Here is a 115,343-nt window from a genome sequence, read left to right as displayed (position 1 = left end):
CTATCGCACCTGGGCTCGCCGAGCACTTCACGGTCGTCGCGCTGGATCTACGTGGGGCGGGCCAGTCCCAGGCCCCCGCGGAGGGCTATGACAAGACCACTCTGGCGGCTGACGCACACGGCGTTCTCGAGCATCTCGGTATAGCCGAGGACGTCCGGCTGGTCGGCCACGACATCGGCACCATGGTGGCCTACGCCTACGCCGCCCAGCATCCGCGGAGCGTTTTCCGGCTGGTACTCAGTGAAGCGCCGTTGCCGATGACGGATTTCATGTACGGCTCGCCCGCACTCACCGCACAGGGGCCGGGCTTGTGGAACTTCGGGTTCTTCTCGGTAACCAACGGGCTGCCCGAGTCGGTGATCAGCGGCAAGGAAACCCCCTGGATCCGGAACTTCGTGGACCTGATCGCCCACCACCCCGAATCGATCTCCTCCCAAGACATCGAGGTCTACGCCCAGGCACTGCGCGACCCGGCGCGGTTGCGCGCCAGTTTCGAATACTTCCGAGCCTTCCCCACCGATATCGTCGACGTCGAACGCTACCGCCAGCACGGCCCCTTGCCGATGCCAGTGCTGGCTCTCGGCGGGCAGTACCTGCTCGGCGAACTGGTCGGAGAACATGCCCGCCGCGTCGCCTCTGACGTCACCAGCGCGGTCATCGCCGATTCCGGCCACTGGATCGCCGAGGAACAACCCAGGGACGTGCTGAACCGGCTACTCGCCTTCCTGAAATGACCAACCGCTGGGCTGACGATCACGAAACCCGGTCCCAACGGACTTAAGTCCCTGTCTCGGCCGCTGCGGACAAGTTCAGGCGATTCTGACGGCGGGTAGCCGAGTGAGCATGTCCTCGCAGACGTTCGGGCGCGAGAGGAAGGGCTGTGATGGGTGAGTCAGGTACCGACGTCCACCGGTCGTCTTCCGACTCGGTCGGCGTCACATCGACCGCTGTGGAGCGAGGGCACGAGGCATCCCCGCTCTCGACGATCACGTTGGACGTCAACGGCCGTGCGCAGCGCCTCGAGGTGGATCCGCGTACGTCGCTGCTGGATGCGCTGCGCGAACACCTGCGCTTGGCCGGGACGAAGAAGGGTTGTGACCACGGGCAGTGCGGCGCCTGTACGGTGCTGGTCAACGGTCTGCGCATCAACTCCTGCCTGGCACTCGCAGTGATGCACGAAGGCGACGAGATCGTGACGATCGAAGGTCTGGGCTCGCCCGAAGCCCTGCACCCCGTGCAAGCCGCCTTCGTCGAGCGCGACGGCTTCCAGTGCGGCTATTGCATGCCGGGCCAGATCTGTTCGGCTGTCGGCATGCTCACCGAGGTGAGGGCGGGTTGGCCCAGCCACGCCACCGATGATGTGGCATCCCCGCAGATCGCGTTGACCGACGAGGAGATCCGCGAGCGGATGAGCGGCAACATCTGCCGGTGCGCCGCCTATCCGAACATCGTGGCCGCTATCCGCGATGTCGCCGAGGGAGGCCTGCAATGAGGCCTTTCACCTACGAGCGGGCGACGGACGCGCGCGCCGCGGTCGCCGCAGCGTCCCGGCCCGGCGCGAAGTTCATCAGCGGCGGCACGAACCTGCTCGATCTGATGAAGCTCGACGTCGAACACCCGAGCCACCTGGTGGACATCAGCCGTCTGCCCTTGAAGGACATCGAGGAGTTGCCTGACGGCGGATTGCGCATCGGCGCCCAGGCGTCGAATTCCGACGTCGCTGCGGACACCCGAGTGCGCGACCGGTACCCGGTCCTGTGCCAGGCACTGGTCGCGGGTGCTTCGGGGCAGTTGCGCAACAAGGCGTCCGTCGGCGGCAACATCCTGCAGCGCACTCGATGCCCGTACTTCTACGACACGGCGGCAGGGTGCAACAAGCGGGATCCCGGTTCCGGCTGCTCGGCGATCGGCGGGTACAACCGCATACACGCGATCCTCGGCGCCAGCGACGCCTGCATCGCTACTCACCCTTCCGACATGGCCGTCGCGATGGCGGCGCTGGAGGCGCAGATCGAGCTGCTCGGCGCCGAAGGGTCTGCACGCCGCGTCACCATCGCCGACTTCCACCTCCTACCGGGCGATACGCCGCACATCGAGACCGTTTTGCGGCCGGGCGAGATGATCACCGGAGTGGTCCTGCCCCCGCCCCCGCAGGGCCGGCAGCTCTACCGCAAGGTGCGCGACCGCGCCTCATACGAGTTCGCGCTGGTCTCCGTGGCGGTCATCGTCTCGACTGATGGGGGAACGATCAATGCAGCTCGGGTTGTGTTCGGCGGCGTAGCGCACAAGCCCTGGCGTTCCGTCGAGGCGGAGGCCGCGCTGCTGGGCGAACCCGCCACCATGTCCACGTATCGCGTCGCCGCCGAGGCGGCCATGCGGGGTGCCGCGGGGCAGGGCGACAACGACTTCAAGATCGAGCTTGCCAAACGCACGCTCTGCAGCACGCTTTTGCAAGCGACTGAGGCGAGTTGAGGAGGCCGTGATGATCGGGCGATCCCCCAACCGCGTCGACGGTCCGCTGAAGGTCGGGGGCCGAGCCCCCTACGCGTACGAGCAGTGGGACGCCGGCCAACCGCTCTACGGGTACATCGTCGGCGCGACGATCGGCAAGGGGCGCGTCACGCGGATCGACACCTCCCCGGCTGAGCGCGCGCCCGGAGTGCACATGGTGATGACCCATCTCGATGCCCCGCCGCAAGGTGCCCGCGATGAATCCATTCCCTTCGAGTACTGGCGCGCCCTCCCGACGCTGAGCAGTCCCGACATCCACCACTACGGCGAGCCCGTGGCACTCGTCGTCGCCACGACCTTCGAGCAGGCACGCGCGGCGGCCCACCTCGTCGACGTCGAATACGCAGCGGAGCCGGGACATTACGACTTCACCGCTCACCAGGATCAGGAATACGCGCCGGAACAGCTCATCGCGGGTCTGCGCCCCGATACCGCGATAGGCGACTTCGAGGCCGGGTTCGACGCCGCCGCGATCAAAGTCGACCAGCGTTACACGACACCGTACGAGCTCTCGCAGGCGATGGAACCGCCCGCGTGCCTCGCGGTCCCAGAGGGCGACGATCTGACCGTCTACGTCGCCACCCAGATCGTCGATGCGGCTCGTGCCTCGATCGCCGCCACGCTCCAGGCCGCCGGAGAACGGATCCACATCGTCACCCCGTACGTCGGCGGCGGTTTCGGCTCCAAGCTGCGCGTTCATGCCGAAGCGATGCTCGCGGCCTTCGCCGCCCGCGCGCTGCGCCAGCCGGTCAAGGTCGCGCAGACCCGGCAGCAGACCTTCCACCTCACCGGCCTGCGCCCCACATCGAGCCAGCGGGTTCGCCTCGGCGCTGATCAGGACGGGCGGCTGGTCGCGCTCGGCCACGAAGTCACGATGCACACGAACCGGCACATCGAGTACGCCGAGCCGACCGCCACCACGACTCGCAGCCTCTACGCCGCGCCCCACCGGTTGACACGCACCCGGCTGGTGCCACTGGACCTGCCGCGGGGAGAAGACGTCCGAGCACCGGGCGAGGCGCCAGGCCTGCTGGCGGTCGAGTCGGCGATGGACGAGCTGGCCGACGCGGTCGGAATGGATCCGGTCGAGCTGCGGATCCGCAACGAGCCCGAACGCGACCCGGAGCGTGGCGTGCCGTTCAGCGACCGGCACCTCGTCGACTGCCTGCGCGAAGGAGCCCGCAGGTTCGACTGGGAGCGCCGCCCGGCAAAGCCGGCAAGCCTGCGGGAGGGGCGATGGCTGGTCGGCTACGGCGTGTCCGCCGCCATTCGCGGGCACTTCCAGGGACCGGCTACGGCGCGCGTCCGACTGAACGTGGACGGGACCGCGGTCGTCCAGTCGGACATGACCGACATCGGCACCGGTACCTACACGATCCTCAGCCAGGTAGCGGCCGACGAGCTCGGGCTGCCGCTCGAGCGCGTACGCGTGGAGCTCGGGCGTTCCGAGTTCCCGGCGAGCGTGGGTTCCGGAGGCTCGTGGGGCGCGGCCAATTCGAGCACCGCCGTGCACCGCGCGGTCGAGGCCCTCCGCGAGAAGCTGTTGATCGCGGCTACCAGCGACGCGAGCTCGCCGCTGCACGGCCTGGATCCGGCAGGCGCGCAGTTCTCCGGTGGCAACGTGCACATCGGTCACCGGTCCGAGGCGCTGAGCGAGATCGTCGCGCGCATCCAGCCCGACGGCGTGGAAGCGGAAGGCTCGACCGTCTGGATGATGGAGGATCCGAACTACGCCAGCTACTCGATCCACACGTGCGGGGCGCACTTCGCTGAAGTCCGCGTCGACGTCGACACCGCCGAAATCCGTCTCCGGCGGATGCTGGGCGTGTTCTCCGTGGGTCGTGTCCTCAACGCCAAGACAGCGCGCTCACAGCTGATCGGCGGCATGATCTGGGGAGTGGGAGCCGCTTTGGAGGAACAGGGCGTCGTCGACACGCGGTCCGGCGCCTTCGTCACCCGGGATCTCGCGCACTACCTGGTGCCCGTCCACGCCGACGTCCCCGAGATCGACGCCGTCGTGCTCGACGGGTTCGACGACAAGGCCAACGTCCTCGGCGCAAAGGGCCTAGGGGAGCTGGGCATCTGCGGAGCCGGTGCAGCGGTGGCGAACGCGGTGTTCAACGCCACCGGGGCACGCGTGCGCGATTTCCCCATCACCCTCGACAAGCTGTTGCCCATTCTGCCGCCGACGGATATCTGAATCTTCTGCGACGGTTCGTCGAGTGGGTGGCGGGGCCGGGGAGGGCAAGCCACCTTGGACGTGCAAGTAATCCTGGAAGGAGGAACGGAGCGCACCGGCACCATTTCGTTCTACCGCTGGTACAAGACGGTCCGAGCGACAGCTGCAGTGCGTGTGCCGAGGACGTTTTCGGCCGTAGGGGTGTGGTGCGTGGAGGTTGTCGTCGCTGTGCTCGTGGGTCTGGTGGGCGCGGTCTGCGTGGTCGTGACTCTGTTGTCGGCGGTGAAGACCGTGGTGGTGCCGCGGGCCACGCCGGTTCGGATCACGCGTTGGGTGTTCCTGGGCATGGGTGCAGTGTTTTCCGTGTTCGCCGGCGGCGGTGATTACCGCAGGCAGGATCGGGTGCGGGCGCTGTATGCGCCGTTGGCGCTGCTGACGCTGCCCGTGGTGTGGCTGGTTCTCGTGCTCGCCGGGTACACCGCGATGTTCTGGTCGGTGGGTGTTCGGGGCTGGTGGGCTGCGTTCTTCGAGAGCGGATCGTCGTTGTTGACCCTGGGGTTCAGCGCGCCGGTCGATGCGGTGACGGCGGTGCTGGTGATTTCCGAGGCCGCGTTGGGACTTGGGCTGCTGGCACTGCTGATCTCGTACCTGCCCTCGATCTACGGCTCGTTCTCGCGGCGTGAGGTGATGGTGACCGCTTTGGAGACCCAGGCGGGCACGCCGGCGTGGTCGGCCGCGCTGCTGGAGCGGTTGGCACGCATCGGAGGTCTGGACGATCTCGACTGGTTCTGGCGGGACTGGGCCCGCTGGTTCGCCGACATCGAGGAGACGCACACCTCGTCGCCGGGGCTGGTGTACTTCCGCTCGCCTCACCCGGATCGTTCGTGGGTCACCGCGGCCGGTGCGGTGCTGGACACCGCGGCACTCATCGAATCGACAGTGGACATTTCGCGTCAACCCGCTGCTGAGATGTGCATCCGTTCCGGATACGTCGCGTTGCGACGGATCGGTGACTTCTTCGGTTTGCCATACGCCCCCGACCCCGATCCGGATGACCCGATTTCCATCGACCGAGCGGAATACGACGCCGTGTGCCAGCGCCTGACGAATGCCGGGGTGCCGTTGCGCGGGGACCGGAACCAGGCCTGGCGCGACTTCGCCGGCTGGCGCGTCAACTACGACGCCGTGTTGCTGCGCCTGGCCTGGCTGTGCCGAGCGCCGTCAGCCCCGTGGTCGGCCGACCGGGCCATCCCGTTCCGCCCCACACTGATGCCCCGCCGCAGGCCGAAATCCTGACCGCTGGCCACGCCCCCAGGAAGCATCGAGGCTCGAGATCACGAAGGCTCCTTCACGCGCGGTTGCGGACAGTTCTGTGTGGGGCCTCGACGCGGTTATCGTCGTGGTATGCCATCGCTCGAACGGCGAATCCGCGCTCACGCAGGAGTCCCACGACCTTTCCGCCCACGTTGCCAATTCCGCGCCCGCGCCGGTCACCAGCACGGAACCAGCCTCGGCCATGCCCCATGTTTTGGGGACGAACGACCCAGGCGACCAGGTTTCCACGCGGGGAGCATGGGGTGGGAGAAGGAGGGGTGCCGATGGGCCGGCTCGACGGGAAAGTCGCCGTGGTCACCGGCGGGTCTGAGGGGATCGGCGCGGCCACTGCTCGACGTTTCGCCTCGGAAGGGGCGACGGTGTTCGTTACCGGCCGCCGTCAGGCCGAGCTGGACACGACGGTGAACGAGATCAATGCGCAGCACATCGGCGGACATGCCATCGCGGTGCGAAGCGACGTGTCTTCACCGGCGGATCTGGACCGCCTCTACGCCCGGGTCAGGGAGTACAGCGACCGGATCGACGTGCTCTTCGCGAACGCGGGTACGGCCGAGTTGGCACGGCTGGAAGACATCACCGAGGAACACTTCGACCGACTCTTCGGCATCAATGTCAAGGGGTTGCTGTTCACGGTGCAGAAGGCGCTACCACTGCTGGCGGACGGTGCCTCGGTGATCCTGCCTTGTTCCATCGCGGCATCCAAGGGAGTCGCGGCCACGAGCGTCTACAACGCGACCAAGGCCGCCATCCGCAACTTCGCCCGCACCTGGGCCGCCGAACTGGCCGGTCGCGGTATCCGGGTGAACGCGGTCAGCCCAGGTCCGATCGAGACTCCCGGGTTTTCCGGGCTTTTCGGCGGCGTGACCGACGCCGCGCAAGCAACCGACCTCAGAGACGCCCTCCTGAACGGCATGCCCCTCAGCCGGATAGGAGACCCGGACGAAGTGGCCGCAGCCGTGGTCTTTCTGGCTACGGACGCCAGCAGCTTCACCACCGGTTCCGAGCTCTTCGTAGACGGAGGCCTGGCCCAGGTCTGAGCGAAGGCAGCGTCACTCGTCACCCGAGGCCGACCATCTCAGGAGGATGCGGTGCCTGCGAGCAAGTTCACCGAGCGGCTAACCCGCGAAAACGCGGCCGTGGTGCTGGTGGACCACCAGGTCGGTCTCTACAGCGGTGTGCGAGACATCCCGGTCGGCGAGCTCAAGCACAACGTGGTGGCCCTGGCCAAAGCGGCCCAGGTGTTGAGCCTGCCGTTGGTGGTGACCACCACCGCGGCGGAGAGCATGTGGGGACCGGTCATTCCCGAGCTCGCCGAGGTGCTTCCCGACGGCGTGCAGGTCATCGACCGCTCGACCGTCAACGCGTGGGACGACCCGCGCGTGCTCGAGGCCATCCGGGCGACCGGCCGGAACAAGCTGATCATCACGGGCATCTCCACTGAGGTGTGTCTCGCCCTCCCGGCCATCAGTGCCACGGGGGAGGGGTTCGACGCCTACGCCGTGATCGACGCCTCCGGCACCTTCTGGCAGACCAAGCGCGAAGCGGGCCTGCTGCGCATGCAGCAGGCTGGAGTGATCCCGATCGACTACTCGACTGCCATCGTCGAAATCCTCGCTGACAACGCCGATCCCCTGGCCGCTGATGTCTACACCGCGCTCGACATGCCGTTCGCGGTACTCGTCGGCCAGATCGCCTCTGCCTTGTCCAAGGCCTGATGTGCGGGAGTGGGAAGTCTCCGAGCAGTTGTCTCATCCGGCGTTGGTCGATGAGTCCACGTTCCTCGCCGTGCAACGGATCCGTGCGGTCCGGGCGACCAGGGACGGTGTGACTCGGAGGTACGAGTTGGCTGATCTGGTGGTGTGCGGGGAGTGCGACCGTCGGATGGATGCGCACTGGGTTCATGGTCGTGCCGGGTATCGCTGCCGCCACGGCTACAGGCCACGCTTACCGCGGCCGAGTCCGGTGCCCCGCACCGAGTACGTCCGCGAGGATCATCTTCGCGAAGCTTTCCCCGGCCTGCTCAGGCAGCACGGTGGAGAACCACCCGGGCAGGATGTGAGCAACGACGTTGGTGATTATCTTCGCCGTGTAGGGTTGGAGATCGTGTGCGGCCACGTGGGCTGGGTTCTCAGGCCGGTACCAGGCTGTCCAGCTCCAGAGCTGATGGCCGCGCCCGGCCGGATACACTCCGCACCGGGGACGGATTCCACCGTCGAGCGCCAGACGAAAACCCCGCTGCCAGCAGTGAGGAGTGCTAGCCGTCGAGCCAGAAGACCCGTGGGGTAAGAGAGTGTCCGAGCGGAGTTGCACGCTAACTACACGCCTTCGCCTTCCCAGTATCAGTTGAGGTAGGGAGCTGCTTGCCGTTCCGCCTGAGAGACGGATCATCATGAACTTGGACCGAACGGATGACCAGAGTGTCTTCGAGGAGTTCCTGTTCAGGCTCAGCGATGAGCAAGTGCGAAGCTCGACTAAAGGTTACGTCGAGATTCGGTCTTGGCAGGATGTCGATCTTGATACCCCGCTCCGGCTGCAGGTGAGTCCGCGGTCGTTGGCGGAACACTTGCGGATGATGGAGCGCGACGGGGAGCTGGCGTTCCCGGATGAGCAGCCGATAGTTGGGGCGCTTCAGCTTTTCTTGGTGCACCTCGATGAAGCGATCCGAATGAGGCGTTCCGGTGAAACTGAACTTGTTCCGTATCGCGCGGGGGTCAAGTCGCTTGTATCCAGATAGTTATCGACGGAATGTGGAAGAATAAGCTATTTCGACCCGAGTGGAATTTGATCTGCTCGGGTCGATTTCTGCTTCACGTCGGGCGACGTGCAGATCAACTCGTCCGTGATCGTGGGCCACGATATGTCTCGGCTTCGAGAGGTCCAATCCTCCGAGCCCCGGTGATGTCCACTGAGCAATGCACTTCCGACTTGGTGAGCCATGTCGCAACGGCACGCGAGTCCCGGCAGGATGCGCTCGGCTGCGCCGTTCTGCGCTCCTGCCCGCGGCAGGCCGGCCGGGCCGGCACTGGGGAACGGAAGAAGGCTCGCCCGTGTCTGATCCGCCTGCCGAAGAAGTTCGACTGTGGATCCTATTGAGGAGCGGAGTCCACGAAGGCACAAACCCAGTTGGAGAACTCGCACGCCAGGTGCCACCGGTGTTCTGTGATCATCCAGGGTGGCAGCGTCGCGGGGAACGCGACTGGGAGCATCGCGCTGAATCCTCCTTGTGCGTTGTCGCGGAACTGGTGGCGAACGGCGCCGATGCGGTTGCCGTCGTCCGCGCGAGCCCAGCCGGATGTTTCGACCGGGAAATGGGAATTCCGGCTGACCGGGATGCCTGTGGTGTCCGCGTAGTCGATGACGAACCGGGAACCCATGGTTGCGCCGCCGGTTACCTCGATCACCTCTTGGACTCCGGATCGAGGGGACCGGATGAGGTAGTGGTCGGGGCAAGCAACCAGCATGGCGCGTTCATCGTCCTCGTCCCGTCGGCTGTTGAACCACGCTGCGAATCCGTGGGCTGTCCCGAGGGTGCAGGTGCCGGCGCATCACCTCGGCCGCAGCGGGATCGGACATCAGCTCCTGCACCGGCGTGCGCACCGACAGCCGGCCGGTCGGGAACTCGTCGAGCGGGGGGCAGCGCTACGGCCGTTGCCTCCGCTTGGTTCTGCTGTGCCCGCACCAGGAGGTGCTGGTTCTCGACAGGTCCGTCGACGGGCAGCCCGAGCCGTTCGTACTGGCTGGCGGGTGCTTCGGTGTCGCGCAGCAGCCCGACCAGCAGCTTCGCCATTCGCAGCTCGATCTCGTCGTCCACGATGGGCTGCCGCTGCTCGGGGTCGGTGGCGAGGTCGAACAGCAGCGTGCCGTGGTGGTGCGGGTCTCGCGGGAACCTTCCCGCGAACCGAGACGTGAACGCTGCGAAATTTGCCGACCACCCCTGCACCATTTCCGCCAGCACGCAAGATCAACTACCATGGGCCCGACCACGTATCACAACCTGTCGTTGCAGTCGTTGCGGGACGCGCGGTGCTGCCGTCTGATGTGAAAGTGGCTCCGCCGTTTTCCCGTCCTTTGTCCGGGAATGGCGCAAACGTCAAGCGGCTGGCGGGTGCCGGTGCCAGCCGCTTGACGGTTCGAGCGATCAGTGGCCCACGGCCGCCTCGACGTCGCTGAGCATGCCGTCGATGCCCAAGAGCAACTCGTCGATGATCTCCCCGTCTGCGATCAGCGGAGGGGAAACCATGATCATGGTCGCGCCTCGATCATCGCCGCGCAGGATCACGCCGGTGCGGCGGAAGGATTCCGGCAGGACCTCCCGGAGCACCCTGATTGATTCCTCGTCGGTCAGTTCGCGCCCGGAGGCCCGGTCCGCCATCAGCTCGATCGCGTAGAAGTACCCGGTACCGCGGACGTCCTTGACGCAACGGTGGCCGCTCTGCAGGGCATCCAGGCCGGCCCGCAGATCAGGGCCTCGGGTTTCCACATTGGACAAGACGGATTCTTCCTGCATGGCCCGGATCGTCGCGACGGCGACCGCCGTGGCGACCGGGTGTCCGCCCCACGTCGCACCGTGGGTAAACCCGGTTCCCGCGCGGTCGAACAGCTGCTCGATCAGGGGTTCGCGGATGATCACTCCGCCCAGCGGAGCGTAGCCGGAGGTGGATCCCTTGGCGAAGGTGATGAGGTCGGGGACGACGCCGAACCGGGCGCTGCCGAACCAGTCGCCGATGCGGCCGAAGGAACAGATCACCTCGTCGGAGACCAGCAGGATGCCGTGCTCGTCGCAGATCCTGCGCAGTTCCTGCCAGTAACCGTCCGGCGGCACGAGCGCCCCGCGACCGTTCTGCACCGGCTCGGCGAAGATCGCGGCGATGGTCTCCGCGCCTTCCTCCTCGATGACCTGCTCGATCGCGCGCACGGGCGCCAACTCGCCGGCCGGCCCGCAGTCGCCGAGGAGCCCGAGCGTGTTCGGGACGTGCCGGACGCCGTCCAGCAATGGACCGAACGGCTCGCGGATCTTCGGCAGGCCGGTGACGGACAGGGCGCCCATGGTGGTGCCGTGGTATGCCATCTGCCGGCTGATGATCTTGGTTCGTTGCGGTTGCCCGTTGCTGCGGTGGTACTGGCGCACGAACTTCAGCGCGCTCTCGACGGCTTCGGAACCGGAGTTGACGAAGAACGTCGTGTTGAGGTCGCCCGGTGCCAGCTCGGCGATCAGGGAGGCTGCCTCGATCGACGGCGGGTGCGCGGAGCCCCAGTTCGTCGAATACGGCAGCAACCCCATCTGCTTGGTCGCCGCGGCCACGATGTCGCTCCGGCTGTGCCCGAGGTTGACGCAGAACAGGCCCGCCAGCCCGTCGAGGAAGCGACGTCCGTCGCTGTCGAACAGGTGGCACCCTTCGCCGCGCACGAACACGGGCAACTCGCCGGATCGCCACTGGGCTCCGCGGGTGAAATGCGGTCCGAGGTGTCGACGAGCCTTGTCCCTGAACTCTGCGGTGTCCACGCTTCCTCCTTCGGTCTGCGGGGGATCGGCCTGGCGCCGGTGCACCCTGTCTGGTCCCGACGATGCAGCCCGGACGGGGCCGGATGGCAGGGCCAGAACGGGCGGGAATGGCAGGGCCAGCCACCGCCTCCGCCGGCGGGACCTCGAACTGGACCCATCGAGGTGGGCGGCACTGGTCCTTCTCACGGTGCCAGCGCCGGCCCCAACCTCTGTTCACCGAGCTCGCCCGGCGGCGAGCAGCACAACGGGGTTGACGGGAGTGTCAGATGAGGATCGGTGTTCCACGGGAGCTGAAGAACCACGAGTACCGGGTGGCGGTGACGCCGGCAGGCGTGCACGAGTTCACCGCGTGCGGTCACGAGGTCTTCGTCGAGCGCGGGGCAGGTGCCGGCTCGGCGATCCGCGACGAGGACTACATCGCGGCGGGCGCGAAGATGTTGGACTCCGCCGATGACGTGTGGGCGACGGCCGAGCTCGTGCTCAAGGTCAAGGAACCGATCGCCGAGGAGTACGGCCGGATGCGGTCGGACCAGACGTTGTTCACCTACCTGCATCTGGCGGCCAGCGAGGAATGCACCCAGGCGCTGCTCTACTCCGGCATCACCGGTGTCGCCTATGAGACGGTCCAATTGCCGGATGGTTCGCTGCCGCTGCTGTTCCCGATGAGCGAGGTCGCCGGACGGCTGGCGCCGTTCGTCGGCGCGCAGGCGCTGATGCGGGCCAACGGCGGCCGAGGCACGCTGTTGGGTGGCGTCTCCGGCGTTCACCCGGGGCGGGTGGCGGTGCTCGGCGCGGGCGTGGCCGGCATGAACGCGGTCGCGGTCGCCGCCGGTGCTTGGGCCGACGTGGAGCTGCTCGACAAGAACGTGGACAAGCTGCGCGCCGCCGACCGCATGTACCAAGGGCGGATCCGCACCACCACGTCCAACCGCTACGAGCTCGAGCGCGCCGTCACCGAGGCCGATCTGGTCATCGGCGCGGTGCTCATCCCCGGCGCGAAGGCACCGAAGCTGGTCACCAACGAGATGGTGTCGCGGATGAAGCCGGGCAGCGTGCTGGTGGACATCTCGGTGGACCAGGGAGGGTGTTTCGAAGACTCCCGGCCCACCACGCACGACGACCCGGTCTTCAGGGTGCACGACTCCCTGTTCTACTGCGTGGCGAACATGCCTGGTGCGGTGCCGAACACCTCGACTCACGCGCTCACCAACGTCACGCTGCCGTACGCGCTGGAGATCGCCAACCGCGGGCTGCGGGGAGCCGTCGAGTCCCGGCCCGAGTTGGCGGGCGGCATCAGCACCGTCGCGGGACAGCTGACCAATGAGCACGTGGCGAACGCCTTCGGCCGCAAGTTCACCCACGCTCAGCAGCTGCTGAGCTGAGTGGCACGACCACGACAGTGGCCGACCGTGCCCCACGGGCTGCTGAGCCGAGAACGCTCTAGCCGTGGGGCACTGGCAGAGCTACTGTTCCACCACTCCCGGGTGAACATGAACATCTGTGGGAGGGCAGATGCCGCGAACATTGATCGAAGTGGACCGGTCGTCCGACGAGCCCCTGTACCAGCAGGTACGGCGGGCGATCGAGCACGGCATCGCGGTCGGCACCTTCGACCCGTTGCACCGGCTGCCGAGCTCCCGCGAACTGTCCGACGAGTTGGGCGTCTCGCGGAACACGATCAACCTGGCCTACCAGGAGTTGATCGCGGAAGGATACGTCCACAGCGAGGAGCGCCGCGGGCTGTTCGTCAACTCCGAGATGCGTCGGCAGTGCCATGCCCAGATGCGCGACACCGCGCCGCGCATCGACTGGTCCCAGCGGATACGCCGCGCCCCGGACACAGACGTTCCGCACATCGAGAAGCGCATGGATTGGCACCAGTACCCGTATCCGTTCCTGGCGGGGCAGGTGGACGTGACCGCGTTCCCGTCCCGGTCGTGGTTGCGCTGCCTGCGTGATGCGCTGTTCCACCCGCACATCTACCAGAGCCTGCAGGACAGCGTGGGTTCCGACGACCCGATGTTGGTGGAGATGATCTGCCGGCACCTGCTGCCTGCCCGCGGCATCGAGGCGGGCCCGGACGAGGTGCTGGTGACGGTGGGATCGCAGCAGGGACTGGACCTCCTCGGCAGGGCACTTCTCGGGCCGGGGCAGACCGTGATGATCGAGGACCCCGGATATCTCGATGCCCGGCACATCTTCGTGCGTGCTGGGGCGGATGTGCGGTGCCACCGCGTCGACAACGCGGGTTTGCAACCTCCGGAGTCGCTGCGGGGCACGAATTTGCTGTACCTGACGCCGAGCCACCACCACCCGACCAACGTGACGTTGAGCATCGGCCGCCGCCGCCAACTGCTGCAATTGGCTGCCGAGAGTGGCACGGTCGTGGTGGAGGACGACTACGACAGCGAATTCCGCTACCAGGGCCGGCCGACACCTGCGCTGAAAGCACTGGACAGCACCGGGGACGCGGTCTACCTCGGTACGTTCTCCAAGTTCCTCTCGCCGGGCCTGCGGCTGGGCTACTTGGTGGGGCCCGCACCGCTGGTCGCGGAGCTGCGGCGGATCCGCCGCTACGTGTGCCGGCACCCGTCCGGCCACTTGCAGCGCGCGCTGGCCATGCTCATCGAAACGGGGGAGTACCACCGTTCCCTTCGCCGCTACCGCTCGAAGCTGATGTGCAAGTGGGAGGCTGTGTGCGAGGCCGTGAGCCGGTACCTGCCATGGCAGGAAGCCGCGTTCCCGCCGGGCGGCGTGAGCTTGTGGATGACCGGCCCTCCCGACTTGGACTGCCGCAGGCTGGTCGAGCGGGCTGAGCAGTGGGGGATCCTCATCGAACGGGGTGACATCTTCTTCTTCGATCCGGAACGCGGGCGCAACCATTTCCGCATCGGCTTCTCGGCGGTGCCGTTGCGGTCCATCGATGACGGCGTCCGCCTGCTCGCGGAGGTCGCCGACGACGTGCGGTCCGAGCGCGTCCGCTGACGCTGGTACCCCCTGCCGGACCGCATCTGGGCCTGCCGGCGGCTGCCGTCCCGAAGTTGAATCTTTCGCGGAACGCCGTGGTCGGCGTCGACCGGAATGCCGCTGGTCCGCAGGCGGCGTTGACCGGACGGAAGTGTGCGGAGGCGAATGGGGTGTTCACGTGATCGATCAGCTCGAACTGGTGGTGCTGGACATGGCCGGCACCACGGTGCGCGATGACGGGCTTGTCGTGCAGGCGTTTGACGCCGCCTTGCGCGAGTCCGGTGTCCACAGGGGAACGGCGGAGTTCGCGCACGCGCAGCGGCATATCCAGGTCACCATGGGGCAGTCGAAGATCGAGGTGTTTCGCGCGCTGTTCGATGGCGACGAAAGCCGCGCCCAGCGAGCGAACATCGCCTTCGAAAGCAGCTATGACGGGCTCGCGGCACGTCGCTGCGAACCGGTTCCGGGCGCTGAGGAAGCGGTCCGGTTGCTGCGGGACAACGGCATCCGCACGTGTCTGAGCACCGGTTTCTCGAAGCCGACCAGAGAACGCTTGCTGGACCGCCTCAAATGGAATGATCTCGCGGATCTCGTGCTGTGCCCGGAAGAATCCGGGAGGGGACGGCCGTTCCCGGACATGATCCTGACCGCCGTACTGCGCCTCGGGATCAGCGATGTGCGAGCCGTTGCGGTTGCCGGCGACACGGCCTACGACATGCAGGCCGGGCGCCGGTCGGGCGCCTCCGTGGTGGCAGGAGTCCGCACGGGATCGCATGACGCGAACGCCCTCCGCGCCGGTGGTGCCACCCACGTCCTCGCATCGGTGGCCGATCTGCCCGGCTTGCTGGGGATCTGAGAGCAGACCCGTCGGCGGGAAAAGGGGCACGAGGAGGATCGAGCAGGAGTGGAGTCGACGGAGGCCAGCTGCAGTTCTCCGATGCGAGCAGCCCGGGGGCTGGCGCATGTACCGGCACCGGGCCTCGTGCTCGGCGGCGTCGTGAGCTTGCAGTGCGGTGCGGCGGTCGCGACGAACCTCTTCCCCGTCGTTGGTGTCATGGGAGTTGTGTCGCTGCGCCTCTCGTTCGCGGCGGTCCTGTTGATGCTCTGGTGGCGCCCCGGTCTCCGGTACGACCGGCGGACCTGGGGCCTCGTTCTGCTGGTGGGAAGCACTCTGACCGCCCACCACATCGCCTTTTTCGAGGCAGTGGACAGGGTGCCGCTCGGTGTGGCCACGTCCGTGGAGTTCCTGGGGCCGCTGGCCGTAGCGCTCGTGGGCTCCAGCCGAGCTTTGGACGTCCTTTGGGCGTTGCTGGCGGCCGTTGGCGTCGTCGCGTTGACAGGTGACGATGGAAACGTGACGGGCAGCGGCTTGCTGTTCGCAGCCGTTGCCGGGGTCTGCTGGGGGGTTTACATCGTCGTGTCGGCAACGCTCGTTCGGCGCTTGGGTGATTCCAGAGGATTGGCCCTGGCGATGTGCTGGGGGGCTTTTCTCACCTTGCCCTACGGGGTCGGCCAGGTGGGCAGCGCATTGCTAAGTCCCGGTGTGCTGGCCTTGGGCATTTTGGTGGCACTGATGTCCAGCGTGTTGTCCTATTCGCTTCAGATGGAAGCGCTGCGGAGGATGTCCCGCGGTCTGTTCGGCGTGCTTGCTAGTTTGGAACCGGCCGTGGGTGCGCTCGTTGGGCTGCTCCTGCTCGGTCAAGTCCTCAGCGCTGAACAGACGCTGGGTGTCCTGGCTGTCGTCGGGGCTTCCCTCGGTGCCACGCGCACGAGGAACCGGCGCCGTATTTCCTGACCTGCTGGGAATGAGCACCGATCGCATCACGACCGCCGGTCCCCGGCGATCATTTCGAGGATCTCACGGAACACGTCGTTGCCCGGCCCTCGGGACAGGTCCAGGGCATGGGAGCGGCGGTAGAACGGGCTCAGGTCGAGTCCGACGCCGAGGCCGCAGATCCGCGCCGAACCGGCCAGCTCCTCTCGCCGGACGACGTCTTTGAGGTGGTTGTCCAGGTAGTGCCGGTCGTTGGTCAGGTTGGTCGCGCTGTCCATGGGGCTGCCGTCGGAGAGCACGATCAGCAGCCGTCGCTGCTCGCTTCGGCCGGCCATGCGCCGGCAGGCCCAGGTGACCGCTTCGCCGTCCACGCCTTCCCGGAACAGGTCGGCCTTCAGCAGCCCCGCGATGCCGGGACGCGCTCGTCGCCAAGACGTGTCGGCGTCCTTGAAGACGAGGTGGCACAACTCGTTGAGACGCCCCGGATGCGCGGGCCGTCCGCTGCGGTGCCATTCGCGCATCGCGCGGCCGCCGTTCCACGCGCCGGTCGTGAATCCCAGGATCTCACTGCTCGCCCCGGCCAGCTCCAATGCGCGGGCGAACACGTCGACGATCACGGCGATCGACTCGATGTGCTCCTTCATCGAGCCGGAGCAGTCGATCAGGAAGGTCACCAGGCAGTTCGCAGCCGGTTCGATCCGCTCAGTGCGGAACAACCGGCGCTCGGTGGGGGAAGCGATGAGTTGGGCCAGGCGGCGGCCGTCGACGTGTCCCTCTTCCTGTCCGCCGTCCCAGCCGTTCCGGGCAGGATCGGCGAGCAGCATCTTCAGCTGGCGGGTCAGGCGAGGAATGTTCACGCCCTGTCCGGTGATACACCGGTCGAGCCGCTGGCGGTAATCCCGCAGCAGCTCCGCCCGAACGAGTGCGGGCACCGCGTGCTGCCGGTCATAGGCCGTGGTGAAAGCGCGGTAGCCGGCTTCGGACTCCCCGAGCACGCGGCTGTGCCCGGTGGACACCTGCGGGATCGTGTCGTCGAAGTCATCGTCTGAATCCAAGAACAGCGGGAACCTGGCGTGGTCGTCGATGTCTTCGCCGTCATGCTCGTCGTTCTCGTCGGCAGCGGCGAGCATGTTGCCCACGATGCGTGCGATGGCAAGCGCGTGCTCTGCGTACGCGTTCTGATCGTGGCGACGCCTGCGCAGCCCGGTGAGGTCTTTCCCCAAGGCCGGGACGATGTCGAACCGGGTGGCTTCCAGCAGGTCTTCCGTTTCGGCCACCACTGGTTGTCCGGTCACGCGGGAGCGGCAGACCTGCGCCACGGTGTAGAGGAGGATGCCACGCGAAGTCTCGGTCATACCGGAGTGGTGGACGTCGAGTGACCACTGGACGTGCCGGTGGCGCAGGTTCGCGATGACGCCGGGCAACCCAGCCAGCGCCTCGACGCGGAACTGTTCCAGCATCTCGAAGATGAGCCGCTGCACCGGATCCGCGGGATGCAGGCTGCGGTGGAGCTCGGCGTCCGAGTGCGTCAGGCGCAGTGCCATTCCGTCCGCGGCGCCCCGGAACGACCCGAAGTCGTCGTCCAGCGACGGCTGCAAGTGCGGCGCGTGCAGCGGCAGCCGTCGGTGCCCGCGATGCAGGCGCCGCCCACGGAAGTGCAGGTTCGGCTCGCCGCTGAGCGCGCGAACGGCGGCGGCGCAGAGCTCTTCGACCCGTTGCTGGTGCCGCGCGGTTGCTCTGGAGCCGCTCATGCCGGGGATAGCTGGTAGGACTCCGCCAGCTCGCGGTCGAAGCAGCGCTGGAAGTACTCCGCCACCACCGGACGTTCGGCCTCGTCGCACTTGTTGACGAAGGACAGCCGGAACGCCAGCGCCGGGTCGTCGAACACCTCGATGTTCTCCGCCCAAGTGATCACCGTGCGCGGCGACATCAACGTCGACAGGTCTCCGGCGTGGAAGCCGGCGCGGGTGAGGCCCGCGACCGCGACCATCGAGGCGACGAGGTCGCCGTCCAGCTGGGGCACTCGGCCTCGCACGATCGCGATTTCTTCCTCCGGAGGAAGGTAGTTCAGCGACGCCACGATGTTCCAGCGATCGATCTGCGCGTGGTTGAGGCGCTGTGCGCCGTGGTAGAGACCGTTGAGGTTGCCCAGGCCCAAGGTGTTCGCGGTCGCGAAGAGCCGGAAGTACGGGTGCGGGCGGAGCACCCGGTTCTGGTCCATCAGCGTGAGCTTGCCGTCGCGCTCGAGGATCCGCTGGATCACGAACATCACGTCCGGACGCCCCGCGTCGTACTCGTCGAAGATGAGTGCCACCGGACGTTGCAGCGCCCAGGGGAGGATGCCCTCCTGGAACTCGGTCACCTGCTGCCCGGCGCGCAACACGACCGCATCCCGGCCCACCAGGTCGAGGCGGCTGATGTGGCCATCGAGGTTGACCCGCACGCACGGCCAGTTCAGCCGGGCCGCTACCTGCTCGATGTGGGTCGATTTGCCGGTGCCGTGCAGTCCTTGCACGAGCACGCGCCGGTCCCTGGTGAATCCGGCGAGCAGCGCCAGGGTGACGTCGCTGTTGAACCGGTAGGCCTCGTCGATCTCGGGCACGTGTTCGTCGGGTTCGCGGAACGCCGGAACCACCATCTCGGAGTCGATGCCGAAAGCGTCGCGTACGGCGACCTGGTGGTCCGGGGTGTGCGAGTCCGGTCTGGTCGAGGTCATGTCGTCACCAATCACGCCGGGGTGCCGGTCTAGGTCGTGGAGCCTTCGGACTCGATGCGATTAATGGCGTCGGCGGCGCGCCGCAGCGCGGGGAGCAGCTTCGGGGCGTCCGCCGCGGTGAGCCGCATGACGGGTGCTTGGGCGGCCAGGCAGAGGTTGGAGCGCCCGTCGGCCGTCGGCACGAGCACGGCGGCGCAGACCAGCCCAGGCAGGAATTCCTCGTCGTCGATGGCGTAGCCGTCGCTGCGCACCTGCTTGAGCTCGGCCTCCAGCGCATCGAGGTCCGTGATGGTCTTGGGCGTGTACTGCTTCAGGGGAGCGTGTGCCAGGAGCTTGCGCCGTTGCGCGGGGCTGAACTGCGACAAGATCATCTTGCCGCTCGCGGAGCAGTGCACCGGGACTCGCGAACCGGGCCGCAGGTAGAACCGCAGGGGTTCGGGCGTTTCGACGCGGTCCAGGTACACCACTTCGTTGCCGGAGAGCGCGGTCACGTTGCAGCTTTCGCCGAGTTCCTCCACGAGGCTGCGCAGGACCGCGTGCCGGGCCCCGTGCTGGGTGGCGTTGAGCAACAGGTTCTCGGCCAGTCGCCGCAGGCGGGCGCCCGTGCCGTAGTTCCGGCCGTCGCCTTGGCGAACCAGCAGGCCACCGCTTTCGAGCTGCTGGAGCATGCGGTGCAGGGTCGGCTTGGGCATGCTCGTTTCCTCGACCAGGCCTTGCAGCGACACGAACTGGTCCTTGGAGGCGATCAGTTCGAGCAGCGCGAACAGGCGCAACGTGGGCGTCTCCCCGTTGAGCTCAACCGCCGCCTCGGTTTCACGAATCTCGTCCATCGTGGTCCCACTCTAGTCCATGTACCGGAAACCAGTACAGGGCGTATCGGTTTTCAGGATTTCTATTGACCGAGTCGAACGGCACTCCTAGCATCGAATCCAGTTTTCAGAGACGCCACGTACCGATTTTCGGATCAAGCTCCCATCTTGGCCTGTCGACAGGAGAGGAACGACCATGACTGACCAGACGGACGGGGCAAGCCGCGCCGTTGTCCAGGGCGTGCAGAAGATGACGCCGTCGGAGGCCTTCGTGGAGACACTGGTGGCAAATGACGTCAAGGACATCTTCGGCATCATGGGTTCCGCGTTCATGGACGCGATGGACATCTTCGCCCCGGCCGGCATTCGCCTGATCCCGGTGGTGCACGAGCAGGGCGCCGGCCACATGGCCGACGGCTACGCGCGCGTCAGCGGGCGCCACGGCGTGGTGATCGGCCAGAACGGCCCCGGTATCAGCAACTGCGTGACCGCGATCGCCGCCGCGTACTGGGCGCACAGTCCGGTCGTCATCGTGACACCCGAAGCCGGCACCATGGGCACCGGGCTCGGCGGCTTCCAGGAAGCCAACCAACTGCCGATGTTCCAGGAGTTCACGAAGTACCAGGGGCACGTGAACAACCCCGCGCGCATGGCGGAGTACACCGGCCGCTGCTTCGACCGCGCGATGTCGGAGATCGGGCCGACCCAGCTCAACATCCCGCGGGACTTCTTCTACGGCGAGATCACCACCGAGGTCCCCCAGCCGAAGCGCCTCGACCGCGGTCCTGGAGGGGCGCAGAGCCTCGACGAGGCGGCGGAACTGCTCGCCGCGGCCGAGTTCCCAGTGATCATTTCCGGTGGTGGCGTGGTGATGGCCGACGCCGTGGAGGAGTGCAAGGCGCTCGCCGAGCGCCTGGGCGCTCCCGTGGTCAACAGCTACCTGCACAACGATTCGTTCCCGGCCAGTCACCCGTTGTGGTGCGGTCCCCTGGGCTACCAGGGCTCCAAGGCCGCGATGAAGCTGATCTCGCGCGCTGACGTCGTGGTCGCTCTGGGTTCGCGACTCGGTCCTTTCGGCACCCTGCCGCAGCACGGCTTGGAGTACTGGCCGGAGAACGCCAAGATCATCCAGATCGACGCCGACCACAAGATGCTCGGTCTGGTGAAGAAGATCTCCGTCGGCATCTGCGGTGACGCCAAGGCGAGCGCCGTCGCGCTGGGCGAGCGGCTGGCGGGCAGGACGCTGGCCTGCGACGCCAACCGGGAGGAACGGGCGGCCGCGATCAAGGCCGAGAAAGACGCGTGGGAGAAGGAACTCGACGAGTGGACCCACGAGACCGACCCGTTCAGCCTCGACATGATCGCGGAGCAGGAGCAGGAGGAGGGCAACTGGCTGCACCCGCGCCAGGTGCTGCGGGAGCTCGAGAAGGCGATGCCGGCAGACGTGATGGTCTCCACCGATATCGGCAACATCAACTCCGTGGCCAACAGCTACCTCCGCTTCGAAAAGCCCCGCAGCTTCTTCGCTCCCATGAGTTTCGGAAACTGCGGGTACGCACTGCCGACGATCATCGGTGCCAAGGCGGCTGCCCCCGAACGCCCGGCGATCTCCTACGCCGGTGACGGTGCGTGGGGCATGAGCATGGGCGAGATCATGACTGCAGTGCGGCATGACATCCCGGTGACGGCAGTGGTGTTCCACAACCGCCAGTGGGGTGCGGAGAAGAAGAACCAGGTGGACTTCTACGACCGCCGGTTCGTGGCGGGTGAGCTGGAGAACGAGAGCTTCGCCAAGATCGGTGAGGCCATGGGTGCGGTGGGCATCGTGGTGGACAAGCTCGAAGAGGTCGGCCCGTCGCTGCGCAAGGCGGTGGATCTGCAGATGAACGAGGGCAAGACCGTGGTCCTCGAGATCATGTGCACCCGCGAGCTGGGTGACCCCTTCCGCCGGGACGCCCTGCGCAAGCCGGTCCGCCTGCTGGAGAAGTACAGGGACTACGTCTGATCAGGGACACCTGACGGCACGGCACGCGGGCTCCGGCGGCAGCCGGAGCCCGCGTTGCGTGCCCGCGCGCATGTGGAAGGCGACAACGCTCGCGCGGTCGGTTGCACGGACGCTGCTCGCCTCGGCTCAGAAGCTGTGCCCTGGAGGGAGGAGTGTGGAGATCTCCTTGGCTGCCCGCACGACTTCCGGTCCGAGTTCGTCGAAACGCGCGTCCGGGACGCGCACGGCCGGTGCCTGGACGGCGATGGCCGCGCGCGCGTTGCCGGAGGCGTCGCGAACCGCCGCTCCGACGCAGCGAACGCCGAGTGTGGATTCCTCGTCGTCGATGCTCCAGCCGCGGGCGCGAATCACCTCCAGATCCGCCTCGAGGTCGTTGACGTTCGTGAGCGTCTTCGGGGTCAGCGCTGGCAGTTCGGACACTTCGTGGAGCGTTCTCTTCCGCACCTCGTCGTTGAAAGCCAGCAGGGCCTTGCCCATCGACGAGGCGTGCAGGACGACCCGCGTGCCGGGCGGCTGCGTGAAGCGCAGCGGCTGGGCGGATTCGATTCGTTCGACCACGATCGCCGCGTTGTCGGCCAGGACTCCCAGGTTCACCGATTCGCCGGTCTGCGCGGCCAGGTTCTGTATTACCGGGTAGACGACGTCGAGGCCGAAGTTGCGGTGTGCGGCCTGACCGAGGAGGAGGGCTCCAGTCCCGAGGTAGTAGCGCTCGCTGTCCTCGTTCTGGGCGAGATAGCCCTCGGCTACGAGAGCGCGCACGATGCGGTGCACGGTGCTCAGGTTCAGGCCCAGGTCCTTCGCGACCTGCCCGACGCCGAGGTCGGTGCCGCGATCCCGGAAAAGCCTGAGCACGGCGAAGGCCCGGCTGATGGTTTGCGCGCCGACCACCCGGGTGGTGCCTTGCGGCGGCGCCGAGTCCCCATCGGTTGACATGACCCTCCCTGTCACATGTTGGAAGTAGCTTACAGCATTTGTTGACGCTCCAACGGCTCCCTGGCTAGGCTAAATATTGGAAATAGCTTTTATATAGTGAAAGCATCCTGGGCTGGAGAAGCGTCATGACGGAAGCCGCAGCGAGTTTCGCTCGGATACCCGGACGGCACGGGACGGACGAGGCCGGATCGCCGTTATCAGCGCGATGGCGGCAGCAACTGGCCGGTCGGGCGGTCCGCGCGGCACTGGCGGACGGCAGCGATCCCCGTGCGGTGCAGGCCGCGACTCGCCTCTACGCGCAGGGAGTGCTCGAACCGCGCTTGGTCGGACCTCGCAAGCAGATCGAGGAGGCCGCCCGCGTGAGCGGGGTGGCCTTGCCGCCCGAACTGGTCCTCGACATCGACCGTCTCGCCGCCGATCCGGCCGTGCTGAACGCGTTGAACGAGTCCTTCGCAGGTAAGCCGGACCTGCAGCGAACGCTCGCGCAGAGCGACCCCTTGTACCTCGCCGCAGCGGCACTGCGCGCAGGCATCGTCGACTGCTGCCTGGCCGGTGCGTCGCGGCCGACCGCCGACGTGCTGCGGGCCGGGATCCGGGTGATCGGCCTGCAGCCCGGCGTGCAGACGTTGAGCAGCTCGTTCCTGATGGTCCTGCCGGACGAGCGGGTGTTGACCTTCGCCGACTGCGCGGTCCTTCCGGAACCCACCGAAGTGCAACTGGCCGACATCGCGATCGCCGCGGCGGGTACCCACCGGCGGCTGTCCTCTGCTGAACCACTGGTGGCCATGCTGTCCTTCAGCACCAGGGGAAGCGCCGAGCACGAGTTGGTCGACCGGGTCCGTTCCGCGACGCGGATGGTGCGCGAACGAATGCCGGAGCTGGTCGTCGACGGGGAGTTGCAGTTCGACGCGGCGGTGGTGGAGGCGGTCAGCATGCACAAGGCCCCCGGATCGGCCGTGGCGGGCAGGGCCAACGTGCTGGTGTTCCCGAACCTCGCCGCCGGCAACATCGGTTACAAGATCACCGAGCGGATCGGGGGAGCGCAGGCGCTCGGCCCGATCCTGCAGGGACTCAACGCCCCGCTCAACGACCTCTCGCGGGGCTGCAGCGTCACCGACATCGAAGTACTGGCTCTCGTCAGTGCGGTTCAGTCCTTGCGCTGACGAGAAGTCCCGCACCGGGTCTCCCTCTGCCAGGTGGCCACGCAGGCGTTCGCGGGCTCGCTGATTGCTTGCACACCGACGACAGCACTGCGAAGTCGTTCAGCGCCGCGTTCGACAGGTCGCAGTACACGGTGTGCACCCTGGTCAGCGCGGTCTTGTGCGTCAGCAGCCACGATTCGAGGCCGCCGTGCGCGAGCACGTCGTCGGCGAGCATGCGCCGGGGGGCATGGTGGCCTGGAAGGGGACGTCGGGGAGGTCGGCGTCCAACCGGTTCCACAGCTCCTCCAGTCCGAACACGTCCCGCACCACCAGGTAGCAGCGCCGGATCTGCGGGCAGATCGCTGTCCAGCAGTTCCTGGTGCACCAGGTTCTTGGCGTGCGATAGCAGCACCGAGATCTCCGGGCGGGCCAGCCCGACGCCGCAATCCCGGCGTGTCCTGATCTCCCTGGCTCCGGGCAGCGAGAACGGCGGTGGGACGGCTTTGCCGCCCCACCGCCGTTCTCGGTCTACCGCTGGGTTTGCCGGGGCTCCGGCCCGACGGGTTGTCCGTCGGCCATCGCCGACCGCATCTGCGGGATGCCGGCCGAATCGCCGTCGGCCCGCTGCGGAGCACCGCCGCGTCGGTCGCGGCGCGCGCGGAGCTGGTAGCCGGCCAAGATGACGGCAAGCGTCAGCAAGCTCAGCCAGAACTGCGAGCGGGTGTCCGGCAGGACCGCCATCGCGACGATGACCGCGCCCATCAGCCCGATCGTGAGGTAGCTCAGCCACGGGAACAGCCACATCTTCAGCGTGAGCGCGGCCGGTTCGGTTCGCTCCAGGGTGCGCCGCATCCGCACCTGGGCGATCGCGATGACGAGGTAGACGAACAACGCGACGGCGCCGTAGGAGTTGACCAAGAACGCGAACACCACTTCGGGCGAGAAGTAGGCGGCCAGGACGGAGACGTAGCCGGCGACGGTTCCGACGAGGATCGCTCGCCTGGGCACCGAGCCCCGGCCGAGCTTGGTGAGAGCCCTGGGCGCGTCGCCGTTCTTGGTGAGGGCGAACAACATCCGGGAGGAGGTGTAGAGCGCGGAGTTCAGGCAGGACAGCACGGCGGTCAGGACGATCGCGTTCATCACCGTGGTCACCGCCGGGACTTCCAGCGCGGACAGGACGGCAGCGTAGGGGCTGACCTTCGTCTGCGGCGAATCCCAGGGCACGATCGCCACCACGAGGAACACGGATCCGACGTAGAAGCCGACCACTCGCAAGATGATCGATTTCATGGCTCGGGCCACCGCCTGCTTCGGTTCGGCGGACTCGGCCGCGGCGATGGTGACGATTTCGGCGCCGGTGTAGAAGGCGACGCAGGGCACCACGGCGGCCAGGATCGCGCCGACGCCCATGGGTGCGAAGCCGCCGTGCGCGACCAGGTTGTGGAGGCCTGCGTGGGCTCCGGGCCAGAACCCGAACAGGTACAGGCAGCCGACCAGCAGGAACACGACGATGGCCAGCACTTTGATCGAGGAGAACCAGTACTCGAACTCGCCGTAGGAGCGTGCCGAGACGAGGTTGGTGACCGTCAGCAGGGTCAGCAGCGCTCCACTGAGCACCCATAGCGGTACGCCGGGCAGCCACAGTTGCAGGATCTGGCCACCCGCGACCGCTTCGACGGCGACGACGATGACGAAGAAGTACCAGTACATCCAGCCGACGGAGAATCCGGCGCGGTTGCCCAGAGCCTGCCTGGCGTACACGTAGAACGAGCCGAGCGCGGGCTTGGCGACCGTCATTTCCGCGAGCATGCGCATGATCAGCACGGTGAGGATTCCCGCGAGCAGGAATGACACCACGGCCGCCGGCCCGGTCTGGTGGATCACCACACCGCTGCCGACGAACAGGCCGGCCCCGATGACACCGCCGAGGGCGATGAGGTTCATGTGACGGCGCTTCAAGCTTTGCTGCAAACCAGTGGCTTGGCCATCAGCTGAGTCGGGAGCCACGTTTCCTCCTCTTCAGGTCGCACCCCAAGACGTTCCAGGAGTAGCGGTTGCGTGAGACGTTGTGGTTGCGGTCACGCTAGGCAGCGGAGCGACTCGTGCGGAGTGCCAGTTCAGGATGGATCGCAGGAACCAGCTCAAGCCGTCCTAGTCCCTGCGCGGGACACGCGCAATCCCGATCGGAACCGCACGAATGCGCGCGCCACCGGCGGCACCGGTACGTGCCGCATTGAGGCCGGGATCTTCAAGGAGCAGCACGAGATCGCGGAAACCCCGCGCGATCTGACTGGATCCGTTGGTTTCGCGCGATGGCCAATGGCCCACCGTCGAAATCGTCGAGCGTGCAGCCCGTCGGTGTGGGTCTACCGGTCCGATGTGGACGTCTCCGGCTGTCGCGGCAGCCGGAAAGCCGGGATTCTCATTCCGCAGCGAGCGAAGGCGTTGAACGCCGCGGTGCACCACGCGTTTCGTCGGCAGACGAGTCCATCGGACGCATCGCCAAGGTGCATGCCGTGCTGATCCCGCCGGCGAGGACGAGGTAGGCCACCATGAGCCACGGCGTGCCACCGATCGCGAGGAGGCTGGCCAGGATCAGCGGGGTCAGGCCGGAGGCGAAGATCCCGGAGAGCTGGTAGACGAGCGAGATGCCGGTGTAGCGGACCTTGGTGGGGAACAGGTCGCAGTACAGCGCCGCCTGCGGTCCGTACATCAACGGGTAGGCCACGCCGAAGATGATCAGCAGCGCGGCGGTGAGAACGACGAGCGAACGGGTCTCGAAGAGACCGAACACGGGGTACGCCAGGACGGTGAAGATCATCGCGCCCAACGCGAAGGTCTTCCTACTGCCCCAGCGGTCCGAGCAGTGTCCGAACAGGGGGATGAAAACGACCATCACCGCCGAGCAGACCAGCACGACGCGGAGCAGGTCGGAGTAGTGCAGGCCGAGTGATTTCACGCCGTAGGACAGGATGAACACGCCCCACGTGTTGAAGGCGACGCCTTCGGCGAGTCGGCTTCCCATACCGAGCAGCAGGTGTCGCCGGCTGAAGCGGTCCCGGAGCAGTTCGGCGGCGGGCACCGTGGCGGCCTCCTGGTTCGAACGCATGGCGGTGAAGGCCGGTGTCTCCATGACCTTCAGGCGGACGAACATGCCGATCAGCACCAGCACCACGCTGAACAGGAAGGCGATGCGCCAGCCGTAGGCCAGGAACGCGGCCTCGTCCATCGCGGCGGACAGCAGCAGGAACGCGCCGGTCCCCAGCAGCAGTCCGAGGGCCAGGCCCACCTGGGGCCAACTGCCGTAGAGCCCTTTGCGCCGTGGCCCCGCGTACTCGACGGCGAGCAGGACTGCTCCGCCCCACTCGCCGCCAATCGCCACGCCCTGCGCCACGCGGCACAGGACCAGCAGGATCGGCGCGAGGATCCCGATGTCGTCGTAGGTGGGGACCAGGCCGATGAGGAAGGTCGCGACACCCATGATCATCATGGTGGTGACGAGGGTTTTCTTGCGCCCGATGCGATCGCCGATGTGCCCGAAGATCAATCCGCCGACCGGCCTGGCCACGAAGCCGACCGCGAAGGTCGCGAAGGCTAGGAGAGTGCCGACGGCGGGGTCGTGGCCGGGGAAGTACAGCTGGCCGAAGACGAGGCTGGCGGCCATGCCGTAGAGGAAGAAGTCGTACCACTCGATGGTCGTGCCCAGGATGCTGGAGAGGATGACGATCTTCATGTTCTGCTGGTCGGAGGTTCTTCGTTCCGCTTTCTCCTTCAAGGCGGGCTCCTTCGTCGATGTCGCGGTCTCACAGCGAGGTTCGGAAGATGTCCGCTGCGGCCGCGCGGTCCAGTTGACGGGGAACCACGGCGAGCTGGCGGGTCTGCTTGAGCGTCCCGTCCACAAGGGACTCGATGTGGTGTTCGCCGTAACCGAAGGCGCTCAGACCGCTGGGCATGTCGATGTCGGCCATGAGTTCGCGGAGGACGTGCGGGAGCGCTTCGGCTCCGTCGGTGCGAGTGAAGGTGGCGCCCGAGAGCAGTTCGGCCGCCCGCAGGTGTCGTTCGGGATCAGCCGGGTAGGTCCAGGCGAAGACGGCGGGTGCGGTGGCCGCGACGGCTTGGCCGTGCGGCACCATCGGCATCTCCGGGTATCCGTGCGCTCGGTAGCCCTGTGCCATTCCCGCGATGGGGTAGGCGTTCGCGTGCGGTAAGTGCGTTCCAGCGTTGCCGAAGCCGGTTCCGGCGTAGGTGGAGGCGAGCGCCATCTGGTAGCGCGCATCGAGGTCGCGACCGTTGTGCACGGCGGCGCGCAGGTGGCTGCCGACGAGTTTGAGCGCCATCTCGCACCACACGTCGCTGATCGGATTGGAGCCGCAGAACGCGGGGCGTCGCATGGGGTCGGCGGGCGCGGGCTTGGTGTCGAAGCGCACCGCTGTGTAGGACTCGAGGGCGTGGGAGAGGACGTCCATGCCGCTGGCGGCGGTGACCTGCGAGGGCATGCTGACGGTGGTCAACGGGTCGACCAGGGCGAGGGTCGGCCGAAGCCGGGGGTGGCTGACGCCGGCCTTGAGGTGCATCGACAACAAGTCGACGACGCAGATCGTGGTGGACTCGGATCCGGTGCCCGCCGTGGTCGGCACTGCGATCAGCGGCTTGACCGGCCCATCGGGCACGCGCCCGGCGCCGATCGGCGGCGTGACGTAGTCGAGCAGTTCGCCGTCGTGGGTCGTGAGCAGGTTGACCGCCTTCGCAGTGTCGATCGTGGAGCCACCGCCGACGGCGACGAAGGCGTCCCAATCCTTCTCCCGGGCCCATTTGACCGCCAGGTCGATGCTGACGTCGGTCGGCTCGACCGCGACGTCGTCGAAGACCTCGCATTCGATGCCCGCGGCGCGGATGCGGTCCTGCACGCGGGCGGGGATCCCGGTGTTGCGCACCCCCGGGTCGGTGAGGACCAGGACTCTCCGAGCCCTGGACGCGGCGAGTTCGCCGCCGATCTCGTCGAGTGCGCCCAGTCCGAACTTCAGCGGCGGCGCGGCCCAGGTGAACACGGTGTCGTTGGCTGGAGCGGTCATTCCGCTACCTCCCGAATGGGATTCAACATGTGGAGTGGTGTGTCACTATATGGTTGAGTGGTGTGCGACACAACCCCGCGAAGTCAGCGCGAACCCGGGAAGGCAACAACGGCAGGACGTTGCATGAACGTGTCAGAAAGCAAGCGCTGCAACAGGATTCATCAGTCGGTCACGGAAGGGACGGTTGGTAACCGCGAGATCTGATGTGGCGCAGGAGGTGGCTGGGCGTCAAGGCGTGGCTGGGCGGCTCAAGGAGTGGTGCACGGGAATCAGCCGACTGATCTTGCGCGCCGGCTCGGCGAGGTATCGGCCCAGTTCGTGCATGCGGTCGCGAGGCATCCGAACCGCTGGAGCCTGCACCACCAGGGCTGCGTGCGCGTTTCCGGCGTCGTCGAGCACGGGTACGCCGACGCAGCGCACCCCGAGCACGTTCTCTTCGTCATCGAGGCTGTAACCGCGTTGGCGGATCGACTTGAGCTCCTTGACGAGCTTGTCGGGGTCCCGCAACGTCTTGGCCGTCACGGCCGGGAGTTCGGCAGGCAGTGACGCCACGAAGTCCTCGGCGTCGGCGGCGTGCGCCAGCATGGCCTTGCCGGATGCCGTGGAATACAGCGGAAAACGGGCCCCGACGTGCTGCTCGAACCGCAGCGGCAAGGTGCATTGCACCCGTATGAACACCACGGATTCCCCGGCTTCCCGGACCGCGAGGTTGACCGATTCCTCGGTGGCGGCGTTGATCTCTTCGAGCACCGGCAGTGCCTTGTCCAGCCCGAGGGCCTGCTGGGCGGCCTGCCCGAGCAGCACCGCGCGGGAGCCGAGGTAGTAGCTGTCCGTCGTGGGGTTCTGGGCGACGTAGCCTTCGGCTGCCAGGGCGCGGAGGATGCGGTGGGCTGTACCGGTCGAGAGGTTGAGGTGCTCCGCCACCTGGTGCAGCCGCACGTCGCCTTTCATGTCGATGAACAGCCGCAACACCGCCATCGCGCGCCCGATGGCTTGCGTCCCCATCGGCGCTGCACCCGCGCGCGCATCGACCTCTGAGCGCGTGGCGCGTGACGACATCCGGACCTCCTCGTGGCCTGCATCTACCTTAGGGGGCGTTTCAGAATGGTGCGTGGGCATGCGGCCGGCTGGGGGTGCGGGTCGGCGGTTTCGCGCGAAATCGCCCGATCGCCCCTGTCCGGGTGAGGAACCATTCCGCGCGGACTCAAAGGTACCCAACGCGACGCGCGGCTCGTAGGATTCGCGATGTGCCACCGCTGTCGCCCCGGATGCCGGAGATCGGCGCGCTCGAAGTGCTGCTCAGCGTTGCACGGCTGGGGAGCTTGAACCGTGCGGCAAAGGAACACGGCATCTCGCAGCCTGCGGTCAGCTCCCGGATCCGCTACATGGAGCGGCTGGTCGGTGTGCCGCTGCTGGAGCGCTCCACCGCCGGTTCACGGCTGACCCCGGCCGGCGCGCTCGTCGCGGACTGGGCCCGCGACGTCGTGGAGTCCGCGACGGTGCTGGATGCCGGGATCAGCGCGTTGCGGGGGAAACGCGCCCACGAACTGGGGGTCGCGGCGAGCATGACGGCGGCCGAGTACCTGGTGCCGGGCTGGCTGGTCGTGCTGCACGAACGGGTGCCGGAGCTGAAGGTGTCCTTGCGGCTGGCCAATTCGGCCGAAGTGGCCAGGTTGGTGCTCGGCGGCGAGATGGAAGTCGGTTTCGTCGAGGGCCCGTCGGTGCCTGAGGGGTTGGACAGCCAGGACGTGGCCGCCGACCGGTTGGAAGTCGTGGTGGCCCCGAGCCACCCGTGGAGTCGCCGGCGCACCCCGGTACCGGCGGCGGAACTGGTGGCGACTCCGCTGATCCAGCGGGAACCGGGCTCCGGCACCCGGTACACGCTGGAGCGGGTGGTCGCCGACTTCGGGCCGCTGGCCCCGCCCCTGCTCGAGGCGTCCTCGACGACCGCCGTCCGCTCTGCCGCCGCAGCAGGGGTGGCACCCGCGGTGATCAGCTCGCTCGCGGTGGCCGGGGACCTCGTGGAGCGTCGGCTGGTCGCGGTCCCGGTCGAGGGCATCGACATGCGGCGAGTGATCCGCGCCGTGTGGCGGTCCGGCCATCAGCTGCTGGGACCAGTGCGGGACCTGATCGGGGTGGCGACGCGGTCCCAGCACGCCACACGTCGCTCACACGACTGACAGCGGCAGCGGCACACCCGCGAGGCCGCGCCGCACCACCGGCAGTTCCGCGGCGAGCGTCGCCATCACCACCGCGGACGGCGCATCAGGATCGCGTGCTACCACGGGAATCCCGGCGTCGCCCGCTTCGCGCATGGCGATGTCCAGGGGCACCTGCGCGAGCAACGGCACGTCGAGCTGTTCCGCGAGTCGGTGACCGCCACCGGAGCCGAACATCTGTGTAGCGGTACCGCACGAACCGCACACGAGCGCGGACATGTTCTCCACGACACCAGCGATCGGCATCCGCTGGTCCCGTGCCATCCGACCAACGCGGGCGGCGACGTTCTGCGCCGCGGGCTGCGGTGTGGTCACCGCCAGCAGCGCGGCCTGCGGCACCAGTTCCAGCAGCGACAGCGCCACGTCGCCGGTGCCGGGGGGCAGGTCGAGCAGCAGCACGTCGAGGTCGTCCCAGTGCACGTCCACCAGGAACTGCTCCAACGCCTTGTGCAGCATGGGGCCGCGCCACACCACGGGTTCGGCGTCGTCGACGAAGAGTCCGACCGACATCAACCGCACGCCGTGCGCTTCGACTGGCAGCATGATCCCGTTCAACGCGATCGGGTTGCGCCGGACGCCGAACAGGTGCGGGATCGAGTAACCCCACACGTCCGCGTCGAGCACGCCGACGCGCTGTCCGGACCGGGCCAGGGCGACCGCGAGGTTCGCCGTGACGCTGGACTTGCCGACGCCGCCCTTGCCGCTGGCCACGGCATAGACCCGGGTCCGCTCGTCGAGCCCGCGCGGCCTCTCGCCGCGGATGTTGCCGGCGAGCTCCGTGCGGTCCCGCTCCGACATGGTGCTGAAACCGACCTCGACCGAGGTGGCGCCGGCGTCAGTTGCGGCGGTGCTGATGGCTTCGCGGAGCGACTCGCGCAGCGGGCATGCCGAGGTGGTCAGGGCGATCTCGATGCGCGCTCGACCCCGGCGGTCCACATCGACGTCGCGGAGCATGCCCAGCTCGGCGAGACCGCGGTGCAGTTCCGGGTCCTGCACGGCGCCGACCGCGGCGCGCACCGTCCCGCTGTCGGTGCGGGGTTTCGCCTTGTGGTTCAACAACATCGACATACCTCCGTGGTCAGGCGCGGTAGGCGCGGCGCACTGGTGGTACCGGCCGCATCAGGAACTCCGGGCGGCGCTGGCCGTCCGGGCCGAGCGTGGACCGGGTCTTGGCCAGCCACTCCCGGTACACCTCGCGGGAGCGCCGGGTGTCGACGTAGACGTCGCCGTAGCGGTCTTCCGGGTGGGCTGGGGCCAGGCTGATTTTCTGCAGCCAGCAGTGCATGCCCGACCACGGGTCCGGGTGCACCGCGAATGCGAGGTTCTGGTGCACGCCGGGGTCCTGCCAGTCGATGCGCGCGGAGTCCGGGTCATCGGAGTCGAACGGTGCGATTCCCGTCTTGTGCCGCAGCATGAAGGTGTGCTGACCGTCCGGGTGGGACAGCTCGACCATGCCGGCGACCCACCGGCTGCCTTCGCCGGGGTGCAGTCGCCACCGTCCCATGTGGTGCGACAGTGCGCATACGCCCGGCCGGATCCCTTCGGTCACCCAGATGCGGCAGACGAAGTAGCCGATCTCGGTGCTGATGCGCACCAGATCACCGGTGCCGACCCCGTGGCGCTCGGCATCGATGGAGTTCAACCACAGAGGGTGGGTGTTGCTGATCTCGTTCAGGTACTTGGCGTTCCCGGACCGGGTGTGGATCAGCGTCGGCAGCCGGAAGGTCGGCACCAGCACGAGTTCACCGGCGGCGGTGTCGACCTCGCTCTGGGCGACGTGGGACCGGATGTATCCCGGGGTGGCGTGCTCGGGCCAACCCCAGTCGCGCATCGGCGTCGAGTACACCTCGAGCTTGCGCGACGGGGTGAGCCAGCCGGCGGTGACCGATCCGTCGTCGTGTCGCACGCCGACGGACCCGGCTTCGCCGACCACCGGTGGCGCCGAATCCAGCGTCACCGGCCGCCGGAGCACCCCTTCCGCGTCGGCTTGCGCACCCTTCAACTCGGCGTCGGTGAGTTCCCGCTCGTCCTGGCGGTAGACGTCGTGGTCGATCTCCACGACGCCGTAGCGGCGCATGTACTCCAGCGGCGTCAATCCCTGCTCGGCCGCTTTCTCCGGCAGTCCCGGAACCTGGTTCTCGAACATCCACCGGTAGTACTCGTCGACGGTGATCTTCTCGCCCGGCCGGTACGGCGACTCGAAGTGCTTGCGGATGCCCAGCGCGTTGTCCGGATCGATGCGCCAGGACAGCTCGAACCAGAACTCGTTCTCCTCCCACACCTCGCCGGGGTTGGTGTCGCGGGTGTCGGTGTAGTCGCGGCCGAGCCGGTCCATCGCGACCCGGCGCACCGGTTGGCGGAAACCGAGCCACCGGCCGGCGTGGGTTTCGTAGGAGTGCGTGTCGTGGCGCTCCGCGCCGTGGCCCATGGGCAGCACGTAGTCGGCGAACTCCGCGGTCTCCGACCAGGTCGGTGTCAGCGCGACGTGCAGCCCGACCTTGTCCGGGTCGGTGAGCTGCTGCATCCAGGTGAAGCCGTCCGGGTTGGTCCAGATCGGGTTGTAGACGCGGGAGAAGTACACCTCCAGGCGACCACGGCCCTCGGCCAGGAAGTGCGGCAGCAGGATGGACATCTCGTTGGTGGACAACGGGTATTCGCGCGGCCAGGTCAGCTCGTTCCAGTGGTCGTGCGGCGCGGGCATCGCCGGCCCGTGCGGGATGAGCTTGTTCCAGCCGTTGGGGCTCGTGCCGCCCTTCGCGCCGATGCTGCCGGTTAGCGCGAGTACGAACCACAGCGCGCGGGCGACCTGCCAGCCGCCGAGGTTTCCGGCGCACGCCGAACGCCAGACGTGTGAAGCCAGCCGGCCGCCGCACGCGGCCACCGTCTCGGCCACTTCGGCGATCTTGTTGGCCGGGACCCGCGCCTCCTGGGCGGCGAACTCGAAGGTGTAGTCGGCGTAGTCGGATTCCAGGCGGTCGAGGAAGGTGCCGAAGTCCGACGGCGCGTCGGGGTGCAGTTCGCGCAGGTAGGTTTTCCAGTTGAACCAGCGTCGTAGGAATGCCTCGTCGATCTGGCGGGTGCGCAGCAGGTGCGAGGCGATCGCCAGCAGGATGGCGGCTTCGCTGCCCGGCCACGGCGCCAGCCAGGTGTCGGCGTGCGACGCGGTGTTGGACATCCGAGGATCGAGCACGATCAGCTTCGCGCCGCCCTGCTTGCCCTCCACGATCCGCTGGGCGTGCGGGTTGAAGTAGTGCCCGGTTTCCAGGTGCGAGGACAGCAGCAGGATCACGTTGGCGTTGGCGTAGTCCGGCGACGGACGGTCGTATCCGGCCCACAGCGTCATGCCGAACCGTGCGCCGGACGAGCAGATGTTGGTGTGGCTGTTGTGCCCGTCGACGCCCCAGGCGTTCAGGAACCGCTCGGCGAAACCGTCCTCGCCGGGACGCCCGACGTGGTACATCACCTCTTCATGGCGGTTCTCGACGATTGCCTGGCGAATCCGGGTGGCGATGTCGTCGAGCGCCTCGTCCCAGCTGACCCGCTGCCACTGCCCGCCGCCGCGGTCGCCGCTGCGTTTGAGCGGGTGCAGGATCCGTTCCGGGTCGTTGAGCTGGTTGATCGTCGCCGGCCCCTTGGCGCAGTTGCGGCCGCGTGAGCCGGGATGCGCCGGATTGCCCTCCAGCTTCTTGATGGACAGATCGTCCTTGTCGACGTAGGCGAGCAGGCCGCAGGCACTCTCGCAGTTGAAGCAGGTCGTGGGCACCAGCGTGTACGAGTGGGGCACTTTCCGCGGATGCGCCTTCGCGTCGTACTCGACGTGGTCGTCCCAGGTGGACACCGGGGGGAAGTTGCGCAGGTGTTCGTGGTTCCGCGCGCCCGGCAGCACCGGTTCGTGGCTTCGTTGCTCGTCGTGCATGGGCGTTTCCCCTCCGGAATCAGGACAGCGGAACGTCTTGGGCGGCGCGCACGAACACGCTCTCGTAGGCCAGCAGTGCGCCCTGGACGAGGACGCCGCCCAGCACCGGAAGCACCACGGCCGTGCCCTGCCAGCCGATCGCGGCCGCTACCGCGGCGAGGGAGGCAGGCGCGACGCCGCCGCCCCAGAACAGGCGCGCATAACGACCGCGGGTGACCATGTGCGCGGCGGCCTGGGAGTTGCGGGTCGGGTGCCGGCCCAGGTACTCCAGCAGCAGCATCACCACGTGCAGGAAGCCGCTGATGGCCAGGGCGCGGACGACGAGCGCGATCGCGGCGCCGGACGGGGCGGCGAACGCGAAGAGCACCAGCGCACCGGCGCCGACCATCACCGCCTGCACGATGAGGTGCCAGAACAGCAGCGGCGACTGCCACAAGTCGCGGCCTTCGGCCTGGCCGAAGAGGAAACCGGTGTACCCAGCGGTCAGCGCCGCCGCCGGTACCGCGGCCCAGGCCAGCGGTCCGAGCACGGCGTCGGCAGTGCCTGCGGTTACGACCCCTGCTTCGACCAGCGCACCGGTGCACAACCAGGCAGCGGCGATGGCGGCGAACACCCCCAGCGCCACCGCACCCCACACCAGCCACGACGTCGGATTGGGTTTCAGCAGCAGGTACAGGAATCGCTTGGGCTGCTTCAAGTCCCAGATCAGCAGAACCCCGGTGGCCGCCACGCCCACGACGCCGAGCGCCGGTGCCACGACCGTCCCCAGCGAACCGAGGTCGACGCCGAGGAACCGCGCCAGCGCGGCGACCAGCAGCGCACCGGCGCCGAACGCCTTGGTCCACAGGTAGGTGGTCACGCGCCACCCCCACGGCCGCGGGTGCGCGGTGTTCAACGTGGTGCGCGCCCGGCTGACCGGGTCGACGGGCAGGTCCTTCGAGGCCTCGCGGCGGTGTTCGTCGGGCTGCGCCCAGATGTAGGATTCGCCGGTCGGCGCCGCCAGCGGATCCAGGACGGCCCGGTCGGCACCGAGGTAGAAGACGTTCGGCCCGGTGTTCTGCTCGGGCGCGCGCACCTGGACGGGATTCTCGTTGACGAGCTTGGCGATCCCGCTGCCGGGATCATCCAGATCACCCACCCAGATCGAGTGGGTCGGGCACACCACGACGCACGCCGGCTCCAGCCCCTCATCGACCCGGTGGGCGCAGAAGTTGCACTTGGCGGCCGTGTGCGTGTCGTCGTCGATGTAGATCGCGTCGTACGGGCAGGCCTGCATGCAGCCCTTGCAACCGATGCAGCGGTCCCGGTCGAAGTCGACGATCCCGTCGTCGCGTTTGAACAGCGCTTTCGTCGGGCAGATCTGCACGCAGGGCGCGTCCGTGCAGTGGTTGCACCGCATCACGCCGAAATCCCGGGTAGTGGCCGGGAACTCGCCGGACTCGACGTACTTGACCCAGGTGCGGAACTGGCCGACCGGCACTTCGTGCTCGGTCTTGCACGCAACGGTGCAGGCGTGGCAGCCGATGCAGGTCCGCTGGTCGATGGCGAAGCCGTAACGCACGCCGTCCTCCTCGCCGGTCAGGGGGTGGAAAGCAATCGCGGTCGGTCGAACGAGGACTGTTCGGCGCTCCAATGCCTTTGGGCGTCGAGAACGTGTCCAGATTCAGACCGTAGATCGGTGCGCTGGCATCGGCATCAAAGGCCGTTGTTCAGGGTTATCAAATGATCTTTGAGTCTCCGGTGCGCTGGTGGGGAACGACACCGGGTTCGCCCACTGCCGCGTTCACGTTCAGCCGCAGCGCGGCCAGGCAGCCGATGGCCAGCAGGCCGGCGGACACGGCGAACGGCACCACCCAGCTGCCGGTCTGGTCGACGAGGAAGCCGAAGATCACCGGCGAGACCACGCCGGCCAGGCCGAAACCGGTGTTCATCAGGCCGCCGGCGGTCCCCGCGTGGTGCGGTGCGATGTCCATCGGGATGGACCACAGGACCGGGTTGGTCAGCTCCAGGAAGAAGAACGCCAGAGCCAGGAAGCTGGTGACCAGGACGAGATCGTTGACCAGCAGCGTCGGAACGATGCAGATGAACGAGCCGAGCAGGCCCACGAACAGCACCAGCTTCCGTGCGATCCGCAGTTCACCGGTGCGCTTGAGCAGGGCGTCGGACAGCAACCCGCCGGCGGTGTCACCGACCACGCCTGCGATCAGCACAAGGGTGGTGAACAGGGCGAACTTCTTCAGCTCCAGGCCGTAGCTCCCGGCGAAGAACGAGGGGATCCACGTCAGGTAGACCCAGAGCATCCAGCCGTAGCAGAAGTCCACGAAGGTTACCGGCAGGATCGCCTTGAGCAGTGCGCGCCACGGCACCGGTGGCCGTTCGTCCCGTCGTTGCTCGGGCGGGAGTTCGGCGAGCTCGGCTTCGGTGATCTTCGGATGGTCACCAGGCCGGTTCCGGTACATCAGCCACCAGACGACGACCCAGACTCCGCTGGCCGCGCCGAGGATCCAGAACGACGCTCGCCAGTGCAGCACAGCGATGATCGAGGCGACGACGGTGGGCGCGATGGCGTTGCCGATGCGGGAGAACGCATGCGTGATGCCCTGCCCGTACGCGCGGCGGTGGGGCGGCAACCATTTCGTCATCGCGTGCGTCGCGGAGGGGAACGAGGCGCCCTCGCCGAAACCCAGCGCCAGGCGCGCGGCGAAAAGGCTGACCAGTCCGGCGGCGAAACCGGTGAGCACGGTGGACACCGCCCACACCAGACCCGCGGCGCCGAGCACGACGCGCGGTCCGAAGCGGTCCGCCAGGTAGCCACCGAACGCCTGGAAGAACGCGTACGGCACGGCGAAGGCCGAGAGCACGAATCCCAGCTGGGTGTGCGACAGGCCGAGGTCGTGCTGGATGAACGGGGCGGCCGTGGAGATGTTGACGCGGTCGATGTAGGTGAGGAAGTACATCGCGCACAGCAGCAGGAGGATTCGGCCGCGCACGCGGGTGCGGATCATGCCCACCGGGCCGGGGTCGGTGGGCGGCGCGGGCACGGACTTCGGACGGGAACGGGCTTTGGAGTCCATTGATCACACCGCCTTGACTGGCGTGGGTACGACGGGACGGCCGACGCGAGGTCGGCGCATGAGGTCCAGCTCGGGAACGCGCTTTGCCGGCTCGGGCTGCACCGGGGTTCAGGGCCTGGAGCCGGGGTCGCGTACTTCGATGGCGCCGAAAGCGCTATTCCAATAATTGGAATGGAATGCCGCATTACGGTATCGATGGGCCGGAGCTGTGTCAACGGTCACATCGCCGAGGTGGCGGCGGGCCCGTTGACTCTGTTCCGTCTGGCTCGTACGTTCAGTTGGCATCGGCTCTCATATTGTGAAAGTGCCGATCGGCGCCGTCGTCGACCCGGCATGGCTGCGTTCGCTGACGCACCACCAGGGAGGACACCGACATGTCCGAGAGTTCGTCGTCCGTCCACGACGCCATCGCGGAAGTGGTCGCGCGAGCCCGAACCGCGCAGCGCACCTTCGAAACCTACGACCAGGGGCGGGTCGACGATGTCGTCGCCGCCGTGGCGTGGGCGATCTACCAGCCCGAACGGGCCCGGCAGCTGGCCGAGCTCGCCGTCGCCGACACCGGGCTGGGTCGTGTCGAGGACAAGATCGCCAAGAATCAGCGCAAAACGATCGGTACGCTGCGGGACCTCACCGGCGCACCGTCGGTCGGGGTGATCGATCGCGACCCGGACAAGGGCATCACCGAATACGCCAAGCCGGTCGGCGTCGTCGCCGCGATCTGCCCGTCCACCAACCCGGCGGCGACCCCGGCCAACAAGACGATGATGGTGATGAAGGGCCGCAATGCCGTCATCCTTTCCCCATCGCCGAAAGGCGCGAGCACCTGTCGATTGCTGGTGGACTACATCCACGCCGAGTTCGACAGGATCGGTGCGCCGCGCGATCTGGTGCAGTTCATCGAAGTCCCGGACAAGGACAAGACCTACGAACTGATGCGCCAGACGGACTTCGTGGTCGTCACCGGCTCGCAGCGAAACGTGCGGCAGGCGTACAGCAGCGGCACGCCTGCGATCGGGGTGGGTGCGGGCAACGCGCCGGTGCTGGTGCACTCCGATGCCGATGTCGCCGACGCGGCCGAGAAGATCAAGTGCAGCAAGACTTTCGACTATGCGACGAGCTGCTCGTCCGAGAATTCCGTGCACATCCACGACGCCGTCTACGACGAAGCCATCGCCGCACTGCGCGAGCAGGGCGGCTACCTGTTGACGGCGGAGGAAAAGGCCAGATTGGAAGCCGTGATGTGGCCCGGCGGCAAACTCAGCCCCGCGGTCACGGCGCAGGCGCCCGAGAAGATCGCCGCGTTGGCCGGGCTGGATGCTCCAGGGGCTCGGAAAGCGGAGTTCTTCATGGTCGAAGAGGACGGTGTCGGTCCAGAATTCCCGTTCAGCGGCGAGAAGTTGTCTGTGGTCCTCACGGTGTACCGCTACGCGGAACTGCCGGTTGCCGTGGAGCGGATCCAACACCTTCTGGACCACCAGGGAGCCGGGCACTCTTGCGGCATCCACACCGCTGACCAGCAGAACGCGCGATACGTGGCTGAGCGGCTCCGGGTGGCGCGCGTGCTGGTCAACCAGGCCCACTGCTTCGGCACCGGCGGCGGGTTCGACAACGGTCTCGGCTTCACCCTCACGATGGGCGCAGGGACGTGGGCCGGCAACAGCATCAGCGAGAACCTTTCGTACCGGCACTTCCTCAACATCACCCGGTTGGCCACCACCATCCCGCCGCGGGAGCCGGACGAAGAGCAGTTGTGGGGCGAATACTTCCGGAAGCACGGGCGGTGAGCGATGGATCTGCTGGAATACGAAGGAAAACAGCTGGTCGGCGAGGCCGGGGTAGCGGTACCCCGCAGCACGCTCGTGTCGGATCCGGCCGCAGCGCAACGCGCCGCAACCGCGATCGGCGGCAAGGTGGTGCTGAAAAGCCAGGTACCGACCGGCAAACGCGGCAAGCTCGGCGGAATCGACTTCGCCGCAGGCGGAGCCGAAGCAGGAGAGGTCGCGCAGCGCCTGCTCGGCGCGGACATCGGCGGCCATGTCGTGCACGAGTTGCTCGTCGAGGAATGCGTCGACATCCGGTCCGAACTGTACGCCGCCATCCTCAACGACCCGAACAGCAAAGGTCCGCTCGTGCTGTTCTCGGACCAGGGCGGGATGGACGTCGAGGAGGTCGAACCGGGCGCGATCCGGTCCCTGGCAGTGGACATCCGCGTCGGGCTGAACGCCGAGGCCGTCCGCGGGCTTGTCGCGGTCCCGGGGCTGGCCGATGAGGTCGTGGACCAGGTGGTGACCACGCTGCTGGCCGCATATCGGCTCTACCGGGACGTCGACGCGACGCTGGTCGAGATCAACCCGCTCGCGGTCGGCGCGGACGGGCGCGTCATCGCGCTGGACAGCAAGGTTTCGCTGGACCCGGCAGCGATCCCGCGGCATGCCGAACTGCTGTCGGGACTCGGGATGACCGGACAGGACCCGGGCACCGACCTGGAGCGCGAGGGAAAGCAACTCGGCCTGCAGTACATGGAGCTCGACGGCGACGTCGGAGTGCTGGCCAACGGAGCCGGTCTGACCATGACCACAGTGGATGCCGTCCGGCACTACGGCGGGCGGGCGGCGAACTTCCTGGAGATCGGCGGGGACGCCTACACCAAGGCGACTCCCGCGCTTCGCCTGGTCCTGTCCAACCCCCGCGTGCGCAGCCTCGTGGTCAACTTCTGCGGTGCGTTCGCGCGGACCGACGTCATGGCCGAAGGAGTCGTTGCGGCGTTGGAAGAACTCAAGCCCCGGATTCCGGTGTTCTTCACCATCCACGGTACCGGCGAGGACGAGGCCGTGGCGCTCGTCCGGGAACGCCTGGGAGCGACCCCTTTCGACAGGATGGACGACGCGGTGCGCGCGGCGGTCGCGGCGGCCGGTGAACAGCGCGAGGTGATGAACTGATGCTCGTCCGCAAGCACGAAGGCGTGCTGGTCCAAGGCATCACCGGCAAGCAGGGCACGTTCTGGTCCGAGCGGATGGTCGAGTCCGGCACCCGGATCGTCGCCGGTGCCAGCCCCGGCAAGGGTGGCCGGAACGTCAACGGAATCCCGGTCTACGACGCGGTTTCCGACGCGGTCGCGCAACACGAGGTGGCCGCAAGCGTGCTGTTCGTGCCGCCGATGGGGGCACGCGCCGCGGCGCTGGATGCGATCCACGCAGGCGTGCGCAAGCTGGTCATCCTCACCGAGCACATCCCGTACCAGGACGTGATGCGGGTGCTCGCCGAGGCCGCCGAGCACGGCACCCAGGTGCTCGGACCGAACACGGCAGGCCTGGTGCTGCCAGGGGAGACGGCCGTCGGCATCATGCCCGGCTTCGCCGCGAACATCTTCCAACCCGGCGACATCGGGGTGATCTCGCGCAGCGGCAGCCTCGGCACGCTGCTCGCGCTCAACCTCGTCTCGGCCGGATACGGCCAGTCGGCGTTCATCGGCATCGGAGGAGACCCGATCCTCGGCACCACCACGACCGACGCGCTGCGGACCCTTCAGGCCGACCCGCGCACTCGCGCGGTGGTGCTGGTCGGTGAGATCGGCGGGACGATGGAAGAGGAAGCCGCCGAATACATCACCACCATGACAAAACCGGTGGTTGCCTTCATCGCTGGGCGAAGCGCGCCACCGGGACGGCGGATGGGACACGCCGGAGCGATCGTGACCGGCAGCAAGGGCAGCGGCGAGTCGAAAGCCCGAGCACTCGCCGAAGCGGGTGCCACCGTGCTCGACCTCCCCAGCCAGGTGTCCGAAGCACTGATCGGCCACGGAATAACCGCGATCGACCTGCGCACCACCACGCCGATCACCTGACTCCTCCCGGTCCTGCGGCGTCGGCGTGGGTCCGGCGAGAAGCTCCGGAGAATCGCTGGTTCTCCGGAGCTTTGTCATCTCCGCCCGCTTGCTGTCACAAGACTTCGCCGTGCACTTGGCGTCCACCGAGGAAGGTCGCCCGGACCTCCAATCCGGCGATCTCCCGGGGCGGTACCCGATGCGGATCGGCGGACAACACGACGAGGTCGGCGTACTTGCCCGGTTCGAGGGAGCCCACCTGGTCGTCGCAGAACAGCTGCCAGGCCGGATCGATGGTCTGCGCCCGGATCGCCTGGTCAACGGTGAGTCGCTCCTCAGGCGCCAGCACCCTACCGCTGCTGGATTGCCGTGTTGTCGCTACTGCGATGTTGCGCAGAGGTTCTTCCGGCGTGACCGGGGGATCGTTGTGCAGCGAGATGCGGAGTCCGGCCCGCACCGCGGAGCCGGCCGCGGCCCACCGCGCGCCGCGCTCCGGACCGAACAGCCCGTCGACGAGCACGTCACCCCAGTAGTGCAGGTGGTCGACGAACAGGCTGCACGTTGCGCCGATTCGGGCCGCTCGGGCGTACTGCTCGGCCGTCATCGTTCCGCAGTGCTCCAAGCGCAGTCGGTGGTCCGGACGCGGTTGGCGCCCCAGCAGTTCCTCCCACACGTCGAGCACCATGTCCACGCCTTCGTCGCCATGCACGTGGCAGGCCAACTGCCAGCCGGCGGCGAAGTAGGCCTCGCTGATCTCCCGCAGCTGCTCCGGCGTGTAGTTGGGGTGCCCGCGATGATCGCAGCCGAGGCCCATCGCCGTCGTCTGCGGGGTGTTGAGGTACGGGAAGCTGGTGGCGATGTTGCCGACCCAGGGAGAGCCGTCGCACCAGATCTTGATGCCGATCTGCTTGACGAGGTCATCGCCGTTGTCCAGCGGAACTTCACTGCGCAGAGCAGGCCCGGCCTTCTCGTACATCCGCACTCGGGCGGTCAGCACGCCGTTGCGCGCTGCCTGGTCGAAGGCGGGGCGGTGGGCGGGGTCGAAGCCGATGTCGGAGATCGTCGTGACCCCGGCCGCCGAAAGTGCGGCGAACTCGGTGGCCAGCACCGGAATCAGTTCGTCCGGACGGTGCGCGGTCAGTGCGCGAAGGCGCCAGCCCGCGCTCTCGTACGCGACGCCGGTCAACTCGCCATCGCCGTCCCGCCCGAAGCTGCCGCCGGTTGGGTCCTCGGTCGCGCTCGAGACACCTGCCACCCGCGCTGCCGCGGTGTTGAAGTACACCGCATGCCCGGAGTTGTGCGTGATGATGAACGGACGATCTGGCGCCATCTCGTCCATCCACGCCTTCTCGGGAGTGCCCAGCCCTTCCTGCAGGAGGGGGTCCCAGCCGAAGAAGTGCGCGACCCGGTCGTCGTCCGAGACCAGCTCGCGTTTGATCCGGTCCAGGACGTCCGCCGCGGTGGGCGCGGTGACCGGCCGGATGTCAATCATGGCGCCGCTGCGCACTATCCCGTCCAGGACCGGATGACCGTGCGCCTCGACGAATCCGGGCATCAGGCAGCCGCGGCGGAGATCGATCATGCGGGATTTCGGTCCCTGGTGGGCCAGCACTTCCGCGGTGGTGCCGATCGCGAGGATCCGATCCCCGGCCACCGCGACCGCTTCGGCGGTGGGCCGCTTCCGGTCCGCTGTGAGCACTGCGCCACCGGTGAAGATGATGTCGGCACTGGTCATCGTGAGCTCACACTTTCCGCGGCGACCTCGTGCCGCTGTCTCGACGATAGGGGCCGGCTTTCCTTGACCAGCAGCGTGCATGCGGTGGAGATCAGTCCGATGACGATCAGGTAGCAGGCGATCGACCACGAGTGGCCACCGCTGAGCGCGAGCATCGAGGTCGCGATGATCGGTGCGGTGCCGCCGCCGATCACGGTGGCGATCTGGACGCCGAGTGCAGCGCCGGTGCAGCGGACCTCGGGATCGAAGATCTCGGTGAAGAACGCGCCCTGGGTCTGGTACATCAACACGTTCGCCAGGCTGATCAGGGTGATGGCCAGCAGGGCCAGCGGGAAGCTCCCGGTGTCGAACAGCCAGAACGTCGGGAACGCCGTGACCATCAACCCGATCGTTCCGGCTAGGTACACCGGCCGCCGCCCGATGCGGTCGCCGAGCGCGGCCACCGGCATTGACACCAGAGTCATCAGCAGTAGACCCGAGATGAACTTCGCCATCAGGACCACGTTCGATTCCATGCCGATCTGCTGGGTTCCGTACGACAGCAGGAACACGCTCGTGAGAAAAGCGATCGTGGTGTTGCCCAGGTGCATGCCGATGATGAGCAGCACGGTTTTCCACTGCCGCTGCAAGACCGCTGCCAGCGGGATCCGACGGCTGCGCCCTTCCTGCTGCATCTGCTGGAAGACCGGCGTTTCTTCCACCTTCAGCCGGATGAACATGCCGACGATGACGAGGATCGCGCTGAACAGGAAGGGTGTTCGCCAACCCCAAGTGAGGAACGATTGCTTGTCCAGCACGGTGGTGAGCACGAGGACGGTCGCGGTGGACAGGACACCGCCCGCGGTCGACCCGAGCTGCACCCATCCGCCGTAGAAGCCGCGCTTGCGTTCATCGGCGTGCTCGGTCGCGAGTGCCGCAGCACCAGCCCATTCACCGCCGAGCGCGAAGCCCTGCAGCATCCGCAGAATCGACAACAACACCGGGGCCAGCGCGCCGATCGTGTTGTAGCTGGGCAGGATTCCGATCAGGAAGGTGGAGACACCCATCAAGCTCAGCGACGCGATCAGAGAAGTCTTCCGCCCCACCCGGTCCCCGAAGTAGCCGAATGCGATCCCGCCTATCGGGCGGGCCAGGAATCCGGCGGCGAAGGTGGCGAAGGACGCGATGGTCCCGGTGGCGGCGTCGAGGTCGGTGAAGAACAGCTGGCTGAAGACGAGGGCTGCCATCGTGCCGTACAGGAAGAAGTCGTACCACTCGATGGTCGTGCCGATGAGACTCGCCATCGCCACTCTCGACATGCGTCTGCGGTGCGAGGCGTCGTCCGTACTTCTCTCGCTCACCATGCTCGACGCTCCTTACGGGCGAGATGAGTGATGCAGGTAACAGACATTGTTAGTTTTCGTGCGGATTCCTCGGCTGGACAGATCCAGTTCGAGCCCGCTCGATGGGTCCAGTCCCGCGGACAGTTGCGTTCGGACTCGTCGCCGCAGGTGGTGTTGGAGCTGTGAACGTCGGCGGGTTCTCGCTTGGCGCGGGATCAACCGGCGAGGGAGCTGCACCCAACCGCCGTAGAAACCGCGGCGCCCAGGAGAGGCGCGTGCTCGACCAGCAGCGCTACCCCATACCCCGCCTAGTGAGAGCCCCTGGCTTCACCGTGCTGGCGGAAGACCCGTACGACGTCGATCCGCGTCGATCAAAGAAATTGCGGTCCACGCCACGGTATTCGAGGGGAAAGTGCACACCGTTCCGGTGCCCCACCGACCCGATCTGAGATGACCAACGACGCCAAGCGCCGATCCACCCGCGATAGCTGCACCCTTTGTGGTTCCGCTGCTGTGATCGTGGGTGGAGTTCGGGACTGGTGGGGGGCTACATCCAGTGGCCTTATGGCTTGTCTAGGGCAATTGATCGGGAACTATCTGCGTTCTTGGGGTTTGTCGCCGCAGAAGCCGATCCGCAGGGCCTACGAGCAGGACCTGGAAGCGGTGCACCGATGGTTGGAGGAGGACTATCCGGCGATCGCCGCCTGTGCCCGCCGTGAGGGCGCGATGGTGCTGTGGCTGGACCAGACCGGGATCCGCTCCGACGCCGCCGTCGGTCGCACCTGGGCTCCGGCAGGCCAGACGCAGGTGGTGGGCAAGACAGGCAATGTGTTCAGCGTGAACGCCATGTGCGCGATCGGTAACAAGGGCGAGGTGGATGCGGGGCCGCATCCCAACGCCACGCACGCGCAGTGGGGGCGGCGTGTGCACGTGCTGGAGCCGGACCCGGGCAACGGCGGCGTGGGTACGGTGGATGTTCGCCGAGCGGGCGCGTGGTCGGTCGGTGGCGTCGTTGGCGCGGGAGCTCAATGGGCGTGGCGTGCCGTGTCCGGCCGATGTGGACCAGGCTCGGAACACACATCGCCCGGGTAAGGGGTGGATCGCCCGCACTATTGCGCTGATTTTGGAGAATCCGCGCTACACGGGCCGGCAGGTCTGGAACCGGCACTCCACGAAGGGCCACGGCGCCGGGGGACGCGCGGGTGGCCGAGGCTCAGGGGTAGTGCGGCGGAATGCGGCGCAGGAGTGGGAAGTGTCCGAGGAGCGGCCGCATCCGGCGTTGGTCGAAGAGTCCACGTTCCTCGACGTGCAACGGATCCGTGCGGTCCGGGCGACCAAGGACGGCGAGGCTCGCACGTACGAGTTGGCTGATCTGGTGGTGTGTGGGGAGTGCGACCGTCGGATGGATGCGCACTGGGTTCATGGTCGTGCCGGGTATCGCTGCCGCCACGGCTACAGGCCACGCTTACCGCGGCCGAGTCCGGTGCCCCGCACCGTGTATGTCCGCGAGGATCACCTTCGCGATGCTTTACCCGGCTTGCTCAGTCAGCGGGGTGGGGAACCATCCGAGGATGATGTGGGCAACGAGGTTGGTGATTATCTTCGCCGAGCGGGGCTGGAGATCGTGTGCAGCCACGCTGGCTGGTGGCTCAGGCCGATACCAGGCTGTCCAGCTCCCGAACTGATCGCCCCATCCGGCGAGAACCCTTCCGCGCTCGAGACGGACTCCACCGTCGGGCGTCAAAGGAAGAACCCCGCTACCAGCAGTAAGGAGTGCTAGCCTCCGGGTCAGAAAACCCGTGGGGTAAGAGAGTGTCCGAGGGGGACTTGAGCCCCTACTCGCGCGATATTTCCCGTCTTTGGGGAAATCACACCAGAATCGTAGCAGACTCCCTTTTTTCGAGGCTACAGCCATGTGACTGGTCACAGGGGTGGTGTGAATCGGCCTGGGTGTGCCGGAGTCTTCTGCCTGTGACGGTGGGGTGCGGCTATTCGGGTCATGTTGTGTGGGGCTGGCGTCAGAGGGGCTGCGCGGGGGCGTTCCAGGACTGCCTTTGTCGGTGGTGCTGGATGCGGGGTGTGCGCGGTGATCGAGTCAAAGAATGCAGACCCGGAGAGAGTGGCCGGTCGTGGTCGTCGTCGGGGGTCGGGCCGGCGGGGGAGTGGCCGTGATGAGGTCCTGGTGCGGTTCGCGTTTTACGGTCGGATGTCGACCCAGGAGTTCCAGGATCAGGAAACCTCGCTGGCCTGGCAGCTGGAGGTGGCGGAGGAGACGATCGCCGGTCGTGGGGTGATCGTGGCCGAGTTCTTCGACGAGGGCTGTTCACGCCGGTGGTCGTGGCCGAAACGACGGCAGGCGGCGGCACTGCTGGACGAGGCGCGGCGCCCGGACCGCGGTTTCGACGCGGTGGTGGTCGGGGAGTACGAGCGGGCCTTCTACGGCGATCAGATCCGGACGGTGCTGGCCTTCCTGACCGAGCACGGTGTGGATCTGTGGTTGCCGGAGGCCGGTGGGCCGGTGGATCTCGACGATCCGACACACCAGGCGTTGATGCTGCTACTGGGTTCCCAGTCCCGGCAGGAAGTGCTACGAACCCGGCATCGGGTGCTGGCGGCGATGCGTACCCAAGTCTGTCAGCAGGGCCGGTTTCTGGGTGGCCGGCCACCGTATGGATATCGCCTCGTTGACGCGGGCCCGCACCCGAATCGTGTCCACGCGCGGTGGGGACGGCGCCTGCACCGCCTGGAGCCGGATCCGGTGACGGCGCCGTGGGTGCGGTGGATCTTCCAGCAGCGCGCCGCCGGGCGCAGCGTCGCGGGGATCGCCCGGGAACTTAACGAACGCGGGGTGCCGTGCCCATCGGGAGCGGACCGGGAGCGCAACTCACACCGTTCGGGACAGGCGTGGATTGCGCGAACCGTCGCCGGGATTCTGGAGAATCCCCGCTACACGGGGGTGCAGGTGTGGAACCGGCACGGCACGCTGCGCAACCACGGTGCTGCTCGTCGCGGCGGCGGTGCCGGGGGACGCATGGACCAACAGGATTGGGTGGTGTCGAACGCGCCCGCACACGCCGCCCTGGTCGACGAGGCGACGTTCCGGTCGATCCAGGGCATGCGTGCCGCTCGCAAGAGCAAGGAGGGGGACACGCGGGTGTATAGGTTGGCGGGGTTGATCGTGTGTGGTGTGTGTGATCGGCGGTGCGACGCGCACAGGGTACACAACCGGCCGGGATACCGCTGCCGTCACGGCCACACCAGCGCCCGCACTCGGGAACCGGTCATGAAGAACACCTACGTCCGGGAGGACCACCTCCTCGAGGCCCTCCGGGCCCGTCTGGGCAGTGGCACCAGCGGCGACGACACAGATCTGGCTAATTACCTCCGTACGAACGGCCTGGTGATCGTCTATTCCGGTCCGGATTGGAGTCTCGATGAGGTGTCACCAACGGCAGTGTCAACGACGCCGGAAGTCCAGAGCCTCAGGAGATCCTGAGGGTCTTCTTGGTGATGGTTAACCTCACCGGCGGTAGCATGCAATTCCAATCACTGCCAATCAAGGGATTCGTCACGAACAACGGCGAAGATTGCCAGCGAAATCGACCCGCTGCAAATCCGCACCATCGTGCGCACCGCGTTCGGTAACAGCCAGCGCCCCCAATGCCTCCGCCGTCACGGTCGATGTTCGCAATGATTCAAGCGGAACCGAACTGGCAGCGAACATCTCTGACAAGTACGACAGTGAACGCCGTCATATAGATGGCCGCTGCTGATCGGAATTGGTAGTCAGTGGTCGACCACCTGCTGGTGCAGCCGGGCTCGACGCGTTGGCAGGTGGTTCGGGCGACCACCCGCGCCACCTGTCATCGCGGTCATTTGACCTGGGCGGTAGTGCCTCCAGTGGTGGCGTTCCATTCGATGTAGCCGCCTTGGAAGTCGGTTCGTCGTCCGGCGGTCACTGCGTATTCGTCGCTGGTGGGGTAGCCCAGCCAGGATGTTTCCCAGCCGAGGGCGCTCCAGCGGTCCCGGATGGCTCCGTGGACGAGGTGCGCGCCGGTGATGGGGGTCCAGTAGATGGAGGCGTTCTTGGTGAAGTGGTTGTACCGGCCGACTCCGTCAGGCGTGCCTAGCTCGTCGGTGATGGGGTAACCGGCGGGTCCGGTTTCCCATCCGTTGGCGGCCCAGGCGTTGCGGATGGCTCCAAACACGGCGTGCGCGCCGGTGTTCCGGGTCCAGTAGATGGAAGCGTCGTGGGTGAAGTGGTTGTATCGGCCGATCGTGTCGGGCGTGGCGAGTTCGTCGGTGGTGGGGTAGACACCCGCGGTCGGTCCGCCGAGCCGGTTGTAGGTCACGTGGATGTCGCCCTTGACCTGGTGTGCGCCGAAGTCGCTGCGCCACGCGATGGTCGAGGATCCGCTGCCGAACACGGTGGCTCGGCCTCCCCCGGGCCAGTCGTTCTCCACCGCGTAGACCGGGCCTGCTTCGTTTTCGCCGCCGAGTGCCTGCCATTTCTGGTGGATCGGCCCGCTGCGCCAGTCGCCGGCCAGTTGCACGGTGCGGTCCCGGACCGATCCCAGGGAGTCGTAGCCGAAGCTGCCTGGGCAGGTGGTTCGTCCCACGTCGCGGTGGGCGAAGAGCGTGGGTAGCGTGACAGGTGTTCCTGCGGCGTATTTCGAAGTGCCGCCTCCGGCGCTGACGAGTGTGACGCTGCCAGCGGGGTCGACGTAGCTGTTGGGGAGCTTCCACGCGATCATCTGCGACACGGACTCCAGCGTCGCGGTGCTGGGAGGGATCGCGTCGTAGTCGCCGATCATCGAGATGCCGAAGACGTGCCGGTTGAATCCGCCGGTGTGTGCGCCGAGGGTCGGCAGGTGCAGGCCGCCGGTGCGGCCCTCGAAGATGGTGCCGCACTTGTCGACCAGCGCGTTGTAGCCGATGTCGCCCCATCCGTTGGTGACCGAGTGGTAGTAGTAGATGCCGCGTACCAGCGCTGCGGATTGGTCGCAGGTGTAGTCATTGCTGTCGGCGGTGTGGTGCAGCGCGGCGGCTTTGACCGTGGTGGCGTATTCCGGATCCCAGGTCATCAGTGATTCATCAGCACCCCACTGCGCGCGGGTGACGACCGTTGGCACGGTGGAGACGCTGCTGCTCGCGGCGGAAAGCTGGCTGATCTGGGCGTCGTTGGTCGAGGTTCCCGGATCGATGGCGACCAAGGTCAGTTCGTCGGTAGCTGGTCTGCCCGCGCGCTGGGCGCGGACCTGAACGCGGGTGGTAGGCCCGGTCCACAGCGGTTCGGTCGTCTTCGGGGACTGGCCGCGGTCCGGGCCGCCGTCCTGCTGGTCCAGGGTCCGCCAACCACTCCAGGTGCCTCGAACGGATCGGGTGCGCAGTTCGATCGAGTCAGGTTCCGTGCCTTGCCAAGTCAGCCCTATGAGCGAGAACTGCCGCCGTGACGCGGCTTCGCGCATCCCGGCCGGGACCCCCGGTGGCCGCTCCGCATCGGCCAACGGCACTTTCTCCGCTCGCGGAGTCACAGGGTGGGCGGCAGGCAACGCCGCTGGATGAACGGTCTTCTCCACGAGCACCGCCGGACTCGCCTGGGCGTGCGGTAGGCCACTGGCCGACAGCGCCAAGACGATGGCGAATAGTGCGATTCTGGGGCGACGATTCGTCGTCATTACTACCTCGGCAGGTCTGAACCGGAAAAACAACAGCGTGCTCAGGACGCGAGAACCGCTGTGCCTCAGTCGGTTCGGGTGGCGGTGAGGGCGAGGGCTGGGCCGTGGGGATGGTCGGGGGTGTCGAAGCCGATGTTGGTGACCGTCCAGCCGAAGTGCTCCAGAGCGGCGAGCAGATCGGTTCGGGTGAGCCAGTTGCTGTATGGCGCGCTGCCACCGCAGAATCCGTTGCGTTGCAGGGCTTCCGCGTAGTTGAAGCGGTGCAGGGTGTGGCCGAAGCCGAGGTAGCCGACCGGTTGATGACCGGGGAAGCGGGGTGCGAGCAGCTCGCTGCGGCTGATGATGTCTTCGTCGTAGACGTGGGTCCACAGGAACAGCTTGGTGGCGACTTTCGCGGTGAGCGCGATGGTTTCGACGGGGTTGCGCACGTGGTAGAGCACGCCGCTGGCGAAGCAGATGTCGAAGCGCTCCTCGGTGTCACGGAGGTAGGGCGTGAAGTCGCCGAGCAGGAACTGGGCACGAGGCATGCCGAGCAGTTCCTTGGCGATGAGGCACTTGAGGTAGGCGCGGGTTTGCGCTTCGACCGCGGTGATTTCGGCGCCGGCGGTGTGGAGTTGGTAGGTATGTCCGCCTTCGAGCGGTCCGAGCTCCAGGATGCGGCTTTCCGCTACACCACCGAAGGACTCGATGGCCCAGGTGACGCGGGCGTCGTCGAACAGCGGTAGCGGACCCGCTTGGACGTGTTGCAGCGGCGCGGGGAGCTGGGAAGACCACTCACCAGCGAAGAGGTCGACGGCGTTCTGCGGGGCGGGCGCGCTGGTCACGTACTCGTCGAGAATCGACGGCGTGGTCGGCTCCGACCCCTCTGCGGATGGTGGCGTGGTGGTGCGGGACCTGCGTAGGAGGGAACGCACGGCCTGGCCCTTCTGCTCCTGGTCAGCGGAGGCGCCAGGTATGCGTTTGTCGCTCGGCGCCGTGATGCGCCGAAAAGCACGGTGTCGCGGCCTCTATCGACGCGACCACATCGGGCGTTACACGAAAGCTCGCCTGCCCCAGATGATTTCATTTCCGCACCACGCCAACCGCCACGGAGCGATCCGGCGCCGTTGCTCCTAGTTATCACCCGTTTGTCGTATTGGTGTTCTGATGGTCGTCTGGTGACGATGTGACGGCTTTCTTGGCGCGGGCTGTGGGGCCTGCACCGATTCTTCGAGGAGTTTCGGCATGGTCCCTGCTCGTCCTGATGATCGCGCGCGCTCTCGTGTGCGGCGGTTGCTGTCTCGTTTGCTTTGCGTCCTTCTGGTGTTCGCGGTCGGTGTCTCGGTCGTCGAGGTCGTGGTGCCGCCTGCGGTGGCGTCGGCTGCGCCGGATCCTGCGCGTGATCCGCGCGAGAATCCGCTACTGCCGGGCAAACCCACTCCGCAACCGGTGTCTCCAGGCCGGACCGATGCCGACTTCGGACCGCTGACCGAGCGCGACGGGTATGCGGGATCCCGGTTCGATCCCGTGCGGTCGAAGCTGGTGTCGCGGTCGATGTTTGTCGAGGAGTGGGCGAATCCGGACGGAACCCGGACGCTGCGGCAGTCGACGGTGCCGTTGAACGTCCAGGACGAGGCGGGACAGTGGCAGCCGGTCGACACCACCCTGCAGTCTGACCGGCGATCGACGCGGGCACATGCGCAGCGGCACGTCCTGCGCCCCTCGGTGGCATCCAAGGCCAACGATCCGGCCGTGGTTGCGGTGGAGGTCGAGGGCAAGAAGGCGTCGCTGGCGCTGGAGCAAGCCGCGGACCGCCCGGTGCGACTCGACGGGGACAAGGCTGCCTACACCGATGTCCAGCCGGATACGGACTTGACCTACGAGGTCACGTCTGGGGCGGTGAAGGAGACCATCGTCCTCAAGCGTCAGGGCAGGTCGTCGTGGCGTTTTCGCCTGACCACCGAGGGTTTGACGCCTGAACTGGATGCCACCGGTGGCGTAGCCCTCAAGGATGCTGGTGGCGTGGTGAAGGTGGCGTTGCCGCCGGTCGAGGTGTGGGATTCCTCCGGTGGCGGCGACAAGGCGCCCGCGATGACGGGTGGCCGCTAGGAACTGACCCAAGTCGGACCGCAGTGGTTCCTGAATGTCTCGGTGGATGAGCAGTGGCTGCGGGCGCCGCAGCGGCAGTATCCGGTGTTCGTGGATCCGACGATGTCGTTCGGTGTGATCGACTCGCGCGCCTATCGCTCTGATGGCTATGAGTGCGCGAACTGCGGGCTGCGGATCGGCAACAGCCAGTCGGCTGGTGACACCTACAACCGCAGCGTGTTCAAAGTGGACTACTCACCGCTGTTCGGCAAGACGGTGGTCGGTTCGCGTCTGGACGTGTGGAAGGTGCCGGGCTACACCGGCTCGGTCAAGTCGTGGAACACCGACCTGTACCACGCCTCCGGTTTCAACTTCAACGCTGTGGGTGGCTACGTCGCCAGCACCTACGTGGGGGATACCGGCCAGTTCGCCGGGGAGGGGTTGACCGGGTTCATCCGTTACCTGGTCGAGCGGGGTGATCCGACGGCGTGGTTCATGCTGATCGGTCACGAGCAGGCCGGGGTGTGGACCTACAAGCACCTCGACGCCACGTTGCTGGTCGACGTGGGGTCGGCGCCTCCGGCTGCGCCGCTGGTTGCGCCGACGGACAACGCGACGGTGACGACCACGACACCGACCCTGCAGGTGGGTGCCGTATCGGACCCGGATGGGGAGGCGGTGAAGTACTGCTTCCGCGTCGCCACCGGGCCGGACGCGAAGACCGGCGTGGTCGTCGAGTCCGGCTGCCTCGATACGCCACAGTGGACGATACCGCCGGGTGTGTTGCAGGACGGTGTGGCCTACACCTGGCAGGTCACCACGGTGGCGAACCTGACCAGCACGACCTCGTCCTGGGTCGGTCATGTCAAGGTCGATTTGCGTATCGGTGACCACGGACCGTCCCCGACCGATGATGTTGGCCCGGTGGAGGTGAACCTGGCCAACGGCAACGTCTCCACCCAGGCGTCGTCGCCGACGTTCACCACGGTCGGTGGTACGGCGGGTGTGTCGTTCTCCTACAACTCGCAGCAGACCGACCCGAAAGGGCTGCGCGCGTCGTACTACAAGGACCTCAACCGCAACACAGTGATCGACGACGGTGTGCAGCCGACGCTGGTGCGCACCGAGCCGCAGGTCAACGTCGACTGGGGCACGGCCTCCCCGTTCGCGCCGGCGCTGCCGGCGGACGACTTCATCGTGCAGTGGAACGGTTTCTTCCAGGTCCCGGCCACCGGCACCTATCTGTTCGCCGGGGTGCACGACGACAAGGCCACGGTGTGGATCAACGGCACCCAGGTGTACCTAGGCGAAGGCCCGAGCGATGTCAACTGGACCCAGGCCACCGGGGTGTCATTGACGGCGGGGCAGCGCGTGCCGATCAAGGTGGAACTGGCAGAGAAGACCGGTTCAGCCAGGTTGCGGTTGTTCGTCAAAACCGCCGATGACGTCGCGGTTCCGTCCCAGATCGTGCGCTCGGACTGGCTCTACACCGAGGACCTGCCCGCCCTGTCGGAAGGCTGGACGCTGTCGGCCGATCTGGACGGCAGCGGCGGCAGCTACGTCTCCGCGCAGGTAGCCGACCAGACGGTCGTCCTGACTGATGCGACGGGTGCGAAGCACACCTGGACCAAGGCCGCCACCGGCGGCTACACCCCACCTACTGGTGAAGACGGCGTCCTCTCGCTGGACACGGCTGGGCGGGTCACGCTGACCGATGGCGGCGAGGTGTTCGTCTTCCGCGCCGATGGGAAGCTGGAGTCGCAGAACTCCGTCGCGGACTCCCGCAGACCCGCGGCGCTGCAGAACATCTACGACGGCAGCCCGGTGCGGCTGCGGGAGATCAAGGACCCGGTCTCCGGGCGCTCCCACGTACTGCACTACAACCGGCCCGGGGACGACTGCTACGGCAGCACACCGGTTCCGCCTGGTGGGGACGCGTTACCGCCGTCGCAGATGCTGTGCCGCATCACCTACTGGGACGGCACCGAAACCCACCTGTGGTACGTGGCCGGGAAGCTCTCCCGGATCGAGGACCCAGGTAGCGAACTCACCGACTTCGGCTACAGCCCCACCTCTGGCAAGATCGACGTGATCCGCGATCCCCTGGCCAACGACTGGATCGCTGTCGACCCCGCCACGCGCGAGTCCAGCACCGAGGTCTTCACCGCGATCGCCTACGACACGGCCACGGGCAAACCGAAAGCCACCTCGGTGACCCAACCCGCGCCCGCACCCGGTCAAGCCCGGCCCACGCACACCTACCGCTATATCAACGGCGGGGAGACGCAGGTCGACGTCGCCGGTCTTACCCCGGCCTCTGGGTTCGCGCGGAAGGTCACCTTCGACGCCGGGTTCCGGCAGTTGACCGACACCGACGCCACCGGCAAGGCCAGCCGCCAGGAGTGGAACGTCAAGGATCAGGTCGTCGCCACCATCGACCCAGTGGGCCGCAAGACCACCACCATCTACGACCACGCCGACCGCCCCACCGACACCTACGGACCCGCACCCGAATCCTGCTTCAACGGCCTAATGCCAAGCTCCACCTGCGCGTCTACTGTGGACCACAACCACACCGAGTACGACGAAGGTATCAACAGCCTGGCGGTGTCGCTCTACGACAACCGCGAACTCGCGGGAGCGCCGAAGTACTACGGCACCGGGATCGGCACCGCGGACGGGAGTTTCGCCCGAAACCTGGGGTATGACGCACCCGCACCGGGAATCCCGGCCGACCACTTCTCACTGCGCGCCACCGGCGAGATCATCTTCCCCCAAGCCGGGTCCTACACCCTGCGCGTGCTGGCCGACGACGGCGTCCGGGTGTGGATCGACGACCAGATCCTGATCGACGACTGGCGCAACACGACACCGGCCTGGCGGCAGGCCACGGTGTCCAGCCCCAGCGCTGGCGCGATCAAGCGCATCCGTGTCGAGTACTACGAGTACGACCTCACCGCTCAATTGGAGCTGCACTGGACCACCCCGTCCGGCGTGCAGGAAGTCGTGCCCGGCACCCAACTCAGGCCGCGCTACGGGCTGACGACCTCGACCACCGAGGACGAATCAGGCGGCGTGCCCAACAAGGTCACCACCACCCGCTACAACGACAACGGCCTGGACCCCATCCACGGGCTGGCCACTACCAGCATCACCGACCCGGCAGGCTTGGCACTCACCGCCTCCAACGCTTATGAGACGCCCGGCGCCGGATACCTGCGGCAGACCGGGAAAACCATGCCCTCCGGCGCCCAGAGCACCACCACCTACTACGGCGACGCCGAAACCCGCGACAACCCCTGCACACCCGCCGTTGATCCCGCCAATCAGGGCGGTCTGGCGAAACTGACCACCTCACCAGCGCCCACGAGCGGGCCTGCTCGGATGGACGAGCAGGTCTATGACGCCTCCGGCCGCGTGGTCGCCGAGGCGGTCAACGGCACATGGATCTGCACTCGTTACGACACTCGCGACCGGGTCATCGAGAAGACCTACCCCGCCAACCCCACCGCCCCAGCGCGCACCGTCGCCACCAACTACGCCGTGGGCGGCGACCCGCAAACCACCTCGGTCACCGACACAGCGGGAACCATCACCACCCGCGTCGACCTGCTCGGCCGCACCGTGCTCTACACCGATGTGCACGGCACCCGCACCGAAACCAGATACGACCAAGCAGGCCGCGTCACCAGCGAGATCGTCACACCACCCAACATCGCCGACACACCCCAGACCACCGAGTACCGCTACGACGACGCAGGCCGCGTCCTGGAAACCAAGCTCCTGGCCACCGTCAACGGCACCCCCACCACCACGGTGCTGGCGATGCCCGGCTACGACGCCGCCGGCGAACTAGCCTCGGTCAACTACGGCAGCGGCACCTCCCTGACCACGATCGGCAAAGACCAAGCCGCCCGAGTCACGTCGCTCACCTGGCGCAAACCCGACGCCACCCAAGTCGTCTCCACAGTGAGTCGCAGCCGCGCGGGCACCATCACCGACGAAACCCTCGCCGGTGTCGACGCCAACCCGACGGGGGCGAACTACCTCTACGACGCCGCCGGACGACTCACCGAGGCGTGGGTAACGGGGCATCACTACACCTACGACTTCACCACCGCACCCAGCGGCTGCCCCACCGGCACCCAAACCAACGCCGGTGCCAACACCAACCGCCTACGGCTGATTGACGACACCGGCACGGGCACGACCGAGACCGGCTACTGCTACGACGCCGCTGACCGCATCCTCGCCACCACCGGCGCGAACCCGGTCACCGGAATCACCTACGACGACCACGGAAACACCACCCAGTACGTCCAGGGTCCGGTCACCACTGCTCTCGGCTGGGACAGCGCTGACCGCAACCTCACCGCCCGCACTACGAGCACCAACCCGGCCGACGTGGCAGAGGTGACCTACGGCCGCGACGCCACCGATCGGATCGTCCGTCGGGACGCCGCCCAGGGCGACACTCCGGCCGCGGTGCTCTACAGCTACAGCGCCGACGGCGACACCGCAGACCTCGCCCTCGACACCAACAAGCGGGTCGTTTCCCGCACGATCTCCCTGCCTGGCGGAGTGCTGTGGACCGCCACTCTCGATGCTCGGGGCAACGCCACCGGACGCTACGACCACCCCACCGTCCGCGGCGATCTCACCCTGAGCACCGACGCCGCCGGTGCCCAGCTCGGAGACCTGCGCACCTACACCCCCTACGGCGAACCGTTGACGGCGGCCGGTGTTGTCGACCCGGACAACGTGCCGGACAACCAGCCCGGGCAGTTCGACTACGGCTGGCTCGGCCAGCACCAACGCCCCTACGAACACGGCGGAGCCCTATCCCTCGTGCAGATGGGAGCCCGGCCCTACTCACTCCTGCTCGGCCGCTTCCTGTCCGTCGACCCCGTCGAAGGCGGCTCCGCCAACGACTACGACTACACCAACGCCAACCCCATCAACGAACTCGACCTCGACGGCAAATGGTCCTGCGGCTGGTGCCGCAAAGTCGGCTCATGGGTGTGGCGCAACAAATGGGAAATCGGGCTCACCGCGCTTGGATTCGTACCGGGTTTGGGCGCTGCAGCGTGGGTCTATCGCGCTTATCGAATAGTTCGTGTGGCTCGAGCTGCGCAAGGATTGTCTGGCGGAATCCGAGCGACTCGGCTCACTTCTCATCTAGCGGGCCGAATGTGGGTAGGCCGCCGGGCTGTCAGGAAGTCAGCAGACAGCGGATATCGACTATATTCCAGGAATGGCTTGCGGCAGTGGCGCCCTCCGCAGTACAAGAAGAATATGGGCAAATGGCAGTCCAACTTTGAATGGAGAAACAAGCCAAAGGGTAGAATGACCACCAACTATCATGTCAATCACAGGCGGCGATGGTGATGACAGACGCATCGACACCGGACATTCACCGATTCCACAACCGGATAGCAGAGGTATCCGATGGGATGATTTTCGTCGGATACCTCTGGGTCGGCGTTGCCGATGTAACATGGCGTCATCGGGGCAAGACCTATCAAGATGTCAATGTTGACATGGTCCTCGCCAGTAGCACGGGCAACCCGCAAAATCCGTGGGATTTCAGCGACCGTGCAGACCCAGACGATGCTGACGCATACGCGGAACTGGCTTCCGGCAGGGTTCTCTGGTACGGGACGGAATACTCAATCCGATTTCTTGATTCAGGCGAAGCCTCCCGCGTGCTGAGAGATGTGTTCCCGTCGAAATTCCCTCCTCCAGGCAAAATGGAGACATTGATTTCCAGAATCAGGGAGTTCATCGACAGGAGGAGGCGCCTGTAACCTGCAGATTGAAAGACCGGGGTGGTGAGATGGAACGCGAAATCCCAATGATCAGTAAATTGCGGTCTCGCGGGATACGGGCGAACGAGTGACGGAGCGGACGGTCCTTGGGCGGGTGGGCAAGGGGTGCTGTTTCTGGAGCGTTCGGAGCGGTGCGGGGCGTAGCTGGCTTGTCTAACCTCATACTCATCCGAACAGGCCGCAAGTACGGTTTCCGGTCGAGAAAGTTTAGGAGCTACGTCGGGTCGGGTACACAATTGTCAAGTTCATGGAGGATCCGGCGAGAGAAGGATTATTGAATTTCCTCGTCTGGGTTGGCGTTTTCCTGCTATGCGTTGCGTTGACGGCGATCATGGCGGTTCCGACCAGTCTTGAAGAGCTGGCAATCGCCATCGCAATCGCTACGGCAATCACGGCGGTCAGCTATATTGCCGTGGAAGTAGAGCGCTGGTGGGAGAAGTGAAAGAAGAACCGATATCTTGGTGGCTGACCGCGAATTTTTGGGTCTCGACGAGATACTGGACCACTCGGGATGTGTAAACGGCCAGTGGTGGCTCCAGGAGATCCAGAACTATAGTGATCATGACCGAGAAGCCGGTTGTTGAGGTCGCCCTGCATTTGGGGATCAACGCAGGCACGCTGGCCAACTGGATCAATGCACAACGGCGAGAGAACCCGGATGCCGAACAGCAGGCGACTCCGTCCGAGTGCTCTCGTATGGCAGAGAGGGAGGACAGATCCGCATCCGAACAGTGTTCACGCGCGGTGGGGGCGTCGCCTGCATCGGTTGGAGCCGGATCCGGTGACGGCACCGTGGGTGTAGTGGGTCTTCCAGCAGTGCGTCAAGGGGCGCAGCGTCGACTAACGCCTGTTCTTGCGGATCAACGTCGAGGGTTGGCTCCGCGTCCAACGCTTGCGCATATGCGGCGGCTGCCTCGGCTGAGTTCCTGAGAACGTGTGAAGCGGTGAGGTCCTTCATCTGAAAATGCAGGACTCCGGTGCCGGCTTGCAGGCGGGATTGCTCTCCAAACACTCGGTGTGTTCGGCGGTAACCCGCGAGTACGACTTCCTCGGGCGCTTCATTCCCTTGCGGAGCTCGTCGCCGAGCCGTGCATGTGGTGAGGAGACGAATGGGCACACCTGGGACGCATAGAGCCCGCACACCTCATGCACTGGAGCCTCGCCGAAAAGCGCCTCCTTCGCCCGGACCAGGTCGTCCTTGTCGAAGCTGACCTGCCAACGCAGTTCCTCACCGAACGGCAGCGCGCATACCGCGCACAGGTCGAAGGTAGCGAGCACAAGCTTCCGCTTCTCGGACACGGCGCCGAAGTCCACGGTGTCAGCGTCTTGACCAACAGTGGCGATGATCGGATAGCCACGGCGATCGACGCGGAGGTGAGCGCAGCGATCCGGCCGTGGCACATCCGCTGGTCCCTTGCTGACGGGGACGGTTTACATGGATTCCATCCTGCCTTCAGGAGCACCGGGCATAGGGGGTTTCCCCTTACCCGGTGCCAATTCGTGTTCTCTGCGAACCGATGGTATGAGCGCTCTAGCGCGGCAAACTGTCCTTCGTCACGGTTGGGGCCGTGCGCGCTGTCGTAGGGGCGATGTGGCTGCCCGGGCGAGGTTCTGGAGCGATTTGGTGACTCGCCGCTGGTCTTCCAGCTCCTCTGCCAGGAGGCTTTTCTCTCGTGTGAGGCGATTGGTGTGATTGGCGTGGCGTTCTCGGAGCGTGTTCAGCTCTTGGGTGAGTGCGTCGATTTCGGCTTGTTTGGCGGCGATGGTGCTTGCGAGTTCGTCGGCGTTGGTGGCGTGGGCGGCGGCTTCGTGTTCGAGCTCGATCACCCGGGTGTAGAGGGCGATCCGGTTGTTCTCCAGGGCGGTCAGCAGTGTGGATCGGCTGTAGGGCTGGAGGATGTCGAGGAGGTCGGTGTCGTGTTCCGCGGTCGGTCGCAGCATGATGCCGAGTCCGAAGACCGCGGGGATCAGCTCGAGGTGCCAGTCGGGTGCTGCGGCCAGGGCGTCTTCGACGGCGGTGAGGACGCCGTTGCGTTCGCCGCCGGCGTGCGTTGCCCAGGTGAAGGCGCCGCGTCCGATGAATCCGGACGGGGTGAGCCCGTCGTGGCCGACGGTGGGCCCGTCGGTGGTGGCTGGGTGCCGGTCTGCGGGGTCCAGATTGGACGGTTCGTAGTACATGTCCCGGCGTGCGCACGGCCATAGCAGGTCGTGGAGCACGACGACGGCGTCCGGTGCGTTGGCGGTGATCCAGTCGAGTTCGGCGCGGACCGTGGCGTAGTTGTGGTCCCCGTCCAGCACGTACAGATCGGCGATCGGTAACTCGGCGAGGACAGCGGGGGACGGTCGTTGCGCGAGGTGCAGGGCGTCGTTGTCGGCGATCGCGGCGCGGAGTTCCGGCGTGGGGTCGGGCTCGACGCAGTGGACCGCGACCGCGCCGAGCTCGGCGTAGAGGGAGCTGACCTGGCCGGACTCCACGCCCACTTCGACGACGGTCGAGATGTGCCGGTGGGTGAAGAGATGTTCGAGGATTTCGCGGAACAGCGCCACGGAGTGCAGCAGCAGCGGCTGTTGCCGGGCAGCCCGGGCTTGTGCGTGCGGGTCGGTCCGGTTGCCCAGGTCGGGTTGGGTGCTCATCAGCGTCCTCCCAGCTGGCGGAGTGCGATCCGGGCTGCACCGGCCGCGACTCCCCGGATCCCCCGGGTGCGGTACTCCTCGCGGGCCCGGCCGGTGACCCGGGCCAGCCCTGATGCGGGGGTGAGCCGGTGTGCGAGGCCGGACATCGACTGCGGTAGCACGGCGAAGGCGATGGTGACCTGGGCTGAGGCGATCGGTCCTCCGGCGCGGTTGGCAAGGGGGAGCCAGATCGCCGCGTGCGGGGCGTGGAACTCGACGAGGTTCCCTCCCAGCCAGGTGCATTCGGCGAAGACGAGTCCGGCGAAGTCCTCGCCGCGTTCCCACCGCAGCACGCGGGGGTTCGGGTCGCCGCTGACGAACGCGGTGATCTCGATCCAGTCGACGCGCACGATCGCGGGTCGTCCGGGGATGGCGAGCGAGATGTCGGTGGCGCCTTCGGATTCGAAGTTCAGCCGCGCGAAGGACAGTCCGTTGTGGTTGATCCGGACCCGTCGGCGCGGGCCGTCCCACCAGTGGTCGTCGGGCGTGCGGAACCGCAGCCGGGTCTCGGAGGGCTGCCCCGACTGCTCGAACATGGCGGGGTCGACCGCGCCGCTGCGCATCGCGCGCACGGCCGCGCTCAGGTTCGGGTCAGAGGCAGCGAGGAGTTCCGGCCAGTACGCGTCCCGCATGTCCAGGTCGTCGAGGTCCGGCGGGGACAGGTAGGGCACCGCCGGTACGAGGTCGTCGGGCAGGATGCGGGTGATGATCGAGGACCCGAAGTTGTCCTCGTGCTGCCAGTTCCCGAAGACGGCCGCTTCGGCTTCGGTGGGGGCCTGCACCGCCGAGCGCATGATCTTGGCCAGCCACAGCGCAGCGGCGTCGGTGGTGAGTTCGGGCCACGCCCCGTCGCTGTGGGCGACGTAGCGGTTCCAGAACTCCTGGAATGTCGCGATGCCGTGCTGGGCCCCCTGCCATTCGAGATCCTGCGCCGGGCTGCTGCCCGGTGCGCCGAGTTCGGGCGAGCCGTCGTCGGTGAAGCCGAGCAGCGAGCCGCACCGGGCGCTGACGCACTGCTCGACCACTTCAGGGCTGCGGCTGAGGGCGTGGACGACGTCGTGCGGATGGCCCATCTGTCCGAGGTACGACTCGGTTCGCAGACCGGCCAGGTACAGGCGAGTGGCTCGCTCGTTGGTGGCGAGGTAGAAGCCGATCGGCCGAACACCGGTGCGGCTGCGGCGCAGGACCTGGTCGAGCTGGAACTGGATGGTCCCGCCCCAACCGAGGTCGACCAGCGGAAGTTCCGGCGCGTCCAATGCGCCGGCGCGGCGAAGCGAGTGCAGCAACCGCTCCCGCGCGGCGGTCACCGTGGCAGCTAGCCGGTTCGTGAGGTGCGGCGATTCGGTGAGCGCAATGGTGACGCGGTCCACGACATCCGGCTGGTTGAGCAGAATCCCCAGCTTGTCGGCCAGGGATGGGACGTCGCCGGGGCGCAGCTTGAGCGACGTCAGCAGCTGCTCGACGGTGAGCCGGTAGCTGCGGCGGATGAAGTCGCGCACCGAGTCGTGGTCGAAGCAGTCCAGCGCAGCGATCGAGGTGACGTGCCGGGAAAGCCAGATCGGTTTCGCGGTCACGTTCCACCCGCGCGTCCGGGCGGCGTTGGTCACCAGCTCGGAAAGCAGCTCGCCCTCGCGCATCGGACACCACACCACCGGCGTGCCCGACTGATGCGCCCGACTGGCCACCCACTCGGCGAAGCCGGTCAGCACCGGACCGAGCACCGAGGCCCCGTAACGCCAAGCCGTCCGCACGGACGTGCTGACGTCCCCGGGTACGGACTGCAGTGTCTTCGCGCGCAGGCTGGTCAGGCCGAAGTCTCCATGTTCGGCGTGCACGTGCGGGCTGAACGGGCCGAAGGAATCTACGGACTCGCCTTCGCGGTCCAGCACCCTCGCGAACTCTGCGTCGATCCGCCGGTAGTGCACCGTGCGCACCCCGAGCTCTCCGGGCACGTCGTGATCGGCGACTTCGTTGTCACCGACGTGCACCACCTGTTCCGGGCTCCTCCCGAGTTCGTGCAGGACGATCTTCCACAGGCCAGACCCCTTGTCCAGCCCGTGCTGGTGCGAGCGGAACACCCGCGCGTCCCGCAGCGGTTCCAGCTCGCGGCGGTCGAGGAGATGCTCCAGCTGGTCAGCGGTGAAGTAGGTATCCGACACGAGCACGATCGGGATGTCGTTCTTGTCCGCGACCTGGACCAGGCGTGCGATGTCGAGGTCGACGACCGTCACCTCACGCTCCAGCTCGACCTCCGCGCCAACGAGCTTCTCGAGCGATGTGCCGGTGCACAGCGCCTGCGGCATCTCTCGCCAGATGTCGAATAGCGACACCTCGCCGCACGCAGAACCGCTTGCGTGGCGAGCCCGCTGTTCGGCCTCGATGCGCATGCGCCGGAACGTCGCGTCGGTGACCCACTCCGGGCAGAGCCCCGCCTTCCGCAGCCGCGCCGCGAGCATGCCGAACAGGTCGGTCGGCCGCGGCACCCGCCGCCACAGAACCGTGTCGAAGATGTCCAACGACAGCACCGAGCAGGACCCGTCGGAGAGCAACCGCTCAGCCCGCTCCAGCTGCGAAACGCCGGAAGCCCTTATCGCGTCAAACAAAGGTCTCGATCTCCATTCAGCAAACCAGATCGAAATTCCGGTGCTCGACCAGGCAGTCTTGGTATGCATCTCGTGTGCGCACCAGGCCAGTGTCGAGTGCAGACCGGAACTTCCGCGCGCCGCAGAGCGGGCGCACCAACTAGCGGGAATCGGTGGCTTCTCCGACCCCACCAAGGTTCGGACGGGCGTCCTGTCCCGGTTGTCCCTAGTGGACTGGAGGTGCCCGCGGACACTGCTCCGACATCCGCGTCCCCACAACGGCACATGTCCAAACGGGGAGCGTGGCGACGACGCTGCGGACGCCTCGACTCCTCTTCGCGGCGTTTGACCCGTATGCCCTATCGTCTCCGCTATCGCTCAAATGGGTCAGGATGTTCCGTTCAACGGGTGTAATTCAGATCACATTCGACACGAGGGAAGGGCAGGCGCAGCTGCCGCGTTGCCGAGAGCCTTCCGGCGCTGACCAGCGGATACCGGGGCCCTCGATCGGCCGGAGCACTCGAATGCTCCAGATGGCGATCGTGGGGTGTGGGAAGGCGCCGCCTTCCTACACCCCACGTCGGCTTGCGTGGTTAGCGGTGTGCGGAGGGGAGTGGGTACTCGAGTCCGCCGGCGAAGTCGCCGTGCCATTCGGTCCCGTCTTCGAAGGCTGTGCCGTCGGAGCGGGCGACGTAGACCTGGGCGCGGCCGCCGCGGGTGAAGGTCACGACGTCGGCTTTGCCGTCGCCGTTGAAGTCACCGACGCCGGGCCATTCGTCGCGGATGGAGAAGAAGTCGTTCCACCGGTCGTTGTCCTCGACGAAGCTGTCGCCTGTGGACAGTGACACGTACACGTAGCCGGTGTCGCCGCGGAGGAAGGTGACGATGTCGTCCTTGCCATCGCCGTTGAAGTCGCCGACGGCGGGGATTTCACCGGTGGGGGAGAAGCGGTTGTGCCACTTCCAGCCGTCCTGGACGAAGCGGGTCCCATCGGAGAGGGGGACATACACGGCGCCGCTGTCGGTGAAGGTGACGATGTCGGCTTTGCCGTCGCCGTTGAAGTCGCCCACGGCGGGGGTTTCGGTGCCGAGGGCGAAGCGGTCGTGCCACTTCTGCGCGGGCAGGAACTGGGTGCCGGTGGAGAGCGCTACGAACACGTCACCGTAGGTGCGGCCGGAGAAGGCGATGATGTCGTCCTTGCCGTCTCCGTTGACATCGCCGACGGCGACCTTCTGGTTGGACAGGCCGAAGTGGTCGTGCCAGCGCTGGGTGGGGCCGAACTTCTGTCCGTCGGAGAGTGCGACGTTGACGGGGCCGTTGTTGAAGGTGACCACGTCGCTGATGCCGTCGCCGTTGAAGTCGCCGGTGAGCGGGATCGCGCCGTTGCCGGCGAGGTTGCTGCTCCACTGCGAGGCGGCACCGAACCGGTCGCCATCGGAGACCGCCACGGAGGTCAGGGTGCCCTTGAAGGTGGCGATGTCGTCCTTGCCGTCACCGTTGAAGTCGGTGACGGTGGCAGTGCGGCTCTTGGCCTGCACGGTGTTGGAGAGGGCGACTTGGGCGCCGTTGGTATCGAGAACGGCGACGCGGTAGTACCAGGTCTGACCGGCTGGTACCGAGGTGTGGGTGAATCGGTTCTCGGTGGTCTCGCCGAGCAGATTGCGGGCCTCGATGGCGACGTTCGGGTTCTGGGCACCGTAGATGCGGTAGTTGCCCGTCATCGCGGTCCAGGACAGGTTGATCGCGTTCTTGGTTGCGGGAGTTGCCTGCAGCGCTACGACCTCGCTTGCCATCCAGTCGGCAAGGTCGTCGACCCGGGTAGCAGTCGCGCCGGTCTGGGCGGACGTCTCACCGATACAACCCGCTTGACGTGAGCCGCTGGCGACGGCAACGATCTCCGGCCCCTGATCGCCGGTGCGCAGCACCGGTCCGCCGGCGTCGCCCTTGCAGATGTTGGCGTTGTCGTCGGCGCCTTGCAGATTTAACGAGCCGGACCCGACCGATTCAACGGTGAACTCACCAGTGTGGGCCTCGGCGGGAACCCACTGGTCGGTGGTGCGACCGTAGCCGGAAGCCAGCAGGGTGTGGCCCGCGCCCGGAGCGGTCGTCGCCACCGTCGCGGGGGTGACACCGGTGACCGGCTGGTCGAGGTGAGCGAGGACGAGATCGCGGTCCTCGCGGGGCACGATCCGATCAACGGACCGCTTGTGCTTCCCGTCGATCGTCGCCGTGGTCGCGGTGTGTGGTGCTCCCGGGGCCAGCTTTTCCGGCTTGCTGGGGATCGCAGCGAAGCAGGCCGCGGAGGTCACCAGCCACTGCGGAGCTACCAGAGCACCGGAGCAAGCCGCGTCATTGTTCCCGATGTGGATCTTGGCGAGGAAAGGCTGCGTGGTGGTGTCGGCGGCGGAACCGCCGGAAATGGCGTACGCCGGTGACGTCGACACCAGGGCTGCGCCGGTGATGGTTGCCGCTACGGCCGTTAACAGCCGTGTGCGGAGCGGGCGGGTCATAGATGCTCCTTGCATGAACCGAGTCACGATGCTTGCAGTTCGACGAGCGTCGCTGGGTTGTCGTCAGGCGGGGCGCTGCCTTCGCCGACAGGCTTGTGTCCGCCGGGTGGGATGTCGACTGCTTCGGTCTTTCCATTGACCGTGATTCGGGCGTTCACATTGTGCTCGCCGCCTCGAATCAGGTAGACGCGAGGAATCTCGACGGTGATCCATCCTTGTGCTCCAATGACCTGGAAACACGAAGTTGGAAGAGTGACGCTTTCAACCTTGATCAGCGGGTCGCTGCTCTTGCAATCAGCGAGAACAATATGACCGTCGCCTTTGATTAATCTGATGCCGCGTTCCGTGAAAATCTGGTCAGCGCCGGGATAGTTGTAATCCTCTACGGCGGGAACTAATGCGGAATCTGGGGCGATCGTCTCTGCATCGTCGCTGTTCAGCGCGGAAGCTACTCCGGCTGACGTGGCTATCGCGGAGGTGAGCGAAAACAGCGCAACGAGCTTCAGTCAGTGCTTCATTTTACTCCAGACAATAATCTCCCCAGACCGTGCGAACGCTAACAAAGCGGACATTCGGACGCTAGCGCCGATTGAGTGATCCACATCACGTTGCAATTCTGCCTGAGGTGGTTCATGGATGCGAGAGGGGGTGCGTGAAATTGTTATGGTGATCCTTGTGGCTTTGGGTAACGGTTGGGCTAATGAGGTGAATCACGCGATCTTGCCTGGATTTAGTTGTGTCCGTTTTGCTAACTTTCCTTGTTGTTATTCGTGGCTGTTGCTGAGAATTTCTTTCGCTTGGGGGCGCCTTCGGCTATGGCTGCATATGCGGCATTGATCAGATTGCGCGAGCGAGGGTTGGCCTCGTTGTGTCATCGGGCGCCTGGCTAGTTCTGGGATGGGACTCGGAGGCCCCGACGTTCCGACGGGCGGTCTTAACGACTCATGTCCTGAGCAGAGTTGATGCAACTGTTCGTGAACCCGGCTCGACCGCTGTCCTCATTGGACAGAGAATCCGCGTGCGAACCCGCTCGATTTTCTACCGTCGTGTTCGCTGAATGTATCGGGAGAAACGCGTGTTTTTCAGAAGGCGCCCTGGACCGGCGCGCGAGCGCCGGTCCAGGAGCAGACGATTCTTGTCCCTCTACCTCGTACTGTCAGTCGGGGCAGGCGTGTTCGGTGCCGCACCTGTCGCGGCGGCTGAAGACGACGAGCTCGATCTCGAGCTGACCGAGCGCGGGCGTGTTGTGGAGCTCTACCTCAACGGTGCGCCCGCCACCAAGGCTGCTGCCGCAGCAGCCCTGATGGGCTCCGACGAAGACATCCGATCCTTTTTGGACACAGGGCAGCATGATGCCTATGAACGGGATCTGCGGCTGCGCACCGTGCAAGCGATCAGCGGCGGCGGCCCCAGTACCCAGCACGCAGCCAATGCCGCGCTCGACGACGGCAGCGTGGAAGTGCTGGAGGAGTTCCTGTCGGCGGGCTGGCGCGACACCGTGCACACCGACATGCGGATCCGCATTGCTCAGTTGAAAGACTCCGGTGGCCTTGCGATGCAGGCGGCCGCTGAGAAAGCCCTGCAGGCTGACACACCTGAGGCGTTGACAGCCTTCCTGGAAGAGGGCTGGCAGGACAACTACACCAAGGACCTGCGGATCCGGATCGCGCGGATCAAGGACCAGGGCGGCCCGCATCTCCAGGACGCTGCGGAAGCCGCGCTGCAGGCGGACACGGTCACCGCACTGCACGCGTTCCTTGCCAACGGCTGGGAAGTGGCTCAGGCACGTGACGAGGAAGAAGCCACCGTCACTGAGCTGGTCGAACGCGCGGAGAACGCTAGCGAGCTCGCACGGCAGGAAACCGCGGCTGCTCAAGAAGCAACCAAACGGGCGCTGAGCGCCGCCGCGGAGGCGAAGAAGGCAGCCGAGCGGGCCGCACAGGAAACCGAGGCGGCTCAGTCGGACGCGGCAAAAGCCACCGCCGCTGCCGCGCGGGCGGCGCAGATGGCGAATGAGGCCGCTTCCGCCGCACGCACGGCCATCGCCGCGGCCGATGCCGCTTCCGCCGCTGCTGCGGTGGCGGCGCAGGCTGCCTCCCGCGCCGCTGCTGCATCCAGTCTGGCGGGCCAGGCGGCTTCGCGTGCGTATTCGGCTGCCTCAGCGGCGAGCATGAACGCAGGCCAGGCTGCCGCGGCCCGCCAAGCCGCTACCCAGGCTCGTGAAGCGGCAGCGGGTGCGAATCGTGCCGCTGATGCGGCACGGTTCGCCGGTACCGCAGCTCGCGAGGCCGGCAACGCAGCGGTCTCGGCCGCGACCGCGGCCGACAACGCCGCTGCAGCGGGGCGTGCCGCGGCCCGAGCCGGCCAACACGCCAACGTTGCTGATGCAGAAGCACGCCGGGCTCAAGCAGCCGGGCAGGCGGCACAGGCACAGGCCAACCGTGCACGCAGTGCTGCCAACGCCGCAGTGTCGTTGTCCAACCGGTCCGCTCAGGCCGCAGACGAGGCTGCTGTGGCGGCTGCCTCGGCCGCACAGCACGCCAACGCCGCTGCAGCTGCGGCCGATGAGGCAGCCGAACACGCTGGTGAGGCCGCCGATGCTGCTCAGCAGGCCACCGATCACGCGAACGCTGCCATTGAGGCCGCGAACATGGCGATGGACGCAGCCAACGAGGCCCGGGCCGTTGTCGACCTGGCGCGCCAAGCCGAAGCCGACCGTGTTGCCCGCAATCAGGAACATGCCGTCGAGATGGCCAAGGAAGCCCATCGCGCATGGCAGGACAACGAGGACAAACAAGAGTGGGACGCAGCCGAACAAACCCGCATCGATGAACAGACGCAGGCGCTGCTGGATGCTGCCACGGCTGAGGGTGCCGATCCGGACACGGTGATCACCAGCGGGCGCAAGGCCGCGATCAACATCATGGAACACGGTGGCGTCTGGAGCAGCAACGCCGCCGCGGATGCGCTGTCCGGAAGCGACGAGGACCTGCGGGCCTGGCTCGACCATGGCCGCGGTGAAGCGGCGATGCAGGACGACCGCACTCGAGTTGAACGGATCGCTGAGCTCGGTGAACCCGAAGAACTGCGTGCTGCAGCCGAGCAAGCGTTGAAGGGAACCGACGCAGACGTTGAGGAGTTCCTGCGCACCCGCGACTATCCGGGCCGTGTGACCCACGACCGGATCCGCACTGCGCAGATCCTCGACGCGGGCGGCCCCGCCGTACGCGCAGCAGCCAACGCCGCCCTGGACGGCACCCCTGAAGACGTCCGCAACTTCCTGGACGACGGCCAGTTCACCGCCCGCGCGAAAGACCAGCGGCTCCAAACCGCTCAGATCAAGGACGCAGGCGGCCCACGGGTTCAGGCCGCGGCCGAAGCCGCCTTGCACGGCCCGCCGGCGGCGGTGCAGGTGTTCCTCGAAAGCGGCCAGCACACGGCCGCTGAAGAGGACTACAAGGCCGCTGTGCACGCCGCGGAAATGGAACGTCTCGTGCGGCGAGGCATGCAAGCCGCTGCCGAAGCCCAGCAACACGCGTTCACAGCGGCGGAGGCCGCAGCAACTGCGCGCAACGCCGCCGAAGAAGCTGCCGGATACGCCAAGCAGGCCAACGCTTCAGCCGAGCAGGCGGCAGGCTTTGCCGCCCAGGCCCAGCATGCAGCCAACGACGCGAAAGCCTCCGCTGACCGTGCCGCTAAATCCGCCCAATCGGCCCTAGCAGCCGCGAACTCCGCACAGCGAAGCGCCGACCAAGCCGCGTCGTATGCGGCAAGCGCCCAACGATCCGCGCTGGACGCACGGGACTTCGCCGCATCGGCCTACTACGCGGCCAACCAGGCCCGAGCCTGGGCATACGAGGCAGGAAAGGACGCACAGGCGGCTGCCCAGGAAGCACTGGAAGCCATCGACATCTCGATGGAAGCTTTCCGCAGGGAAGCCGAACAGCTGCGCCACAACCGCCCGCAGCTCACCGACGCGCAGATCAAACAGGCCTACCAAAACGGCCTGATCTGCAAGTACACCTACATGGACGGCAGCCCCGCACAACAACGATGCCTGAACCAGGCAACGAACCCAGGCTTCGACAGCCATATGCAGAGCGACATGGCGCTGCACGTGCTGGAGTTCCTCGGCGCCTATTCCCACGCGGCATCCAACGGCATCGAGATCATGTCGATGTTCATCCCGATGCCCGGCGGAAGCTTCCTGACCGCAGGCAAGCTGTCCTACTCGGGCGTGCGGAGCATCATGGCCTCCAACGTCCTCGTTCTGAACAAATACGGCTTCGCAAGTCGCCACAAAGCATGGGAGCATTACTATAAGCATGCGGTTGGGTACGGTTTTGACAGGAGGAACGGGAAAAAATGGGGCCCGCATCCCGATAAGCCCAATGGTCCTGACATGCCCGAATTTAAACGAAACCCGGAAGCGTACTGGAGTGCCGCAAAAGAGTTCATGGGTGACACGCTTCCGCGCGGAGCAAGAGAACGCTATCGTACGCGGGATGGTGCTCTTCTTCGAGTGAATCCCGAGACTGGATGGTTTGGGGCCCGCGACAAGAACGGGAAGATTAGGACGTTCTTCAGGGTAACCGACCAGAATCCGTTGGACTACTATAACAATCAATAGCGGTACGTTGTCTTTGAGTTATTGTTCGCGGTGGCGCGGCAGGGTGGCCGCGCCACCGCTTGTTAGATCTAAAGCGTGGGCGACGTGGCTTTATCGGAGATATGATGTGAACGTAAGACTCTCTCCCTGAAAATGCCGAACCGTTCGTGTTCTGTGCCAGAAGTCAGGACATGTTTTCTGGCTGGAGTGCTAACGTTGATTGCGGCGAAGCATGACTGGAAGGTGGTTTAAGTGGAGTTCAGTGCCGCGTTCGAGGAAAGATTCGTGCAGGTGCAGAAAGAAGTAGGCCGGGGCGGGGCTCGCCCTGGTCCGCTTTTGGAATCGTGGGAACACCTGGTTTGGCGGTGTGAGCACGGATATGACGACAATATCGACGAACTGTTGCATGACTTTCAAAATCGGCATTCTATTGAGTTTGTTTTGGGTTCTGCGTCACTCAATGAATATCCGGAGATGGTGAAGTTTCGAGAACTCGTAAGTGAGTTAGATCGTAGATTTGAGAAGCTTCAAATCCGAGATCCGGATCTCAGATGGGTGAAAGATCCCTGGTGGCAATCGTATCCTCTGCGCTTGGGTGGGAAAGAGCTCGCCGAAGACTACTGGAACATGTTCGGAATCAGGATTCAGATAGTCCCTTGACGGTATCCGTCCCGGATATGTGATGTTAGAGCCCGCGAGGCACTGGAAAGGGTGCCCGTTTCCTGTCAAGCCGTCAGCGCTGGACGCACGGGACTTCGCCGCCCTCGGCCTACTACGCGGCCAACCAGGCCCGAGCCTGGGCATACGAGGCAAGAAAAGGTGACCGCGTCGGATGCGATGACGGTGTCCGGCGCGTACGCCTCCCACACCTCGTTCCCATTCGTGCCCGGCTTCGAGGGAGTCGGGCACGTCGAGCCACGTCGGCCCGGGCATGCTCGCACGCGGCGATCGGCCGCTGCGCGCTCCCGATCAGGCGGCGGACCGCTAGGCGAAGTCCAAGCGCACCGAGCTGTCGTGGTGCGTCCCGGTGCCCGACGATGCCGCGCGCTTCGCCTACGTCAATCCGCTCACCGCATGGCTGCTGGTGGAGCGGTCTGCTCCGGCGGGATCTGCGAGGTGGCGATCACCGAGGCGCCTTCGACCATCGACGCACTCGGACACGGACACGACGAGCCCCGCTTACTTAGTTCGGCAGGCAGCGCGAGGGGTGGGAGAAGATGTTCGGTCTGGGTGCGTAGCGGACTGCTCTGTTCGGGTGTGGATCAATTCGTCCGTGATCGTGGGCCACGATGGGGCTCGGCTTCGAGGTGAGGAAGGGTCGAGCTTGGGTGGGTTGACCAGTTCCGGTTTTGTGGATGCGGTGGCGGCACGTCGTGGTGGTGCGCCGCGCTCTGCCGCGGGTCCGGCTCGTGGTGTGCGGTTCGCGTTCTACGGGCGGATGTCGACGCGTGGGTTTCAGGATCCGGCGACGTCGCGTTCGTGGCAGCGGGCGGTGTCGGAGGAGCTCATCGAGGGTGTCGGTGAGATCGTGGTCGACTTCTTCGATGAGGACCGGTCGCGGCGGTGGTCCTGGCAGGACCGGCCGGCGGCCTCGGCGTTGTTGGCTGCGGCGGAGGACCGTGACCGTGGGTTTGATGCGGTGGTGGTGGGCGAGTACGAGCGTGCTTTTTATGGTGATCAGTTTCGGGAGGTCGTGGCACGGCTGAATGAGTTGGGGGTGCAGCTGTGGTTGCCCGAGGCCGGTGGGCCGGTGGAGCTGGACAGTCCGGTGCACGAGGCGTTGATGGTGTTGCTGGGTGCGCAGGCACAGCGGGAGGTGGTGCGGACTCGGCATCGGGTGAAGGCCGCGATGGGCGGCCAGACCCGACTGGAGGGACGTTTCCTCGGTGGTCGCCCACCCTTCGGATATCGCTTGGCCGACGCTGGCCCGCATCCGAACGTCACCCACGCGCAGTGGGGGCGACGCGTGCATGTGCTGGAGCCGGATCCGGAGACTGCGCCGTGGGTGCGGTGGCTGTTCGCCGAGCGGGCTCGTGGCCGGTCTGTGGCGTCGCTGGCGCGGGAGCTCAACGACCGTGGGGTGCCCTGCCCGTCCGATGCGGATCAGGCCCGCAACTCACACCAGCCGGGAGGGCGGTGGATCGCCCGCACCATCAGGTTGATCCTGGAGAATCCGCGGTACACCGGTCGGCAGGTCTGGAACCGGCACGCCACCAAAGGCCACGGCGCCGGGGGCCGCGCCGACGGCCGCGGCTCCGGGGCGGTGCGCCGGAACTCGGTGCAGGAATGGGAAGTCTCCGAGCAGCGGGCTCATACACCGTTGGTTGATGAGGCCACGTTCATCGCTGTTCAGCGGATACGTGTTGCGCGGCCGACCAAAGACGGCCAGACGCGTGAGTATGCGTTGGCTGGGTTGGTGGTGTGCGGGGAGTGTGGCCGTCGGATGGACGCGCACTGGGTACATGGCCGCGCCGGTTATCGCTGCCGCCACGGCTACAAGGCAGCCTTACCGCGGCCGAGTCCGGTGCCCCGCACCGTGTACGTCCGCGAGGATCAGCTTCGCGATGCTTTACCCGGCCTGCTCAGTCAGCACGGTGGGGAACCACCCGGGCAGGATGTGGGCAACGACGTTGGTGACTATCTTCGCCGAGCAGGCCTGGAGATCGTATGCAGCCACGCAGGCTGGGGCCTCAGGCCGATTCCAGGCTGTCCAGCTCCCGAGCTGGTGGCCTCACCCGGCCAGATGCCCTCCGTGCTCGAGACGGACCCCACCGTCGAGCGCCAAAAGGAAAACCCCGCTACCAGCAGTAAGGAGTGCTAGCCGCCGAGTCTAAAACCCGTGGGGTAAGAGAGTGTCCGAGGGGGGACTTGAACCCCCACGCCCTTAATCGGGCACTAGCACCTCAAGCTAGCGCGTCTGCCATTCCGCCACTCGGACATCTCGGGCTCACCCTCTTCGGTGGGGCGTTCCCGCTGTGTTGTGTACATAGATTAGCCCATGGTCATCCGGGGTGAAACGGCACCCCCCTCTAAGCCGCTCGGGTGATAGAAATGCCTGGTGAGCGAGCACAGCGGTATGTCCGGTACTGATCATGACGCGGGGTTGCGGCTGGCCGAGGAGGAGGTTGTCGGTCTTGCCAGCGACTTGATCCGCATCGACACCACCAACACCGGTGATCCCGAGACGCTCGTGGGGGAGCGGGCCGCCGCCGAGTTCGTGGCGGCCAAGCTCAGCGAGGTCGGGTACGAGGTCACCTACGTCGAGTCCGGGGATCATCCCGGGCGCGGCAACGTCATCGCGCGGTTGCCCGGGGCCGATTCGGGTCGGGGCGGGTTGCTGGTGCACGGGCACCTGGACGTCGTGCCCGCCGATCCTGCCGAGTGGTCCGTGCACCCCTTCTCCGGGGCCGTTCAGGACGGGTACGTGTGGGGGCGGGGTGCGGTCGACATGAAGGACATGGTCGCCATGAGCCTCGCGATCGCTCGGCGGTTCAAGCGGGACGGCATCGTTCCGCCTCGTGACATCGTCTTCGCGTTCCTGGCCGATGAGGAGGCCGGGAGCTTCCACGGGGCGCAGTGGCTGGTCGACCACCGGCCCGAGCTGTTCGAAGGCTGCACCGAGGCCATCAGCGAGGTCGGCGGGTTCTCCGTCACGCTCAAGGACGGTGTGCGCGCTTACCTGGTGCAGAGCGCTGAGAAGGGGATCCGCTGGCTGAAGCTGCGGGTTCGAGCGCGGGCCGGGCACGGGTCGATGGTGCACGACGACAACGCCGTGACCAGGCTTTCCGAGGCCGTCGCCAAGCTCGGCAACCACCGGTTCCCGCTGGTGCTGACCGACTCGGTGCAGGAATTCCTCGCCGGCGTCACCGAGATCACCGGGTGGGACTTCCCGGACGACGACGTCGAGGGCGCCGTCGCCAAGCTCGGCAACCTGTCGCGGATGGTCGGCGCCACGCTGCGCGACACCGCCAACCCGACGATGCTCACCGCCGGGTACAAGCACAACGTCATCCCCTCGGTCGCCGAGGCCGCGGTGGACTGCCGGATCCTGCCCGGGCGGGAAGAGGCGTTCGAACGGGAGCTGGCCGAGTTGCTCGGTCCCGACGTGGAGCGCGAGTGGGTCGGGCTGCCGCCGGTGGAGGCCAAGTTCGAAGGCCGGATCGTGGACGCCATGAGCGCGTCGCTGATCGCCGAGGACCCCGGCGCCAAGGCGCTGCCGTACATGATGTCCGGAGGCACCGACGCCAAGTCGTTCAGCCGGCTGGGCATGAGCTGCTACGGGTTCGCCCCGCTGAAGCTGCCCGCCGACCTCGACTTCAGCTCGCTGTTCCACGGCGTCGACGAGCGGGTGCCGGTGGATGCGCTGCAGTTCGGCGTGCGGGTGCTGGACCGGTTCATCCGCAACAGCTGAGTGTCGGTGGGGTCTGATTTCATCTACCCGAGATGATCATCGGGGAGGTGCGGCGTGGACCTGGCGCGCTTGATCGAGATCTACCTGGAGCACTTGCAGGCTCGCAAGCTCGCGGCGAACTCGCTGCGGGCCTACCGCCGCGACCTGGAGACCGTGGCCGGTGAGCTGGTCGAGCTCACCGGCGCCGCCGCCGACCAGTTGCCGGTGGAGCGGGTCGACGCTTCCGTGCTGCGATCGGCGTTCGCCCGGTTCGCCGGCGCGCGGTCGGCCTCGTCGGTGACCCGGGCGTGGTCGACGTGGAACGGGTTCTTCGGATTCCTGGTGGTCGAGGGCGCGGTGCCCGGCAACCCGATGCAGGTGGTGCCCAAGCCGCGCAATGCGCCCTCGACGCCGAAGCCGTTGCAGGGCGAGGACACGCCCGAGCGGCTGCTGCGCACGGTCGCCTCGGGAGCCCGGCGGGCGCGCAACCCGTGGCCGGAGCGCGATCTCGCGGTGCTGGCCACGCTGCTGTGCACCGGGGTGCGCTCGGCGGAGCTGCTCGAGCTGACCGCGGGCTCGCTGGCCGGGCGCAGCGGTGATCGGCGGCTGCACGTGCACGGCAAGGGCGGCAAGAACCGGTCGATCCCGATCGAGGACTCCCTGGACGCGCTGATCCAGGACTACCTGCGGTCGCGGCGGGAGCGGTTCGGCGAGCGGCTGCCCGGCAGCGAGCCGCTGTTCGTCGACCACCGCGGCGAGCGGCTCCAACGCGGCGGGCTGCAGTACCTGGTGCGGCAGTCGCTGCGGGCGGCTGGGGTTTCGGACCGGGTGCAGCCGGGCGCGATGGTGCACGCGCTGCGGCACACCTTCGCCACCCGGCTGGCCGAGGACGGCGCCAACGCCGCCGAGATCGCGAAGCTGCTCGGCCACTCGTCGATCAACTCCAGCCAGACCTACATCGACGTGACCGCCCGCGAGCAGCGGATGTCGGTCCGCGCGAACCGGACGCTGAACGTCCTCGGTGAACTCTCCGGCGGCTAGGGCGCGCCTTCTCGCCAGGTCACCGGGAGTTCGACCAGCCCGCCCGCCAGGGAACCTCGGCGCAGCTCCAGTTGGTCGAGTGGGACGGCCAGTCGCATTGCGGGGAAGCGGGCGAGTAGGCGGCTGAACACCGCGTGCAGCTCGATGCGGGCCAGCGGAGCGCCTACGCAGTACCGCGGGCCGTGGCCGAAGCTCAAGTGGCCGAACGGTTTTCGCGCGATGTCGAAGGAATCGGGATCGGCGAAGACGGCCCGGTCGCGGTTGGCCGCACCGGGGTGGAGCAGGACGAGGTCTCCCGCGTGGACGGTGACGCCGTCGATGTCGAACTCGGTCCGGGCGTAGCGGGGGATCCCGCCGCCGCCACCGCCGCCGACCGGCATGCGGAGGATCTCCTCGACCGCGCCCGGCACCAGGCCCGGTTCGGCCAGCAGCGCTCGCCACTGCGCCCGGTTGGTCAACAGCAGCAGCGCACCCATGCCGATCTGCACCACGGTCGTTTCATGACCGGCGAAGAGCAGAGCCATCGACAGCATGGCGACCTCGTCGTCGCCCATCCCGTCCGCGGCGCACAGCCGGGAGATCACGTCGTCACCAGGATCCCGGCGCTTGCGGGCGACCAGCTGCCGGCCGTAGTCGAACAGGTCGGCCAGTCCCCGTTCGGAGCGAGCCCGGTCGGTGACGTCGGCTGCTGCCTGCGTCCACGCGCGGAACAGGTCGCGGTCCTCGTAGGGCACGCCGAGGAGCTCGCAGATCACCAGGATCGGAAGCGGGAGCGCGAGCGCGTCGTGCAGGTCTGCTGGTGGCCCTTTCTCGGCCAAGCCGTCCAGCAGTTCGTCGGCCAGCGCCTCGACTCGGGAACGCAGCTCGCGCATCCGCTTGGGCGAGAAGTGCGGCTGGAGCAGCTCGCGCATTCGGGCGTGGTCGGCCTGCTCGGTCTCGAAGTCGCCCTGCGGGCCGCCGAACAGCGCGGACTCGCCGACCCGGGCTGCGCGTTCCGGTGCCGGATGCGAGCGGCCGAGCCGCTCATCGGCCAGCAGTCGGCGCACCAGGGCGTAGCTGGTCACCAGCCATGCCCTGTCGCCCGCCTCGGTGCGCACTTCGTGCACCGCGCCCTGGGTCTGCAGGGCGCGGACCTGCGGTGGGAACTCCAACGGGTGCTGCTGGTCGAACGGCAGCTGGATCGGTGCGTTCACGTCACCCTCCCCATGTTCACCCCGGTTTGTATATCCCGGAGTAAACAACGCTAGATGTTAACTTGAGCGTTAACAAGGGGAGGGTGGCAGCGATGGCACGTCGAGCGACTGGAGCCGCGGAGTCGACGCGGCGCATGCCTCGGGCGCAACGGCGCGAGCAGATCCTCGACGCGGCGACCAGGGCGTTCGCCCGTGGTGGTCACAGTGCGACGAGCCTGGACGACGTCGCCGCCGAGGCCGGCATCAGCCGCGTGATCCTCTACCGGCACTTCGACTCGAAGACCGACCTCTACCGAGCGGTCCTCGACCGCGCCAGCGCCCGGCTCACCGAGGCCGTCGGCGAAGACGACTTCGACGAAACCAGCATCCCCGCGCTGCTGCGAGCCGCGAGCGAGGACCCCGACGGGTTCCGGCTGCTGTTCCGCCACGCAGCGCGGGAGCTGGAATTCCGCGACATCACCGACTCGATCCGAATCGCCTCCACCGAGATCGCGGAGCGCCACCTCAGCGGAACGATCCCGGACGGCCCCTGGCAGGACTGGGCGGCGAGATTGGTCCCCACCGTCGCCCTCGAAGCCGTCATCGCCTGGCTCGACGCGGGCCAACCCGACCCCGACGACGCGGCCGACCGCGTCTCCCAGGCGATCGACGCCGTGGTCCAAGCTGCCCGACCGCACGCCTGACCTGCGGATTCGACAGGAAGGAAGGCCAACGTCGCACCGGTCACCCGGACGGCTCGCACGAAGATCGACCCATTAGCCTTGTCCGAGAAGATCGCGGCCCGACGGGCACCGAAGTTCGCACTTCGTCGCTGCCCCCACCCGCGCGTGGATCACGCGTGCCCAGTGGGGGTTGGAAGTGGCGCTGGTTCGTCGGAGCGCGGCGGAGCTGCTCGACGAGGCGAGAGCTGATCGTTTGCACCTGCTGCTCAACGAGCAGGCGAAGTTCCAGCTCGAGGCCCGGGTGGGGATCTCCGAGGTGCGGGCCTGGCAGCGGAGCCTTCCGGTGCTGCTCGCAGATCTCGCCGATGCCGGGTTGGGGCACGTCGAAGTGCTCCTGGAGCACAAGCTCCCGCACAGTCCGAGGCGGGTGGATGCCGTCCTGTGCGGAACACACCCCAAGACGGGTGAGCCCAGCTACGTGCTCGTCGAGTTGAAGCAGTGGTCCCAGGTCGAGGAGACGCTCGGCGATCTCGTCCGCATCTCCGCCTACGGCGAGAATCCCGTTCTGCACCCGGTCGAACAGGTCCGCCGCTACTGCGAGTACCTGGTCGATTCGACCCCCTCGCTCGCCGCGCGGCCCCGGTCGGTCCACGGCATCGCTTACCTGCACAACGCGCGCAACGCCAGCGTCGCCGCGCTGCGGGATCACGCGCTGAGCGATTACGGCCGGCTGTTCACCCTCGACGACCGCGGGAAGCTCGTCGATCACCTGCAGTCCGTGCTCGACCGAGCCGGCGACCGCGACTCCGCGCGCGATGCGGCTGAGGAGTTCCTGAACTTCCACCACGCCCCGTCCAAGCCGCTGCTCGACCTCGCGGCCAAGGAGATCCAGGAGCGGGAGCAGTTCGTACTGCTCGACGAGCAGAAGGTCGCCTTCGAGACAGTCATGCAGGCGGTGCGCAAGGCTCGCGCCGCCGATTCCCGGACCGCCGTGATCGTCCTCGGCGGTCCCGGCTCGGGCAAGAGCGCCATCGCGCTCAGCCTCGTCGGTGAGCTCGCCCGGCAGGGCCGCACAGTGCATCACGCCACCGGTTCCAGCGCCTTCACCCGCACGCTGCGCAAGATCGCGGGGCGCCGGAACACCCGGGTGCAGGGCTTGTTCAAGTACTTCAACAACTACGTCGGCTCCGAGCCGCGCGAGCTCGACGTGCTGATCTGCGACGAAGCGCACCGCATCCGGGAAACCAGCGTCAACCGCTACACCAAGAAGGACGTCCGCGACGCCGCCGGGCGCCAGATCGACGAACTCATCGACGTCGCGTCCGTGCCGGTGTTCCTCCTCGACGAGAACCAGATCGTGCGTCCGGGGGAGATGGGGTCGCTGGAGGAGATCACCACCTCGGCGAAGTCGCGGGGATGCGAGGTCGAGGTGGTGCGCCTGGACGGGCAGTTCCGCTGCGGCGGCTCCGAGGCGTTCGACATCTGGGTGTCGCGGCTCCTCGGCCTCCAGCCGGCCGCGCCCGCGGCGTGGAGCCAGCTCGCCTCGCCCGTCGACGACGACTTCGTCGTCACCAGCGCGGCTTCTCCGCAGGCGATGGAGGCGTGGCTGCGCGCTCAGCAGTCGGCGCACGGAGGGAACGCGCGCATCGCCGCGGGTTACTGCTGGTCGTGGAGCGATCCGGTCAAGACGGACCAGGGCAAGAGCCTCGTCGACGACGTCGTCATCGAGGACTGGAAGCGGCCCTGGAACGCCAAGCCGGAGAAGCGCGTTCCCGACGCGCCGGAGTCCTACTTCTGGGCTTCCGACGAGCGCGGGTTCGGCCAGGTCGGCTGCATCTACACCGCGCAGGGGTTCGAGTACGACTGGGCCGGCGTGATCATCGGGCCTGATTTCGTGCGCCGGGACGGGCAGTGGATCGCTCGGCGCAGCCACTCGCACGACCCTGCGGTCCGCAAGGCCGACGACCTCCACTTCGCCGGGCTCATCCGAAACACCTACAAGGTGCTGCTCACGCGGGGGATGAGCGGGGTGTGCGTGTACTCGCCGGACGAGGAGACGCAGGCGTTCCTGGAACAGGTGACCCGCTGAGCCGGATACGACGAAGGCCCCGCCGGGTGGCGGGGCCTTCGTCGTGGGGGAGCGTCAGGCGGCGTAGCCCTTGGGCTTGATCAGGGATGCCATCTGGTCGAGGCTCAGCCAGTAGTCCTCGATGCCGTTGAAGTGCGCCGGGTCGGAGACGTGCACCGTCTTGTCCTCGGCGTTGTAGCCGATGATCGCCACGTAGTGGTAGATCGTCTCGCTCGACGGGTAGCCGGGCGGCTGGTTGCCGGGCTCCGCCACGATGTTGGCCACGATCGCCTTGCCGTCGTTGACGTCGCGGACGGTGTCCGACCACAGCTGGTCGGTCAGCTCCGGGGACATCTGGCGGTCGCTCCAGTCGCGGGCCTCGTAGTTGGCTCCGGGCAGCTTCCTGTTCATCCCGTCGACGACCTGGTGGATGGTGTCGGTGCCGTTCTCGGTGGTGCCGAGGTCAGCGGCGAGCGAGCCCTGGTCCGGCAGGTCGTCGGTCTTGGCGGACAGCGCGATGCGCGTCGCGGTCGGGCCGCACCAGTAGCTGGTCTGCTGCGCCTGGTAGTCCACGTCGAGGGACTTGGTGACCGGCGGTGCCTCCTTCGGAGCGGGGTGCTCTTCGGGAGCCGGGGCCGCCGGTGCAGCCGGTGCTGCTGGAGCGGGCGGGGTCTGCGGGGCCGGGGGAGCTGCCTGGACCGGGGGAGCGGCCGGGGCGGCCGGGGCGAGGGCGGCCGGGACCTGGGCCTGGGCCGGGGTCTCGTTGTCGACCGCCCGGATGTGGGCGGTCGTGGGCTCCTGGTCGGCGCCCGTGGCCATCGACTGGCCGACCAGCACGAGGGCGCCGCCGGCGACGACCACCGGGAGGACCTTGGCGGACACCCGGCGGGTCCGGGAGCCGTTCGCGTTCAGGCCGAACTTGTCAACGAGTGCGCGGAGCGAAGCCTTCGGGGTGGGGCCGCCCGCGTTGTCCTGCTTCTGCACGTAAGCCTTTCCACGTCGGGGGAGATCCGGCGGCCACCGTCGGGGCGGTAGTGCCTCGCGGCGACGAGGCGTCGTGACCGGATCGTGATTTCGCAGCCACCAGGAACGTAACCAAGAGTTATCTGGTCTTCAACGTTTCACCTGATCAGTTAGTCGAATAAGGCTTGACGGCAACTCTGAGTAACAGATCGTGTTGATCGAGGGGCTCGGTCCGCAGCGGTCGGCTCCGAATCCGGACGCCGTGTCTGGCCGAGGTGCCGTTTGCACTGGTGAGGGGAGTGCGTACTCGTTTGCCCGGGGAAGATCGACCGGGCCGGTCGGCGAGCTTCCGGTCGAGATCGACCGACCGGTGATCATGCGCCGCGAAGATCGGCACAACGCCGTCGTGACCCTGGGCACAAGGTCGCGGAACGATCGCCGAACCTGCGGCGTTCTGCTCCCGGAACACTTCCGGGCGGGGTGCGGCCGATAGACTGGACGTACGGTTTGATCTCTGAGGTGGGCGGTGACCGGTGACCATTGATGCGTTGGACGTCGCCGCGCTGTTCCACGAGAGCCGCCGCGAGTCCGCTCCCGCGTACCGCCGCCTCAAGGACGTGATCACCGAGCAGATCGGCACCGGGCGCTGGGCCGAGGGCGCGCTGCTGCCCTCCGAGAGCCAGCTGGTCAACGCCCTGGGGCTGTCGCGGATGACCATCAACCGGGCGCTGCGCGAGCTGAGCGCGGAAGGTCTCGTCGTCCGGCTGGCCGGGGTGGGGACGTTCGTCGCCGAGCGCAAGAGCAGCTCGGCGCTGTACGAGGTGCGCAACATAGCCGACGAGGTCCAGCGGCGCGGGCACCGACATCGGACCGAGGTCGTGCTGCTGCGGGAGGAACCCGCCGACCTGCGCATGCACCGCCTGTTCGGGATCACCGAGGGGCTGCCGGTCTTCCACTCGATCGTCGTGCACTTCGAGGACGGCGTCGCGATCCAGCTCGAGGACCGGCACGTCAACCCCGAGCTGGCCCCGGACTACCTGGACCAGGACTTCTCGGTGCAGACGCCGAACAGCTACCTGTCGCAGATCGCGCCGCTGGGCAAGGGCGAGCACGTGGTGGAGGCGGTGCTGGGCGGCGCGGAGGACTGCGCGCGGCTGGGCATCGAGGAGTTCGAGCCGTGCCTGCTGATCCACCGGCGCACGTGGTCGGAGGGTCGCCTCGTGAGCACTGCGCGCCTGTTGCATCCTGGATCGCGGTTCCGCCTCGAAGGCACCTTCGACGCGACCTGAGGTCGCTCAGATCCCCTTTTGCTGTCTGGATTGTTCGTGTTCGTCATCGCGTGGGCGTTGTGCGTCAGCTGATTTCGAACCGACCTCTTGACGAGCTGTATATACAGCACTATACATATCGCACCGCCTCCGATTGTGCGCGCAAGCACAGTCCGGCGGCCCCGAACCGAGCGGTTCACCACCCCGGTCGCAACACAGGGAACGACGTGGTTCCCGCAGGGAGGAACTAGGTGAGAAAAGGCGCGGCGGCCCTGAGTCGAGGCCTCACGGCACGGCACATCCGCTTCATCGCTCTCGGCTCGGCCATCGGGACCGGCCTCTTCTACGGATCGTCGGACGCGATCAGCCAGGCGGGCCCTTCGGTGCTGTTCGCCTACCTGATCGGCGGCGCCGTGGTGTTCATCGTGCTCCGGGCGCTCGGCGAGATGGCCGTGGCCGACCCGGTGCCCGGTTCGTTCGGCGAGTACGCCACCCGGCACCTCGGGCGCCTGCCGGGCTTCATCACCGGCTGGACCTACACGTTCGAGATGGTCATCGTCGCCATCGCGGACGTCACGGCACTAGCCGTCTACATGGGCTTCTGGTTCCCCGACGTACCTCGGTGGACCTGGGTGCTGGCCACGCTGTTCCTGCTCGCCGCGGTGAACATGCTCAGCGTCAAGGCGTTCGGCGAGCTCGAGTTCTGGTTCTCGCTGATCAAGGTCGTCGCCATCGTCGCGATGATCGCCGGCGGCATCGCCGTGCTGGTCTTCGGCTTCACCGCCGGTGGCGGCCACGCCGAGCCCACGGTGACCAACCTCGTGACCAACGGCGGGATGTTCCCCAACGGCATCGGTGGCTTCCTGATGTCCTTCGCCGTGGTGATGTTCGCCTTCGGCGGCACCGAGATCATCGGCGTCACCGCCGGTGAGGCCGAGGACCCGGCGAAGACCATCCCGCGCGCGGTCAACACCGTGCCGGTCCGGGTCCTGCTGTTCTACGTGCTGACCCTGGGCGTGATCATGTCGATCATCCCGTGGCAGCAGATCGACGGCGAGGGCAGCCCGTTCGTGGAGATCTTCCAGAGCCTCGGCCTGAACTCCGCGGCGACGGTGCTCAACGTCGTGGTCATCACCGCCGCGCTGTCGGCGATCAACAGCGACATCTTCGGCGCCGGCCGGATGCTGTTCGGCATGGCCGAACGCGGCCAGGCCCCGGCGATCATGGGCCGGGTCTCGCGCAACGGCGTGCCGTGGATGACCGTGGTCATCATGACCGGCGCGCTGCTGATCGGCGTGGTGCTCAACTACGTCGTGCCGGAGGACATCTTCACGATCATCGCCTCCATCGCCACCTTCGCCACGGTGTGGGTGTGGCTGATGATCATGCTGTCGCACTACCAGGCCCGGCGTAAGATGAGCGCTGAGGAAGCCGCAGCGCTGAAGTTCCCGGCGCCGCTGTGGCCCTTCGCCCAGATCGTCGCGATCGCCTTCCTGGCCTTCGTCGTCGTTCTGCTGGCCTTCTCGGCGGAAACCCGCGTGGCGCTCATCGTCGGTGCGGTGTGGCTCGTGCTGCTGTCGCTCGGCTTCTGGCTGGGCATCGGCCGGCGGCCGGTCGATGCCGGCAGCGGTGGCCCGGACGACGACCGCGTCGTCTCCGAGGTCGGGGCGAGCTGATCCGGTCGCACCCCAGAGCTCCAGCGGCGGCCGTCGATCCGGCCGCCGCTGGTTCCCAATTTCACGCGCCGACCCCGAACCGGGCCAGCCGGCCCGGGAAGAGGCGCGAAACCCCCAACTCACGAGGAAAGAAGTTTGAGCATGAGCCGTACTGAAGCTGCCGTGGACACCGCTGCCGTGGTCGTGGGAGTCGGCGCGGTCAGCGCGGCCGACGTCGTCCGCGTCGCCCGCGACGGCGCGCGCGTGGAGCTGTCCGCGGAGTCCAAGAAGGAGATCGCGGCCACCCGCGGCCGGATCGAGAGCCTGGCCGAGGAGCCCAAGCCGGTCTACGGCATCTCCACCGGCTTCGGTGCGCTCGCCACCCGGCACATCCCGCTTGAGCTGCGCAAGCAGCTGCAGAAGAGCCTGGTGCGCTCGCACGCCGCAGGCACCGGCCCGGAGGTGGAGCGCGAGGTCATCCGCGCGCTGATGCTGCTGCGGCTGTCCACCCTGGCCACCGGCCGCACCGGCGTCCGCCTCGAGGTCGCCGAGACCTACGCCGCGGTGCTGTCGGCCGGCATCACCCCGGTCGTCCACGAGTACGGCAGCCTGGGCTGCTCCGGTGACCTCGCGCCGCTCGCGCACATCGCGCTGGCCATCATGGGCGAGGGCACCGTCCGCGACGCCAGCGGCGAGGCCAAGCCCGCCGCCGAGGCCCTCGCCGCCGCCGGGATCGCCCCGGTCGAGCTGCAGGAGAAGGAAGGCCTCGCGCTGATCAACGGCACGGACGGCATGCTCGGCCAGCTCGTGCTGGCCTGCCACGACCTGCGCCGGCTGGTCAAGCTCGCCGACATCACCGCCGCGATGAGCGTGGAGGGCCAGCTCGGCACCGACCGCGTCTTCGCCGCCGACCTGCAGGCGCTGCGCCCGCACCCGGGCCAGGCCGCCGCCGCGTCGAACATGTCGCGCCTGCTCGCCGGTTCGGGCATCGTGGCCAGCCACGCCGGTCCGGACTGCACCCGCGTCCAGGACGCCTACTCGCTGCGCTGCTCGCCGCAGGTCGCCGGCGGCGTCCGCGACACCATCGCGCACGCCGAGTCGGTCGCGTCGGTCGAGCTCGCCAGCGCCGTGGACAACCCGGTGGTCACCCTCGACGGCCGCGTGGAGTCCAACGGCAACTTCCACGGCGCGCCCGTGGCCTACGTGCTGGACTTCCTGGCGATCGTCGTCGCGGACCTGGCCAGCATCAGCGAGCGCCGCACCGACCGGTTCCTGGACCCGGCCCGCAACCACGGCCTGACCCCGTTCCTCGCCGACGACCCGGGCGTGGACAGCGGGCACATGATCGCCCAGTACACCCAGGCCGCGATCGTCTCCGAGCTCAAGCGCCTGGCCGTCCCGGCCAGCGTCGACTCGATCCCGTCCTCGGCGATGCAGGAGGACCACGTCTCGATGGGCTGGTCCGCGGCCCGCAAACTGCGCAAGGCCGTCGACGGCCTGACCCGCGTCCTGGCGATCGAGGCGCTGACCGCGGCTCGCGCCATCGACATGCGCAGCCCGCTGGCCCCGTCGGCGGCGACCGCGGCCGTGCGCGACCGCATCCGCGAGCGCGTCGAGGGCCCGGGCACCGACCGGCACCTGTCGCCGGAGATCGAGGCCGCCGTCGAGCTGTGCCAGAACGGGCAGCTGCTGGCCGCGGCCGAGGCGGTCGTCGGCTCGCTCGACTGAGGACCTCCAGCCACAGCTTGACCTTTCGCGCCGAACCGGGCGGGGATCGCCGAATCCCCGCCCGGTTCGGCGTTTCCGGGACGTTGATCCGCCTCTGTCTGGCATTCCAGACAGCGGGTCTCCGCCGGGCATTGATCCGGAGTTCGTCGCGGCGACTAATGGAACGAACTGAATTCGGCGGGGCGAGGAGTGACACATGGCCGGTGGCTTGCAGGTCGAGCGGAGGTCGATCGACCCGATCCCGGAGGCCGAGCGGCACGGCAGCCCGCGCAGCCTCTTCACGTTGTGGTTCGCCGGCAACATGCAGATCACCTCGGCGGTGACCGGCGCGCTGACCGTGCTCGTCGGGCTGCACCCGCTGTGGGCGCTGGTGGCCATCGCGCTGGGCAACGCCATCGGCGGCGTGCCGATGGCCCTGCACGCGGCCCAGGGCCCGAAGCTGGGCATCCCGCAGATGATCCAGAGCCGGGCCCAGTTCGGCGTGTACGGCGCCGTGCTGCCGCTGGTGCTCGTGGTGCTGATGTACCTGGGCTACTTCGCCAGCGGCAACGTGCTGGGCGGGCAGGCGCTTTCGGCGATCACCGACCTGCCGGTCGACCTGAGCATCGTGCTCTACGCGGCGCTGTCGGCGACGATCGCGATCGTCGGGTACCGGCTGATCCACCGCTTCGGCTGGCTGGCCTCGCTGGTGTCGGTCGTGGTGTTCGTGTACCTGACCTTCCGGCTGGTCACCACGCACGACCTCGGGTCCGTGCTGGCGAACGCGAAGCTCGACGTGCCCGCGTTCCTGCTCGCGCTGTCGCTGACCGCGTCCTGGCAGCTCACCTTCGGCCCCTACGTCGCCGACACCTCGCGGTACCTGCCCTCGGGCACCTCGATCCGGGCGACGTTCTGGTGGACCTACGGCGGTACCGCGCTCGGCGCGACCTGGGCGATGTCGTTCGGCGCGCTGGCTTACGCGGTGGCGGGCAAGGAGTTCAAGGGCCACGAGGTCGCCTACGTGGTGGGCCTCGGCGGCGAAGCGCTGGTGCTGCCGCTGCTGCTGGCCATCGCGCTGGGCAAGCTCACCATCAACGTGCTCAACATCTACGGCGGCTACATGACCGTGGCCACCACGATGAGCGCCTTCACCCGCAAGGTCGGGCTGTCCCCGGCGACCCGGATCGGCTACATCGCGCTGGTCGGCGTGCTGGGCGGTGTGATCGCGGTGCTGGGGCGCGGTGACTTCCTGTCGAACTTCGTGCTGTTCCTGCACTTCCTGCTCTACTTCCTGACCCCGTGGAGCGCGATCAACCTGGTCGACTTCTACTTCCTGCGCAAGGAGAAGTACGACATGGAGGCGATGTACGACCCCGACGGCGTCTACGGCCGCTGGTGCGTGCCTGCGCTGATCGCCTACTTCGTCGGCATCGCGGTGCAGATCCCGTTCTCCAATGTGGACGGTGTGTTCACCGGGCCGCTGGTGGAGCTGCTCGGCGGTGCGGACATCGCCTGGCTGCTCGGACTGGTGGTCCCGGGCGTCATCTACTGGGCCGCGATGCGCAAGCGGATCCGGGAAACGGCTCCGGCGGCCTGACGGTGCCGGGTGCTCACCCGTCCGATGGGCAGGTGAAGAACGCGATGATGCCGGTGAGCGTGGGCGATCTCGTCGCGGAACCGTCGCTGCGGCTGGTGGCGAGGACGAGCCACTGCGGTGCAGCCCGGCCCATCAGCTGGGTCTCCACCACGGAACTGCCCGATCCGGTCCCGTTCCTGCGCGGCGATGAGCTCGTCCTGACCACCGGCATGTACGAGCGCACCGACGAGCAGTGGTGGGAGCTGGTCGACCGGCTGGCGCGGCTGCCGATCGCGGCGCTGTGCTTCGGCACCGGGCTGGTGCACCGCGAAGTCCCGGACGTCGTCGTCCGGGCCGCCGAGGAGTGCGGGCTCGCGCTGGTGGAATCGCCGTGCGAGGTGCCGTTCGTCCAGATCAGCCACTGGGTGGCCGACCGCATCTTCGCCGAGCAGTACGACGCGGTGCGCGCCAACGTCGCGGTGCAGGACGAGCTCGTGCGCGCGCTGCTGGCGGGCAACGGTCTGACCGGGCTGCTCAGCCGGCTCCACGTGCACCTCGGGCGAACGCCGGTCGCGGTGGTCGGGGTGGACGGTGCCGTGCTGGCGAAGTTCCCCCAGCACGCGGCGGTTCCGGATGCGACGGTGCGCCGGCCGGTCGAGATCGACCAGGTGCCGGTCGCCCAGGTGTGCGCTGACATCCCCGCGCAGTTCGAGAGCGTGCTGTCGTTCGCGGCGAACATCCTCGGGTTGGAGATCGCCCGGCACCAGGCAGTGCTGACCGGGCGGCGCGAACTGCTCGGCCACGTCGTCGAGGACGTGCTGGAGCACGTGATCTCCGACCGCGAGGGGCGCGCCCGGTTGACCCGTGCGCGGGTGCCGGTCGGGGAGCCGAACCACGTCGTGCTGGCCACCGTCGACGGGCCCGCGGACCGGTTGCGCCGCCTGCCGTGGGCGGTGGGGCAGCTGGTGGAGCGCCGCGACGACCACCAGCCGACCGCGGTCATCGACAACACCGCCGTGCTGATCGTGCCCGCCACCGCGGACGTCGCGGGCATCGCCGCGGAACTCCGCGACCGGTTGGCGGTGCTGGATCCGCAGGTCGGCGTCGGGGTCAGCACCGCCAGATCAGGTGTCCCCGGGCTGCGCATCGGGCACGCCGAAGCCCGCCAGGCCAGTGCTCAGGGACCCGGGGTGCACCCGGCCGGGCCCCTGAGCGTGACCGGTATGCTGGCCGGCAGCGTCGACCTGCCCCTGGCGGAACTCGCCGAGACCACGCTGGCCCGGCTGCTGCGCTACGACGTCGAGCACGACGGCGAACTCCTCGCGACCCTGCGCGCCTACCTCGACCACGACTGCTCGCCATCGGTGACCGCGAAAGCGCTGGCCGTGCACCGCAACAGCCTGCGCTACCGGCTGCAGCTGATCGAGCAGCTCACCGGACGCGACCTGGCGCGGCTGACCGACCGGATCGAGTTGTGGTTCGCCGTGCGAGCGCTCAGCCGAGGAGCCGGCGAGCCATGACGATCCGCTGGATCTCGTTGGTGCCCTCGTAGATCTGCGTGATCTTCGCGTCGCGCATGAACCGCTCGACGGGGAAGTCGCGGGTGTAGCCGTAGCCGCCGAACAGCTGCACCGCATCGGTGGTCACGCGCATCGCGGTGTCGGAGGCGAAGCACTTCGCTGCAGCGCCGAAGAACGTCCGATCCGGGGCGCCGTCAGCGCGTGCCGCCGCCGCGTAGACCAGCTGGCGGGCGGCGGTGACGTGCATGGTCATGTCGGCGAGCTTGAACTGCACGCCTTGGAAGTCCCCGATGGGACGGCCGAACTGCTTGCGCTCCTGCACGTAGCCGACCGACGCGTCCACCGCGGCCTGCCCGATCCCGACCGCCTGCGCACCGATCGACACCCGCGTCCGATCCAAAGTGGACAGCGCGATCCGCATGCCCTTGCCGGGTTCGCCGAGCAGCCGGTCGGCCGGGATCCGGCAGTCCTCGAAGAACACTTCGCGGGTCACCGAACCGCGCAGTCCCATCTTCTTCTCCGGCGGGCCGCAGCTGATGCCCGGATCGTCGGCGTGCACCACGAAGGCCGAGATCCCGCGCGACCCGGCCTCCGGATCGGTCACCGCGAACACCACGAGCAGTCCCGCGATCCCCGCCGAGGTGATCCACGTCTTCACGCCGTCCAAGCGGTAACCGCCGCCGTCCCGGACCGCCTTGCACCGCATCGCCCCGACGTCGCTACCCGCCTCGCGCTCGCTGATCGCGTAGGCCATCAGGACCTCTCCGGACGCGACCTGGGGCAGGTACCGCTGCTTCTGCTCCTCGGTGCCGAACAGCAGCAGGGGAGTCACGCCCAGCTTGTTCGAGGTCAGGATCGTCGACGACGATGCGCACGCCCGGGCCACCTCCTCCACGGCGATGGCCGAGGCCGTGGCGTCGGCACCGTCTCCGCCGTACTGCTCGGGGATTCCGACCGCGTGCAGCCCGGCCGCCACCAGCTCGTCGTAGACGTCGTGCGGGAACTCGCCGCGCTCGTCGATCTCGGCGGCGCGGGGCGCGATCTTGGCCTGGGCCATCGCGCGCACGCTCGCGCGGAAGTCCTCGTACTCGGCGGGCAGCAGGTAAGGCGTCATGGAACCTCCTCGATCGGTCTTCCGCGCCATTACCGAACGACCGGGCTGCCCGAACATATGGCCCGCTGCCCGGAAAACCGCCGATCTTTCGTGCGTCCGCACGTCGTCCACCGCGTTGCTCCGTTCCTAGCGTGATCGGTGGACGACGTTCGTGAGCACAAATTCCTGCGGAACGAGGGCGCGATGGGACTTCTCGACGGTGTGCGCGTGCTGGACCTGAGCCGGGTGCTGGCCGGGCCCTACTGCACGGCGATGCTGGCCGATCTCGGGGCCGACGTGGTGAAGGCCGAACCGGTGCGCGGCGACGACTCCCGGCACCTCGGGCCCTTCGTCGACGGCGAGAGCGTCTACTTCGCACAGCTCAACCGGGGCAAGCGCAGCGTCGCGCTGGACCTCAAGGACGCCGACGACCGCGAGTTCTTCCGCTGCCTGGCCCGGCGCGCGGACGTGGTGGTGGAGAACTTCCGCCCGGGTGTGGCGGCCAAGCTCGGTGTCGACCACGCGACGCTGTCCGCCGACAACCCGCGCCTGGTCTACGCGAGCATCTCCGGTTTCGGCCAGCACGGACCGCTGTCGCACCTGCCGGCCTACGACCTGGTGGTGCAGGCGATGTCCGGGCTGATGGCGGCCACCGGCCAGCCCGCCGGGCCGCCCACCAGGACCGGCGAATCGCTCGGCGACCTGTGCGCCGGGATGTTCGCCGCGTGGGGGATCTGCGCCGCGCTGTTCGACCGCGAACGCACCGGGCGCGGCCGGCACCTCGACGTGGCGATGCTCGATTCGCTGGTCTCCCTGCAGGTCACGGCGATGAGCTTGCTCACCGCCACCGGCGCACTGCCCGGGCGCACCGGCAACCGGCACCCGGTCTCCACGCCCTTCGACACTTTCCAGGCCGCGGACGGGCTGGTCGCGATCGCGGTGGCCAACGACGGCGTGTTCGCCCGGCTGACCGACATGCTGGGCAAACCGTCGCTGGCCGTCCACGAACGCTTCGCCACCGACACCGCGCGAACCGAGAACCGCGAGCTGCTGCACAGCATCATCGAGGCGTGGACGCAGCGCCGCGCGGTCTCGGAGGTGGTGTCCGCCGCCGAACGATCCGGTGTTCCCGCCGGGCCCATCTGGGACCTCGCCGAGGCCGTGGACAGCGACCAGGTGCGGGGCCGGAACCTGGTGGCGGAGCTGGAACATCCCGTGCTCGGAGCGCTGCGCTACCTCAAGCAACCAGTCCAGTTCGGAGACTCCGACGACCGGCCGCGCCCGCGCATCCCGCGACTCGGCGAGCACCAGGAGGACGTCCGAGCGGATTGGCTGATGTGAACCACACCGGCGGCATCCGCGACAATCGTGCTGTCATCGCGGGCGAGAGGTGGGTGCAGTGGCCGAATCGAGCGCATCACCGGCGGTCGGACGGGCGTTGGACGTCCTCGTCCGGCTGGCCGAAGCACCGGGGCCGGTGCGCGCCGCGACCCTGGCGCGGGACCTCGACATCCCGCGCTCATCGCTGTACCACATCCTGTCCGTGCTGGTGGACAAGGGATTCGTGGTCTACCTCGCGGGGGAGCAGGCCTACGGGCTCGGCGTGGTGTCCTTCGAAATCGGCTCCGCCTACCTGCGCCACGAACCCCTGGAACGCCGGGCCGCACCCATCCTGCGCCGCTTGGCCCGCAACCTCGGGCAAACCGTGCACCTGGGCATCCTGCACGGCTCGGAAACGGTGTACCTGCTGAAGGAACAGCCGACCTCGGGCGCCGACGTCTCGCTGATCACCGACGTCGGTGTGCGGCTGCCCGCGCACCTGACCGCCAACGGCCGCGCGATCCTCGCGGGCAGCCCCGACGCCCAGGTCCGGGCACTCTTCCCGCGCCGCAGCGACTTCATCACCCGCACCGGCCGCGGACCCCGGACGCTGGCGGAGCTGGGCGAGCAGCTGGCGGTCGACCGGGAACGCGGCTGGTCGGAGGAGGTGGAGCTGGTCGCCCCCGGACTGCGCTCGGTGGGTGCGGCGGTGTTCGACCACAGCGCCCGCCCGGTGGCGGCGCTGAGCACGTCGTGGAGCCGCTTCCACGAACGCCACGAACCGACCGAGGTCGGCGAGATCATGCGAGCCGGAGCGGCAAAGCTGACGGCGGCGATCTCCGGCCGGAACCCGCTGGCGGGGTGAACCCGCCGCTCGGCTGGTCTGCGGGGCAGGCAGAACGAACCACTGCTCGATCAGCGGTGAACCTCACGCAATTTCGATTGAAATTGTCAAACATCGCCACCGCAGGTTCCGTCCACAACGACGACAATTTCGATTGAAATTGCTGCACGCACTGGTGACCAGCTGGCGCTTTGAACCCTGCGCAACCCCGTGCGGCACGGTCCTCACTCGTCGTTGAGTCTGTTGGGTATCGCTGCTGGGCGTTGGGTGGTGATACACGGGCGGCCTGGCGAGGGGAGGGGTGTCGTTGGGGGCGGGGTGCTTTTGGGTTCAAAGCGGTGGGGGGTCGCCTCGTGCGTCCAGCAATTTCAATCGAAATTGTCTCCGTTTTCGACGGAACCTGCGGTGGCGATTTTTGACAATTTCAATCGAAATTGCATGAGGTTCACCGCTGGTCGAGCAGTGGTGATACACGGCACCACCGGTCGAGCAGTGGTGCCGTGGGTTCATCGGTGGTCGAGCAGTGGTGATGCGTGGTTGTCCACTGGTCGAGCAGTGGTGCCGTGGGGTCATCGGTGGTCGAGCAGTCGCGATGTGGGTTTGCTGGGCGTCGGGGTGATGTGGTTTCAGCGGGCGTTGGGGGTTACCGCTGGGGCAGTGGTGATAGCGGTTCGTCGGGTGCGTGGGGGTGTGGGCTGGGGGTGGGTCGGGAGTCTGGGGGGCGCTGTGTTCACCGGGATTTCAGAGTGGCGTCTCGGATCCGAGAAAGAGTGGGCTTGGTGCTGCCGTTCTCGCTTGGTGGGGGATGTCATGGGTGGACGAGAACGCATTTCGGGTCAGGAGCAACTCATGAGCAACGAGAACGTCCGCAACATTCGCGCGCCGCGCGGCGCCGAGCTGCGGATCGGGGTCCGCCACGTCTCCGGTGGCCTGTTCTCGACCTGGCTGGTGCGCGAGGTCCAGCCCGGCGACGAGGTCGAGGTGCTGCCGCCCACCGGCAGCTTCACCCCGGACCTGACCGCGCACGAACGGCACGTGTGCATCGCCGCCGGGTCGGGGATCACCCCGATGCTGTCCATCGTGGCCACGGTGCTGCGCGACACCAACGCGACGGTCACCCTGCTGTACGGCAACCGCCGCAGCGACACCGTCATGTTCTCCGACGAGCTGGCCGACCTGAAGGACCGCTACCCGACCCGGCTGGAACTGGTGCACGTGCTCTCCCGGGAGCCGCGCGAGTCCGAGCTGTTCACCGGTCGGTTGGACGAGGCCAAGCTCCGCGCCCTGCTGTCCACAGTGCTCGACGCCGATGCGGTGGACCAGTGGTGGCTGTGCGGGCCGTTCGGCATGGTCACCGACGCGCAGGGCGTGCTGCGCGACAGCGGGGTGACCACCGAGCGGATCCACCAGGAGCTGTTCTACGTCGAGGACGTGCCGCCAGAACCGGCGCACCACGAGGAACCGACCATCGAGGGCCCGACCAGCGACGTCACGGTGGTGCTCGATGGCCGCTCGACCTCGATGTCCCTGCCGCGCGACGTCCCGGTCCTGGACGCCGCCCAGCGGGTCCGCCCCGACCTGCCGTTCGCCTGCAAGGGCGGCGTCTGCGGCACCTGCCGGGCGAAGGTGACCTGCGGCGAGGTCCGCATGCGCCGCAACTTCGCCCTGGAGGAGTCCGAAGTGGACCAGGGCTTCGTCCTCACCTGCCAGTCGCTGCCCACCACGGACGAAGTCACGGTCGACTTCGACGCCTGATGCTCACCGCAAAGTCCATGGAAATCAGGCGTCTGATTTCCATTGAGCCTTTTTCATCCTGTCTGGTCTGCGACTGCGAGGCATGACCGGCACCGTGCGGCGAGCGCTGAGGTTCCGCTACCGGCACCGCCGAGCAAACCGAGGATGGACAACCTCAATGGTCAGGAGGCCTTGCGGGTGCGGCGGGTTCCGGTGGGCTTCTCCGCGGAGGCGTCGGCGACGGCTTGCTCCAGTTCGGCGCGCTTCATCTTGGAGCGGCCCTTGATGCCCAGGTCCTTCGCGCGGTCTTCGAGCTCGGCCTTGGTCAGCTCGGAGAGGTCTTCCGCGCGGCGGGGTTTGCGGCCCTTGCGGGCTTCGTCGACGCTGCGGCGCAGCGCCTCGGTGAGGTCGATGACGTCGGTCGGCTGCGGTGGGGCCTCGGCGGCTGCCACCTCGCCGCCGCGGGCCTTCTCCGCGAGCAGTTCCTCGACCTTCGACGTGTAGGTGTCCTCGTACTCCTCGGGCTCCCAGGGGCCGCTCATCGACTCGATGATGGTCGAGGCCATCTGCAGTTCCTTCGACGACGGGCCGGACTGCTCGGGCTGGTCGCCGAGAAGGTCGGCGGGGTCGCGGATCTCGTCGGCGAAGTACAGCGTGTTCAGCGCCAGCACGTCGGTGTCGGCGCGCACCGCGGTCAGGTACTGCTTGCCGCGCAGCACGAACGTCGCGATGCCCGCCTGCCCGGTGTCCTGCATGGCCCGCCGCAGCAGGTTGTACGGGCGGAAGTGCTCCTTGCTGTTGGGGGCCAGCCAGTAGGTCTTCTGGAAGTGCACCGGGTCGATCTCGGTGAGGTCGACGAACGTGGTGATGTCGATGGTGCGAGAGCGGCCGGGGGCGATCTCGTCCAGCTCGGACTGCTCGACGGTGATGACCCCGCCGTCGTACTCGCGTCCCTTGACGATGTCGTTGTAGCCGACCTCCTCGCCGGTGCGCTCGTTGACGCGCTTGTAGCGGATGCGGTCGGTGGTGCCGCGCTCGTACTGGTGGAACTGCACGGTGTGGTCCTCGGTCGCGGCGTAGAGGCCGACCGGGATGGTCACCAGGCCGAAGTTGATCGACCCGGTCCAGATCTTGCGCGGCATGGCAGCCTCCCATCGCCCGGCGCCCCGCCGTCCACGATGCGGTGGCGCTGGCAAGATCGCAGAACTCGCCTTGGGCCGCCCTCGGTGTTTCCCGGGCCGGTCACCGGGAAACAACGCGGTGCGTGCCGTCGGCCAGCCGCCGCGTACGCCCCCGGCGGGCGAGCAGCTCCAGCAAGGGAACCGCAACGCGCCGCGAGGTGTCCAGAGCTCGTCTCGCCTGGCTGAGCGTGAACGGCGAGGGCAGCGCGGCGAGCCGATCCAGAGCGGTCTGCTCGGCATCGGGCAGCAGCACCAGGCCGGGAGCCACTCGCAGGAGCTCGCCGAAGCGCGCGGCCGCCGCCAGTTCCCGGTCGCCGAGTCCCAGAGCGGCGAGCTCGTCGGCGGTCGGCGCGTGGAACGGGTGGTCGATCAGCGCATCGCGGACGGCCGCCACCGCGCTGCGGATGCGGTCGGGCAGCCGGAGCTGTTCGAGGTGCAGGCGGCCGGCGTGCAGCGCGATCCCAGCGGTTTCGGCGACCTCCGCCACCAGTCCGGGATCGGGCAGGTCCAGGGCATGACGCGCAGCTTCCACGGGCATTCCGTCGGCCAGCGGGTCATCCTCGCCGTGCTGGGCGAGCACGTCGGTCAGCCGGGCTGCGCGTTCGGTCCGGTAGGACTCGGAGATGAGCCACGGACCGGCGGCCGGGGGAGTCGCACCCATCGCGCGCAGTACGTCCGCCCTGATCACGCGTCGCCGGTGCAGTGCGGCGCGCCCATGGGGCACCGCGCCCATGGAAGCCTGTTCGGCGGCCGGGGCCCGGGCCGCTCCGCGCCTGGTCAGCTGCGGTGGTCGCACGTCGAGCACGTCCAGCCCCCCGTGGATGCGGTGGTTGCCGGGATCGCGCAGCAGGGCACGGTCGCCGATGCGCAGCGGGAGCGGGACGCGCGTGGTGAGCCGCGCGTGCTCGGGGCCGAGAGGTCGGACTCGCACCGGCACGGCCGCCGAGCCGACGTGCAGCATCAGCTCCGCGGGCCAAGTCGCCGGTGCCGGGTGGATGCGGACGTCGAAGACCTCGGTGGTCAGCCAGCGATCCGGCGAGAGCAGTGCGTCGCCGCGCTGAACTTGACCGCAGTCGACGCCCCGGAGGTTCACCGCAACCCGGGACACGGCGTTGACCTGGGGTTCGGCGGAGCCGAGGGAGTGGAGCCCGCGTACAGCGCAGGTGACTCCAGCGGGGTGCAAGAGGAGGCGGTCGCCGACCCGGAGCGTGCCCGCGGTGAGGGTCCCGGTCACCACGGTGCCCGCACCGCGGACGGTGAACACCCGGTCGATCCACAACCGCACGTCGGCGTCCTGGTCCGCAGCGGGCATCCGGTGCACCAGCAGGTCGAGCTCGCGTCGCAAGTCGCCGAGTCCAGTGCCCGTCACACCGCTGACCTGCACGGCGGGGATGTCAGCGAGCACGGTTCCGGAAAGCGCGGCCGCGGCTTCCTCGGTCGCAGCGCGCGGATCGGCCAGGTCGCAGCGGGTCACCGCGAGCACGCCGTGCCGGACTCCGAGCGCGTCGAGCGCGTCCAGGTGCTCGTCGGACTGCGGCATCCAGCCCTCGTCGGCTGCGACGACGAACAGCACTGCGGGTACCGGCCCGATCCCGGCCAGCATGTTCGGCACGAACCGCTCGTGCCCGGGAACGTCGACGAACGCGGCGGTGCAGCCGTCAGCGAGCCGGGTCCAGGCGAAGCCCAGATCGATGGTCAAGCCGCGGCGGCGTTCCTCCGCCCACCGGTCCGGTTCCATGCCGGTGAGCCCGCGGATGAGGGTGGACTTGCCGTGGTCGACGTGCCCGGCGGTGGCGATGACGTGCATCGCAGCTCTCCGAACTCTCGGCTGCAACGACCTGCACGACCCAATACGCCACGCCCGGGCAGTCCCCGCAACGCGCCGCGCAGAGGTCAGGCCGCGGCCAGGACCGCCCGGCGCAACTCGTCGTCGTGCTCGGGCGGGACCGCGGCGAGGTCCAGCAGGCACCGGTCGCGCGCGATGCAGGCGAGCACCGGGGGAGTTCCGCGCCGCAGCAACTCAGCGAAACGTTCCGGCAGCACGACCGCCGCGCTCGGCAGCGTGACACCAGGCGCGCCACCTCCGCCCACCGTCGCTTCGCTGCACTGGGCGGAGGCAGGGATCCCCGCCGCGCTGAACCCCGTGGCCAAGCTCTCGGCTCGGCGCAACAGGCTCGGCTGGTCGCGCCGCAGGGACTGCTCGGTCGGTGTCAGGGGGCCGCGCAGCGTCGCCTCCAGCGCGGCGAGGGTGAGCTTGTCGACGCGCATCGCCCGCGCCAGCGGGTGGCGCCGCAACTGCTGCACGATCTCCGCCCGGCCCAGCAGCAGCCCCGCCTGGGGCCCGCCGAGCAGTTTGTCGCCGCTGGCCAGGACCAGGTCGGCGCCATCGGCAAGGGTGCTGGTGGCGTCGGGTTCCTGCGGTAGCACCGGGTGCGGGTTCAGCAGGCCGGATCCGATGTCGACCACCACCGGTGCGCCGAGACCGCGCAGCGCGTCGACCGGAACGGCCGAGGTGAAGCCGGTGATCACGAAGTTGGACGGGTGGACCTTGAGGACGAATCCGGTGTCCGGTCCCACGGCCGACCGGTAGTCGTCGAGCCGGACCCGGTTAGTGGTGCCGACCTCGTGCAGCCGCGCACCGGTGGCGGTGAGCAGCTCGGGGATCCGGAACCCGTCGCCGATCTCGACCATCTCGCCGCGTGCCAGCACGATTTCGCGCCCCTGCGCGAGCGCTGTCGCGGCCAGCGACAGCGCTGCGGCACCGTTGTTGACCACATGTGCGGCCTCGGCGAGGGGCACGGCGGCGCACAGCGCGGCCAGTGCGGCGGCACCGCGCGGTCCACGTCGCCCCGTGTCGAGGTCGAGTTCGACGTCGGTGGTTCCGGCAGCTCGTTCCATGGCGTCGATGGCCGCTCGCGACAGCGGAGCCCGGCCCAGGTTGGTGTGCAGGAGAACGCCGGTCGCGTTGAGCACCGGCCGGCTGCTCGCCGCCGAATCGGGAAGTCCGGCAAGGGTTTCCGCGACGACGTGCGACGCGTCGATCTCACCGGTGCGAGCTCGCTGCTGCGCGGCGTGCACCGCCTTCTTGACCAGTCCGCGGCCGAGGCGCTCCGCAGCGGCGGCGACCTCCGGGTGGGCCAGCACCCGGTCGGTGCCGGGCACGTGCTGCCGCGGGTCGGCCATGCGCCGAACTATAGGAGCCCGTCGTCGAACTCGCGGCCAGGCGAATCTCCGAAACAACACCAACTGTAACAATGAAGATTGACAACGTCGGTACGCTCCGGGGTATGGCTCGCACCCGGGAAGCGGACTCCAGCAGATGGCTCGACACCAGCGATGGACTGCGGTTGTCCGTGCGCGAGCACGGCGATCCGGCAGCACCGACCGTGCTGGCGGTGCACGGTTATCCCGATGACCAGTCGATCTGGGACGGCGTGGCCGAGGCGCTCGCCGGGCGCTTCCGGGTGGTCACCTACGACGTGCGCGGCGCGGGGGAGTCCGACAAGCCCCGCCGCAGCGAGGCCTACCTGCTCGACCAGCTCGCCGACGACCTCGGCCGGGTCGCGGACCTGGTCAGCCCGGACCAGCCGGTGCACCTGCTGGCGCACGACTGGGGCTCGATCCAGGCGTGGCATGCGGCCACCGAGCCGAGGCTGGCCCACCGGTTCGCCTCGTTCACCTCGATCTCCGGGCCCTGCCTGGACCACGCGGGCCAGTGGATGCGCTCGAAGTTGCGGCACCCGACGCCGCGGGAGCTGCGCAAACTCGTCAACCAGCTGATCTTCTCCGGCTACATCGGCTTCTTCCAGCTCCCGGTGCTGCCGGAGCTGGCCTGGCGCACCGGCGCGATGCGCCGGCTGATCGGCGCGGTCGAGCGACTGGACCCGCGCACCTCCGAGAGTCCGACAAAGCCTGCGGTGTCCGATGGCGTGCACGGGTTGGGGCTGTACCGCGCGAACATGCGCGAGCGGCTGGGCGGTCCGGGGGAGCGGCGCACCGACATCCCGGTCCAGGTGCTCGCGCCCACCGGTGATCCGTTCGTCTCCACGCCGATGCAGACCGAGATCGCGCCGTGGGTGCCCAACCTCCGCGTGCGCCGGGTCCCAGGCGGGCACTGGCTGCCGAGAAGCCGTCCGGAGCTGGTCGCTCGGTGCGCGGCGGAACTCGTCGAGCACGTCGAGGGCGGTGCCGAATCGCGCGGTCTGCGGCGTGGACGCGTTCGTCCGGGCCGTCGCGACTTCCAGGACCAGCTGGTGGTCATCACCGGAGCGGGCAGCGGGATCGGGCGGGCGACCGCATCGGCGTTCGCAGCGGCCGGCGCGCACGTGGTGGTCGCGGACATCGACGAGACCGCCGCCCGGAACACCGCCGTGCTGATCACCCGCACCGGCGCCAACGCCACGCCGCACCGCGTGGACGTCGCCGACGGCGATGCGATGGAGCGCTTCGCCAAGCAGGTGCACGCCGAGCTGGGCACACCGGACGTGGTGGTCAACAACGCCGGGATCGGTCTCGCCGGTTCGTTCCTCGACACCCCGGAAGCCGATTGGGAGCGGGCCATCGACATCAACCTGTGGGGTGTCATCCACGGCTGCCGCCAGTTCGCGCCGCAGATGGTCGAGCGAGGTGAAGGCGGCCGGATCGTCAACATCGCCTCGGCCGCCGCCTACCTGCCGTCCAAGGTGCTCCCTGCCTACGGAACCACGAAGGCTGCGGTGCTGGCCCTGAGCCAGTCCTTGCGGGCGGAGCTCGCCGGCGAGGGCATCGGGGTCACCGCGGTGTGCCCCGGGCTGGTCAACACCGGCATCACGACCAGCACCCGCTTCGTCGGCGTCGACGACGCCGAGCAGGCGAACCGCAGGCAGGCCGCCAAGCAGCTCTACCAGCGGCGGAACTTCACCCCGCAGCGCGCGGCGGCCGAGATCCTGCGCGCCACCCGCCGCAACGCCGCGATCGCACCGGTCACCGCCGAGGCCAAGGCCGGTCTCGTGCTCTCCCGCCTTTCCCCGGGCTTGCTGCGCGCAGTGGCCAGGGCCGAGCTGACACCGCGCTGAAGGAGGTCGGACCATGTCCCACATCGATCCGGGTGAGCCGGACCGCGTCGCGCTGCACGCCCGCGACGTGGAGTTCGACTGGGCGAAGCTGCCGATGCACTGGATCCCGGGGGAGCCCTTCGCCACCCACGTGATCAACTTCCTGCACCTGGTGCTGCCGGAGGGAGAGCGCTGGTTCGTCGAGGTCTTCAAGCAGGCGCTTCCGCTGATCAGGGACGACCAGCTGCTGGAGGACGTGCGCGGCTTCGTCGGGCAGGAAGCGATGCACGCCGAATCGCACCAAGGCGTGCTGGACCACTTCGACGCGCACGGCCTGGACACCAGGCCCTACGTCGAGCAGGTCAGCTGGATCTTCCGCAAGGTCCTCGGCGACCGGCCCTACGGCGGCAGGCGAGCCGAGTCCTGGCTGGTGCAGAGGTTGGCGATGATCGCGGCCATCGAGCACTACACGGCGTTCCTCGGCCAGTGGGTGCTGGACGCGAAGGCGCTCGACGAGGCCGGCGCCGACCCGACGATGCTGGACCTGCTGCGCTGGCACGGGGCGGAGGAGGTCGAGCACCGCTCGGTGGCCTTCGACCTCTACATGCACGTCGACGGCAGCTACCTGCGGCGCAGCCACGCGATGGTGGTGGCGATCGTCGTGCTCGCCCTGCTGTGGGTGCGCGGCGTGCGCTACCTGATGGCGGCCGATCCGGTGCTGCGCGGCCGCCGCAAGCCGCGCTGGCGGGACATGCTGCGGACCGGACGACTCGGGCTGACGCCGAGCTACTGGCAGATGCTGCGCTCGCTCCCGGCTTACTTCCGCCGCTCCTACCACCCGTCGCAGCACGGCTCGACCAGTCAGGCGATCGCCTACCTGGCCAAGTCCCCGGCTGCGCAGGCGGCAGAGCACTGATGGCCGGAGCTCGCGCGATCCCACCGGCGCTCGACGGCCACGGCCCGGACCGGTTCCTGTGGGCGCTGGACAAGCTCGCCACCAGCATGGAGTGGTTGCAGCGCAACAGCCGCCGCAAGCCGGTCGAGGCAGTGGACCGCGACATCCCGCTGGAGGTCTCCGAGGTCCGGGTCGAAGCCGACGACGTGGTCAGCCTTCGGTTGACCGGGGAGGGGCTGCTCCCGGCCTGGCAGCCCGGCGCGCACCTGGACGTCGTGCTGCCGTCGGGGCGCAAGCGCCAGTACTCGTTGTGCGGTGATCCGGGCGACCGGCGGTACTACCGGATCGCGGTGCGGCGGATCGCCGACGGGGAGGGCGGCTCCCGCGAGGTCCACGACGAACTGCGGCCGGGCAGCCGGATCGTCGCCCGCGGACCCCGCAACGCCTTCCCGTTCGTCACCGCGGAGAAGTACCTGTTCATCGCGGGCGGCATCGGCGTCACGCCGATCCTGCCGATGGTGCGCACGGCTGCGGCCCGCGGTGCGGACTGGCGGTTCGTCTACACCGGACGGTCGCGGGAGTCGTTGCCGTTCCTGGACGAGCTGGCCGAGCTGGACCAGGAGCGGGTGTGGATCCGGCCGGACACCGAGTTCGGCATCCCGGCCTCCGGCGCGGAACTGCTCGAGCACGCCCCGGCCGGTGCCGCGGTGTACTGCTGCGGCCCGGTCCCGATGATCACCGGCATCCGGGTGGACCTGCCCGGCAGCGCGGCGGATTCGCTGCACTGGGAACGCTTCTCGGCGCCGCCGATCGTCGACGGCGAACCGTTCACCGTCGAACTCGCCCGCACCGGACACGAGGTGCAGGTCCCCGCGGACCGCTCGGCGCTGGAGGCGATCAGCGAGGTCCTGCCGCAGGTGTCCTACTCGTGCCGCCAGGGCTTCTGCGGCACCTGCCACGTCCGGGTCCTCGGCGGGGCCGTCGACCACCGGGCGCGGGAGGCGGACGACCACATGGCGATCTGCGTGTCCCGGTCCGCCGGCCGCGTGGTCCTAGACCTCTGAGCCGACCCGGTCGAGGAAGTCGCCGACCGCCGCGGCGAATTCCGGGTAGTGGGTGAGATGGGCGTCGTGCCCGGCGCCGGCGATCGACACCAGCTCGGTGTTGGCGCGGCTGCAGGTCATCCGCTCGGCCAGTTCCGGGCCGATCACCGGGCTGTCCGCGCCGCGCAGCAGCAGCACGGGTTGTGAGCTGTCGGTCCAGTCCGGCCACCACGTGCCGCGCACTTGGCGCTTGATCTCGCTGATGTCGGCCGCGTGCCACCGGAAGAACCAGCCGCGGTCGTCCTCGACAGCGCTTTCCAGGAAGTACTCCGGCGCTTCCACGAGGGGCTCGAGCGCGGTGCGCATGCTTTGCAGGTTGGGGAACCGGTCGGGCAAGTCGTCCAGCGAGTGGTCGTCGGGCACCGCGAGTTCGGCGCCGACGTCGACCACGACCGCTGCGGCGACGAGCTCGGGTCGCCGTGCCGCGAGCTGGTAGGCGTTGATCCCGCCGAGCGAGTGCCCGAGCACCACGGCTGGCGCCAGCCCCAGCTGTTCGACGACCGCGGCCGCATCGGCGACGAACGCCTCGCGGCTGACGTCGTCGCTGCGGTCGGACCTGCCGTGGCAGCGCTGGTCGACCGCGATGATCCGCCAGCGCGGGCCGAGGGTGTCGGCGAGCCGGAGGAACGTCCGGCTGCGCCCGTAGGCGCCGTGCAGCGCGAGGACGGGGCGGCCGGGGCCGTGCTGCGCCGCAGGCTGGCCTTCATGGAGCAGCCGGCCAGCTACTTCTACGAGGACGGGCGGCCCCTCCGCGCCGCTGACATGACCGACCGGTTCCGCAGGGGCATGCTCACCATCGCCGCAGCCACCAGCCGCGCGGATGCGGCGTGGTTGCGCAGGACCCTCGCCGAGCTCGAGCAGGAAGCCGGGGGCTGACTCCCGCGCGGCGGCGGAGTGACCGAAAATCACGCGACGACGCACCCCGTCGGGCGTAGTGTCGAGGTGCTGTCGATCTCGGGAGGATTCGTGGAACTCGCCGGACTGGTGGAGGTCACCTCGGAGGCGGAGCTGCGGGACGTCATCGGCGAACCGCTGCAGAGGGTGCGGGACAAGGCACGCCCCGCGCTGCACGAGATCGACCGGCAGTGGCTGGCCGCCTCACCGTTCTGCCTGATCGCGACCGCCGGCGCGGACGGATCCTGCGACGTCTCGCCGAAGGGCGACCCGGCCGGGTTCACCCTGGTGCTCGACGACACCACGATCGCGATCCCGGAGCGCCCGGGCAACCGGCGCGCCGACGGCTACCGCAACATCCTGGCGAACCCGCACGTCGGGCTCGTCTACTTCCTCCCCGGGCGTGGTGACACCCTGCGCATCAACGGCCGAGCCCGGCTGGTGCGCGACGCGCCGTTCTTCGACGACATGGTCGTCAAGGGGCACCGCCCGGTGCTGGCGGTGGTGGTCGAGATCGAGGAGATCTTCCACCACTGCGCCAAGGCGTTCCTGCGTTCCGGGCTGTGGAAGCCCGAGACCTGGCAGCCGGACGCGGTGCCCTCCCGGCCGCAGATCGCCAAGCTCATGGAACGCCCGGACGAACCGCTGGCCGAGCTGGAGCGCTACTACGGCGACGAGTACGCCAACCGCCTCTACTGACCCGGCTTGCAGCCCTGGGCCGTCGGGTTTCTCCTGGTACCACGCGTGCAGGGAGGGGAGCCGATGGCCGAGTGGCTCGGCTGGCCGGTGCTCCGGCAGTTGACCGGTGCGGATCCGCTGGGCAGGGGCCCGGCGGCCCGTTCGAGGCGCACCGACGCCCGGCGGGCTCGCACCCAGGACGCCGATGCGGTGGTCCGCTCGGTGTGCCCGTACTGCGCGGTCGGTTGCGGGCAGCGCGTCTTCGTCCAGGACGGCGCGGTCACCCAGATCGAGGGCGACCCCGATTCGCCGATCAGCCGCGGCCGGTTGTGCCCGAAGGGCTCGGCCAGCCGGGAACTGGTGACCTCACCGCTGCGGCAGACCAAGATCCGCTACCGACGTCCGCACGGCACCGACTGGGAAGACCTCGACCTGGACACCGCGCTGGACATGATCGCCGACCGGGTGCTGGCCACCCGGGCCGCCACCTGGCAGGACGCCGACGCCGACGGGCGTCCGCTGCGCCGCACGATGGGCATCGCGAGCCTCGGAGGAGCGACCCTCGACAACGAGGAGAACTACCTCATGAAGAAGCTCTACACCGCCCTCGGCGCGATCCAGGTGGAGAACCAGGCCCGCATTTGACACTCCTCCACGGTGCCCGGTCTGGGCACCTCCTTCGGGCGCGGCGGCGCCACCACCTTCCAGCAGGACCTCGTCAACGCCGACTGCATCCTCATCCAGGGGTCCAACATGGCCGAGGCCCACCCGGTCGGTTTCCAGTGGGTGGTGGAGGCCAAGCGGCGCGGCGCCACGATCATCCACGTCGACCCGCGGTTCACCCGGACCTCGGCGCTGGCGCACCGGCACGTCCCGCTGCGCGCGGGCAGCGACATCGCGTTCCTCGGCGCGCTGATCAACCACGTGCTGACCAACGACGCCCACTTCCACGACTACGTCGTCGCCTACACCAACGCCGCGATGATCGTCGGCGAGGACTTCCGCGACACCGAGGACCTGGACGGCGTCTTCTCCGGCTTCGACGCCGACGTCGGCAGCTACGACACGACCACCTGGCAGTACGAGGGCGCTGACGCGGTGCCGTCGGTCGGCAGCCACGGCCCGGAGGTCCCGACGACGGCGCACGGCCGGGAGCGGGAGGCCGGCCGGCCCGAACGCGCCGGTTCCGGCGGCCCCGTCTACCACGGCCGAGCGGAGACCGACCCGACGCTGCAACACCCGCGCTGCGTGTTCCAGCTGCTCAAGCGGCACTACGCCCGCTACACGCCGGAACTGGTGGAAGAGGTCTGCGGCATCCCGCGCGCGGACTTCCAGTGGGTGGCCGAGCAGCTGGTGGCCAACTCCGGCCGGGACCGCACCACGGCGGTGGCCTACTCGGTCGGCTGGACGCACCACACCGTCGGCGTTCAGTACATCCGCGCCGCGTCGATCCTGCAGCTGCTGCTGGGCAACATCGGCCGCCCCGGCGGGGGAATCCTGGCGCTGCGCGGGCACGCCAGCATCCAGGGCTCCACCGACATCCCGACGCTGTTCAACCTGCTGCCCGGCTACATCCCGATGCCGCACGCGCACACCGACTTCGACGTCGACTCCTTCGTCGCGGACGACGAAAGGGCCTGCGGCTACTGGGCGAACATGCGCGCCTACCTGGTCAGCCTGCTCAAGGCGTGGTGGGGCGAGCACGCCACGGCCGACAACGACTTCTGCTTCGACCGCCTGCCGAGGCTCACCGGTGATCACGGCACCTTCCAGACCGTGATCGACCAGATCGAAGGCCGGTGCCGGGGCTACTTCGTGGTCGGCGAGAACCCGGCGGTGGGCACCGCCAACGCCCGTCAGCAGCGGCTCGGCCTGGCCAACCTGGACTGGCTGGTGGTGCGCGACCTCAACATGATCGAGACGGCGACCTTCTGGAAGGACGGCCCGGAGATCGAGACCGGTGAGCTGCGCACCGAGGACATCGGCACCGAGGTCTTCTTCCTGCCCGCCGCCGCGCACACCGAGAAGGACGGCACCTTCACCAACACCCAGCGGCTGGTGCAGTGGCACCACAAGGCCGTCGAACCGACCGGGGACCAGCGCAGCGACCTGTGGTTCTTCTACCACCTGGGACGGCGGCTGAAGCAGAAGGCGCAGCACGACGAACGCGACCGCCCGCTGCGGGAGCTGACCTGGGACTACCCGACCGAGGGCGAGTTCGGCGAGCCCAGCGCGGCGGCGGTGCTGCAGGAGATCAACGGCTTCGGCGCCGACGGAGCACCGCTGTCGTCCTACACCCAGCTGCGCGCGGACGGCTCCACCCGCTGCGGGTGCTGGATCTACTGCGGGATCTTCGCCGACGGCGTCAACCAGACCGCCCGCCGCCGACCAGGCGCGGAGCAGTCGTGGGTCGCTCCGGAGTGGGGCTGGGCCTGGCCGGCGAACCGGCGGATCCTCTACAACCGCGCCTCGGCGGACCCGGACGGTCGACCGTGGAGCGATCGCAAGGCCTACGTCTGGTGGGACGCGCAGAACGGGGAGTGGACCGGGCACGACATCCCCGATTTCGACCGGACCAAGCGCCCGGACTTCGTGCCCGCACCGGATGCCACCGGACCGGAGGGCATCGCGGGCACCGATCCGTTCATCATGCAGACCGACGGCCGCGGCTGGCTCTACGTCCCGGCCGGGCTGGTCGACGGCCCGCTGCCCGCCCACTACGAACCGCAGGAATCGCCGGTCGCCAACCGCGTCCACCCCGACCAGCAGCGGAACCCCGCGCGCCAGGTGTTCTCCCGGCCGGAGAACCGCTACCAGCCCAGCGGGGACGAACCGGGCAGCGACGTCTTCCCGTACGTCTTCACCACGTTCCGGCTCACCGAGCACCACACCGCGGGCGGCATGAGCCGGTGGCTGGCGCACCTGTCCGAGCTCGCGCCGGCGATGTTCCTGGAGGTCTCCCCGGAGCTGGCGGCCGAGCGCGGGCTGCGGCACTTGGAGTGGGCCACCGTGGTCACCGCGCGCAACGCCATCGAGGGCCGGGTGCTGGTCACCGCCCGGATTCGGCCGCTGCAGCTCGGCGACCGCACCGTGCACCAGGTCGGCATCCCGTGGCACTGGGGGCCGAACGGGCTGACTGCGGGCGATGCCGCGAACGAGCTGATCAACGTGGCGCTGGACCCCAACGTGCACATCATGGAGACCAAGGCGGGCGCCTGCGACGTCCGGCCGGGGCGACGCCCGCGGGGTCCGGCGCTGGCCCGCTACGTCGAGGACTACCGCAGGCGGGCGGGGGTCACCGAGCACACCGGCGTGGAGCACGCCGACGACCCGAGATTCGGAGGGGAGTGAGCCGCGTGGACCGGAACCGGTTGAGCGGACCGCTCGCGGACCCGGCGGGGGAGGCCGGATACCCGGCAGACCACCCCGAGCGCGTCGGGTTCTTCACCGACACCAGCGTGTGCATCGGCTGCAAGGCGTGCGAGGTGGCCTGCAAGGAGTGGAACCTGCTGCCCGAGGACGGTCTCGACCTCACCGGGATGTCCTACGACAACACCGGCGAGCTGGGCGCCACGACGTGGCGGCACGTGGCCTTCGTGGAGCAGACGTCCACTGTGGACTTGGGGATGCCGGGGATGGGGGGCGACCAGGTGCGCTGGTTGATGTCCTCGGACGTCTGCAAGCACTGCACCCACGCCGCGTGCCTGGACGTCTGCCCGACCGGGGCGCTGATCCGCACCGAGTACGGCACGGTGCTGGTCCAGGACGACGTCTGCAACGGGTGCGGGTACTGCGTGCCTGCCTGCCCGTACGGGGTGATCGACGTCCGGCCGGACACCGGCGGTGCGGCCAAGTGCACGATGTGCCAGGACCGGCTGGGTGCCGGGCTGATGCCGGCCTGCGCGACGGCGTGCCCGACGGAGTCGATCCAGTACGGCCCGCTCGACGAACTGCGCGAACGCGCCGAGCACCGGGTGTCCGAGCTGCACGAGCAGGGGGTCACCAGCGCCCGGCTCTACGGGCAGGACCCCGATGACGGGGTGGGCGGGGCCGGGGCCTTCTTCCTGCTGCTGGACGAGCCGGAGGTCTACGGGCTGCCGCCCGATCCGGTGGTGACCACGCGGGACCTGCCGTCGATGTGGCGGCACGCGGCGGCCGCGGCGCTGACCGCGGCGGCGATGATCGCCGGATGCTTCGCGGGGAGGAAGCGGTGACCTCCGCCGAGGAGTTCGAGTCCTACTACGGCCGCCCGGTGCTCAAACCGCCGGTGTGGAAGGTCCCGGACGTGCCGCTCTACCTCTACCTCGGCGGGGCGGCCGGAGCGTCGTCGACCATGGCGCTGCTGGCGGACATCACCGGTCGCCGCGACCTGGCCCGTGCTGGTCGGCTGACCGCAGCGGTGGGAGCGACAGCCAGCGTGGGCGCGCTGGTCCACGACCTGGGGCGGCCGATGCGGTTCCTGAACATGCTGCGGGTGTTCAAGCCGACCTCGCCGCTGAGCGTCGGGTCCTGGATCCTGGCGCCGTTCTCGGCGTTGGCCAGCGCGGGCGCGGCCAGCGAGCTGACCGGTCTGCTGCCCCGGTCCGGACGCGCCGCGAGCACGGCGGCCGCAGTGCTCGCGCCCGCGATGACGACCTACACCGCGGTGCTGCTGGCCGACACGGCGGTGCCGAGCTGGCACGAGTCATACCGGGAACTGCCCTTCGTCTTCGCCGGAAGCGCGGTGTCCAGCGCCGGTGCGGTCAGCATGCTCGCCGCGCCGGGGGAGTCCGCGCCGGCGCGGCGAATGGCGATCGCGGGTGCAGCGCTGGAGCTGGTGGCGTTCAGCCGGATGCACCGCAGCGCGGGAATGGTCGGCGAGGTCTACCGGCAGGGGCGGGCAGGGGCGGTGCTTCGCGCTGCTCGGGCGCTGGCCTGCATCGGTCTGGGCGCTGCTGCCCTGTCCGGCCGGAGTCGGGCCGCGCGGATCACCTCGGGGCTCTGCCTGAACGCCGCTGCGGCGGCCACCCGCTACGGGATCTTCGAAGCCGGCCGCGCATCGGCCCGCGATCCCCGCTACACCGTGCTGCCGCAACACGCCGACTGACCAGCGAATTCGACTATATCGGCGAGCTATACACTCGATATATACATCGAGTGTATAGTCGGTCGCATGTCAATCGGTCTCACCATGCTGGGGTTGCTGGAGGGTGGCCCCGGTTACGGATACGACCTCAAGCGGGCCTACGACGCCAACTTCGGGCACGCCAAGTCCCTGGCGTACGGCCAGGTCTACTCGACGCTGTCCCGGTTGCTGCGCGACGGCCTCGTCGAGGTCGACGGAGTGGAGTCCGGCGACGGGCCCGACCGCAAGCGCTACTCGATCACCGACACCGGCCGCCAGCGGCTGGAGGAGTGGCTGAGCACGCCGGAGAAGCCGGTCGCGGAGCTGCACAACACCCTCTACACCAAGATCGTCCTCGCGGTCCGCTCCGGACGCGACGCCACCGCGGTGCTGGACAGCCAGCGCAGCGCTCACCTTGCCCGGATGCGCGAGCTGACCCGCCGCAAGGCCGACGCCGCACCTGGCGAGCAGCTGGTGCACGACTACGCGCTGTTCCACCTGGAAGCGGACCTGCGCTGGCTGGAACTGGCCATCACCCGACTCGAACCACTCGCCCAGGAGGTCTCCCAGTGAGCGAACCACTGCTGTCCGGCGCGGACCTGCAGCTGTCCTTCGGTCCCACCCCGGCCCTGCGCGGTGCCGGTCTGTCGGTCGAGGCCGGCGAGGTCGTCGCGGTGATGGGCTCCTCCGGCTCCGGCAAGTCGACGCTGCTGCACGTCCTCGCCGGCATCCGGCTCCCTGATTCCGGGCGGGTCCGCTACCGGGACAGGGAGCTGACCGAGCTGTCCGACGACGAGCGCAGCGAGCTGCGCCGGTCGGAGTTCGGCTTCGTCTTCCAGTTCGGCCAGCTCGTCCCGGAGCTGACCGTGCGGGAGAACGTCGCGCTGCCGCTCCAGCTCGGCGGGACCAAGCGCCGCGAAGCCGAGAAGAAGGCCATGGCCTGGCTGGACGAGCTCGGCATCGCCGGCGTGGCAGCTTCCCGGCCCGGGGACATCTCCGGTGGTCAGGGCCAGCGCGCCGCGCTGGCGCGAGCGCTGGTGGCCGAGCCCGCGGTCGTCTTCGCCGACGAACCCACCGGCGCGCTGGACTCGGTCGGCGGCGAGCAGGTGATGGGCCTGCTGACTCGCGCTGCCCGCGACACCGGTGCCGCGGTCGTGCTGGTGACCCACGAGGCCCGGGTGGCCGCCTACGCGGACCGGGAGGTCGTGCTCCGCGACGGCGCCACGAAGCTCTCGGAGGTGACCCGATGACGAGCGCGCTGCGGGATCTGGCCTTCGGCCTCCGCCTGGCGTTCACCGGACATCGCCCATGGGGGCGGCTCGTGGTGACCGCGGTCGGCATCGGCCTCGGCGTCGTGGTGCTGCTGGGCGCCGCGACGATTCCCAACGTCGTCGCCGCGCAGGCAGAGCGGGAGAACGCCCGGAACCCGGTCGCCCCCGGGGACGCTCCAGGCGTCGGTGTGCTGGTCGCGCACAGCAACATGCTCGAGCTCGGGCAGACCTACGTCCGAGGACTGCAGCTGCGCGAGCTGCGCCCGGACGCGCCGGTCGCGCCGGGACTCGAGCGCAATCCCGGACCGGGCGAGGTCGTCGTCTCCCCAGCGCTGCAGGAGCTGCTCCGGGCGCCGGGCGGAGAGCTGCTGCGCCCGCGGCTGCCCGCGGAGATCGTCGGTGTCATCGGGGAGGACGGCTTGACCGGGCCCGGCGAGCTGTTCTTCTACGCGGGCAGCGATTCGCTGTCGCCGCGCAGCGACCGGGTGGACGGAGTAGTCGACCACTTCGGGGAATCCGGGCAGTACGGCACCACGGCCTTCGAACCGGACGCCCAGCTCCTCCTGCTCCTGGGCATCGCGGTGCTGCTGGTGCCGATCGTGGTCTACGTCGCCGCGACCGCCCGGCTGGCCGAAGCCGCGCGGCAACGCCGGCTGGCGGCGATGCGGCTGGTCGGGGCCACCAGCGCCCAGGTCCGCCGGATGGCGGCCGGGGAGTCCCTGGCCGGAGCCGTGCTCGGCGTGGCGCTCGGGTGGTTGCTGCTCGTGCTGGTGCGACCAGCCGTCGAAGCCGCCGCCGGTCTGGGCGAGCTCTCGATCTTCGGTTCTGATCTTCGGCCGGTCTGGTGGCTCGCGCTGCTGATCACGGTCGGGATCCCGGTGCTGGCCGCGCTGGTCACCACCACCTCCCTCCGGGGCAGCATCGTCGAGCCACTGCAGGTCGCGCGCCGGACCGCGGCCAGGCCGCGGAAGCTGGCCTGGCGGCTGGTGCCGGTAGTGGTGGGCCTGCTGGGGTTGCTGAGCTTCGGCATCAGCGGGGTCAGCAGCACGGGCGGGACCCAGGGATTCGTCGCGTCGGTCGTGCTGGTCCTCGTCGGTGTCCCGCTGCTGCTCCCGTGGTGCGTTGAGCGGTTCGTGGGGCGGCTGGGCGGCGGTTCCACCGCGTGGCAGCTCGCGGTGCGCCGGCTCCAGATGACCAGCGGTACCGCCGCGCGGTCGGTCAGCGCCATCGCAGTGGTCGTCGCAGGTGTGATCGCGCTGCAGACGCTCCTCGGCACGATAGGTTCCAAGGTCGCGGACCCCGTGCCAGAACCGGAAGTCACCGCCGGACCGCTGACGATCGAGTCCGGGCTGCCGGAGGACCCGGCCGCGCTGGAACGGGCGGTGAAGGAGCTGCAGGCGTTGCCGGGCGTCCTCGCCGCGCATTCGACGGAGTCGACGGTCCTGGCGAGCGACAACAGCCGCGCGCAGTGGACGGTGCACATCGCGGACTGCGGGCAGATCGCCGCGCTGGCCGCGGTACCGGAGTGCGCCGACGGCGACGTCTTCGCCGCGACCCCGGACCAGAAGACCGATCACCTCGCCGGTACGGCTCTCCTGCTGTCCAACAGCTACTACGGCGAGGCCGATCGGCCGACCCCGGAGAGGCCAGCGACCTGGACGGTTCCTGGTCCGGTGCGGCCGGCGACCGTCGCAACCACCGTGCCGGGGAACTACCCCGACCTGCTGGTCACGCCGGCGGCGGCGGCCGGAATTCCGGCCAGCACCCAGCAGGTCCGCCTCGAGGTTGAGCTGGCTCCGACGGCGTCGCCAGACCTGATCGAGCGCATTCGCAACGTCGCGGCAGCTCACCTGGTCGAACCGTCGACGAGCGGCAAGGCGCCCTCGCTGGGGTCCGATCCGAAGGAGCAGCGGGATGCGGCGCTGGCCGCCGTCCGGCTTGCCCTGCTGGCCGGAGCCCTGGTGGTCTTCGCGCTGATCGGGTGCAGCTTGTTCGTCTCGGCCGCCGAGCAGATCCAGGAGCGGCGCCGCCCGCTGGCGGTGCTGGGCGCCGTGGGGGTGCCGCGCCGGACGCTGTGGCAGTCCTTGCTGGTGCAGAACGCCGTTCCGATGGTCGTTGCCGCCGCGCTGGCCACGGTGACCGGCCTGCTGATCGGGGTGCTGGTGGTGATGGCCGAAGGGGAAGGCGCGGTGATCGTCGACCTGCCCGGAATGCTCGGCCTGTTCGCCTTCGCAGCGGCCTCGGTCTTGGTGGTCACCGCGCTGAGCCTGCCCGCCGCGAGCCGCGCTGCCCGGCCGGAGGGGCTCCGAACGGAGTGATCAGAAGCGGGGCGAACGCCCGCACGTCCCGGTGGTTTCACTAGTTGATTACCTCCATGGCTTCAGTGCTGATCGAAACAAATCTGGACATCAACACACGAACGAGGGGATAGCGGAAAGGCTGCGAGCCATGCCGGCTCGCGGCCTTTCCGTCTGCGTCGGCACTGATCGGATTCGGTTGATCACGCTCCGTATTAACTCACTCGGGTTAGTCGTGGCCCGCATCTCACAGTGGGTGATTGATTTTCGATTTTTAGATTGCCGAACGATAACGAGGCGACCTGGTAAAACGCCGACATCGCGGCGATCTTGCTGGCGTTTCTATGACGATGGTCACTCTCTGATGGTTTGGTCTCCGGAATCTCGCTACGTAGCGTGGCCCTCCGTCGGCACCCCCGAAGCCGACCGAGCAAGACCGGAAGTCCGCAGCGCCGAACCCTGCCCGGCGGACTTTTCGAACCCCCGACACGCATCAGGGGCAGGGGCCTGACGACCCGCGGCGGCAGTTCGCACCGAACCGATCCCGATCGGCTCAGCGCGCCGCCACCGGTGCCAGCGCAGGCATTGCTGGAGACGAAACATGGCTTTCTCCCGAGGCAAGCACCGCAAGTCCGCCACCGGCCGCAACCTCGCCCGGGTGGCGCTGGCCGGCGCGGTCGTCGCCACGCCGTTCGCCCTGGCCGCGCCCGCCAACGCCGCGTCGACGTCCACCTGGGACGCGGTCGCGCAGTGCGAGAGCGGTGGCAACTGGTCGATCAACACCGGTAACGGCTACTACGGCGGCCTGCAGTTCAACGCTTCCACCTGGGCTGCCTACGGCGGCACCAGCTACGCCTCGAACGCTTCGCAGGCCAGCAAGGCCCAGCAGATCGCGGTCGCCGAGCGCGTGCTCCAGGCCCAGGGCCCCGGCGCCTGGCCGGTGTGCTCGAAGAAGGCCGGCCTGACCAAGGGCGGCGGCACCGAGCACCAGGACGTCGCTTCGGGCAGCACCAGCAAGAAGGTCACCCCGAAGACCGAGACCAAGCAGCAGACCAAGACCGAGACGAAGACCCAGGTCAAGAAGACCGTGTCGGTCGAGGGCACCTACACCGTCCAGTCCGGCGACACGCTGGGCACGATCGCCGAGAAGCACGGCGTCGACTGGAAGAAGCTCTTCGAGCTGAACAAGGACGTCGTCAAGGACGCGAACCTGATCTTCCCGGGTCAGCAGCTGACCCTGAAGTGACCCACCTGGTCCGCGGGACCAGGTGATCCACGGGGAACCCCGCCTGCCTCTCTCCGGCGGGGTTCCCCGTGCTTCTTCGAGGGCTCGCGGCCGAACTCCGCTCATCCGGCGGAGTCGGCCGCGGGCCCTCGAAGCATTGCTCGATCAAGTGCTCACAACTTGCGCCGACGCAGGTCGGAGCGGATGTCCCAGGCGGTCCAACCGATCCCGCCCAGCGCGATCCCGCCCATTCCGATCAACAGCAGAACCTGACCCATTCCGCCTCCCTTCGCCCGCCGCGGCGGGCCTGCGGGTGCAGTCAGAGCCTGAACGATCGCCTCGAAGATCGCCGAGCGTGTTCAGCGCGCAGGACCTGTTCGGGTGAGCACCTCGGCGAAGGATCGCGGTGATCGCCCAGCCGCGTCCGATTGCGGTGCGCACGATCCGTCATCGCTGATCATCGAGTTGGTGAACCCTCCTCGATGGGGCGATTCACCGGCATGTTGGCACCCACCCGAGCCGGGGTTCGGCTGGATCATGTGCGGCGACGAGTTCCGGCACCTGGCCGGACACGACCTGCTCGCGCGGAAGGAGGGACACCACGATGTCCACCGGTCAACGGGCCGCGCTGGTCGAGCTGACCAGCGCCTTGCACGGCTGGGTGGGACCAGCGGCGATCACCGCTGGTGTCCTGCTGCTGATCGTCGCGCTGTTTCGCCGATCTCGGTCCACACTGGCGAAGAAGCGACGGACGGCGCGACCGAGTGCGGCCGAGTGGTGGTGACGTGCTCGTCCCGAGCTGACCCGGGAGGCCCGCCGGCTGCGGGCACCGAGGGGGGAGGGGTGCATGGCCGAGACCACGCGGGAGACCGGGGCCGTCGAGCCGACTTCCGGCCGGAGGTCACCGGCCGGGCAGCAGTGGCGGGTGGTGCCGGCACCGGTGCAGCCGCCGCAGCGCGGCGGACACCGGCTCGACCTGCGGACCACGATCGCGATCGACCTGGGCCGGTTGGCCTCCTCGATGTCGAGGCGGCTCGGCCTGGGCAGCGGCGCGATGATCGGTGGCCGCCTCGCGCTGAGCCTGCAACCGCAGGCACTGCGCAGGCTGGTGGTCGGACGGCGCGTGGTGATGGTGACCGGGACCAACGGCAAGACCACCACCACCCGGATGGTGGCCGAGGCGCTCCGCTCCCGAGCTCCGGCGGTCAGCAACGCCACCGGCGCGAACATGCTCGACGGGCACGTCGCCGCGCTGATGACCAGGCCGAGCGCCCCGTTCGCCGCGCTGGAGGTCGACGAGCTGCACCTGGCGCAGGTGACCGCGCAGTTCGAACCGGCGGTGATCCTGCTGCTCAACCTCAGCCGGGACCAGCTGGACCGGGTCGGTGAGATCCGCACGGTGGCCGAGAGCTTGCGGCGGGCCCTCACCGCGGCTCCCGGTGCGCACGTGATCGCCAACCGCGACGACCCGAACATCGTGTTCGCGGCCGCGGACCACCCCAGCGTCACGTGGATCTCCGGTGGCGCGCGGTGGAAGGGCGACGCGCTGAACTGCCCGCGCTGCGGGGCCTTCCTCGGCGACGCGGATCAGGACTGGCGTTGCGCCTGCGGCCTCTCGCGCCCCGCAGCGGACTGGACCGTGGCCA

The 115,343-nt window shown here is 68.0% G+C and carries 83 protein-coding genes, 1 tRNA gene and 1 pseudogene (1 of these 85 running past the window's edge); 54 read left to right on the top strand and 31 right to left on the bottom strand.

The window, feature by feature from the left end:
• The 8 genes from OU415_RS09650 to OU415_RS38315 form a co-directional block, all read left to right on the top strand.
• Positions 1-734 carry the 3' portion of an alpha/beta fold hydrolase gene (locus OU415_RS09650; protein ID WP_270948272.1) on the top strand. It extends 142 nt beyond the left edge of the window, so only the last 734 of its 876 coding nucleotides appear in the window; its start codon lies beyond the left edge, outside the window; it ends in the stop codon at positions 732-734.
• 149 nt (positions 735-883) lie between these two features.
• On the top strand, positions 884-1,492 hold the full coding sequence (locus tag OU415_RS09645) for a 2Fe-2S iron-sulfur cluster-binding protein (RefSeq protein ID WP_270948319.1): 609 nt from the start codon (positions 884-886) through the stop codon (positions 1,490-1,492).
• Positions 1,489-2,472 carry an FAD binding domain-containing protein gene (locus tag OU415_RS09640; protein ID WP_270948271.1) on the top strand — a complete coding sequence of 328 codons (984 nt, stop codon included), beginning with the start codon at positions 1,489-1,491 and terminating at the stop codon, positions 2,470-2,472. The genes OU415_RS09645 and OU415_RS09640 overlap by 4 nt, the downstream gene beginning before the upstream one ends.
• Before the next feature lie 10 nt (positions 2,473-2,482).
• Positions 2,483-4,711 carry a xanthine dehydrogenase family protein molybdopterin-binding subunit gene (locus OU415_RS09635; RefSeq protein ID WP_270948270.1) on the top strand — a complete coding sequence of 743 codons (2,229 nt, stop codon included), beginning with the start codon at positions 2,483-2,485 and terminating at the stop codon, positions 4,709-4,711.
• A gap of 189 nt (positions 4,712-4,900) precedes the next feature.
• Entirely contained in the window at positions 4,901-5,986 is a 1,086-nt protein-coding gene (locus OU415_RS09630; protein WP_270948269.1) for a hypothetical protein, read from the top strand.
• A 302-nt stretch (positions 5,987-6,288) separates the two neighbouring features.
• Entirely contained in the window at positions 6,289-7,062 is a 774-nt protein-coding gene (locus OU415_RS09625; RefSeq protein WP_270948268.1) for a glucose 1-dehydrogenase, read from the top strand.
• 51 nt (positions 7,063-7,113) lie between these two features.
• Entirely contained in the window at positions 7,114-7,740 is a 627-nt protein-coding gene (locus OU415_RS09620) for an isochorismatase family protein (protein WP_270948267.1), read from the top strand.
• Complete coding sequence (locus OU415_RS38315; protein WP_408641826.1) at positions 7,667-8,311, top strand: recombinase zinc beta ribbon domain-containing protein; 645 nt, start codon at positions 7,667-7,669, stop codon at positions 8,309-8,311. The genes OU415_RS09620 and OU415_RS38315 overlap by 74 nt, the downstream gene beginning before the upstream one ends.
• Positions 8,312-9,111: 800 nt before the next feature.
• On the opposite strand, the gene OU415_RS09615 is transcribed toward OU415_RS38315, so the two are convergent.
• A complete protein-coding gene (locus OU415_RS09615) occupies positions 9,112-9,426 on the bottom strand; it encodes a hypothetical protein (RefSeq protein WP_270948266.1) in 315 nt (104 codons plus the stop codon).
• A gap of 188 nt (positions 9,427-9,614) precedes the next feature.
• Here OU415_RS09615 and OU415_RS09610 point away from each other — a divergent pair, with 188 nt between their 5' ends.
• The gene (locus OU415_RS09610) at positions 9,615-10,067 is read left to right on the top strand and encodes a hypothetical protein (protein ID WP_270948265.1); all 453 of its coding nucleotides are present in this window, start codon (positions 9,615-9,617) and stop codon (positions 10,065-10,067) included.
• Between the two features lie 96 nt (positions 10,068-10,163).
• Here OU415_RS09610 and OU415_RS09605 read toward each other — a convergent pair whose 3' ends face one another.
• A complete protein-coding gene (locus OU415_RS09605) occupies positions 10,164-11,528 on the bottom strand; it encodes an aspartate aminotransferase family protein (RefSeq protein ID WP_270948264.1) in 1,365 nt (454 codons plus the stop codon).
• Positions 11,529-11,794: 266 nt separating this feature from the next.
• On the opposite strand from OU415_RS09605, the gene ald reads away from it, so the two are divergent.
• The 4 genes from ald to OU415_RS09585 all read left to right on the top strand — a co-directional run bounded on the left by ald (position 11,795) and on the right by OU415_RS09585 (position 16,290).
• Complete coding sequence (ald, locus tag OU415_RS09600) at positions 11,795-12,910, top strand: alanine dehydrogenase (RefSeq protein WP_270948263.1); 1,116 nt, start codon at positions 11,795-11,797, stop codon at positions 12,908-12,910.
• 130 nt (positions 12,911-13,040) lie between these two features.
• Positions 13,041-14,513, top strand: coding sequence for a MocR-like pyridoxine biosynthesis transcription factor PdxR (gene pdxR / locus OU415_RS09595; RefSeq protein ID WP_270948262.1), 1,473 nt, complete (start codon positions 13,041-13,043; stop codon positions 14,511-14,513).
• Between the two features lie 160 nt (positions 14,514-14,673).
• The gene (locus OU415_RS09590; protein WP_333777409.1) at positions 14,674-15,351 is read left to right on the top strand and encodes a phosphonatase-like hydrolase; all 678 of its coding nucleotides are present in this window, start codon (positions 14,674-14,676) and stop codon (positions 15,349-15,351) included.
• A gap of 81 nt (positions 15,352-15,432) precedes the next feature.
• A complete protein-coding gene (locus OU415_RS09585) occupies positions 15,433-16,290 on the top strand; it encodes an EamA family transporter (RefSeq protein ID WP_270948261.1) in 858 nt (285 codons plus the stop codon).
• Between the two features lie 26 nt (positions 16,291-16,316).
• On the opposite strand, the gene OU415_RS09580 is transcribed toward OU415_RS09585, so the two are convergent.
• Genes OU415_RS09580 through OU415_RS09570 form a run of 3 tightly spaced genes read right to left on the bottom strand, consistent with a single transcriptional unit; the run spans position 16,317 to position 19,815 of the window.
• On the bottom strand, positions 16,317-18,020 hold the full coding sequence (locus tag OU415_RS09580) for a cobaltochelatase CobT-related protein (RefSeq protein ID WP_270948260.1): 1,704 nt from the start codon (positions 18,018-18,020) through the stop codon (positions 16,317-16,319).
• Entirely contained in the window at positions 18,017-18,985 is a 969-nt protein-coding gene (locus OU415_RS09575; RefSeq protein WP_270948259.1) for an AAA family ATPase, read from the bottom strand. Before OU415_RS09575 ends, OU415_RS09580 begins: the two co-directional genes overlap by 4 nt.
• A gap of 29 nt (positions 18,986-19,014) precedes the next feature.
• Positions 19,015-19,815, bottom strand: a complete 801-nt coding sequence (locus OU415_RS09570; protein WP_270948258.1) for an IclR family transcriptional regulator — start codon at positions 19,813-19,815, stop codon at positions 19,015-19,017.
• A 175-nt stretch (positions 19,816-19,990) separates the two neighbouring features.
• Between OU415_RS09570 and xsc the strand changes: the two genes are divergently transcribed.
• A complete protein-coding gene (gene xsc, locus OU415_RS09565) occupies positions 19,991-21,799 on the top strand; it encodes a sulfoacetaldehyde acetyltransferase (RefSeq protein WP_270948257.1) in 1,809 nt (602 codons plus the stop codon).
• Between the two features lie 126 nt (positions 21,800-21,925).
• On the opposite strand, the gene OU415_RS09560 is transcribed toward xsc, so the two are convergent.
• Complete coding sequence (locus tag OU415_RS09560) at positions 21,926-22,732, bottom strand: IclR family transcriptional regulator (RefSeq protein WP_270948256.1); 807 nt, start codon at positions 22,730-22,732, stop codon at positions 21,926-21,928.
• A gap of 125 nt (positions 22,733-22,857) precedes the next feature.
• Here OU415_RS09560 and OU415_RS09555 point away from each other — a divergent pair, with 125 nt between their 5' ends.
• Positions 22,858-23,895: a phosphotransacetylase gene (locus OU415_RS09555; protein ID WP_270948255.1), complete on the top strand. Its 1,038-nt coding sequence runs from the start codon at positions 22,858-22,860 to the stop codon at positions 23,893-23,895.
• Here OU415_RS09555 and OU415_RS38310 read toward each other — a convergent pair.
• From OU415_RS38310 to OU415_RS09535, 5 genes are all read right to left on the bottom strand, one after another.
• Positions 23,870-24,307, bottom strand: a complete 438-nt coding sequence (locus OU415_RS38310) for a hypothetical protein (protein WP_408641827.1) — start codon at positions 24,305-24,307, stop codon at positions 23,870-23,872. The genes OU415_RS09555 and OU415_RS38310 overlap by 26 nt on opposite strands.
• A 95-nt stretch (positions 24,308-24,402) precedes the next feature.
• Positions 24,403-25,818, bottom strand: a complete 1,416-nt coding sequence (locus OU415_RS09550) for an amino acid permease (protein WP_270948254.1) — start codon at positions 25,816-25,818, stop codon at positions 24,403-24,405.
• A 478-nt stretch (positions 25,819-26,296) separates the two neighbouring features.
• The gene (locus tag OU415_RS09545) at positions 26,297-27,649 is read right to left on the bottom strand and encodes an MFS transporter (RefSeq protein ID WP_270948253.1); all 1,353 of its coding nucleotides are present in this window, start codon (positions 27,647-27,649) and stop codon (positions 26,297-26,299) included.
• A gap of 28 nt (positions 27,650-27,677) precedes the next feature.
• Positions 27,678-28,946: a hydroxyacid-oxoacid transhydrogenase gene (locus OU415_RS09540; RefSeq protein ID WP_270948252.1), complete on the bottom strand. Its 1,269-nt coding sequence runs from the start codon at positions 28,944-28,946 to the stop codon at positions 27,678-27,680.
• Positions 28,947-29,174: 228 nt separating this feature from the next.
• Positions 29,175-30,005, bottom strand: coding sequence for an IclR family transcriptional regulator (locus tag OU415_RS09535; RefSeq protein ID WP_270948251.1), 831 nt, complete (start codon positions 30,003-30,005; stop codon positions 29,175-29,177).
• A 188-nt stretch (positions 30,006-30,193) separates the two neighbouring features.
• On the opposite strand from OU415_RS09535, the gene OU415_RS09530 reads away from it, so the two are divergent.
• On the top strand, positions 30,194-31,126 hold the full coding sequence (locus OU415_RS09530) for a LysR family transcriptional regulator (RefSeq protein ID WP_333777403.1): 933 nt from the start codon (positions 30,194-30,196) through the stop codon (positions 31,124-31,126).
• On the opposite strand, the gene OU415_RS09525 is transcribed toward OU415_RS09530, so the two are convergent.
• From OU415_RS09525 to OU415_RS09510, 4 genes are all read right to left on the bottom strand, one after another.
• Complete coding sequence (locus OU415_RS09525) at positions 31,115-32,227, bottom strand: Mrp/NBP35 family ATP-binding protein (protein WP_270948250.1); 1,113 nt, start codon at positions 32,225-32,227, stop codon at positions 31,115-31,117. The genes OU415_RS09530 and OU415_RS09525 overlap by 12 nt on opposite strands.
• Positions 32,228-32,243: 16 nt before the next feature.
• Positions 32,244-35,081 carry a molybdopterin-dependent oxidoreductase gene (locus tag OU415_RS09520; RefSeq protein WP_270948249.1) on the bottom strand — a complete coding sequence of 946 codons (2,838 nt, stop codon included), beginning with the start codon at positions 35,079-35,081 and terminating at the stop codon, positions 32,244-32,246.
• Between the two features lie 19 nt (positions 35,082-35,100).
• On the bottom strand, positions 35,101-36,642 hold the full coding sequence (locus OU415_RS09515; RefSeq protein WP_270948248.1) for a 4Fe-4S dicluster domain-containing protein: 1,542 nt from the start codon (positions 36,640-36,642) through the stop codon (positions 35,101-35,103).
• Between the two features lie 157 nt (positions 36,643-36,799).
• On the bottom strand, positions 36,800-38,155 hold the full coding sequence (locus OU415_RS09510; protein ID WP_270948247.1) for an MFS transporter: 1,356 nt from the start codon (positions 38,153-38,155) through the stop codon (positions 36,800-36,802).
• A 374-nt stretch (positions 38,156-38,529) separates the two neighbouring features.
• Here OU415_RS09510 and sauS point away from each other — a divergent pair, with 374 nt between their 5' ends.
• From sauS to sucD, 3 genes are read left to right on the top strand one after another with little or no spacing between them, the layout of a single operon-like run.
• Positions 38,530-39,939, top strand: a complete 1,410-nt coding sequence (gene sauS, locus OU415_RS09505; RefSeq protein ID WP_270948246.1) for an acylating sulfoacetaldehyde dehydrogenase — start codon at positions 38,530-38,532, stop codon at positions 39,937-39,939.
• A gap of 3 nt (positions 39,940-39,942) precedes the next feature.
• Entirely contained in the window at positions 39,943-41,094 is a 1,152-nt protein-coding gene (locus OU415_RS09500) for an ATP-grasp domain-containing protein (protein WP_270948245.1), read from the top strand.
• Positions 41,094-41,999 carry a succinate--CoA ligase subunit alpha gene (gene sucD, locus OU415_RS09495; protein WP_270948244.1) on the top strand — a complete coding sequence of 302 codons (906 nt, stop codon included), beginning with the start codon at positions 41,094-41,096 and terminating at the stop codon, positions 41,997-41,999. The genes OU415_RS09500 and sucD overlap by 1 nt, the downstream gene beginning before the upstream one ends.
• 94 nt (positions 42,000-42,093) lie before the next feature.
• On the opposite strand, the gene OU415_RS09490 is transcribed toward sucD, so the two are convergent.
• Together OU415_RS09490 and OU415_RS09485 are read right to left on the bottom strand one after the other, a co-directional pair.
• On the bottom strand, positions 42,094-43,713 hold the full coding sequence (locus tag OU415_RS09490) for an amidohydrolase (RefSeq protein ID WP_270948243.1): 1,620 nt from the start codon (positions 43,711-43,713) through the stop codon (positions 42,094-42,096).
• On the bottom strand, positions 43,710-44,996 hold the full coding sequence (locus OU415_RS09485) for an MFS transporter (RefSeq protein ID WP_270948242.1): 1,287 nt from the start codon (positions 44,994-44,996) through the stop codon (positions 43,710-43,712). Before OU415_RS09485 ends, OU415_RS09490 begins: the two co-directional genes overlap by 4 nt.
• Positions 44,997-45,617: 621 nt before the next feature.
• Between OU415_RS09485 and OU415_RS09480 the strand changes: the two genes are divergently transcribed.
• The 3 genes from OU415_RS09480 (at position 45,618) to OU415_RS09475 (ending at position 48,531) form a co-directional block, all read left to right on the top strand.
• A complete protein-coding gene (locus tag OU415_RS09480) occupies positions 45,618-46,127 on the top strand; it encodes a winged helix-turn-helix domain-containing protein (RefSeq protein ID WP_270948241.1) in 510 nt (169 codons plus the stop codon).
• Positions 46,009-46,815, top strand: a complete 807-nt coding sequence (locus OU415_RS38305) for a recombinase family protein (protein ID WP_408641825.1) — start codon at positions 46,009-46,011, stop codon at positions 46,813-46,815. The genes OU415_RS09480 and OU415_RS38305 overlap by 119 nt, the downstream gene beginning before the upstream one ends.
• Before the next feature lie 402 nt (positions 46,816-47,217).
• Positions 47,218-48,531, top strand: coding sequence for a recombinase family protein (locus tag OU415_RS09475; RefSeq protein WP_270948240.1), 1,314 nt, complete (start codon positions 47,218-47,220; stop codon positions 48,529-48,531).
• Between the two features lie 376 nt (positions 48,532-48,907).
• Here OU415_RS09475 and OU415_RS09470 read toward each other — a convergent pair whose 3' ends face one another.
• Together OU415_RS09470 and OU415_RS09465 are read right to left on the bottom strand one after the other, a co-directional pair.
• A complete protein-coding gene (locus tag OU415_RS09470; RefSeq protein WP_270948316.1) occupies positions 48,908-50,548 on the bottom strand; it encodes an N-acetylmuramoyl-L-alanine amidase in 1,641 nt (546 codons plus the stop codon).
• A 230-nt stretch (positions 50,549-50,778) separates the two neighbouring features.
• Entirely contained in the window at positions 50,779-51,627 is an 849-nt protein-coding gene (locus OU415_RS09465) for a class I SAM-dependent methyltransferase (RefSeq protein WP_270948239.1), read from the bottom strand.
• Between the two features lie 310 nt (positions 51,628-51,937).
• On the opposite strand from OU415_RS09465, the gene OU415_RS09460 reads away from it, so the two are divergent.
• From OU415_RS09460 to OU415_RS09445, 4 genes are all read left to right on the top strand, one after another.
• Complete coding sequence (locus OU415_RS09460) at positions 51,938-52,801, top strand: hypothetical protein (protein ID WP_270948238.1); 864 nt, start codon at positions 51,938-51,940, stop codon at positions 52,799-52,801.
• Between the two features lie 42 nt (positions 52,802-52,843).
• The gene (locus OU415_RS09455) at positions 52,844-58,168 is read left to right on the top strand and encodes a PA14 domain-containing protein (RefSeq protein ID WP_270948237.1); all 5,325 of its coding nucleotides are present in this window, start codon (positions 52,844-52,846) and stop codon (positions 58,166-58,168) included.
• The gene (locus OU415_RS09450) at positions 58,162-58,587 is read left to right on the top strand and encodes a hypothetical protein (RefSeq protein ID WP_270948236.1); all 426 of its coding nucleotides are present in this window, start codon (positions 58,162-58,164) and stop codon (positions 58,585-58,587) included. Before OU415_RS09455 ends, OU415_RS09450 begins: the two co-directional genes overlap by 7 nt.
• 268 nt (positions 58,588-58,855) lie before the next feature.
• Entirely contained in the window at positions 58,856-59,050 is a 195-nt protein-coding gene (locus OU415_RS09445) for a hypothetical protein (protein ID WP_270948235.1), read from the top strand.
• Between the two features lie 512 nt (positions 59,051-59,562).
• Here OU415_RS09445 and OU415_RS09440 read toward each other — a convergent pair.
• The 4 genes from OU415_RS09440 to OU415_RS09425 form a co-directional block, all read right to left on the bottom strand.
• Entirely contained in the window at positions 59,563-59,922 is a 360-nt protein-coding gene (locus tag OU415_RS09440; protein WP_270948234.1) for a hypothetical protein, read from the bottom strand.
• Positions 59,923-60,162: 240 nt separating this feature from the next.
• On the bottom strand, positions 60,163-61,242 hold the full coding sequence (locus OU415_RS09435; RefSeq protein ID WP_270948233.1) for a class I SAM-dependent methyltransferase: 1,080 nt from the start codon (positions 61,240-61,242) through the stop codon (positions 60,163-60,165).
• The gene (locus tag OU415_RS09430) at positions 61,242-63,884 is read right to left on the bottom strand and encodes an HAD family hydrolase (protein WP_333777396.1); all 2,643 of its coding nucleotides are present in this window, start codon (positions 63,882-63,884) and stop codon (positions 61,242-61,244) included. Before OU415_RS09430 ends, OU415_RS09435 begins: the two co-directional genes overlap by 1 nt.
• Before the next feature lie 572 nt (positions 63,885-64,456).
• Positions 64,457-66,373: an FG-GAP-like repeat-containing protein gene (locus tag OU415_RS09425; protein WP_270948232.1), complete on the bottom strand. Its 1,917-nt coding sequence runs from the start codon at positions 66,371-66,373 to the stop codon at positions 64,457-64,459.
• Between the two features lie 1,135 nt (positions 66,374-67,508).
• On the opposite strand from OU415_RS09425, the gene OU415_RS09420 reads away from it, so the two are divergent.
• The 3 genes from OU415_RS09420 to OU415_RS09410 all read left to right on the top strand — a co-directional run bounded on the left by OU415_RS09420 (position 67,509) and on the right by OU415_RS09410 (position 73,803).
• Positions 67,509-71,003 carry an ALF repeat-containing protein gene (locus OU415_RS09420; RefSeq protein WP_270948231.1) on the top strand — a complete coding sequence of 1,165 codons (3,495 nt, stop codon included), beginning with the start codon at positions 67,509-67,511 and terminating at the stop codon, positions 71,001-71,003.
• 231 nt (positions 71,004-71,234) lie between these two features.
• Positions 71,235-71,642 (top strand): hypothetical protein, encoded by a 408-nt coding sequence (locus OU415_RS09415; RefSeq protein ID WP_270948230.1) that lies wholly within the window; start codon positions 71,235-71,237, stop codon positions 71,640-71,642.
• A gap of 673 nt (positions 71,643-72,315) precedes the next feature.
• On the top strand, positions 72,316-73,803 hold the full coding sequence (locus tag OU415_RS09410; protein ID WP_270948229.1) for a recombinase family protein: 1,488 nt from the start codon (positions 72,316-72,318) through the stop codon (positions 73,801-73,803).
• Positions 73,804-73,835: 32 nt separating this feature from the next.
• Here OU415_RS09410 and OU415_RS09405 read toward each other — a convergent pair.
• Positions 73,836-73,920, bottom strand: a tRNA-Leu gene (locus tag OU415_RS09405).
• 138 nt (positions 73,921-74,058) lie between these two features.
• On the opposite strand from OU415_RS09405, the gene OU415_RS09400 reads away from it, so the two are divergent.
• Together OU415_RS09400 and OU415_RS09395 are read left to right on the top strand one after the other, a co-directional pair.
• Entirely contained in the window at positions 74,059-75,393 is a 1,335-nt protein-coding gene (locus OU415_RS09400) for a M20/M25/M40 family metallo-hydrolase (protein WP_270948314.1), read from the top strand.
• 54 nt (positions 75,394-75,447) lie between these two features.
• A complete protein-coding gene (locus OU415_RS09395; RefSeq protein WP_270948228.1) occupies positions 75,448-76,413 on the top strand; it encodes a tyrosine-type recombinase/integrase in 966 nt (321 codons plus the stop codon).
• On the opposite strand, the gene OU415_RS09390 is transcribed toward OU415_RS09395, so the two are convergent.
• Positions 76,410-77,606, bottom strand: coding sequence for a cytochrome P450 (locus OU415_RS09390; RefSeq protein ID WP_270948227.1), 1,197 nt, complete (start codon positions 77,604-77,606; stop codon positions 76,410-76,412). The genes OU415_RS09395 and OU415_RS09390 overlap by 4 nt on opposite strands.
• 92 nt (positions 77,607-77,698) lie before the next feature.
• Between OU415_RS09390 and OU415_RS09385 the strand changes: the two genes are divergently transcribed.
• Positions 77,699-78,289 (top strand): TetR/AcrR family transcriptional regulator, encoded by a 591-nt coding sequence (locus OU415_RS09385; RefSeq protein ID WP_270948226.1) that lies wholly within the window; start codon positions 77,699-77,701, stop codon positions 78,287-78,289.
• A 175-nt stretch (positions 78,290-78,464) separates the two neighbouring features.
• Positions 78,465-80,357: a DUF2075 domain-containing protein gene (locus tag OU415_RS09380; protein WP_270948225.1), complete on the top strand. Its 1,893-nt coding sequence runs from the start codon at positions 78,465-78,467 to the stop codon at positions 80,355-80,357.
• Positions 80,358-80,411: 54 nt separating this feature from the next.
• Here the strand turns inward: OU415_RS09380 and OU415_RS09375 are convergent, their stop codons facing one another.
• Positions 80,412-81,320 (bottom strand): C39 family peptidase, encoded by a 909-nt coding sequence (locus OU415_RS09375; protein WP_270948224.1) that lies wholly within the window; start codon positions 81,318-81,320, stop codon positions 80,412-80,414.
• Positions 81,321-81,832: 512 nt separating this feature from the next.
• Between OU415_RS09375 and hutC the strand changes: the two genes are divergently transcribed.
• The 5 genes from hutC to OU415_RS09350 all read left to right on the top strand — a co-directional run bounded on the left by hutC (position 81,833) and on the right by OU415_RS09350 (position 89,025).
• Positions 81,833-82,588, top strand: coding sequence for a histidine utilization repressor (gene hutC, locus OU415_RS09370; protein ID WP_270948223.1), 756 nt, complete (start codon positions 81,833-81,835; stop codon positions 82,586-82,588).
• Positions 82,589-82,818: 230 nt separating this feature from the next.
• Entirely contained in the window at positions 82,819-84,243 is a 1,425-nt protein-coding gene (locus tag OU415_RS09365) for an amino acid permease (RefSeq protein WP_270948222.1), read from the top strand.
• A 141-nt stretch (positions 84,244-84,384) separates the two neighbouring features.
• Positions 84,385-85,950: a histidine ammonia-lyase gene (gene hutH / locus OU415_RS09360; RefSeq protein ID WP_270948221.1), complete on the top strand. Its 1,566-nt coding sequence runs from the start codon at positions 84,385-84,387 to the stop codon at positions 85,948-85,950.
• A gap of 196 nt (positions 85,951-86,146) precedes the next feature.
• A complete protein-coding gene (locus tag OU415_RS09355; RefSeq protein WP_270948220.1) occupies positions 86,147-87,526 on the top strand; it encodes a purine-cytosine permease family protein in 1,380 nt (459 codons plus the stop codon).
• Between the two features lie 32 nt (positions 87,527-87,558).
• Positions 87,559-89,025 (top strand): PucR family transcriptional regulator, encoded by a 1,467-nt coding sequence (locus OU415_RS09350; RefSeq protein WP_270948219.1) that lies wholly within the window; start codon positions 87,559-87,561, stop codon positions 89,023-89,025.
• On the opposite strand, the gene OU415_RS09345 is transcribed toward OU415_RS09350, so the two are convergent.
• Positions 89,000-90,139, bottom strand: a complete 1,140-nt coding sequence (locus OU415_RS09345) for an acyl-CoA dehydrogenase family protein (protein ID WP_270948218.1) — start codon at positions 90,137-90,139, stop codon at positions 89,000-89,002. The two genes, OU415_RS09350 and OU415_RS09345, sit on opposite strands and share 26 nt — an antisense overlap.
• 183 nt (positions 90,140-90,322) lie before the next feature.
• Between OU415_RS09345 and OU415_RS09340 the strand changes: the two genes are divergently transcribed.
• The 3 genes and pseudogenes from OU415_RS09340 to OU415_RS09330 form a co-directional block, all read left to right on the top strand.
• Positions 90,323-91,459 (top strand): CaiB/BaiF CoA transferase family protein, encoded by a 1,137-nt coding sequence (locus OU415_RS09340; protein WP_270948217.1) that lies wholly within the window; start codon positions 90,323-90,325, stop codon positions 91,457-91,459.
• A 58-nt stretch (positions 91,460-91,517) separates the two neighbouring features.
• Positions 91,518-92,303 (top strand): IclR family transcriptional regulator, encoded by a 786-nt coding sequence (locus OU415_RS09335; protein ID WP_270948216.1) that lies wholly within the window; start codon positions 91,518-91,520, stop codon positions 92,301-92,303.
• Positions 92,304-93,101: 798 nt separating this feature from the next.
• Positions 93,102-94,037, top strand: a pseudogene (locus OU415_RS09330) (2Fe-2S iron-sulfur cluster-binding protein); the annotation flags it as partial.
• Between the two features lie 161 nt (positions 94,038-94,198).
• Here OU415_RS09330 and ku read toward each other — a convergent pair.
• The 3 genes from ku to selA form a co-directional block, all read right to left on the bottom strand.
• The gene (ku, locus tag OU415_RS09325) at positions 94,199-95,158 is read right to left on the bottom strand and encodes a non-homologous end joining protein Ku (RefSeq protein WP_270948214.1); all 960 of its coding nucleotides are present in this window, start codon (positions 95,156-95,158) and stop codon (positions 94,199-94,201) included.
• 100 nt (positions 95,159-95,258) lie between these two features.
• Entirely contained in the window at positions 95,259-97,004 is a 1,746-nt protein-coding gene (gene selB, locus OU415_RS09320) for a selenocysteine-specific translation elongation factor (RefSeq protein WP_270948213.1), read from the bottom strand.
• 86 nt (positions 97,005-97,090) lie between these two features.
• Positions 97,091-98,380: an L-seryl-tRNA(Sec) selenium transferase gene (selA, locus tag OU415_RS09315; protein ID WP_270948212.1), complete on the bottom strand. Its 1,290-nt coding sequence runs from the start codon at positions 98,378-98,380 to the stop codon at positions 97,091-97,093.
• 104 nt (positions 98,381-98,484) lie between these two features.
• Between selA and OU415_RS09310 the strand changes: the two genes are divergently transcribed.
• From OU415_RS09310 to OU415_RS09300, 3 genes are read left to right on the top strand one after another with little or no spacing between them, the layout of a single operon-like run.
• Positions 98,485-100,251, top strand: a complete 1,767-nt coding sequence (locus OU415_RS09310; protein ID WP_270948211.1) for an SDR family oxidoreductase — start codon at positions 98,485-98,487, stop codon at positions 100,249-100,251.
• Positions 100,252-100,264: 13 nt separating this feature from the next.
• On the top strand, positions 100,265-101,146 hold the full coding sequence (locus OU415_RS09305) for a metal-dependent hydrolase (protein WP_270948210.1): 882 nt from the start codon (positions 100,265-100,267) through the stop codon (positions 101,144-101,146).
• A complete protein-coding gene (locus OU415_RS09300; protein ID WP_270948209.1) occupies positions 101,146-102,189 on the top strand; it encodes a PDR/VanB family oxidoreductase in 1,044 nt (347 codons plus the stop codon). The genes OU415_RS09305 and OU415_RS09300 overlap by 1 nt, the downstream gene beginning before the upstream one ends.
• Here OU415_RS09300 and OU415_RS09295 read toward each other — a convergent pair.
• Positions 102,178-103,137: an alpha/beta fold hydrolase gene (locus OU415_RS09295; RefSeq protein WP_270948208.1), complete on the bottom strand. Its 960-nt coding sequence runs from the start codon at positions 103,135-103,137 to the stop codon at positions 102,178-102,180. The genes OU415_RS09300 and OU415_RS09295 overlap by 12 nt on opposite strands.
• A 57-nt stretch (positions 103,138-103,194) precedes the next feature.
• Here OU415_RS09295 and OU415_RS09290 point away from each other — a divergent pair, with 57 nt between their 5' ends.
• From OU415_RS09290 to OU415_RS09245, 10 genes are all read left to right on the top strand, one after another.
• Entirely contained in the window at positions 103,195-103,821 is a 627-nt protein-coding gene (locus tag OU415_RS09290) for a pyridoxamine 5'-phosphate oxidase family protein (protein WP_270948207.1), read from the top strand.
• Positions 103,822-103,884: 63 nt separating this feature from the next.
• Positions 103,885-107,151, top strand: coding sequence for a formate dehydrogenase (gene fdh / locus OU415_RS09285; protein ID WP_270948206.1), 3,267 nt, complete (start codon positions 103,885-103,887; stop codon positions 107,149-107,151).
• A 5-nt stretch (positions 107,152-107,156) separates the two neighbouring features.
• A complete protein-coding gene (locus tag OU415_RS09280; RefSeq protein WP_270948205.1) occupies positions 107,157-108,014 on the top strand; it encodes a 4Fe-4S dicluster domain-containing protein in 858 nt (285 codons plus the stop codon).
• The gene (gene nrfD, locus OU415_RS09275) at positions 107,990-108,886 is read left to right on the top strand and encodes an NrfD/PsrC family molybdoenzyme membrane anchor subunit (RefSeq protein WP_270948204.1); all 897 of its coding nucleotides are present in this window, start codon (positions 107,990-107,992) and stop codon (positions 108,884-108,886) included. The genes OU415_RS09280 and nrfD overlap by 25 nt, the downstream gene beginning before the upstream one ends.
• A 66-nt stretch (positions 108,887-108,952) precedes the next feature.
• Positions 108,953-109,477: a PadR family transcriptional regulator gene (locus OU415_RS09270; RefSeq protein WP_270948203.1), complete on the top strand. Its 525-nt coding sequence runs from the start codon at positions 108,953-108,955 to the stop codon at positions 109,475-109,477.
• Entirely contained in the window at positions 109,474-110,154 is a 681-nt protein-coding gene (locus OU415_RS09265) for an ABC transporter ATP-binding protein (protein ID WP_270948202.1), read from the top strand. Before OU415_RS09270 ends, OU415_RS09265 begins: the two co-directional genes overlap by 4 nt.
• A complete protein-coding gene (locus OU415_RS09260) occupies positions 110,151-112,493 on the top strand; it encodes an ABC transporter permease (protein ID WP_270948201.1) in 2,343 nt (780 codons plus the stop codon). The genes OU415_RS09265 and OU415_RS09260 overlap by 4 nt, the downstream gene beginning before the upstream one ends.
• Before the next feature lie 580 nt (positions 112,494-113,073).
• Complete coding sequence (locus OU415_RS09255) at positions 113,074-113,718, top strand: transglycosylase family protein (RefSeq protein WP_270948200.1); 645 nt, start codon at positions 113,074-113,076, stop codon at positions 113,716-113,718.
• 583 nt (positions 113,719-114,301) lie between these two features.
• Complete coding sequence (locus tag OU415_RS09250; protein ID WP_270948199.1) at positions 114,302-114,481, top strand: hypothetical protein; 180 nt, start codon at positions 114,302-114,304, stop codon at positions 114,479-114,481.
• A gap of 63 nt (positions 114,482-114,544) precedes the next feature.
• Positions 114,545-115,343 (top strand): Mur ligase family protein (locus OU415_RS09245; RefSeq protein WP_270948198.1); only part of this gene is annotated, 799 nt, incomplete at its 3' end.

The organism is Saccharopolyspora oryzae (genome assembly GCF_027853915.1).
Lineage (GTDB): Bacteria > Actinomycetota > Actinomycetes > Mycobacteriales > Pseudonocardiaceae > Saccharopolyspora > Saccharopolyspora oryzae.
This window is presented reverse-complemented; position numbering and strand designations above follow the sequence as displayed.

What these genes read in the sequence shown, in the direction of transcription:
- OU415_RS09645 (WP_270948319.1), top strand. Translation starts at nt 884, where the DNA reads ATGGGTGAGTCAGGTACCGACGTCCACCGGTCGTCTTCCGACTCGGTC.
- OU415_RS09640 (WP_270948271.1), top strand. Translation starts at nt 1,489, where the DNA reads ATGAGGCCTTTCACCTACGAGCGGGCGACGGACGCGCGCGCCGCGGTC.
- OU415_RS09635 (WP_270948270.1), top strand. Translation starts at nt 2,483, where the DNA reads ATGATCGGGCGATCCCCCAACCGCGTCGACGGTCCGCTGAAGGTCGGG.
- OU415_RS09625 (WP_270948268.1), top strand. Translation starts at nt 6,289, where the DNA reads ATGGGCCGGCTCGACGGGAAAGTCGCCGTGGTCACCGGCGGGTCTGAG.
- OU415_RS38315 (WP_408641826.1), top strand. Translation starts at nt 7,667, where the DNA reads ATGTCTACACCGCGCTCGACATGCCGTTCGCGGTACTCGTCGGCCAGA.
- ald (WP_270948263.1), top strand. Translation starts at nt 11,795, where the DNA reads ATGAGGATCGGTGTTCCACGGGAGCTGAAGAACCACGAGTACCGGGTG.
- pdxR (WP_270948262.1), top strand. Translation starts at nt 13,041, where the DNA reads ATGCCGCGAACATTGATCGAAGTGGACCGGTCGTCCGACGAGCCCCTG.
- OU415_RS09585 (WP_270948261.1), top strand. Translation starts at nt 15,433, where the DNA reads ATGCGAGCAGCCCGGGGGCTGGCGCATGTACCGGCACCGGGCCTCGTG.
- OU415_RS09580 (WP_270948260.1), bottom strand. Translation starts at nt 18,020, where the DNA reads ATGAGCGGCTCCAGAGCAACCGCGCGGCACCAGCAACGGGTCGAAGAG.
- OU415_RS09575 (WP_270948259.1), bottom strand. Translation starts at nt 18,985, where the DNA reads ATGACCTCGACCAGACCGGACTCGCACACCCCGGACCACCAGGTCGCC.
- OU415_RS09570 (WP_270948258.1), bottom strand. Translation starts at nt 19,815, where the DNA reads ATGGACGAGATTCGTGAAACCGAGGCGGCGGTTGAGCTCAACGGGGAG.
- xsc (WP_270948257.1), top strand. Translation starts at nt 19,991, where the DNA reads ATGACTGACCAGACGGACGGGGCAAGCCGCGCCGTTGTCCAGGGCGTG.
- OU415_RS09560 (WP_270948256.1), bottom strand. Translation starts at nt 22,732, where the DNA reads ATGTCAACCGATGGGGACTCGGCGCCGCCGCAAGGCACCACCCGGGTG.
- OU415_RS09555 (WP_270948255.1), top strand. Translation starts at nt 22,858, where the DNA reads ATGACGGAAGCCGCAGCGAGTTTCGCTCGGATACCCGGACGGCACGGG.
- OU415_RS09550 (WP_270948254.1), bottom strand. Translation starts at nt 25,818, where the DNA reads ATGAACCTCATCGCCCTCGGCGGTGTCATCGGGGCCGGCCTGTTCGTC.
- OU415_RS09540 (WP_270948252.1), bottom strand. Translation starts at nt 28,946, where the DNA reads ATGACCGCTCCAGCCAACGACACCGTGTTCACCTGGGCCGCGCCGCCG.
- OU415_RS09535 (WP_270948251.1), bottom strand. Translation starts at nt 30,005, where the DNA reads ATGTCGTCACGCGCCACGCGCTCAGAGGTCGATGCGCGCGCGGGTGCA.
- OU415_RS09525 (WP_270948250.1), bottom strand. Translation starts at nt 32,227, where the DNA reads ATGTTGTTGAACCACAAGGCGAAACCCCGCACCGACAGCGGGACGGTG.
- OU415_RS09520 (WP_270948249.1), bottom strand. Translation starts at nt 35,081, where the DNA reads ATGCACGACGAGCAACGAAGCCACGAACCGGTGCTGCCGGGCGCGCGG.
- OU415_RS09510 (WP_270948247.1), bottom strand. Translation starts at nt 38,155, where the DNA reads ATGGACTCCAAAGCCCGTTCCCGTCCGAAGTCCGTGCCCGCGCCGCCC.
- sauS (WP_270948246.1), top strand. Translation starts at nt 38,530, where the DNA reads ATGTCCGAGAGTTCGTCGTCCGTCCACGACGCCATCGCGGAAGTGGTC.
- OU415_RS09500 (WP_270948245.1), top strand. Translation starts at nt 39,943, where the DNA reads ATGGATCTGCTGGAATACGAAGGAAAACAGCTGGTCGGCGAGGCCGGG.
- sucD (WP_270948244.1), top strand. Translation starts at nt 41,094, where the DNA reads ATGCTCGTCCGCAAGCACGAAGGCGTGCTGGTCCAAGGCATCACCGGC.
- OU415_RS09490 (WP_270948243.1), bottom strand. Translation starts at nt 43,713, where the DNA reads ATGACCAGTGCCGACATCATCTTCACCGGTGGCGCAGTGCTCACAGCG.
- OU415_RS09485 (WP_270948242.1), bottom strand. Translation starts at nt 44,996, where the DNA reads ATGGCGAGTCTCATCGGCACGACCATCGAGTGGTACGACTTCTTCCTG.
- OU415_RS38305 (WP_408641825.1), top strand. Translation starts at nt 46,009, where the DNA reads ATGTTCGCCGAGCGGGCGCGTGGTCGGTCGGTGGCGTCGTTGGCGCGG.
- OU415_RS09460 (WP_270948238.1), top strand. Translation starts at nt 51,938, where the DNA reads ATGGTCCCTGCTCGTCCTGATGATCGCGCGCGCTCTCGTGTGCGGCGG.
- OU415_RS09450 (WP_270948236.1), top strand. Translation starts at nt 58,162, where the DNA reads ATGGTGATGACAGACGCATCGACACCGGACATTCACCGATTCCACAAC.
- OU415_RS09445 (WP_270948235.1), top strand. Translation starts at nt 58,856, where the DNA reads ATGGAGGATCCGGCGAGAGAAGGATTATTGAATTTCCTCGTCTGGGTT.
- OU415_RS09435 (WP_270948233.1), bottom strand. Translation starts at nt 61,242, where the DNA reads ATGAGCACCCAACCCGACCTGGGCAACCGGACCGACCCGCACGCACAA.
- OU415_RS09425 (WP_270948232.1), bottom strand. Translation starts at nt 66,373, where the DNA reads ATGACCCGCCCGCTCCGCACACGGCTGTTAACGGCCGTAGCGGCAACC.
- OU415_RS09400 (WP_270948314.1), top strand. Translation starts at nt 74,059, where the DNA reads ATGTCCGGTACTGATCATGACGCGGGGTTGCGGCTGGCCGAGGAGGAG.
- OU415_RS09385 (WP_270948226.1), top strand. Translation starts at nt 77,699, where the DNA reads ATGGCACGTCGAGCGACTGGAGCCGCGGAGTCGACGCGGCGCATGCCT.
- hutH (WP_270948221.1), top strand. Translation starts at nt 84,385, where the DNA reads ATGAGCCGTACTGAAGCTGCCGTGGACACCGCTGCCGTGGTCGTGGGA.
- OU415_RS09355 (WP_270948220.1), top strand. Translation starts at nt 86,147, where the DNA reads ATGGCCGGTGGCTTGCAGGTCGAGCGGAGGTCGATCGACCCGATCCCG.
- OU415_RS09345 (WP_270948218.1), bottom strand. Translation starts at nt 90,139, where the DNA reads ATGACGCCTTACCTGCTGCCCGCCGAGTACGAGGACTTCCGCGCGAGC.
- OU415_RS09340 (WP_270948217.1), top strand. Translation starts at nt 90,323, where the DNA reads ATGGGACTTCTCGACGGTGTGCGCGTGCTGGACCTGAGCCGGGTGCTG.
- ku (WP_270948214.1), bottom strand. Translation starts at nt 95,158, where the DNA reads ATGCCGCGCAAGATCTGGACCGGGTCGATCAACTTCGGCCTGGTGACC.
- selB (WP_270948213.1), bottom strand. Translation starts at nt 97,004, where the DNA reads ATGCACGTCATCGCCACCGCCGGGCACGTCGACCACGGCAAGTCCACC.
- selA (WP_270948212.1), bottom strand. Translation starts at nt 98,380, where the DNA reads ATGGCCGACCCGCGGCAGCACGTGCCCGGCACCGACCGGGTGCTGGCC.
- OU415_RS09310 (WP_270948211.1), top strand. Translation starts at nt 98,485, where the DNA reads ATGGCTCGCACCCGGGAAGCGGACTCCAGCAGATGGCTCGACACCAGC.
- OU415_RS09305 (WP_270948210.1), top strand. Translation starts at nt 100,265, where the DNA reads ATGTCCCACATCGATCCGGGTGAGCCGGACCGCGTCGCGCTGCACGCC.
- OU415_RS09300 (WP_270948209.1), top strand. Translation starts at nt 101,146, where the DNA reads ATGGCCGGAGCTCGCGCGATCCCACCGGCGCTCGACGGCCACGGCCCG.
- nrfD (WP_270948204.1), top strand. Translation starts at nt 107,990, where the DNA reads ATGCTTCGCGGGGAGGAAGCGGTGACCTCCGCCGAGGAGTTCGAGTCC.
- OU415_RS09270 (WP_270948203.1), top strand. Translation starts at nt 108,953, where the DNA reads ATGTCAATCGGTCTCACCATGCTGGGGTTGCTGGAGGGTGGCCCCGGT.
- OU415_RS09260 (WP_270948201.1), top strand. Translation starts at nt 110,151, where the DNA reads ATGACGAGCGCGCTGCGGGATCTGGCCTTCGGCCTCCGCCTGGCGTTC.
- OU415_RS09255 (WP_270948200.1), top strand. Translation starts at nt 113,074, where the DNA reads ATGGCTTTCTCCCGAGGCAAGCACCGCAAGTCCGCCACCGGCCGCAAC.
- OU415_RS09250 (WP_270948199.1), top strand. Translation starts at nt 114,302, where the DNA reads ATGTCCACCGGTCAACGGGCCGCGCTGGTCGAGCTGACCAGCGCCTTG.